The following is a 115,343-nucleotide window of genomic DNA, read 5'->3' on the forward strand; positions in this document are numbered from 1 at the left end:
CAGTGAAGACTATGCCTTAATGGAAAAAAGAGGCTTTAAGATAGTGAAAGAAAAATGGGGCTATTCTGTTCGAAAAACAAAGGCTGGCAGTAAAGTGGCGGATATTTTTATGGAAAATGATTATTCAGTGGTGAACTACTATTTCCCTGACGAGTCACAATACCCTACCATCACACGTTATTCTATTGGTTATGGGGGGGTATCCACGAAAGGTGTCAATGAAAAATATGATCCGCTCAATGATGATGGAATCAAGTACTGTGTTAAAGAATCACTGTATAAACCACACAATAGCGCTGAAGAAAACCGCACGGACCAGCGTAGTGATAATGATGCGAGCAGTGGTTTAATTGAGTCTATGGTTAAAGCATTAGCTGCGACTTTATAAAAACTGTAAGCGTCAGGGTGAAAGTCAGGGATGAGCAAACGAAAGAGTAATCACCTTACGCATAAGTTTTTTAAGATTCTTAGCGGTGTCGTGATCGCGGTCACCGAGCCTGTACCTGGCCTTATTAGCCTCAGTTATTTATAACTTTTGGTTATAGAAATATGATCAATATCAAAAAAAATCCTTTGAAATGCTCCTCTCCGGTTAATAAGAAACTTTTGTATTCCAGGTAAATCACGACTGACGTTGCCACCATATAGATGGTACGGTATCTATCTCTTTTGTTGACTCATAGAGATGCTTTAAGGCGCAGACGAGATAAGTGGGTGTTGTCGCTATGAAATTCGGTATCAACGCTAACTCTGTGATTTATTATCGTGCAAAGGAATATGCGATGTATATAGATGAAGATGGGTATATTTTTGATGATAGAATTGAACGTAAAATTTTTAAAAAAATAGAAAAAGGTAATCTGGATAAAGTTAATGGAATTGTAGTCCACCAAACTGACAGTTCCTCTGCTCAGAGTACATTTAATAGCTATGACAATACGTCTGCTAATGGTGCTCATTTTTTAATAGACAAGGATGGAAAGGTTTACCAAACGGCCTCTCTATTAAAAACCACATGGCATGTTGGATTAATGCAATCCAAATGTATTTTAAAAAAAACATGCCAACCAACCGAAACCAGCTTGCTGGCATTGCACCGTGGAGGCGCGTGGGGAGCTACGACTGCTAAACAGATCTCAGATTTAGAGAAGGAAAAAAGCTTTCCTAATCGCTTTCCTGGTAACACTGACAGCATCGGCATCGAAATCGTAGGACGTGCTGTCGGCCCTAAAAATAAAGAGGTTTATGAGGCAGTTACAGAAAAACAAAATGAGTCTCTAAAATGGCTCATTTCTGAAATTGCTTCTAAATTTAATGTTCCTATGACTGAGGTCTACAGGCACCCTGATATAGGAAGGAAAAACAAAACGGAAGCGAGTACAGCAAAATGGGAATAGCAAAATACTTACTTTATGCATTAACACTACTTTCCTTATCTGCTGAGGCAGCAAGAGAAGTGGCACATATAGAAATCATTAAGAGTGGTTATTTTGATGAAATCGATAAGGAAGATCCTTATCACTACGCCGAGGGATGTAAATTATTTAAACCCACCAAAGAGAAACTCATCAACTACTTCGCTAAAGCTGAAGAGAACGGCTATGGATGGATGCACGAGTATTACACGCCTTGCATCGCCTCTGGTACGGTGACTTTTAAGGACGGCTCATATGGTGATTGGGTGATGCATGACAGTGGTTATGGATGGGTAACGTTTAAAGACAAGGACAATAACGGAAAGGAAGTCTCTTTTCTTCATTTAAATAATGGGTGGGGTTTGGAATAAAATTAACCCCACACTTTGCTACCCGGCATATTAGTTATTGCCGTAAACGCGCCACATCGCCGCCGCTGATTGCCGCCAGATTCTGCGTGATCTTCTCTGGCGGCCAGTCCCACCAGGCGATATTCTCCAGTTCGGCAATCACTTCATCGCTGAAACGCTGACGGATCACCTTGGCCGGGTTTCCTCCCACTATGCTGTAAGCAGGCACATCAGACACCACCACCGAACGTGACGAGATAATCGCGCCGTTACCGATGGTGACGCCGGGCATAATCAGGCAGTCATAACCTATCCACACGTCATTACCCACGCAGGTGTCGCCTTTATAAGGCAGGTCGCCAGGCTCCGGCGCAGCACTTTCCCAGCCGTTACCGAAGATAAAGAAGGGGAAGGTCGAGAGGCCGGAGGTCTTATGATTGGCCCCGTTCATAATAAATTTCACCCCGCGTGCCAGTGCACAAAACTTACCAATAATCAGTTTGTCGCCGATAAACGGGTAGTGATACAGCACGTTGCGATCAAAGTTCTCTGCACCTTCCGGGTCGTCGTAATAGGTGTAATCACCAATCAGGATATTGGGGTTGCTCACGCTATTTTTGATAAAGCAGACCTGCGGAAAGCCGGGCAGTGGGTGAAGCGTGGCGGGATCGGGTCCGTGCATAGATACTCCTGATAAGAAATCCTGTGGGGCAGTATAGACCGCAGGCCGGGATCTTGTTCAAACCGGGCACAGCAGATGTAAACTTCTCGTAAATTAAGAACAACCCTAATCAGAGACGGGTGTTTTTAGCCTGACGCGGGAGTATTATAGCCGTCTGAAATTATGTTGAGGATAGACCGCTTAATGTTTTATCGTTCCACGCTCGCCGCGCTCACGGCCACCTTACTGCTGGCAGGTTGCAGCCACAAAACAACTCAGGCTCCGGCAACGGTAGACGTGTCTGCCGCCGAAGCGACACCGGCCGTCTCTGAGTTTGCCGCCGGCCCAACGCAGATTAACGTCACCCATGTGATCTCCCGTGCTGACGATGGCTCCTCAGTGATTGTGACCATCGACGGCGTCGAAGCCGGTACGCTGACACGCGGAGAAAACAAAGAACTGTTTGTCCCCGAAGGCAAGCATAAGGTCGGTGGCTATGTTCAGACACTGTTCGGTCTGGGCCGCGTGACCATTCCATCGGTGGAGGTCACCACCAAAACGGAACAGGCAACGCATGTGTCCTATTCCGTCACCAAAAACAAACCCGCCTTTACCCTGACAGAGAAAGCCGCAGGCTGATGCTGTTTTTACCCTGTTCCTCGCAGGAACAGGGTAATCGCCCCCATTCCCAAACGATCCTTTCAGTGGATGTGCTGATTCATATAGCGAAGTGACGACGCTTATCTGTCCAGTGGCACCAGATATAACGGCTTTTGCTGAGATCAAAGGCGAGCAGGGGAAATACGCGGAAGTACGGAAGGTAAAAACCCTCCCCGGCGCGATGCCGGGGAGGGTTGTTGGCGGCTGTTACAGCGCCATATCGTGCTGTGCGCTTTCGGCACGTTTCTCTGGCTGAGAAGGTGCGTCAGACGGCGCGTTATTCATATTAATCACCGGTGGTTTCACCAGCTGCAGAGTCGCTGCGGTATCATCCCACACCTGCTGAGTCAGCGCGGCGTTGCCATTTAACTGCTGGCCATAGCTTGGAACGATAGTGCGGATCTTGCTCTGCCACTCGGGTGAATTGAACTGCTCAGGGAACAGTTTTTTCATCACGTTCAGGGTGATAGGGGCTGCGGTTGATGCACCCGGAGAAGCACCCAGCAGAGCCGCCAGGGTTTTCTGCTGATCGGTCACAATTTCAGTACCGAGTTTCAGCACGCCGCCTTTCTCTTCATCTTTCTTGATGATCTGCACACGCTGACCAGCCTGAATCAGTTTCCAGTCTTCTTTACGCGCATTCGGGTAGTACTCTTTCAGCGCTTCGAAGCGGTCGTTGTCATCCAGCATCACCTGACCGACGAGGTATTTCACCAGGTCGAAGTTATCCATGCCGACGTGCGTCATTGGCATAAAGTTGCTGGTGGTGGTGGTGCTTAACAGATCAAACAGCGAACCATTTTTCAGGAACTTGGTAGAGAAGGTCGCGAACGGCCCAAACAGTACCACGCGCTTACCGTCAAGGAAGCGGGCATCCAGATGCGGTACAGACATCGGTGGTGCGCCCACTGAGGCCTGGCCGTAGACTTTTTCAGTATGCTGTTTGGTGATCTCAGGGTTTTCGCTCACGAGGAACGAACCGCCCACCGGGAAGCCTGCATAGTTATCCGCTTCCGGGATACCGGTTTTCTGCAGCAGTTTCAAAGCACCGCCGCCCGCACCGATAAACACGTATTTCGCATCAACGCTGTGCTCTTCACCGCTTTTTACATCGGTGATGGTCACGTGCCAGGAGTTATCAGCATTACGTTTGAAATCGGTCGCTTCTGCTGAGGTTTCCAGGGTGAAGTTTTTATCTTTCTTCAGGCTGCCGATCAGCTGGCGGGTGATTTCACCGTAGTTAACGTCAGTCCCGACCGGGGTCCAGGTGGCAGCGATTTTCTGATTAGGATCGCGGCCTTCAATTGTCAGTGGTGCCCACTGCTTAATCTGATTTGGATCGGTAGAGAATTTCATTCCCTGGAACAGCGTGGTCTGCTGTAACGCTTCATAACGCTTGGTCAGGTAATTGACGTTGGTGTCACCCCAGACAAAACTCATATGCGGCGTGGAATTAATAAAGGAGTGCGGGTTATTCAAAATGCCGCGTTTCACCTGCGCGGTCCAGAACTGACGGGAAATCATAAACTGTTCGTTAATTTCCAGCGCCTTGGACACATCAATAGAACCGTCTGGACGCTCTGGCGTATAGTTCAGTTCCATATTTGCCGAGTGACCCGTACCGGCATTGTTCCAGCCGTTAGAGGATTCAAGGGCCACGCCGTCCAGCTTTTCTACCATCAGCTGTTTCCAGCCTGGCTGAAGTTCCTGTAACCAAGTGCCTAAGGAGGCGCTCATGATACCGCCACCGATCAGCAGTACATCGGTTTTCTGCGTGGCAGGAGTTTCAGCCCAGGTACTGGTACAGACCAGTAAAGCTGACAGAGAAAGCAGGGGGATCGTTTTTTTGGAGTTAGACATTTTAAATAACGCATCAATATAGGTTAACAAATTGAGGTGATATTTTAGCGCAATTTAACGAAAAGTTAATAACTATTTATTATGTTTAAATCAAATCACTAAATTACTTTAATTACTTAACGTTTATTTTAATTACCCCCTAAGTTTATTTACTTATTAAATACAGTTTGCAGGGTTATTAATTGGCTGAAATAGCATGAGAAAAAGAACAATCGGGGCGGGTGTAAACCACCAGTACAACGATTGCAAAAATTGAGTGGCAGATGACGACATCGACTGTCAATCTGCCAGGGCTTTCCTATCATTTTTCCCGATTGTAGCGTTAAGCCAGTCGGTGCAGCAGGACATTATCCCGGAAACTCTGCCAGTGCTGCACTTCTGCCTGTACCTGTGGCGTAAAATGGCCTTCTTCCAGTTTCTGCAGATGTCCAATCCAGCTCAAAAAGTCCTGAGCACGTTGTTCAAAATCAGAGGGAGAACTGAGATAAACGCGGTGGTCAATAAGCTTGCAGTAGAATGCCTCCATTGCCGGGTTCTGCTTTCCAGTTTTTAAATCTGCAACCGCTGAGCGGATAAACGCCTCATTGGCAACCGGAAAGCTGTCCAGATCTTTCTGAGTAATATTATTTTTACTGATATCAGAAACCATTAGATCGGCCGATAGGGGCACCGCATAGCGCCCGATAATATTACCGAACATATAAGCAACATCTACATTTCTGGCGTAATTTCCCAAAAATTTTGCCTTAACCACTTCAAAGGTCGGCACTATGGAATGGATAAATTTTTCGATACAGTTTTTGGAAGCGGCATGCCACGGATTATCGAAGATACAGGCGAGAATGACTGGGACGTGGAACATGACTTCCTCTGCGTGACAGCTTACGTTTTTATCCATCCGTATAAGATGATTGAACTGCTGTTTTAAGGCAGACAACGCTGAGCGAGAGGAATCATCAATGATAGTTTTGCCATCAGTGACATCCCTTGGGAGGACATGATAAAACTGGGCGTGTTCGAAAAAATCGATCCGCTGGAGAAGTCGCTGATAGTCTGCATACGCATTCTCTGCGCCATCCTCAATAACATAGCTGGTATTCACGGCAATCAGAAAAAGCACTTCATTGTGGATAAGAGAGCGAACGAGGGCGTAATCTTTTTTCTGCTCCTCAGGCGTAGCATCAACATCATCGTCGATATGCTTAAGGAGCTGATGCAGTATGCGCATATAGGGGCTGAAAACACTGTGTGTTTGCACCAGATTGAAGGCTGCATGGTGATCCACAGATTCGGTAAGCGTTTTCAACCATCCGGCACCCTCATTCCCGTCGAGGAACGTCTTGACGATATCCAACCGGGTGTTGTGCTGATTAAAGAGCCGTGTAAATTCCTCACGGCGACTGCTTTTGCGCGCATGGTCCAGCGCTTCCTGTGCAATCCTGGCACTGTCTTTGGCCGCTTTAGCCGCTTCTTTTGCAGCCCGAGCACTCACTCTGCCTGCATTCGCCGATCTGGCACTGTAAAAAAGCGCGAAGAGACTCAGAACAACGCCGGTCAGAGTGAAAATACCTACAGCCAGATCGACATGACCTGAAAAACTTTTCCAGATTTCAGATACCACCTTCAACATCGTCCCTTATCCTTTCTGCACGTATTCTGATGCCACGATGAGAGGCAGTCAGTTCTGCTAGCGAATGAGTAAAGATGTTGTTGTATTACATTTTGCCGTTTTTTTCCCGATCTAAAGGGGCTTGCCCGATATCTATTTCACGATATCGGGCAAGTTTTGCAGGAAATAGTAAAGTCGCTGTTTAACTAACCGATGCGATTTAATGAATCCAGCACTTCTGGCGGCAGTTCGAGCTGTGCGCTCGCCTGATTTTGCTTCAGGTGAGCAAGTGTTGAGGTGCCGGGGATCAGCAGGATATTGGGTGAACGTTGCAGCAGCCACGCCAGCGCTACCTGAAGCGTGGTGGACTCACAGGCAACGGCCGCCTCGCTCAGTGCGGCGGTTTGCAACGGCGAGAAGCCGCCGAGCGGGAAGAAGGGCACGAAAGCGATGCCGTCTTGTGCCAGCTGGTCAATCAGCGCGTCATCCTGACGATGGGCGAGGTTATACATATTCTGCACGCACACGATCGGCGTGATACTGCGCCCCTGGGCGATTTGGGCTGCTGTGACATTACTCAGCCCGATATGGCGAATCAGTCCCTGTTCTTTCAATTCAACCAGCGCGGTCAGCGAGGCCTCAATATCCCCTTCGGCGGGCTGGAACATATCAAACATCAGCCGCAGGTTAACCACATCCAGCACCTTCCGCTTCAGATTGCGCAGGTTATCATGCACCGCACTTTTCAGTTCCGCAGGGGACATCGCCGGGTTCCAGGAACCGTCGCTGCCGCGCACGGCACCCACTTTGGTGACAATCGTCAGGTCATCCGCATAGGGATGCAGCGCTTCGGCGATCAGCTGGTTGGTGATGTGCGGGCCGTAAAAATCACTGGTATCGATATGATTAATCCCGCTTTCCACCACCGCCCGCAGCACGGCGATGGCGGCCTGGCGATCCCGCGGCGGCCCGAAAACATGGGGACCCGCCAGCTGCATCGCACCATAACCCATGCGGGTGACTACGCGGTCGCCAAGTACGTATGTTCCGGCATTTTTTATCGTCATTGTCAGGCTCCTGATCGAGGTTGTAGAAAAAACCGTAAGGTGTTCCAATAAAATACGAATAATTATTCAGGTTGTGAATTCGCATATGCTTAACGACAACGCACGCGGGCTTAAGGCCCGGAAACAGCCGCGGCAGGCGCGTTCGCAGGCCACCGTTGAGGTGATCCTCGAGGCGACTATTCAGGTTTTGCTGGCAGAAGGTTTGCCTAGACTGACCACGATCCGCGTGGCCGAGCGGGCTGGCGTGTCGGTGGGGACGCTGTATCAGTATTTCCCACAAAAGCAGGCGCTGCTGTTTGCGCTGTTACAGCGGCATCTGGAAAAGCTGGTACATACGATGGAAGCTGCCGCGTTATCCGTGCAGGGCCAGCCTCTGGCAGTGATGGTGAAACATATTGTCAGCGTGTTTATGCAGGTGAAAACCGAGAACCTGCACGAATCGGCGGCGCTGTATGCCGTCGCCAGCGAACTGGATACGCGCAGCTACGTCCGCGAGGTGGAAGCGCGCAATCGCCGGGCGCTGGAAACGATGCTCGACAGTGCCAGCGACAGGCGGTTTGCCGATACGGCAGCGGTGACGTTTGTCTTTATTGGCGCGCTGGTCGGGCCGATACGCCTGCTGCTGGAAAGCGATCCTCAGCAGCAGGATGTGGATCGCCTGGCGGGGCAACTGGAGCTGTTATGCCTGAGTTATCTGGAGCGCGTTGCGCTGCTGCGCTGAACGTGGCTGGATGCTGCCTCAACGTCAACACCCAACCCGAAAACAACTCAGACCCCTTAGGGGCAGACCTTTTTCACGGTCTGCCCGTGATGTTGAGCAGGGTGCAGCCCCTGTTTTACAGGTCGATCGAAAAAGATGATCGACCCGTACGCCAGATCCTAATGGCTTCAGACCTGTAGCCAGACTTTCAGCCACCAAAAGCCATAGCACCATTACTGTGCATGCAGCCCAATATTGAGACGATAGAAAAGGTCGAAATGTCGGACTACTTATTATTTTGAATTTATTATTTCCATCTCCCTGCACCATTATTGTGATAATCATCATATTAATTCTTCGCTAAGCACTATTTTTGTGCACCACTTCAAAAGTCAGCATAAGAAAGTCATATATTCGCGTTGCTACGCATTTTTTTTAAAAAAAAACCTTTCTTCACAACATGGCATGCCGTGAACTTTCTTGATAAATGAATACAAAACAATTGGTTGCAGGTTTGTTTCTTGCCGTAACTTCTGATTAGTCTGTTTTTGCCATAATTTCAAATATGAATATTCTGTTAAAAAAATGATTGTCATTGGAATTTTTAAAGTGATAAAAGATTCTCACTTGATACGGATTTTTCATTTTAAAGGTTAACGATTATGTCGCTTGAAACTGCCGATGTGCGTATTTCTTCGTCCTGGGAGCGCCCGGACAGAAAATGGCTTTCTGCCTTTTCCGCATTCCCTGTCGCCAATATTGGCGATGCGATGGAAAGGCTGAGTATGTGTGATGCGGGCATCGTGCCTGTCAGCAGCAATACCGACTTCGTCGGCTTTGCTTTTCCTGTGCTGGTCACTGCCGGGGATAACGCCGCCGTCATCCTCTCGCTTGATCACATCCAACCGGGTGACGTGATGATGATCAACGGGCTGGGGCACCTTGACCGTGCGCTGGTCGGGGAACAGCTCACTCAGCGCTTCCAGCATGCCGGGGCAGTCGCTCAGGTGATTGATGGCGCCGTGCGTGACCGCAAAGTGATTGAGTCAACGGGATTACCCACGTTCTGCCGTGGCACAACGCCTGCCGGACCGTATAAAAATGGCCCTGGCGTGATTGGCGAGCCGGTGGCCATCGGCGGTGTCGTGTGCAGCGCCGGAGACATTGTGGTCGGCGATGCTGACGGCATCATCGTTATCCCTTTCTGGCGTGCAGAAGCGGTGCTGGTTGCCGTGCAGGAAGTGGCGCGCCGTGAAGCGGCCATGACGGCGGAAGTCACCCAGAATTATCAGTAAAAAGCGTCCCCGTTCAGGGGTAACAACCGGGTAAATACACAGACTGCCAGGGCAAAACAATGACGAAATCACATGCAATGACAATGGATTACGCTTTGCCAAAGGATGGGGAAACAAAGAACAATGTCGTGCGCCGCGCATCACTTGCTGGTGGCGTTGGCTCCTTTGTTGAATGGTATGACTATGGCATTTATGGCCTGCTGGTGAGTTCGCTGGTGCTGGTTTTCTCGGCCAGTGATATGAACACCACGGATGCCGGACTGATGCTGACCTATGTTGGCTTTACGGTAAGTTTTATTGTTCGTCCCTTCGGTGGCGTGATCTGCGGTTATCTGGGCGACAGAATAGGGCGTCAGAAACTGCTGGCGATCCTGTTACTGATGATTTCCCTTGCGACGGCCGCCATTGGTTTACTGCCTGACTTCAACAGCATCGGTTGGGCCGCTCCAGCGTTACTGATCCTCCTGCGTATTGTGCAGGGGTTCTCCGCCGGGGGTGAAGTCTCGGGTGCCGGTTCCTTTGTGGCGGAATATGCGGAAGACCATCGTCGCGCCGTGGTGATGTCACCGCTGGTGATGGGATCATTTATTGCCTTGCTGTTTGGCAGCCTGCTGATCAGCGGACTGATCAATGTTTTTGGCATTGATGCGGTGAACAACGGACTGTGGCGCGTGCCGTTCCTGCTGGCTATCCCGATGGCCTTGATCGGCGTCTATATTCGTACCCGCATTGAAGACACGCCTCACTTTCAGATGGTGAAAGCCAGCAAACGGGTGGTACGTAACCCGATCCGCGAGGTGCTTTCTTCTAAGCGCCATCTGAAAGCGATTGGGCTGGCGATCACGCTTCCGGCGGTGAACGGTCCCGGTTACTACATCCTGTTCGTCTATATGCCGACCTATCTCAACAAGGTGATGCATTTCACGCAGATCCAAAGCCTGATGGTCACCGCCTGCGGCCTGCTTACCATTGTGGGTGCCATTCCATTAATGGCGTGGCTCTCTGACCGCCTCGGCCGCCGACCACTGTTGATTGCTTCCGCCATTGCGATGGCTGTGCTGGCCTGGCCCTGTTTCTGGCTGCTGACACTCGGGATGCTGCCGCTGGCCTGTATGGCGTCCATGCTGCTGGCGTTCGCCTTTGCCGGGCATGCTGGGGTGATTCAGGCCACGCTGGCTGAAATGTTTCCGACCAATGTGCGCTACAGCGCGTACAGCATCGGCTTCAACCTCTCCACCGTAATTTTTGGCGGGTCGGCACCGTTACTGATGACCTGGTTAATCGGCATGACCGGCATCGCCAGCATTCCGAGTTATATGGTGATCTTCACCGCCGCACTGACCCTGATCAGCGCACTCTATCTGAAAGAAACAGCAGGTCAGCCACTCAGAGCTGAGTAAGCAGCACTAAGCCAACTCTCTGGATTTCGAGGTGAATAATGAAAAACGCATCCCCCTGGCGGATAGGGTTTGATATTGGTGGCACCTTCACCGATCTGGTGCTTCTGAATGATGTGACAGGTGATGCCCTGCGCCACAAAACTCTGACGACGCCGGAAGATCCTTCCGAAGGTGCTTACACCGGGCTAACTCAACTGGTGGAAATGGCGGGGTTACACGCTGGTGATATACACGCCATCACCCACGGCACCACCCTGGCAATTAATGCGTTGCTGGAGCGTCGTGGCGCGAAAACCGCACTGGTGGTGACGCGCGGCTTCCGCGATGTGCTGGTGCTGGGGCGCGAATACCGTTACGACATTTATGATCTCAATGGTGCCCCGGCTCAGCCTCTGCTGCCGCGCTCTCAGGCTTATGAAATCACCGAGCGCGTTACGGCGCGGGGCGACGTCATCCTGCCGCTGGACGAGGCTGAAGTGGTGACACTCGCAGGCGAACTGCGTGCGCAGCAGTACGAAGCGGTCGCGGTGCTCTGCATGCACGCTTACGCCTGGCCCGACCATGAAAACCGCATCGAGGCGATCCTCAGCTGTGAGCTGCCGGGCATCTCCATTTCGGTGTCACACAAAGTGTCGCGAGAAATCCGCGAATATGACCGTGGCGTTCTGACAGCGATGAATGCCTTTGTCCAGCCCAAAGCCCGCCGCTATATGGCACGGCTGGAAAACAAGCTGCGCGAAGGGGGCTTTACCTCTGACTGGCTGGTGATGGGATCAAATGGCGGTCTGATGGCTCCGCAGGTGGCAGCCGATTATCCGACGCGCATCATTGAGTCCGGCCCGGCCGGAGGCATTGTCGCAACGGCGGCGTTTGCCCGCAAGAATCAGGAAAACAGAGTGCTGGCCTTCGATATGGGCGGCACTACCGCCAAGGCCTGCGTGGTACGCCAGGGCGAACCCTCGATTACCACCGACTATGAAGTAGGCCGTGCCGACCGTTTGCTGAAAGGCAGCGGCCTGCCCGTCAAACTGCCTGTGGTCGACATGATTGAGATCGGTGCCGGGGGCGGCAGCATTGCGCGTGTGGATTCACTCGGTTTGCTGGAGATCGGCCCGGAAAGCGCCAGCGCCTGGCCTGGCCCGGCCTGTTATGCACGCGGCGGCGAGCAACCAACGGTGACCGATGCCAACCTGGTGCTGGGGCTGCTCGATCCTGATGCGTTTCTCGGAGGGCGGATGCCGCTGGATGTTGACGCGGCACGCAAGGCGATTCATCGCATCGCCGATCCGCTGGGTCTGACCATTGAAGATGCCGCCTGGGGTATCCATGAAGTGGCGAACAGCAAAATGTCCGAAGCGCTGCGCACCCACTGCGTGGAGAAGAACGTCAGTCCGTCACAGATGACGATGCTGGCCTTTGGCGGCGCAGGGCCAAGCCATGCCTGGTCGCTGGCAAAACAGCTGGATGTGAAACGGGTGTTTTTCCCCAACGGTGCAGGGGTTTACTCCGCCTTTGGCCTGCTGACCGCGCCACCGAGCGCCGACTTCGTGCGCAGTGACCGCTGTCGTCTGTTACCGGGTATGGATGTTACCCGTATTCAGGCAGTGTTTGCTGAAGGTTTCGATGAAGCCATGACCACGCTGGCCGCCGCCATTGCCGATCCGGCCAGCGCGCCCATCCAGAAAAAAATGGCCGGGGTGCGTTACGTCGGCCAGGGGTCAGAACTGACGGTAACGCTGCCTGACAGTTTCCTGCAGCAGGGCGATGTGCAGGCGCTGGTTGATGCCTTTGAAGCTGCGCATCTGGCGCGTTTTGGCCGCACGCTGCCGGGACAGGGTGTCGAAGTGGTCAACTGGCGCGGCCATGTACAGACGACGCCGCCAAAACTGAACACCAGCGATCGCGTCAGTCACCCTGAGCCGGATGCACGGGAAAAAAGCCTGCGGGTTTACCTGGGACGCAAGCAGGGTTTCAGCACCTGTCGCGTCATTCCGCGCAGCCTGTTAATCACCGGTGTGACCATCGACGGACCTGCGCTGTTGCAGGAAAAAGAGTGTGCAATTTATGTCGGCCCAGGGGCGTCTGCGCAGCTGGATGAACAAGGTAATATTTTGATGGAGCTGAACTGATGACGATAGCCACCCCCGATAACCTGCGTTTTCTCGACGATCCGATCAGCCTCAGGATCACCTGGGATCGTCTGGTCAGTATCTCTGAAGAAGCGGCGGCAACACTGGTGAACATGGCGTTCTCCAGCATTATTCGTGAAGTCGGCGACTACTCCTGTCTGCTAATGGATGCCAGCGGCAGCTCTCTGGCACAACCGAAAACCAGCGTCCCGGTGTTTATCGGCACGCTGCCCGCCACGGTGCGCCATCTGCTGGCGAAATTCCCGGCGGAAACGTTAAAACCCGGTGACAGTCTGATCACCAACGATCCCTGGCTGGGTACCGGGCACCTGAATGATGTCACCGTGGTGACTCCGGTGTTTCGGGCAGGCAGGCTGGTGGCCTTTACCGGCGCGGCGGCACATATGTCCGATATTGGCGGTTCACTGAATATGGGGTCGTCGCGCGATATGTTCGAAGAAGGCTTCCTGATCCCGCCGAGCAAACTGATGATGGAAGGCCAGGTCAACCAGCAATTGCTGGATCTGTTCCTCGCCAATGTTCGCTCACCCGACCAGGTGGAAGGTGACCTGCACGCCATGCTGGCAGCGAACCAGATTGGTGCCAACGGGCTGCTTGGCCTGATGGACGACCTCCAGCTGGAGTCCGTAACGCCGCTGGCAGAGAAAATTCATGCCCTGACCGACAATGCGATGCGCAAAGCCATTGAAGCGGTGCCCGACGGGCGCTATGAAGCTGCCGTGGACATCGGTGATTTCGAAGGCGACATTCACCTGAATGTGGCGGTGATCGTGGCGGGCAGCACTATCACCATTGATTACGCGGGTTCGTCGGCAGAATCGCTGTTCGGCAGTAACTGTCCGATGTCCTTTACTTACGCCTACAGCGTCTATCCGCTGAAATGCCTGCTTGAACCGCATCTGCCGAACAACGAGGGCTGCTTTAAGTCCATCACCGTTAACGCGCCGGAAGGCTCGATTGCCAATGCGCGGCCACCCTGTGCCGTTGAGATGCGCAACCGCGTCGGCCATATGGCACACGCGGCCATCTTTACTGCGCTCTCCGGGATTATGCCTGAGCGGGTGATGGGGCACTCCGGCAGTGCGCCGGTGACCTGTGACGTGTTCGCCGGGCAGTTTGACGATGGTCGCCGCTTTGTCGAGAGCCTGTGCGTCAACGGCGGCACCGGGGCGCGCCCCTCTGCCGACGGCATTGTCACCGGGTTCCCGGGCAACATGTCTTCCACGCCCGTTGAGCTGATGGAGTCCACCACGCCGCTGCTGTTTATGCAAAAAGCCATTGTGCCGGATTCCGGCGGTGCCGGGCGCTATCGCGGCGGTGTGGCGCAGCGCATGGTGATCCGCAATACCAGCCAGCATACGCTGACGCACAGCATGTTCTATTCGCGCCAGAAACACGCCGCAGAAGGGGTGCTGGGAGCAGCGGCAGGCGCATGCAACTTCGTGGCGATTAATGGCGAATCACTGGCAAAACCGGTGGGGCGGCATGACGTGTTACCGGGGGATGAAATCACCATTCAGATGCCCGGTGGTGGCGGCAAAATGCCGGTTCACCAGCGCGATAAACAGGCCATCCTGTGGGATTTGCAGGAAGGCTACATTACCCGGGCGGGCGCGATACGTGATTACGGCGTCAATCCTGACGAACTGAAGAGGGACTGAGCATGGATAATTTAGCAGGAAAAGTGGTGATCGTGACCGGTGCGGGCAGCGGTATCGGTGCAGCAGCAGCAGCGGGATTTGCCCGGCGCGGTGCCCGCGTGGTGCTGGTCGGGCGCAGGCAGGCGGTGCTGGAGGATGTGGCCGCCACGCTGCGCCAGCACGGCGGAGAAGCCTGGGTGCGGGCGACAGATATTACCCAGAAGAGCGAGGTCGAGGCGCTGGTTACCTGGGCGCAGGCTGAAGTGGGTGAAGTTGAAATCCTGGTGAATAACGCCGGGAGCGCCAGCAAAACGCTGAATGCGCGCTGGATAGACGAAGCCGAGTGGAATGAAGTGCAGGACGTCAATATGAAAGCCGTTTTCCTGCTGACGCAGGCGCTGCTGCCCGGAATGCTGGCGCGCAACAACGGCACCATTATCACCGTCTCTTCGCTGGCTGCGCTGCGGCCTAATCTGTTGGGGGGCGCGGCTTACGGCGCGGCAAAAGCGGCGGTGCGTAACTTTATGACGTATCTGCACAATACCTTCCGTAATGGCGGCATTCGCGCGACCTGCATTCTCCCCGGTGAAGTGAACACGCCGATTATGGATAACCGCGCTAATCCACCGTCACAGAGCGTGCGTGACCATATGGTGCAGCCGGAAGACGTGGCAGAAGCCATCCTGCTTTGTGCTGCTCTGCCTGCGCGCACGGTAATTGAAGAACTGATTGTGGCACCGACGTTGCTGCGTGATGTGTCCGGCGATATTGAGCTGAGCCGCTGGAAAAATGCACCCGCAGACTGCCTGGCAGAACGTGAACAGTCCTGTTAACTTTGACGAATAGGTGAATGATGTCTTCTAAATTATTTACAGCGGCTGAAGCCGTGCTGCGTATCGAACGGACCTCTCTGCGCGTGCAGCAACCTGCATCCAACAGCGATATGATTTCGCTGGCGATGGGGGAACCGGATTTTGACACGCCGCCACGCATTATCCAGGCCGCCGTTGAGGCGCTGCAAACGGGTTATACCCATTATGCGCCGCTGCTCGGCGATAAAGCGCTGTGCCAGGCGCTGGCTGACGAAGTGTCCGCGCAAAGCGGCAACACGGTGAAAGCGGGCGAAATCCTGGTCACACACGGCGGCACAGCCGGGCTGGCCGCGGCGATCCTCTCAATTGTGAATCCTGGGGATCGTGTGGTGATCCCGGACCCGACCTATTCACTGTATGCCGACCTGGTGAATATGGCGGGAGGGACCTGTGTGCCGATGCCGTGCCGTGCCGATTTGCACTGGGATCTGGACGGTCTGGATAAGGCGCTGGAAGGGGCGAAGTTGTTTGTCTTCTGTAACCCTGGCAACCCGACCGGGATTGTTCACAGCGCGGAAGAGATTGCAGCGCTGGGTCGCCTGGTAAATCGCCATAATACGTTAGTGATTGCGGATGAAGCCTACAGCGATCTGGTCTTCACCGACCGTCCTTTCACCTCGGTATTACAGGTGCCTGCCTTTGCCGGGCGCACGTTATTCTGTCAGACTTTCTCTAAAAGCTATGCCATGACGGGATGGCGCGTCGGCTATCTTTCCGGCCCCGTAGCGATGATTGCAGCCGCTGCACGCGTACACAATACGGTGAATGGTTCCGTAAACAGCGCTGTACAGCGGGCTGCGCTGGTAGCGCTGACCGAGTGTAAGGATGACGTAAAACGAATGTATAATGTCTACCGTGAACGCCGCGTGCTGATGATGGCAGGCCTGGCGACCATCCCGGAACTGACCCTGAATGAACCGGAAGGCGCTTTCTACTGTTTCCCTTCCTATTCGTTGCCGATCCCGGCGATTGATATGGTGGCGCTGCTGCGTGAACAGGGGATTGCCGTGCGGCCTGGCAGCGAGTTTGGTGCGGCGGGAGAGGGGCATTTGCGCCTCTCTTATGCGGCAGGCAGCGACGCCATCAGCGAAGGGATTCGACGCCTTCGACACGGCCTTGCAGGACTGAATTAACCCATGTACCGGGATGTAAAAGCTACAATGACAGGAAAACCGATGCGCAGTGATACCGAAAGAAACCGCAAAAACCTGATCCAGGCTGCGGCAAGGCTGTTCGAGCGATCTGAAACGCCGATCAGTATGACGGAGATTGCGACGGAAGCGGGCGTTTCTGTCGCCACGGCTTATCGCCAGTTCACATCGGTTGAAGAAGTGCTCAACACCTATCGCCAGGAAGTGGGGCAACTGCTGCTGGATTACAGTCAGAATCAGCAGTGCGCTGGTTTGCTGAAGCTGGAGAAGGTGAGCCGCTACTGGATCAAGCTGGTGCGCGAGCGCGGCGCGGCGATGGTGCCGATGCGTAACCGCCGTGGCTATCTGGAACGTTTATGGGAAGGGGCGGAATACCTGCTGGTGCAGGCAGATGCCCTGCGTCCGCCGCTGCGTGAAGCGATGGCGGAGATGGATCTGCCTGATATCGGCGATAAAGCGGTATTCCTGTGGAATATCCTGTTTGACCCGCGTGAAATCTTCGACCTGTTAAACACCGTGGGTCTGACTGAAAAGCAGGTCGGGACGCAGCTGATGTCCGTGCTGGTCGGCGGGCTGCGGGGTTTTGCCTGCGCCAATGAGTTCACGGTTGAAGCGTCTAAAACGAAATCCTGAGAAGGAGACGGGAAGCCTGTTTTTTAAACAGGCTTCGTTATCGTAAAAGGTGCTATTTTAAATCTGGAAAAAGGTCGTTTAATAACGCGCTTTTTCCACGATTGAATGCATCAAGATCTTCTTTATTCTGTCTCCACTTGATATAAGCCTCTTTTTCTTTCTCAAAATTTTCATCTTCAGTGAGGAATAGAGCCATCAGATAGTCTATATCATGTGCATTCTCAGATCGTTTTAAAGTGATGACATTTTTATAGCACAACAGATCATAGTCACCCATTCTGTCTTTTAACATGCATTCATTTAACATCAATGACGGATTTATATGTTGTTGATTAAATTTGTGAAGAAGGGTAATGGCCTGGCTGTAGTCTCCTGCTGATGATAATACATTTGAATATATTCTGATGACATTGACGTTATTGGGGTTCTGTGTTGATAGAGAACGCAAGCCCTCCAGCGCTTCTTTTTTATCAGCCTCATCATTAGTAAGCGTATATTTCTTTACCAGTTCTGATGCTTTTTGTGTCGGCGTATCGATATAGGAGCCAACAGCGTGGCTGTAATAACTTATTGATAATAAGAGTGCTGCGCTGAGTGTTTTTATTGTAAGCATATTACCACCCTCCAAATGGAGTTAATATTATGGTTTTTTCCATGCTTCCTGGGAAGGGCGGGACGGCACCTGTATATCCAGAATCATAAAAATAGCCAGCCTCCATTTCTATTCCAGGCGAAGACAGACTTTTATTCTGAATTTTAAGTTCAGTTGAACCTATGAATATGTCATCAATACCCAAGGCGTAGTGCTCACCTCTTTTTCTTTCAAGATTATGCACTGTATTATTGAGAAGATTTTTGATTTTTCACCAAAACAATATGCTGCCACTTCCTGCTGCCTTTGCAGCATTACTTTTTCCTGTGGCAGAGATATATATGTTTTTCCCACTTGGTGTGTTTTCATCTTTTACAGTTAAGTTGATAGAGAAGCTGGCAAGTATACCTACACCCTCTATCATTAGATTAGATAACTGAGAATAATAAAATGTTTTAACAGCCATGTAATTTCACTCCCTGTGAGTTTTATTTTTTAACAGTAACAATAACATGAACAACTGAAGCGATAACTGCACATAGTGCTTTACTCTTGCATGATCGCCGCATGCCAGTTGTGTGGGCGCTCGTTATTTTTCTGCATTACTGACACCAGAAATCGCACCAAAATAAAAATCATTTTTTTCCGAATAGAAACCCACCCTCAGACGTTAACCGATCATCTTCCACTGTGACAGGAAACCGATCGCGATGTCTCACACCTCTCTTCCGCTGCGTCAGCGCTATGACGCCTTTGCCCTGACGCTGCACTGGATCACCGCTGCCAGCGTGATTTTTCTTTTTGCTTCTGCTCATATCTGGGAACTGCTGGCGCGTGGCACACCGCTGCGCAAAGGGTTGCAGTCCGTGCATATCTCCTGCGGCATTCTGCTGGCGCTGGTGATGATTGTACGGCCGCTATGGCGCCTCTACAGCCAGCGACAGGCGCGTTTTGCCATGCCGCCATCTGCAGGATCGCGCCCGACGCGCATCCTGGCGCACGCCATGCACGGGGCACTTTATCTGCTGCTGTTTGCGCAAATCTCGCTGGGTTTTTTGTTCCGCTGGGCGCAGCAGGAGCCGTTCAGCTTCTTTGGTTTATTTGATATTCCTACCTGGATCGCAGTTGATCCTGCGCTGCGCCATCAGATCGGCGGCTGGCACGATAACGTGGCCTGGGCGCTGATTATCCTCGCCTGCGCACACGCGCTGGCTGCGCTATTCCACCACTATATTCTGCGCGGCAACGTGCTGCGTCGTATGCTGCCCGCCCGTCGCTCTTCGTCATCCCAATAAAGGTCAGCCATTACGGATCGACCCGTGTTGATGTCGCACACAACGGCTCAGCCAATCTGCCCCCGGAGGGTAAAACAATCACCAGTAGTGAAGTTCGACACCATCTGGCTGCCCATCTTGAACGCTTATGGCGTTACGGGATGGTGCTGTCACGCAATCGTGATGTGGCCGAAGAGTTGGTACAAACCACCTGTGTACGGGCGCTGGAACGCAGCGCCCAGTTTACGCCGGGAACCCGCATTGACCGCTGGCTGTTCACCTTGCTGCACTCGGTGTGGATCAACGATCTGCGCGCTCAGCGTGTGCGGCTCGGGCAGGGATTTGTCGACTGCGACGAGCTGATTGCTGCGGATAACCGCTCGCACGAAGAGGACCGTATGCAGTATCAGCAGGTGATGCAGCGCGTAGGAAGATTGCCGGAGGCACAGCGTAACGCGGTGTTTCTGGTGTATGTGGAAGGGTTTACCTATCAGGAAGCCGCTGACACGCTGTCCGTGCCGATTGGCACCATTATGAGCCGTCTGGCCGCGGCAAGAGCCACGTTGTCCCGTGCGGTGCGTATGGTCCGATGGCGCTGTGCGTTTCCCGTGAGAATCATAATGCGGCCACCCCGGTGCAGGGCGAACAGCGCCACGGGATGAATCTGGCCTGGTGGCATGCAGGAGGTTATCAGTACGTGTTGATTGGGCGAAGCCCGGCACCGTGGCTACAGCAAAGCGCCGGATTACTGCGTCAGGGATTGATGTCGGTGTGATGGCAACGCGCCTTGCGGGCAGGGTGCGAATGTCCTTGTTTTCGCCCTGATTTTTATGTCAGGGTGAATGCCGGACATTTCACCCTTTCAGGAGCCACCGCCATGAGTTCACACCCTCTTCGCCAGATCATTGAAGCCTGCGACCGCGCAATCACCGCGCGTGATTTTGACACCCTGATGACCTGGTATGCACCCGATGCTGCGCTGGTGATTAAGCCGGGTATGATTGCCCGCGGCCACGATGCGATCCGTCGCGCCTTTATCGCTATTTCTGACCATTTTCAGGGGCAGCTGCGGGTTGAGCAGGGCGCGATGGAGGTGATTGAAGGGGCGGGCAATGCGCTGGTGCTGATGGAGACGGTGCTGCACTACCCGGATGGTGCAGGCGGAACGATAACCGTCACCCGACGCGCGACCTATGTGTTCCGCCAGGAGCCTGATGACCGCTGGGTCTGCACCGTCGATAACTCCTACGGCACCGACCTGCTGGACGTCTGATTTAATCACTTACGCGCCGCACGGCGATACAGCGTGCTGCGCGCCACGCCTAACGCTTCTGCTGTTTTACTCACGTTGCCGTTAAAGCGTTGCAGGGTGGCGGCAATCAGCTGCTCATCGTGCTGTTGCAGCGCTGGCAAGGGTTCGCTCACCGCCTGCTGATATTCCACAGGCAGGCTGTCGCTATCCAGCACGTCGTTATCATCGGCTAACGCCAGCAGCACTTTCAGCACGCTGCGTAACTGGCGCACATTACCCGGCCACGGATGCTGTGCCAGGGTATCCAGCAGCAGCGGTGTCATCTCAATACTGCGCTGCCCACCGCCCATTTCCTGCCAGAGCTGGCGGATAAACGCGGGCAGCTCTGGCCAGTCGCGCAGCGGCGGCAGCGTCAGCGAGAACTCCTGCAAGCGGTAAAGCAGATCCTCACGGAACGTGCCATCAGCCACTAACTGCGGCAGATGGCGGTGGGTGGCGCAGATCACCGCAAAACTCACCGGCCAGGTGTGGCTGGAGCCAAGCGGGGCGACTTCTTTCTCCTGCAACACGCGCAGCAGGCGGGTTTGCAGTGCCAGCGGCATATCGCCAATTTCATCAAGGAACAGCACGCCGCCGTCGGCTTCACGAATTTTGCCGATATAGCCATTTTTACTGGCCCCGGTAAAGGCACCAGGCTGATAACCAAACAGCTCTGATTCGATCAGGGATTCCGGGATGGCCGCGCAGTTGATCGCCACAAACTTCCCCTGATGCCAGCGGCTTTGCTGGTGCAGCGCCCGGCTGACATACTCCTTGCCGCTGCCGGTTTCACCCTGTAGACACAGCGACACACCCGCATTCATCAGCCGTACCATCTTCTCACCACCATCACGCAGCGAGAACGGCAGCGTGGAGGGCGCTAGCGCTGTCGAGGCAAAGTGAGAGCGGGCCGGGGCGCGCAACCGGAAAAAGTAGTGCTGCTGGCTGCGGGTGGTGAGGGGCTGTGGCACCTGGTTTGCCCGCTGTTCCCGCTGGGGGAACAGCTGCTGGAAGGTGAGGCAGCCAAACTGTTCCGCGCCCAGTTCCAGCTCGCGCATGGCCACGCGGTTGGCCGCCATCAAAATATTGTCTGAGAATACCAGCAGCAACTCTTCCACACGATCAATGCCCTGAATCTGCCGATGCAGGCTCATCATCCACTGATCCGGGTGCAGGCTCTGTTTGACCCACAGATACTCAATCTGCTTAGCGGCGTCTTTGATCCACGCCAGGGTGTGCGGATGTGCAAAGTGCGCCGGGCCGGAGATATCCAGCACCCCGGCAATCTGTCCGCCAGGGCTTTGCAGCGGGATCGCCGCGCAGTACAGCCCCTGGTTGCGGGTGAGAAAATGCTGCTGACCGTCAATTTCACAACAGTCATCAATCGCCAGCGCAGTACCGATGGCATTGGTGCCGCGCCCGCACTCACTCCAGAGATTGCCCGGTGCCAGCGCAAAGCGCTCGGCTTTTTGCAGCGCCTGCATATCACCAAAGGTATTCAGCACCATCCCGCTGGCATCCGACAGGATCACCACGGCCTGTTTCTCGGCAATTTTCTCGGCTAACGCCCTGATGGCAGGCTGCGCAAACTGTTGCAGCGTGGCGTGGTGGGCAAGAACATCTGCCAGTTCAGCCTGGCGAATGCGGGGGAAATCGTCGGACAGGCGATCCAGACCGTAAAGCTGGCTGCGAAACCAGGAATCACTCAGCAGTGGGTTAGGTGCGAACGGTGGCGTACTGACGGCTGACGAATTTCCCTGCATTGATAACCTCATGCCCTGGCAACAGTGTTGCAATATTGTAGCTATGTGGTTTTTTTCGTGTTGCGATTTGCAACACAGATGCGAAAACTTTCCATTAACCCTTACCGCGATCGCGGGGGAATTCTCGTATTTTACTGATAAATATCATGATTTTTACAGTTTCAGCAAAGTGGAAAATTGGCACGCGGTGTGCAGTGGAGTAGAGGCAATCGTAACAACGTCCGGGACAGGATCGCGCTGCGGTTGTTTATCTCTCAAAGACCTACCCTACAAGAGGATTTTGCGATGCGTTATTCCCATCCTGGTACACCGGGTGCTTTAGTTTCTTTCAAAGCGACCTATGGCAACTTTATTGACGGCAAATTCGTCGAACCGCAAAGCGGTCAGTACTTTATGAACACGTCCCCGGTGAACGGCAGCGATATTGCGCAGTTCCCGCGTTCCGATGCCCGTGATATCGAGGCGGCGTTAGATGCAGCACACCGTGCGGCCGACGCCTGGGGAAAAACCAGCGTGCAGTATCGTTCTACTCTGCTGTTACAGCTGGCCGACCGTATTGAAGCCAATCTGGAATACCTTGCCGTGGCAGAAAGCTGGGACAACGGTAAACCGATCCGCGAAACCCTGAATGCTGACCTGCCGCTGGCGGTTGACCACTTCCGCTACTTTGCCGGGTGCCTGCGTGCGCAGGAAGGCAGCGCCAACGAAATCGATGAAAAAACCGTGGCCTACCATTTCCATGAACCGCTGGGCGTGGTCGGGCAGATTATCCCGTGGAACTTCCCGTTGCTGATGGCCGCGTGGAAACTGGCCCCGGCGCTGGCAGCCGGAAACTGTGTGGTGTTGAAACCCGCAGAGCAGACCCCGCTGGGCATCACGCTGCTGCTGGAACTGGTCGGCGATCTCTTCCCGGCGGGCGTGCTCAACGTGGTGCAGGGCTTTGGTCGTGAAGCCGGTGAAGCGCTGGCGACCAGCAAGCGTATTGCCAAAATTGCCTTTACCGGCTCCACCCCGGTTGGCCGCCATATCATGGCCTGCGCGGCAGAAAACATTATTCCCTGCACCGTCGAACTGGGCGGAAAATCACCGAACATCTACTTTGCTGATATAATGAACGGTGAGCCGGAGTTTATCGACAAAGCGGTAGAAGGGCTGGTGCTGGGCTTCTTCAACCAGGGTGAGGTCTGTACCTGCCCGTCACGGGCGCTGATCCACGAATCTATCTATGCGCCGTTTATGGAAAAAGTGCTGGCGAAAGTGGCGACGATCCGTCGTGGCGATCCGCTGGATACCGATACCATGATTGGCGCGCAGGCATCACGCCAGCAGTTCGACAAAATCCTTTCCTATATTGATATTGCACGCCTGGAAGGCGGGAAAATCCTCACCGGCGGTGAACGTGCCAGCATCAGCAAAGAGCTGGACAGCGGCTACTACATTCAGCCAACGCTAATCCAGGGCGACAACCAGATGCGCTGCTTCCAGGAAGAGATCTTTGGCCCGGTGATCGGGGTCACGACCTTTAAAGATGAAGCGGAAGCGCTGTCCATCGCCAATGAAACCCAGTTCGGCTTGGGGGCAGGCATCTGGACGCGTGACACCAATCTGGCTTATCGCATGGGCCGCAGCATCAAAGCCGGACGCGTCTGGACGAACTGTTACCACATCTATCCGGCACACGCGGCGTTTGGGGGGTACAAACAGTCCGGCGTCGGCCGCGAAACGCACAAGATGGCATTGAATGCTTACCAGCAAACCAAGAATCTGCTGGTCAGCTATGACACAGCACCTTTAGGGCTGTTTTAAGCCTGTTTTCTTTCGAGGATTGAATAATGAAAACGATGAAAGCCGCAGTAGTGAAAGCCTTTGGCGAACCGCTGGTGATTGAGCAGGTGCCGATCCCTGAAGTCGGGCCGGGGCAGCTGCTGGTAAAGGTGGTAGCAACAGGGGTCTGTCATACCGACCTGCATGCTGCCGAAGGTGACTGGCCGGTAAAACCTCAGCCGCCGTTTATTCCGGGCCACGAAGGCGCAGGTTATGTGGTCGCGGTAGGTGAAGGCGTAAAGCATATAAAGGAGGGGGATCGCGTGGGTGTGCCCTGGCTGTATTCCGCCTGTGGCCACTGCGAACACTGCCTGGACAGCTGGGAAACCCTGTGCCACTCGCAGCAAAACGCCGGTTACTCGGTTAACGGCAGCTTTGCCGAATACTGCCTGGCCGATGCTAACTACGTCGGTATCCTGCCGGATAACGTCGGTTATAATGAAATCGCACCCATCCTCTGCGCGGGCGTTACCGTTTACAAGGGCCTGAAAATGACCGAAGCCAAAGCGGGTGACTGGGTGGTCATTTCCGGTATTGGCGGGCTGGGGCATATGGCCGTGCAGTACGCCGTGGCGATGGGCTTTAATGTGGCCGCCGTCGATATCGACGACGAAAAACTGGCTTTCGCTAAACGTCTTGGTGCTTCTGTCACGGCAAACGCTCGTCACGTTGACCCGGCAAAAGTGTTTAAAGAAGAGTTTGGTGGCGCACATGGTGTGCTGGTGACGGCGGTGTCACCGAAAGCCTTTGAACAGGCGATTGGCACCCTGCGTCGCGGCGGCACGATGGTGCTGAACGGTCTGCCGCCGGGCAAATTTGACCTGTCGATCTTCGATATGGTGCTGGACGGCATCACCGTGCGCGGTTCCATTGTGGGTACACGTAAAGACCTGCAGGAAGCGCTCGACTTTGCGGGCCGCCACAAGGTTGCGGCGAATATTTCGGTGGAGCCGCTGGCCAATATCAACGATATCTTTGCGCGCATGCATGCCGGGAAGATTGAAGGGCGAATCGTGGTTGACCTGTCCCTGTAATGTTTGTTTGTCTGACGGCAGCGACAGCGGATTAATCCGGGTTTCACGTTAATCCGTGTTTAAAAACGGGCATAGCACCAGCGCTATGCCCGTTCGCAAAATGTAAAGTATCAGTGATATCATCAGCCAGGTGTTCACTTAGCAAAAGCTCCCGCATATGATCCTGACCCCGCAGAACATTGACCATCTCAATACCATTTCGCCCTGGCTTGCTGTTAATGATGTGCACGGCGAGCAGGCACTGCATGCCGATGTGGCTATTCTTGCCGGCCATGCCGTGCTGCCCGGATTACTCGGTGCATTTAGCCGACTGGCGGCGACGGATATACCTCTGTTACTCAGCGGCGGCATCGGTCACTCCACCGAACTGTTGAAAAGCGCGCTGCACACGGTGCAGGTGAACAGCGATGCGTCCAGCGAAGCACAGCTGCTGGCCGATGCTGCCGTGCAACTTTGCGGCATCAGAGCCGATCAGCTGATCATTGAAGATCAGTCACGTAACTGTGGTGAAAATGCGGCGTTCAGTCGCCGGGCGCTACTGACGCGTGAGCTGGCTGCGCAGCGCATCATCGTGATTCAGGACCCGCTGATGCAGCGCAGAACCACAGAAACCTTCCGCCATGAGTGGCAGCGCCAGGGGCAACAGGCCGACTTTATCAGCTGGCCGGTGTTTGTACCGCAGCTGGTGTTGCAGGACGGCCAGCCGCTGATCGCCGGGGCGGCATCGCAACAGGGATTGTGGGCAATGGATCGCTATGTTTCGATGGTGCTGGGGGAAGTCAGGCGACTGCGTGATGACAAAGAAGGCTATGGTCCTCTCGGCCTCGGCTTTATCGGCCATGTGGATGTGCCTCACGCGGTGGAGCACGCCTGGCAGCGGCTGATGGCGGAGCCTGAGCTGGCGGCGCTGGTGCGCTGATGACCGAACCCGATCTCAACTTACTGATTGCGCTGGATGTGCTGCTGGCTGAGGCCAGCGTGGCGGCCGCCGCCCGTCGCCTGGGCTTAAGCGCCTCGGCGATGAGCCGCACCCTCAGCCGCCTGCGAAGCGTGACGGGTGATCCGTTGCTGGTGCGTGCCGGGCGCAATATGGTACTGACGCCCTGGGCCGAAGCGATCCGCGAACGCAGTCAGAACGCGGTCTTTGAAGCCCGTGCGGTGCTGCGCCCAGCGGTGGCCGAACAGCATCCCGCCAGCCTGGACTGCACGTTTACGCTGCGCGCCAATGACGGTTTTGTTGAAGCGTTCGGCCCGGCGCTGATCGCAGCGGCGGCGGCATCTGCGCCGTTGGTACGTCTGGTGTTTGCGCCCAAACCGGAGAAAAGCGTCAAGCCGCTGCGCGAAGGGCGCGTCGATCTGGAGATCGGTGTGATGGGGGAAATGGGCCCGGAAATTCGTGTGCAGGCGCTGTTCCACGACCGTTTCGTCGGGGTGGTGCGCCAGGGGCATCCGCTGTCGCAGTTACCTGAAGTCAGCGTCAGCGACTATATGGCCTGGGGGCATGTGGTGGCATCCCGCAGCGGGCGGGCAGAAGGCCCGGTGGATCGGGCGCTGGCAGAGCAGGGTGTACAACGCCAGGTCAGCGCCGTGGTGCCCGCTTTTCCGGCGGCGCTGGCCGTGGCGCGTGCGTCCGATCTGGTGGCGCTGGTGCCCGCATCCTTCCTGCTGAATCAGCCTGCCGGGCTGTTGCACTGCTTTGAACTGCCGGTCAAAACCGGCACGATTACTGTGTCGCAGATGTGGCACCCGCGCTCGGAAGTCGACCCGGCCCACCGCTGGCTGCGGCAGCTGCTGCTGACCGTATGTCGTCAGCGGGTGCCGGACTGAGGTTCCTCTCCCAGGTAGATCGTTACATGATGGTGCTGACCATCATCCTGTAACGGAATACGCGCCTCCGTCAGGTCCACGCCATCCAGCGTAATGTGATAAACCCCCTCACTGCGCATGACCTGAATATGATATTCACTGCTGCCATGCTGGTACGTCAGGCTGACGGAAGGCCAGTGTGCAGGCAGTAATGGCCGGACCGCCAGCGTATCCGCATGGCGCGTAATCCCCAGCAAAGACTCAACCAGCAGGCGGTAAGCCCAGCCCGCCGATCCGGTGTACCAGCTCCATCCACCGCGTCCGGTGTGCGGTGCCACACTGTAGATATCTGCCGTCATCACGTAAGGTTCAACTTTATAGCGCGCTACGGCATCAGCATCCAGACTGTGATTCACCGGATTGATCAGCGACCACAGCTGCCAGGCTCTTTCACTGTTGCCCATCTGTGCAAAGGCCATTACCGCCCAGATAGCGCCATGCGTATACTGCCCGCCGTTTTCACGCACGCCGGGAACGTAGCCCTGGATATAACCGGGATTGGGTCCATCGCCATTAAACGGCGGCGTGAGCAGTTTGATCATCCCGGCATCGTCATCAACCAGTCGTGCATCCAGTGCCTGCATTGCTTGTGCGCACTGTTCCGGCGTTCCGGCACCGGAGAGCACAGCCCAGCTCTGGGCGATAGCATCAATCTGGCAGGCCTGTGACAGGTGGGATCCCAGCGGTTCGCCGTTATCAAAATAGCCACGTCGATACCATTCGCCGTCCCAGCCAGCGCTGTTCAGGTTATCGCGCAGCTGGTCGGCCTCTTTACGGCATCGCAGGGCGATATCCTTTTGCTGCCGCTGTTCCGCCAGCGCACCAAACCGCCGCAAAATATCGTAGAGGAAGAAGCCAAGCCAGACGCTTTCGCCTTTACCTTCACTGCCCACCAAATTCATCCCGTCATTCCAGTCTCCTGTGCCCATCAGCGGCAGGCCGTGCTGACCAAAACGCAGGCCGTGGAGCAGGGCTTTCAGGCCATGCAGCCAGACGCTATCTTCGTGAGCACTGATCGTCGGTTGCTCGTAAACGGATTCTTCACCGGGTTGCGGGTGTTTGCCTTCCAGCCAGGGAACGGACTGTTCCAGCAGCGTCATATCGCCGGTGGTGGTGACGTAATGACACATCGCCAGCGGCAGCCAGAGGTAGTCATCCGAACAGTGGGTACGCACGCCATTCCCGAGGGGAGGATGCCACCAGTGCTGGACATCGCCCTCAATAAACTGCCGGGAGGCACAAAGAATAATCTGTTCGCGCAGGCGCTCAGGCGCGGTATGGCTCAGGGCAAGCGTATCCTGCAACTGATCGCGGAAACCGAATGCGCCGCCCGACTGGTAGTAGCCGCTGCGCGCCATAATGCGGCAGGCCAGCGTCTGGTAAAGCAGCCAGCCGTTAACCAGCAGGTTGACTGATGGTTCGGGCGTGGTGACCACCACTTTATCCAGAATGTGGTGCCAGTGCTGATGCACCTGCGCCAGCTCATGGCGGGCGGCATCCTCATTCAGATATCGGGCGATAAGCGCTTCCGCGTCCTGCTGATTCTGCCCGAGGCCCAGCACGAAGATGAAGGTACGCTGATCGCCATCAATCAGTGTGGTGGCTGACTGCACCGCCGCACAGGGATCAAGCCCTGCACCCGTGGTATCCGGCAGCCGCTGCTGTTGCATCGCCGCAGGTGAACGGCGCGAGCCGTGGCGGCCGAGGAAGGCCCGCCTGTCGCCCGTCAGTGAACAGTGCGCACCGGTCACGGCAAAGAATGCCGTTCTTTCAGAACCGTTGCTGTTGTAGTAGTTGCTGGCAAGCACGCCGCAGCCGCTGCTGACGGCGGCAGGGTGCGTGATGATATGCATGGCAGACTTGCTGCGTGATTCGCCCAGCGTCCATTCAACGTAACCCGTGACAGAGACTCTTCGAATGCGGCCTGAGTTGTTGGTGAGGGTTAACATCGCCAGCTTCACCGGTGCATCTTCTGCCACCAGCACGGTCAGTTCGCTATCCAGCCCGGTTTCCCGATGGCTGAAAACGCTGTAGCCAAATCCGTGTCGACTCAGATAGGCACCCCGTCCCTGTACGGGCAGTGTGGTGGGTGACCAGACGGCCCCGGTTTCTTCATCACGCAGATAGAAGGCTTCCCCTGAGCGGTCGCTGACGGGATCGTTCTCCCAGGGCGTAAGACGGTATTCGTGCGCATTCTCATACCAGGTGTAAGCTTGTCCGGCCTCCGAAATCACCGTGCCAAACTGGGCATTGGCCATCACGTTCGACCAGGGTGCAGGGGTGGACCCGCTCTCATCCAGCAGGATCTGATATTCGCGCCCATCGGGAGAGAATCCTCCCCGGCCATTGAAACAGAGCAGAGCAGCGGTATCCGGCTGCCAGTCGAGGTGCTGATTGACCGGGAGCACGGCAGGCGTCACCAGGGCCAGCGAAGAAGAGACCGCCCCCTGAACACGCAAATTGAGTTGCTCTTCCAGCCCGCCCGCGCGGTCGTCAATGACCACCCGTGCCACACTCATCAGCAGCGTGCGATCCTCAGCGGAGAGATGCTGACCATTGCGTAAGAATATTCCCCCCGCCTTATCCGTCATCCCCGGATCAGACCTGGCAGCGATCAGATCCGTAATCTGGTTGTGCAGCGTCTGCTGATAACCTCCCGGCCCGTCATTGAGGATCACCAGATCGACAGCCAGACCTTTCAGACGCCAGTAATGGTGGGCCTGCATCAGCGTATTGATCAATGGGATGCTGTCCGAATGGGTGACATTCAGGATCACAATCGGCAGATCGCCGGAGATCGTCCATCCCCACAGGCCGCTTTGCCCACGGCGATTACGGGCAATAATCTGCGCCTCTGCACGCAGTTCAGGGCCAGGGAACAGCACCGCGCTGGCAAGGCGATTGAACAGTGAGGCGTCGTCTTCATTGGCATTAATCTGGCGCAGTACAATCTGGCTGTGTGACCATGCCAGCTCAAAGACACGATCGGCAATCGGCGAGTCCCGGTATTTTTCCAGCAATGCCTGGCTCTGTGCGCGGCTCTCCGTCACGCCGTAAATGATATCGATGGTGACCGGTTCACCGGGGAGTAACAATAGCGGCTGGCGCAGGGCCATCACCGGGTCGAGTACCGCACCAACGTTATTGCTCAGCGGCCCGCTCCTGGTGGGAGCGAGGGCGTTCGCGGTGTCATTTCCGCGCCCGAGGAAAGCGGCACGATCGGTTTCAAACGAGGCTGTTTTCTCCGTTCTGCCATGGACCACCATCATATGGAACAGCCACGGACTCTGTTCCTCCGGCGTGCGCGCCCGGCGGTGACAGAGGATTGCTTCCTGGGCCGATACCCACTCGGTTTGAACAAACAGGTTGCTGAACGCGGGATGGGCCAGGTCGCTGTCGGCGGAAGCCAGCACCACTTCGGCGTAGCTGGTAAGGTCCACCCTCCGTGGCTGACGTCCTCTGTTGACCAGCGTCACACGGCGCAGTTCGATGTCATCTTCGGGGGAAACGACAATCTGCGTTTTGATATGCAGCGTTCCCTGCCTGCGCGTGAACTCGGCCCCGGCATCGGTGAAGGAGGCTTTGTAATCATCGGGCGTCGAGCCGGAAGGCTGCCAGGTGTTGCTCCACACTTCTCCGCTTTTCACATCGCTGATGTAGCAGCACGAACCCCAGTTATCACAGGTGGTATCGCTGCGCCAGCGGGTGAGGGCCAGACCGTTCCAGCGGCTGTAACCCCCACCTGCCTGTGTCACCATCAGATGATAACGCGCGTTCGACAACAGCTGGACTTCAGGCGCGTCGCTGTCCACATCCGTAAATTCCCGGGGATCATAGTGAACCGGTAACAGCGTTCCTTCCGGTGCGTCGAAGTGCCTGCGCGGGCTGTAGAGTTCGATATTATTCGGCACCCGCTCCTGCAACAGCAAACGCGCCGACTGAAATGCCGGGACGGCCATAAACCGGTCAGTCATCGGAGCATGGTGTAACAGGTGAGATAACGCCTGAAACGACATGCCCTGGTGATGCGCCATCCAGGAACGGACCACGGCAAACCGCTGGCCACTGGCCTGACGGGAAGGGGTGTAATCCAGCGCTTCATAGAAACCATATTCGCCACGCGCGCCGTTTTTTTCCAGGACGGCAAGATTGTCACAGGCTTTGTGCGGCGCGACCAGCAGTGCGAGGAATGTAGCATAAGGCGCCACCACCATATCGCCCGCCAGGCCGCGTTTTAAGCCAAGACCGGGAACACCAAAGGCGTGGTACTGATAATTCTGTGAGGGGTCAAAGGCGTAATACCCTGACTCTGAAATGCCCCAGGGCACGCCGCGCTGTTTGCCCCACTCAATCTGTCGGTTTACCGCGGAAAGGCTCATCTGTTTCAGCAGGCTGCCCGGATAGGTGGGCATCACCAGATTAGGCATTAAGTACTCAAACATTGAGCCACTCCAGGACATCAGCGCCGTATCGCGATCGATGCGGGTGAACAGGCGTCCCAGGGCAAACCAGCTTTTGAGCGGTAGCTGATTGGTGGCGATGGTCAGGTAGGTTGTCAGGCGGATCTCCGACGGGAAGAGATCGTAATGACTGGTGTCCAGCCTGTTGTTGTCACAGTCATAGCCCACGCTGAGCTGGCTGGTGACGTCGTTGTAGAGGAAGGTGAAATCCATGCGGGCATGTGCCGCCAGCCGCTGTTCCAGTTCGGCAATAATGTCGATCTGCATGCGTGCCGCTGCCAGCGTTGCGGCAGTGGGTGAACCTTCGCCCGCAGGTGTGGCGGTGGACAACCACGCCAGTGAAGGCAGCGCGGTTTGCGGCCAGTCTGCGGGGATCCAACCCAGCAGTGAAGACCAGGCATGGCAGAATAATGTCAGCTGGTGCTGAAGATGACCAATCCAGTGACTGATGGGACCGTTGTCATCGGAGATCGTGGGATGCAGACGCAGGCTTAATGCCTGCATAGTTCTGAGTTCACCCAGTAACTGTGATGGAGGCAGTTCCAGCGCGTTATGGCAGTGTATATGCAACTGGCGCAGGGTCGTTGGCGCATGTTGCCCCCAGCGGCTTTCCAGCAGCGTGAGGGTGTCATCCAGGCCTGCCAGCATCTGATCAATGTCGATGACAGGCTGGTGACGTAACTGCAATAGACCGGCGCTCAGTGTTAACAGGTGCCCGGCCATATTTCCGCTATCAACGCTGGACACATAGCGCGGATTAAGCGGCTTCAGCGTGCGGGTGTCGTACCAGTTGTACAGATGCCCACGGTGATGCTCCATCTTATCCAGCGTGTCCAGGGTGAGCGATACCCGCCTCAGCACTTCACCGCTGGGGATGTAACCAAAATCGTAAGCGGTCAGGTTGGCCATCAGCGACAAACCAATATTGGTCGGCGATGTCCGATGGGCAACGGTGGGCTGCGGGAACTCCTGATAATTATCCGGCGGCAGCCAGTTCTCTTCTGCATTAGTGAACTGGTCGAAGAATGCCCATATTTCACGACTGTTCTGGCGTAAATAGCGTTTTTGCCCGGCATTCAGCGCCACCGCGACGGGCGCTGGGGAGCGGCTCAGCCAGCTCAGGAGTAAGGGAGCCAGGCACCACAGAACGCCAATGGGAAGGGCAAAACCAGGCAGTGACGGTGCATAACGGGCGCTCAGGACGGGCAGCAGCACACCGCAAACCACGTTGAATGTCATGGCGCGGTAAAACCGCAGCGGGGAGGTTTTGTTCCCTTCGTGACTGGGGTCAACGCTGGCCCACTGATTGAGGTGGCGGCGGGAAAACCCCAGGCGCCATAACGTTTTCACTATCGCCAGCAGCGAGTAGCCTGCTTCATGCGGCAACGTGGCGAGGGTGATAATAAGGTGTGTGAGGCGGCGCAGCGTTCCTGAAGCGACCGCAGCCAGGCGTTGCCAGAGAGGACGGTTGCTGAACAGCAGATCCTGAACCATTGACAAGGCAGCAGGTAACAGCAGTATCAGCGCCAGCATGGCGAGCCAGTAGTGCGGGTTGGGCACCAGCAGCAGGGCGGAAAAAATCAGCAGTAACAGCGATGGCGCAACCAGACTGCGGCGAAGATTATCGAATAATTTCCAGCGCGATAAAGTATTTAACGGATTCTTCTCACGCGAACCATCGGCTTTTCTCACCCGCAATTTAAGCCAGTTGAGCAGTTGCCAGTCGCCGCGTATCCAGCGGGTACGGCGTGCAACATCAGACAGATAATTGGCCGGATACTGTTCGTAAAGCAGCACTTCGCTCAGTAGCCCGGAGCGGGCATAACAGCCTTCCAGCAGATCGTGGCTCAGTACCAGATTGTCGGGGCAGGTGTTCTGCATGGACTGCGTAAAAATATCGACATCATAGATCCCTTTACCCACGAAGGCGCCTTCGCCAAACAGGTCCTGATAGATATCAGACGACATCATCGAGTAGGGATTATTACCCGGTACGCTGCTACAGATCGCGGCATAGCGACCCTGTCCTGAACGTGGGATCTCTTCGGCCAGCCCAGGCTGCAAAATCCCGTAACCTTTGATCACCCGGCCTGCCGCCGCGTCATAAACCGGATGATTCAGCGGATGCGCCATCGTCGCCACCAGTTTGTGCGCCGTGTCACGGGGCAATACGGTGTCGCTGTCCAGGGTAATGACGTACCTGATGCGGGCAGGGAACGGTTTTTCATCCCCGACACGATGGGAGAACTGCGAACCGGGCTGGCGCAACCAGCTGTTCAGGGCCGCCAGTTTACCCCTTTTACGTTCATAGCCCATCCACACACCCTGCTGCGGGTTCCATTCTGGTGAGCGGTGCAGCAAAAAGAACAGCGGACGATCCGGCGCATAGCGACGATTAAGGGCTTCGACCTGTGAAATCGCCCAGGCCAGCAGCGCAGCATTTTCAGGTGAATGTTCTGTCGGGGCATCACTGAAGTCGGTCAGCAGTGCAAAGTAAAGACTTGCACTGTTATTCCCCAGATAACAGACTTCCATGTTATTCAGTAGCGCGTCGGTTGCCTGACGGCTGGTCAGCAGGCAGGGAGTGACAATCAGTGTACTGAATTCCGCCGGGATGCCGCTGGAGAAATCCATTCGAGGCAATGGTTCAGGGGTGCGAAAGCGCGTTGTGGCGTCACTGAGCAGGTGCAGGACGACCTGACTGATCGCTACCGACAGCGGCACCGCCAGCAGCAGCAGTGGCCAGCGCAATCCCTGTTCGGCTGTCGCATGCAACACCTCTGCAGTACAGGCAACGGTCAGCAGGCTAAGGCTGCCAAGCCAGGTGAGCAGGGGTTGCTGATTGAACCGGTGGCGGAGATGCGTTAACCAGTTTGTGTTTGCGGACAGGCGCTCTTCGAGGACATGGCGGTCTTCGCCAATCAAATACTGGCCGATATGATGCTGCGGCTGGGCACCACTGGCCGCCTGTGACAATGCCAGCACGTGGCGGGTCACATCCAGTTCACTGAAGCGGCTGGTGCGGGCCAGCTTCTCAATCACATGGCGATAATGGTCGCGGGTATCAAAATGCATCAGCGGGTAGATCCCGGCAGGATCCTCACGAAGCATCTGCTCCACCAGGCTTTGCGCTTCACAAAAATCGGCCCAGTTGGTTTCACTTAACAGCCGTAATCCGGCAATGCTGTTACTGACAGAGAGCTGGCTGGCCGCGAGCTGCTGATTAAAACGGTGGATCAGCAGGTCGGTGGTGATGCCTGTTTCCGCCAGCCGCTGCTCCATCCAGGTCAGGGGCAGGGCAAGCAGGTTGCCACGCCCCTGTAATCGGCGGACCAGTTCGGCAACAAACGCGCTGCTGAGTGGCGGGCGCGAGCGGGCCATATCAGCAATGACCATCACCAGGTCGGCCGGGGTTGTTTCAGCACAGGTGATAATCTGGCTGACCCACTCATCGGCAAGATTACGCTCCTTTTGCGCCTGAGCCACTTCGCTGCTGACCCGCCGCAGATTTTCGATCAACGCCAGGCGTAACATACCGGGCAAGGCCCAGAGTTCACCCAACGTGAGAGGCGTTACCCGCTGATAGGCGTTGATATAGCCCGACAGACTGCTGACATCCCAGCGCCCGTCACCGTGGGAAATGGCCTCGAAAGCAATATCATAAATACGTGGGCAGAAATGAGGGGAAGCCAGAACCGGAAGGCCTTTGCCAAAGTTTTTCGGCAAATGATGACGCACCATGCGGATCTGTTCTTCAATCAGATAATAGTTATCCAGTAACCATTCACCCGCCGGGGCAATACTGATTTTATCGACTTTATTGAGCAGATAGCAGTTTTGGGCAATGACTGTTTCATTGTCATCCAGGCGCTTCAACAGATACCAGGGGAGCTTATCGGGTGATAATCGATGCGAACGCGCCAGCTTCTGACCGAAATGTTCCATCTGAGCCGCTGAAAATAACTCTGCTTTGATCACACTATCCGTCGTGCGGGCGGGTGACCCTGTCCAGGATGATTTTATCGTGGCAATTTTTGTGCGCAACGTCGTCATCAGTGAGGATTGAGTACTTAATTTCATATTATTGCTCGTCAGGCGAGGTGAACGCACAGGAGCAGTTGTGAAATCATTTCATAAACGATCTCTCTGAATGGCGTGAACGAGCAAAATTCAGCAGCTGCAAGAAGGGTGGTCGGTGATTAGAATTTGTAAGCGATTATTTGTTATTGACAATAAACAGTGATTTACAGGCAGGGCAAAGTAACGTTTGGTTTTGACGGATTTTACTGGCCGCATGGGATGAACGGTGCCCACACAAGGGGCAGGTTACGGTCGATGTCGTTGCCGTATTAATGCGCTTCATAACATCAGTAAGAAATGACATAGAACAGACCTCAAAGAGCGATAAATTAACGTAAAGGATGCCAGTTGTTATTTTTTATATTCCTTTATCCATGCTGTGTATATTTCAGCGATCACGGCAGTGTCCGTTCCTGTTGGCACGTCACGAATAAACAATTTTGCTTTATTTTCATCACAATCATAGGCATACAGCGACGTTCTGACATTAAAACTTCCATAATCTCCATCCAGAATGACTTTAGCATGATCAAAGTTGATTAAAGGCCATTTTTCAAGCTGAGAGAAAAGACGCTTTTTATCCATACACCTCAGAATTAAAGAATATCTAACAATAGGAAGATCTGCGACTGAGGAACAAAAAAATTACCATTAACGCATTGTCGATAAAATTTAACTTTCATCATCTGAAACGATTTTCTAAATTAAACTTCCATTAATACTTTATACCTCACCTCTTCTGCTGTCCTGTCAAATCCTGCAAATCATCAATAACACTTCAATATGTGTTTTACAGCAACAGGGCGGCTGTTGAGCGTCTTTCTTTAAGGTAAAAAAGCATATAAAACTACATGGTCAGGTGTATCACCATTTTAGCGAGCATGTTACTGAAAAATCACCTTTGCGTGGTGTTTTGTCTTGCCGTTGTCGCTTTGCCGCAAGATGTCATCGGGTCTCATGTTAGGTATATCGGTAAGAGGATCCTCCAGAGGTGGTGAAAAAGACATTTCTATTTTCCAGGAAAAACAAAATAACATCGTTCAACAAAAATACTTTCTGAATTTAAACAGTCAATGGCTGGAAGATTTGCATCTCGGGCTGACCGAAAAAGAGGGTCAGCCACTACGGTGTAGGGTTCGACCTTTTGTTCCGGTCGAACCGTGCTGATGGTGTGCGCTAAGGGTCAGCTCCAGGTCACTGGCTGACCGAAAAAGAGGGTCAGCCACTACGGGTGTAGGGTTCGACCTTTTGTTCCGGTCGAACCGTGCTGATGGTGTGCGCTGAGGGTCAGCTCCAGGTCACTGGCTGACCGAAAAAGAGGGTCAGCCACTACGGGTGTAGGGTTCGACCTTTTGTTCCGGTCGAACCGTGTTGATGGTGTGCGCTAAGGGTCAGGTTCACATCGCTGGCTGTCTGAAACATAAGGTCGGCAAAGAGGGTTCGCATTGTCACGGTGATTTTAGATAAATCTTTTTACAGTAACAACAGGACCATCCCGTGATAGTTAATTAACTAAATAAACTGCTTTTTTTAACAAAACGTGCCGATAACTTAGCGATTTTACTAAACAATTGTTATTCAACAATGGAAGGTTATCGAATGAAAAAGTTGTTTGTTTACTTTGAAAATATGGCCGTTGGGAAAAAATTAATGTCAGGTTTCGGCATTGTGCTGATCCTCAGCGTCGCCGTTGCCCTCTGTGGCATTAAAAACCTTAATGATATCGCCGACCGGGCAGATAAAGTTCGCATGTTGAAACTGGTGACCGATCAGTTTGCGCTGGCGAAGGATACTCGCATGCAATTTATCAAAACCCATGACGAGCAGTTTATCAGCGCTAACGATCAGCACTTACAGCAAATCGAAGCCAAGATTGGCCTGCTGAAAAAACTCACCTGGCACCATGAACAGCAGACATTGCTCAACAGCCTGACCGGACTGATCACAGAATACCGTAATAAGCGTACCGAAACGGTTCTCGAAACCAAAAAACGCACTCAGATCGCCAACGCACTGTCTGTCACTGAAGAGAAAAACACCATCGCGCAGATCGCCTCAGGCTATGCAGGCCGCACCGATACCGCAGTGCTGGAGTCGGCACTGGAAGAGGTGAACAAACGTCTTGATGGCGTCTCCGCCAGGTTAATGCTGCTCGAATTGCAAAATACGGAAGCCGCGCAGAACGCATTAACCAGCTTTCTGGCAGAGTCAGTGCAGTTAATGCAAAATCTGGTTCCGCAGTTGACGCCAGAAAACAGCGAACGTTTACAGCACGTCATCAGTTTACTGAATCAGAAAAAAGAGACGGTGGCAGGCTATCGCGCATCGTTCCTGGCAGAGCAGGAGGCAACCGTTGCATTGGCGAAGGCAGGATCGACTCTCACCACCATCAGTGGTCGACTGTTTGAAGATGAAATTGCTGCCACGCAAACCGATATCGGCGAAGCCATTTTCTGGATGACGATCATTCTGCTGACGGCGGTGATCGTGGGTATCGCAACTACCCTGATTATCACCCGTCAAATTACCACGCCGTTATCCGCCATTCTGGTCTTTACCCAGCGTATTTCTGCCGGGGATCTCAGCACTAACCTTGCCACTTCACGCCGTGATGAAATGGGTGAACTCACCAATGCCATTGGCGGTATGAATGAAGATTTGCGCCGTATTATCAGTGATATTCGCGCTGGCGTTTCGCAGGTGAACCTGGCGTCTGCCGAGATTGCTGATGGGAATAATGATTTGTCTTCACGCACGGAAGAGCAGGCCGCTGCGCTGGAGCAGACCGCTGCCAGCATGGAACAGCTCACCGCCACCGTGAAGCATAACGTTGATAATATCCATCACTCCACCAGCCTTGCCGAGACCACAGCGGAAATGGCCAATAAAGGCGGGAAAATTGTGACCCAGGTGACGGAAACCATGCAGGCGATTACGGCCAGCTCGACAAAAATCAGTGAAATCACCTCGGTGATTAACAGCATCGCGTTCCAGACCAATATTCTGGCGCTGAATGCCGCCGTTGAAGCCGCGCGCGCCGGGGAGCAGGGGCGTGGTTTTGCCGTGGTGGCCAGTGAAGTGAGAAATCTGGCACAACGCAGCGCTGAGGCAGCGAAAGAAATTGGCGGGTTGATTGAGGCATCGGTCAGGCAGATTGATCTGGGCGCCGGGCTGGTGGAGCAGGCGGGTGACACTATGCGTGACATTGTCACCTCTGCGGAGAGCGTGACCGGGATCTTACAGGAGATTGCTCAGGCTTCAGACGAACAGAATCGGGGTATCTCGCAGGTGGGCGTAGCCATTAACGAGATGGATAACGTCACACAGCAAAATGCGGCGCTGGTTGAACAGTCGTCATCGGCGGCAAACTCCCTGCGCGATCAGGCGGAAGGGCTGCTGCATTCCGTTTCACGTTTTACCACCGCCACATAACAGGATAAAGGCTCTGACCCGATACCCGGCGCGCTAGCAATGGCGTGGGGTATCGATCGCTTTACACTTTATACGGCCAGGCCACGGCGGGAATGCCATTGAGCAGCGGCCTGGCAAACAGATATCCCTGGAAATGGCGGATACCTGCGGCTTCCAGCCAGCGCCACTCGGCGGCGGTTTCCACCCCTTCGGCGACCACGGTGATCTCCAGCGAGGCGCAGCAGTTAACGATGGCCTGAACAATCGCCTGTTTGGGACCATTGATATGAATGGCTTCAATCAGACAGCGATCAATCTTCAGTTTTTCTGGCTGGAGCCGCGCCAGCAAAGATAACCCGGCAAATCCCGCGCCAAAATCATCGATAGCCAGGCTGATCCCGGCATTACGCAGCTGATGGATGGCTATTTCAAACTCATCAAAGCGGGAAATAAACTCATCTTCGGTCACTTCCACCACCACCTGTTCCGGCACCAGGCCATTGCGGGCGATCTGTTCCAGTAAGATATTCACGGCGCCGGGCACCATCACCAGCGACATTGGCCGAAGATTCACCGCGATCTGCACGCTGCCAATATCCATCTGTCTGGCCAGCGCAAAGGCGGCATCTTTGGCATGGAGATCGGTTTCGTACAGTTTATCAACCGGAATGGTGGCGAAATAATCGGCGGGGGAACCGCCAGAAGGGCCTCGGATCAGGGCTTCCAGATAGCTTATTTTTCCTGTACACGGTTCAACAACCGGTTGAAGCGCAAACTGGCAGGCGGCCAGTTCAGACACCACTGGCATGACCTGAACGGACGCTTCCCGGCACTGAAAATTCCACCGGGCGCTGTCATCAGGCAGGGAAAGTTCGTTTTTGCGCGGCCCGTTCACAAAGGTTCTGATGAATTTAAATACCCGGTCACCATAGGTAAGTGGGTATCTGGCGGTGCCCTGGCTCAGGACCTGCTCAATGATCGCCTCTGCGCTGGCATCACGCATATCAATCATCGCCATGCCCAGCCTGCCGAAGCGGCGGTCTGGGGCATAATCACGCATCAGTTGCACAATCTGGGTGTGGCGGGGGTCGACGCTGACGCGGCAGAATACCTGATCAATGGACTCAGAAGGGCCTTCCAGTATCTGGAAAAAATAGTCACCATCGAAAAGTAAAATCCCGGTGACATTGACCGTTTCATTAAAGCGCTGGGCTTTACCCGCAAGACGTTTCAGAAAATACGGACTGACGCTTTTGCACAGGCGACTACGATAAATAAGCGTCGTTAACATACATTCCTGACCTGATAGAGATGAACGTGACTTCTTCTGAGGGAGTAAATTTAGCGCAGAGTGATTATCGGCCGCAAGCAGACGTTATTCAGCATAAAAAAGTAAAAAAAACCGGCTCGAAAGCCGGTTGAGATAACGATCCAGTCGTTCAAGCGATGACAGCCTGCCCGGTGAGGGGGACTACACCGGATCAGGGGAGGTGCAAACTCACCTCCAGTTTAGCCCTGGTGGGCATCGAATTTTTTCCATGTCTCGGTTAAATCAATCACCTGGCGTGTTTTGCGGGCTTCATCAATCTTAATGGCGGTCAGACCGGCTTCCAGTGCATCCACCACCGAGACTTTTAGCGGCGTTCCCTGTGTGATGTGTTTGACGATCTCTTCTGCCATCAGCGCATCGGCACCGTAATGACCGTCGTACGCATTGCCACCGTAAGCGGTATCCACTTCTTTTTCGCCCGTGCGTGCGTTGTGAACGCGGAAGTAGTTACGCACAAAGTCCCCTTCGGCCATGCCGTCGGTGCCAATCACGCAGAAACGGCGGAACTCGTCAGGCACATTCAGATTGGCGTGAAAGGACAGGGTGGCACCGCTGGCGTATTCAATGATCGCCGTCTGGTAGTCAACAATATCGGCATCACTGTCAAATACCGCATCAGTGCTGGACCAGCCGCTCGGCTTCTCGTGGTAAATCTCGGACGCGGCGGTGATCGCCCCCTGCGGTGCATGTTGAGGCGTGAACGACTTGCGGCCGCCAAAGCTGGCTACCCGCACCGGACGCTCAGCCATCAGCCCCTGATAGAGGTCGATATCATGGCAGCATTTTTCCAGAATATAAGGGCCGGCATACTTCTCCAGGCGGCGCCAGTCGCGCTGGAAAAAAGCACCGTGATACGGTTTGATGTGCTCGGTGGCTTCAATCGAGGTGATTTCCCCCAGACGGTTCTGGTCGCGGGCAGCCAGCAGATCGTGGTAGAGCGGGGAATAGCGCAGTACCAGGCCGACCAGAATGCGGTCCTTGCCGTACTGGCGTACCAGCTTCGCCATCTCCATCGTCTGCTCTTCGTTGATCACCACCGGCTTTTCAGTGAACACGCGGTAGCCCGCCGCCAGCGCCTGGCGAATGTGTTCCAGATGCATAAAGTTGGGAGAACCCACCAGAATCAGATCGAGTTCACCTGCCTGCAGCAGTGCATCGATGGAGTCAAAGGCCGTACCGGGCGCAATACCAAAACTGGCCAGATTAGGCAGACCCGCCGGGGCGGGGTCGAAATAGCCTGCGATTGCAAAAGATGGGTCGGCTTTGCTGAACTCGTGAACCACATGGGACAGGCGAAAACCCAGACCGATAATGCCTACTTTCATGTTAAAACCCCTGACGGAAATGCATGAGCGTGAGGTGAAGGCCAGTTAACCGTATGCAGACGGGTTCGCTGGGGATTATCTGACCACCAACTTATTACGACAGGAAAACTAATGTCAACAACCTGGCTGAGGCATTTCCCAGAGTTATCTGTTAACGCACTGTTATAAAACAACTTTAATAAAGGTGACTTTCGTCATATTTATTTGTTATTGCGATTTAAGTTTTTTTCACCTATCGTTCGGTCAATAATGAAACAACGATTCACAGCGATTAACGTGGGAGCAGCCCGTGCATTCTGACTATCTCCTTGGTATTGACGGCGGTGGCACTCATTGCCGCGCGCGGCTGACGGATAAACATGGCATTCTACTGGCCGAAGTGACGGGGGGGGCGGCCAATGTCTGGTCAAACTATACACAGGCCATCGACAGCGTTGAACAGCTGATAGCCCAGGCGATTGCCTCGGCGGGCCTTCCGCCTGACGCGCTGACGAGAACCGCGCTGGTGGCGGGGCTGGCGGGGGCCAATGTTGCCTCCGTAGCAGCAAAGCTGGAAGCGTGGCAACCAGCAAGTGCTTCTTTGCAGGTGTTGAGTGATGTGGAAATCGCCTGTGCTGGCGCTCACGCAGGCAGTGCGGGTGCCGTGTTGATCGTCGGCACTGGCAGCCAGGGTGCCGCCTGGGATGGTGAATGCTTTACGCTGTTGGGCGGTTGGGGGTTTGCGCTCTCCGATCAGGGTTCGGGTGCCGAACTGGGCCGCCGGGCGCTGCGTCAGGCGCTGCTGGCTCATGAAGATCTGATCGTCAAAACCGATTTTACCCAGACCGTGATGGCACGTTTTCAGCACAGTGCGGAAACCATGCTGTTGTGGACGCGTACCGCGACGCCAGGCGACTGGGCGCGCGTGGTGCCCGAGGTGTTCAGCGCCGCCGCCGCGCAGGACCCTCATGCAGTAACGTTAATACGTCAAACCGCCGATGATATCGCGATGATAGTCCGCCGCCTGCGCCTGCTGAGCAGCGGTCACATTGCCCTGATGGGCGGGCTGGCTGCGCCAATCGAACGCTGGCTGGATGATGACATCCGCACACTGCTGGTGGCGCCGCAGCAGGATGCGCTGGCAGGCGCGTTGCTGCTGGCCCACCATAACGCTTCATTTGCTGAATAAAGGGAACGATGACAGCGCCAAACGTAACCGCGCGCATTCTGCGCCTGATTGTTGAAAATGCCCCGATCAGCCAGTCCGACCTGAAAGTAAGGACCGGGCTGAGTATGTCGACGGTCTCACAGGCCACCAACCGGCTGCTGGCCCAGGAAATTATTCAGGAGCTGGGGCTGCGGCGGGTTTCAATGGGACGGCCGAAAACGCTGCTGGGGCTGAATCCTGAGCGCGCCAGCGTGGTGGGCATCCAGCTGAATGCCGAACGCAACCTGATTGTGATGACGGATCTCAACGGGAATTTACTCGGTGAACAGCAGATCCCGTCAGGTGCCATGACACCACGCCAGCTCAGTGATGCGCTGGCGAAATTTTTACGTGGCGTGGAGGGAAAGCGCGTCAGTGCTATCGGGCTGGCGCTGTCTGGCCTGGTCGACGCGGAGCAGGGCATCTGTATCCGCTCTAACGTGCTGGACTGGGATAATGTGCCGATAGCGCAGCTGCTGTCCGAGCGTTTCTCGTTGCCGGTGTTTATCGAGAATGATGCCAATGCGATGGCGATGGCGGCGATGGTCTTTGGCCAGATGGGCAATGTGCAGTCAGCGGTGATCGCCACCTACGGCAAAGGGATCGGTGCCGGTATTTTGCTGGATCGTCAGCTTTACCGTGGCCGACATGGAAAAGCGGGGGAGATTGGTCATGCGCTGCTGGGTGATGGCTCAATGCGCCTGTTGGAGGATGTCGCCTCTTCGCGGGCGATTCTCCAGCGCGTGGCTTCCGGCCCGGAGAGTCAATCCGTGACGCTGAAGTCGCTGGATGCAGCACCGACGCCGGAGGCACTGGAAGCGCTGGAGGAGGCGGGGCGTCACTTAGGGGTTTCGCTGGCGAACCTGTCGATTGCCTATGATCCCGACGTGGTGTATCTGGCGATGGAGCCGCAGATGGCTTCGCGCATCCTGCTCGACCATATCACGCTCAGTTTCCAGGCTTACCGTCTGAAGCTGACGCCGCAAACCACGCCGCTGCAATTCCTCACGGAGTCCAGCCGGATGTGGGCGCTGGGAGCCGCCGGATTTGCCATTAATAAGCTGTTGGATTTGCTGGCTGCGCAGGCGAATGACGAGGCTGAGAATGCTGTTCAATCTTAGGGGGGCGGCCAGTCGCCGCCGCCCCTTGACCTCGGGCTTGCGGCAGGCGCATCGCCCGCTTTCAGCGGGTTCCCTCAGTCAACCGGCTTTCCGGCCGGACCGGTTGTGCCGGGACATCCCTGTCCCGGCACGCCCTCTCGCCAACGTCCTTTTGGCTCGTCCTGGAAATCCGCTCTCCTTCGGCGAGGCTTAATTGCCGCTCAAAGGTCAACATCCAGGTCAAAATCCAAACCAAACACAAATAGCTTTTTGGCCATTTTGGCTTTTGGTGTTTTTTGATTTCTTAGCTTTTGGATTTTGAATTGGGTTTTGACGTTGAGGCGGCAATTAAGCCGCCCTTAGGTCGCTTCGCCCACAACGTGGGAAAGCGAAACGCCCTTGACCTGGCACGGGTCGACCGGAAAAAATGGTCGACCCCTACAGCAGAATGCCCGTGCAGCGTTCCATCATAAGGGTCGAGCCGTTGCCCTTAAACCCCATGCAACAGCATGAAAATTACCTGACCCGCAGGCCGTCCTCATCAAACACCAGGCAATGCGCAGGGGGGATCACCCATTCCACCTGCGTACCAATCTCCCGCTGATGCACTTCGCGCTCCTCCACCACCAGCATCTGCTCATCCCCGGTATTCAGATACAGATAGTTGGTATGCCCCAGCAGTTCACAGTAGGTCAGTTCCGCACGAAACTGCGAGGGGCTGACGCTGCTGTTCACTGGCTGGAAGTGCTCAGGGCGAATACCCAGGCGCACTTTCTGCCCTTCGTGACAGGGAGTACTCAGCGCCAGCGTCAGATTATCAATGCCCAGCGATGGCAGACGCAGCTGCACCTGGCCTTCGCGGGTGGCAACCACCTGCGCATCAATAAAGTTCATCTTTGGCGAACCGATAAACCCGGCGACAAACAGATTGTCCGGGTTGTGATAGAGATCCAGCGGCGTGCCTACCTGCTCAATACGCCCCTGACGCAGCACCACAATGCGATCTGCCAGCGTCATGGCTTCCAGCTGGTCGTGGGTCACGTAAATCATCGTATTGCCCAGGGAGGCATGCAGGCGGGCAATCTCAATACGCATTTGCAGGCGCAGCTCCGCATCCAGATTCGACAGCGGTTCATCAAACAGGAAAATACGCGGATGGCGAATAATGGCACGGCCGATAGCCACACGCTGACGCTGACCGCCAGAAAGGGCACGCGGATGCCGATCCAGCAGCTCGGTCAGGTGCAGTTTGGCCGCCGTTTCGGCAATGGCGCTGGCGATTTCGGCTTTAGGCCGTTTGGCAACCTCAAGCGGATAGGCCAGATTGCCGCGCACCGTCATATTCGGATACAGCGCATAGGACTGAAACACCATCGCCACGCCCCGTTCAGTCGCATGTCGCTGGGTCATATCCTCTTCATCAATCAGCAACTGACCGCCGCTGATCTCCTCCAGCCCGGCAATCATTCTCAACAGCGTTGACTTCCCGCAGCCGGAAGGGCCGACAAACACCACAAACTCGCCGCTGTTAATCGTCAGGTCGATGCCTTTGATCACACTGATATGGTCGTAAGACTTTTCAACGTTCTGCAATCGCAAACTGGTCATGAACTGCCTCACTCAAAGTAACTGGCCCATATAAATGGCATTGCTGCGCAGCAGATGCTGGAAGCCCAGACGCTGATAGAAGGCGCACACCTGCTCATTTTGCAGGCTGACGCCGAGATGCACACCGCTGACGCCCGCCGCACGCAGGGCATTCAGCTGATGTTCAATCAGTTTGCGTCCCCAGCCACCTTTCTGCTGTGCGGGTAACAGATTGATATGGAGATGAGCAGGATAGAGGGCCACCAGTGCATCGGCGGCAGCATCAGGATGACGAATGCTGTTGAGCACGTTGGCATCCAGCGCGGCCTCAGGCTGGCGCTGGCGATATTTTTCCTGCAATTCAGGCCACCACACCTTGTTCAGCGTAGCTTCAAAGGCCCGCGTATCGGGGGCGGCAACCACATACCCCATCACCTCACCGTCCACATCCAGCACGAACGCGAAGTCGGGCGCAAAGCGCGCATAAGGGACAACAAAGCGTTGCCCAGGGTACTCAGGGTCGGAATAGAGTGCGCTGGCATCCACACCCGCATTGGCCGTTTGCAGGCAAATTTGGTAGAGCGCCGGATAGTCGTCCGGGGTGGCGATACGGATCACAGGGTCATTATTCATCATCAATTCTCGTTGGTCAGCAGATGAGCAATTTCAACGTTAATGAATGACGACTTAGTTTTCAAGATGAAATAATTGCGTTGCATCACAAAGCAGACGTAATAGTGCATCATTCTGCTAACCAATCACCACGAACATCTACCGGGTACGCCTTTAGCGCTGCGGCCTGCGCCATTTATTCCGCCAGAACACCCACAAAGTGACCGGGAAATATATGATTTTCGTATGGTAATACAGGGAGTTAGTTTTTACAGATTTTTGTCAGCTTAAGATGCTGGCAGCAGGGGGATAAGCGCGGGGAATGACGCGTTATCGTCAATATTTGCGCGATGACATGCTGAACAGATGCACAATATGTTGCTTTTATGCACGCGCTCACAGCGCTGCAATTCGCATCGGGCAGTGTTTGACTTTATTTTTTTATTAAAGTAAGTATGGAGGGGTGAGTTAATAATCGTAGCTTCAGTCTGCGGGATTGGCAGATGTCGACATGAAAGGATGCCCATTCAGTGATGGAGAAACCGAGCACTATGTCTAGTTCATCCGTTCGTTCGTCCCAGTTTCGCACTTCGGTGCGCCTGCTCTCCCGTTTGATCGCGGCCGGTACGCTGGTCGGGTGCATGGCGCAAATCGCCCATGCCGTCACGCTTAATGAATGGGATATCTATAACTACCCTCAGCAGACCGCCGCGGTCGATGAAGGGATCAAAGAGTTTTCACAGAAAAACCCATCGATTGTCATCAACCGATCCGTTCACTCATTTGAAGATACCCGCATTCCGCTCAAGCTGGCGCTGACCGCAGGCGATGGCCCGCAGATTGCCCAGGTGAATCAGGGCGGCGGCGATATGGGTTCGCTGGTGAAAGACAAGCTGCTGCTGCCGCTGGACAGTTATGCCAGCAGCTACGGCTGGACGCAGCGCTTCCCGGATTCCATCCTGAAGCGTAACCGCTGGTCAGACACGCAGGACTTCGGCAGCGGTAAGCTGTATGGCGTGGCAAGCCTGGGGGAGATGGTCGGGCTGTATTACAACAAAGCGCTGCTGGATAAAGCCGGTATTGCCGTACCGAAAACGCTTCCCGAACTGGAAAGCGCGATGGCTAAGTTGAAAGAGCAAGGCGTGGCACCGATGATGCTGGGTCTGCTTGACGGCAATATGGGCCAGCAGATGCTGAGTACGCTGTGGCAGGCGCAGATTGACAGTAAGGATCGTAAAAAGCTGGATGATCTTATCTACGACGTTGGCGGCACGTTTAAAGATGACAAGCTGACCAAAGCCGCAACCCTGATGAAAAACTGGAACGAAAAAGGCTACTTCTTCCCCGGTTTCCAGGGCATTGGTAATGATGATGCCGCCACGCTGTTCCAGAACGGGCAGTCGGCCTTCCTGATCAGCGGAACCTGGTATCTCGGCCAGTTTAAAGACAATAAAGATCTCCACTTTGCCGCGATGCCTGCAGGCGAGGGCGTGCAGCATGCGCTGATGGTCGGGGGCACCGATTTAGCGTTTTCCGTCACCAGCACGGCGAAGGATAAAGAGCAGCAGGATGCCTCGGCGAAGTTTATCGACTATATGGTGTCTGATGCGATGGCCGACCGCTGGTTAAAAGCCGGTTTTCTGCCTGCCAGCTCCAGTAAAAATGCCCAGGTTCCTGCGGATAATGTGCTGCTGAAAGAAGCATGGCAGGTCTGGTTAACCCTGAATGAGAATGACGGGCTGGGCCACTATGTTGACTGGGCGACACCGACCATGAACGCCGAACTGAATCAGAACGTTCAGCTGCTGCTGGGGGGACGTCAGACGGTGGATAAGATGGTGACCAACTTCGATGACAACTATCAGCGCTACCTCAAAAGCATGAAACATTAAGCCGCATTGCCCGGCAACCCTGCCGGGCAGTCAGACGTTCTGACCAGTGAGTCCGTTTATGTTGAATCTAAGCCCCTGGCGTAATTTTCTTTATCTTCTTCCAGCGGTGCTGGTGTATGGCGTCTTTTTACTGCTGCCACTGCTGGCTTCGCTGGGGATCAGCTTTACCGAATGGGACGGCACCTCGTCCCCGGTATTTGCCGGTATCAGCAACTATATGCGCATGTTCAGCGATCCGGTGTTTTGGATTGCCCTGGGAAATAACGCCCTGCTGATGCTGTTCTATACGCTGCTGCCTATCGGCATCGGGCTGCTGCTGTGCAGCTTCCTGAACGATATGCGCAGCAATACGGAACGCAGTCTGCTGCGCATCCTGTTTTTCCTGCCGTACATTATGCCGATGGCGGTGCTGGGCGTAGTGTGGCGCTGGCTGTATAACCCGGCTTTTGGTCCCATCGATCAGCTGCTGCGCGCCATCGGGCTGCCTCATCTGGCACTTTCCTGGCTGGGGGACTTTACCTGGGCGCTGCCCGCCGTCGGAATGGTCGCGACCTGGTATTTCTTCGGCTTCTGTCTGGTGCTGTTTATGGCGGGGCTGCAACGTATGGACCCGTCACTGCTGGAAGCGGCCGATCTGGATGGTTCGTCAAGACGACAGAAGTTTATGCGCATCACGCTGCCGGGGTTAAGACCGGAAGTGCGTATCGCGCTGCTGCTGACGGTGATCGCCAGCCTGAAAACCTTCGACCTGGTGTATGTGATGACCCAGGGGGGGCCGGGCACCTCGACGATGGTCACCAATATCTTTATGTATAAGCAGGGCTTCGACCTGCACTATTTCGGCTATGCCTCTTCGGTGGCAGTTTTCAGTATGCTGATCGTCTTGCTGATTAACTGGCTGATTCATCTGGCGTTAAAGGAGCGTTAATTATGCACAAAACGCCGGTAAGTTCCCGTGCGCTGATCTGGCTGGTGGCGCTGCTCACCGTGCTGCCATTTATGCTGGCGCTGCTGACATCATTTAAAACGCAGATGGAGCTGTTCCAGGGCGTGTTTACGCTGCCCGGCTCTTTCAATGTGAAAAACTACATCACGGCCTGGCAACAGGGGCATTTTAATGTCTATTTCCTGAACTCAGTGCTGGTGGTGATCCCGGTGGTGGTGTGCAGTATTTTTCTCGGCATACTGGCGGGGTTTGGTTTCGCCTGGTTGAAGATCCCCGGCAAGAAAGTGATTGCCGCGATGTTTGCCCTTGGGATGGTGCTGCCGAGCGAGGCATTTATCATTCCGCTTTACCATGAACTGCGCTGGATGGGGCTGACCAATACCTATCTGGCCCTGATCATTCCGCAGATCGCGCTGTCGCTGCCGTTTACCACGCTGATGATTGCCAGTGCGTTCCAGCAGGTGCCGAAAGAGCTGGTGGAAGCGGCGGTGATGGATGGCGCATCGCGGGTGAAAATTCTCTGGGGATTACTGGTACCCGCCATCGGTCAGACGTTATCTACGCTGGCGCTGCTGCTGTTTATCTGGACGTGGAATGAGTTTTTGATGCCGCTGATTCTGGTCAACAAAGACGAGCTGCGGACGCTGCCCATCGGCATGATGCTGTTCCAGAACCGCAACACCATTGATATTCCGGTGCTGATGGCAGGTGCGATGATCGTGATCCTGCCGCTGATGGCGGTGTTTTTAATCTTCCAGCGCAAATTTATCAGCGGCGTAACAGAGGGCGCAGTGAAGTAGAGGCCGACCTTCTGTTTCGGTCCGCCCGTGATGTTGAGCAGGGTGCGGCCTATGTTTTACGGGGCGATCGGAAAAGATGATCGTCCCTACGATATACGGCCTTTTTCTTTTCTGACCAACGCCGGGTAACTGTACTCGGCGGAGTTTCCGGTGCGGATATCTAACACTTTGTAGCGGGCATCCGGGAAACGGCCCTCTTTACCCGTAATCAGCAGGGCGCGGCCGCGCTGATCGTTAAACATTTTTCCGGCAGGGAATTTGGGGGAGTCCGGGTTTTTGCAGGGACAGTCGGAGCGGCATGTCATGGTAGTGCCTCGCGGTGGCAGGGGGAGAGCAGGGAGAGTCCGGGTGATATTGTGCCACAGCGGCGGGCAGAACAGGGGGAGTTAAGCGAGATTTTTTTGGCGCGTATCGGTCAATTTTGCCTGTGGCTAAGGCACGTTAGCCGGATATACTGCGGTCAATCTTATTCAATGGCTTTGCGGTTCATGCAAAACAAATACACTTCCCCTCTGATTGCGCTGCACTGGCTGACGGTGTTTCTGCTGCTTCTGGCATATGGCTCCATTCTGATTAGCGACTATGCGCAGCCGGGTACCTGGCACGGTTATGCTATCGCGGTCACGCATGTAACCGCCGGGGCCACGGTGCTGATCACCATGATCATGCGGTTGCTCCTGCGTATGCGCAGCCGCGCACCGGCGATTATTCCCGCGCCAAAACGCTGGCATACGGCGCTCGGCCATCTGACCCATACCTGCATCTACGCCCTGTTTATTTCCCTGCCTGCGCTGGCACTGACCTCCCACTATTTCTGGGGCGGTGAGTGGAGCCTGTACGGGCTACCAATGCCGGTTGCCCGCGTGCCTGATACCGAACTGTCAGAAACGCTGATCCACTGGCATACGGTGCTCGCGCCAATGGGTTACTGGCTGATTGGCCTGCATGCGCTGGCGGCGCTGGTGCATCACTATATTTTCCGCGACAACACCCTGGTGCGCATGATGCCCTCGCGCCAGAAAGGGAGCTGACAGCTTCACGATATTGTCATCCACCGGGTGGATAATCTGCCGCCCGGCTTTATGCTGACAGGGCTGACTTTATTCTCACTGGAAATTCTCACAGGAAACCGTTATGACCGATACGATGTCTGCTCAGTGCCACTGCGGCACGGTGACCTTTAACGTGACGCTGATTGATGGCCTGAATAGCGCGCGGCGCTGTAATTGTACTTTTTGCCGGATGCGCGGTGCCGTGGTGGTGTTTGCCTCGGCAATCGATGTGATAAAGGGCAAAGAGGCGCTGACGGAGTATCGCTTTAACAGCCGGGAAGTGGCGCACTATTTCTGCTCTGTCTGCGGCATCTACACCTTCCATCAGAGCCGTTCCAATCCTCAGCAACACGCCGTCAATGCGGCCTGCCTCGACGGCGTTTCGCCGTTTGATTTTACCTCGTTGAATGTCACTGACGGAGTAAATCATCCGAAGGATGGCGGCGCAGGCGGTGTGGCGGGGGTGTTATCGTATGTTCCGACTGACGGAAAATGAGAAGAGGGTAAGCGGCATGGCGCCGCTTACCCTTGAGCGTTACTGAACGTCGAAACGATCCAGACTCATCACTTTCGTCCAGGCCGCGACGAAATCGAGCACAAACTGATGCTGGTAACTGTCGCTGGCATACACTTCCGCCAGTGAACGCAGTATGGCGTTAGAACCAAACACCAGGTCTGCGCGGGTTGCGGTGTATTTCAGTGCTCCAGTAGTACGATCGTGCCCTGCATACTGCTCTTGGGTGTCATCACTGGCGTGCCAGACGGTGCCCATGTCTAACAGATTGACAAAGAAGTCATTGCTGAGTACACCTGCACGGTCGGTAAACACACCGTGCTGGCTGTTATCAAAATTAGCCCCGATAACTCGCAAGCCACCGATCAGCACCGTCAGTTCCGGCGCGGTCAGCGTGAGCTGCTGTGCTTTGTCGATCAGCATATTCTCTGTCGATGCACTGCTTCTGTTGCTTTTGTAGTTACGGAAACCGTCAGCAACCGGTTCAAGCACCGCGAATGACGCAACGTCGGTTTGCTCAATGCGCGCATCCACCCGGCCGGGCAGGAAAGGCACATCAATTAGCACGCCCGCTGCTGCGGCGGCTTTTTCAACGCCCACGCTGCCTGCCAGCACAATAGTATCGGCCAGGGAGAGTTTCCCGGACTGCCGTTGAATCGCCTCAAGCTGAGATAACACGCCACTGGCGATGCGGTTCACTTCCCAGTTGCGCTGTGGCTCCAGAGCTAAACGTGCCCCGTTGGCACCTCCGCGTTTATCACCCCCCCGGAAGGTAGAAGCGGATGCCCAGGCTACCGACACCAGTTCACCAACGGAAAGCGATGAATCAGCAATCAGCTTCTTCACTGCAGCGATATCCGCAGGCAGCGGATGATGCACGGCTGCCGGTAGTGGATCCTGCCAGATAAAATCTTCTGCCGGGATTTCAGGCCCCAGATAAATACTTTTTGGCCCCAGATCGCGGTGAGTCAGTTTGAACCAGGCGCGGGCAAAGGCGTCATTGAACGCAGGGTGATCGTTCAGGAAGCGGCGTGAGATTTTTTCGAATTCCGGGTCAAAACGTAACGTCAGATCGGTTACCAGCATCGTCGGTTTACGTTTTTTCGTTGCATCGAACGGATCGGGGATCAGGTCATCCGCGTCTTTGGCCTCAAACTGAATGGCGCCCGCCGGGCTGCGGGTCTGCACCCACTCATATTTGAACAGGTTCTCGAAGAAGTAATGGCTCCAGTGCATGGGCGTCTGGCTCCAGATCACTTCCAGACCCGAGGTGATGCTGTCTGCACCAATACCCGATCCGTGCGTGCTGACCCAGCCCAACCCTTGCTGTTCAAGCGGTGCTGCTTCAGGCTCCGCGCCAACGTGGGTCGCTTCGCCCGCGCCGTGGGTTTTACCCAGCGTATGACCACCGGCAATCAGCGCGACGATCTCTTCGTCGTCCATCGCCATATTGCCAAAGGTTGCCCGGATAGCGGCCGCCGCAGAGGCCGGGTCGCCACTGGCGTTCGGGCCTTCAGGGTTAACGTAAATCAGCCCCATTTCCGTCGCAGACAGTGGGTTGCTGGCCAGACTTTCCGGGTCACGATGCGTCAGCCATGCTTTCTCATCGCCCCAGTTTACGTCCAGGTCGGGTTCCCAGACATCCTGGCGGCCCGCCGCAAAGCCAATCGTCTGGAAACCGGAATTTTCCAGCGCCACATTGCCCGCCAGAATAATCAGGTCAGCCCAGGAGATCTGTTGACCGTACTTTTGCTTCACCGGCCACAGCAGACGTCGTGCTTTATCCAGGCTGACGTTATCCGGCCAGGAGTTGAGCGGGGCGAAACGCTGCTGACCGCGCCCGGCACCGCCACGACCATCGACCATGCGGTAGGTGCCCGCGCTGTGCCAGGCCATACGAATAAACAGCCCGGCATAGTTACCCCAGTCAGCGGGCCACCAGGGTTGGGAGTCAGTCAGTAATGCTTTGAGATCGGCTTTAAGGGCAGGGTAATCAAGCTTTTTGAATTCTTCGCGATAGTTAAAATCAACGCCGAGGGGATTGGAACGGTTGGAATGCTGGCTCAGCAGGTCGACTCTTAGCTGTTTTGGCCACCAGTCATTGCTGCTGGTGCCGCTGCCTGCGGTGGGTTTGGCGGCTCCAGCGTGGAAAGGACATTGCGCGACTGAAGCATTTTGGTTATCCGACGATTGGCTCATTTTCACATCCACCTTTTTATTGTGTGGATTTAAGATAGTCCATTCATGGCAGTCGGTATATCTGGATAACCCTATTAATGTGATAGAGGATGAGGAAGCGCTAGACGTTGTCAGAGTGGCCGCGTTGCCGACGGCCACCACCTTGATGACGTTAGTGCTTTTCGCCAATGGGCAGTACACAGCGACCGAACTGCTCGTTCAGCACTTCAGCCATGGCCAGATAAAACGCGCTGCCTCCGCAAACCACGCCAATCCAGCCAGCAACGTGAATGATCGCCGGGTTATCCACCAGATGGCCAATCGCCAGCAGGGCGAACAGCACGGTCAGGCTAAAGAATACAAATTGGAGTGCGCGGTTCCCGGCCAGGGTGCCGAAGAACATGAACAGGGTAAACACGCCCCACAGTCCCAGATAAGCCCCGAGGAAATGTCCGTTTGCCGCCTCTGTCAGACCCATTTTCGGCATCAGTAAAATGGCGACCAGCGTCAGCCAGAAGCTACCGTAAGAGGTAAATGCGGTTAAACCGAAGGTATTGCCTTTTTTATATTCCAGCAGGCCCGCGAATATTTGCGCGATGCCGCCGTAAAAGATGCCCATTGCCAGGATAATGCCATCCATCGGGAAAAACCCAATATTATGCAGGTTCAGCAGAATAGTCGTCATGCCAAAACCCATCAGGCCCAGCGGAGCCGGATTCGCTAACGTAGTCGTACTCATAAGTCCCCAGAAATATTGATGAAAATGTTAAATGAGTTAAACCCTCTCCAGCACTCCCTGGCAGGGCGCGAGATCATAATCAGAGCCAATGAAAGCTTCTTTGATCTCATCAGGGTGAAACTCAATATTTATATTTTTAGATCTCTGTTGGATTTCATGCCACGCACAATTGGTGCGCATAAAATACAACACGTAAAGGAAATGTTATAAAATTCTCGCGCATTCGTTATTTATCTACAACATCTAAAGCCAGGGATTACAATCGCATTGCTCGTGGAGGAGATAAAACATGGTAGGTCCTGACGCCATTGAAAAGCGTATCTATGAGATTATAAAGCCCTATCACGGACGTTCCTGGAAAACGTTTAAGATTGAACCACTGAGCCATAATACCGTGCTAAATCAAAGCAAGGGGGTGAATATGGACCCACTGGATGCCGAAACACTACTAACCAGTATTTTTGATGAGTTTCACATAAATCTCGAAGAGTTAAAATTTTCAATTTATTATCCAGAAAATCGCAAAGACGAGAAACCGCTAACTATCAGTATGCTTATCCAATCTGCGAAGGCTGGGCGCTGGTTGTATGACTGATATATATGAGCCATGAGACATGCAGGAACCGCTTCCCCAACGGGGAAAGCGGTTCCTGATTGACGACCTTAGGCCGCCATCCTTTTCATCGCCAGGCGGTGCCCGTGCCGGAAGAACAGCAGCCCGGCAGCCGAGAAACCGATCAGGGCAATAAACATGAACTGTGGCGGCGTATAGCTGAGTAAGAATCCACACAGCACCGGGTTAACGGCGCCGCCGATATTACTCAGGTTCTGCATACCGTAGTAACTGCCTTTCATATTATCGGGCGCGATAAAGTCGATGAACATATATTCCACTGGGATGACAATCAGCTCGCCGAAACTGAAAATCACCATCGCGATCATCCACAGCAGCACCGAAGGCCCGGCGAGCATAAAACCGGCCAGTCCGAGGATAAAGAACAACGTGCCGAAGAATAACCATTTCAGCAGGTTGTCCTGCTTCATGCGGCTGCTCATCACGTACTGAAAGGCGATAACAATCACCGCGTTGGTGATCATGATGGCGCCAATCACTTTATAGGCGTAAGCAGCATCCGCGATAATAATCAGGTACTGCGACAGATAGCCGGTGAACTGCCCGAACACAATCGCCCCGAAGGTGCTGCCCAGCGTGAAATAGATCAAACAGCGGTCACGCATCATGATGGCAAAGGTCTGCCGCAGACTGGTTTTTTCCAGCGGTTTCAGCTCAATATCGTTGCGCTCAGGGCTGTTGGGGATATCGCGTAATCCCACCATCAGCGCAATCACCGTTACCAGCGCCAGGGTGCCGGAAATCATAAACGGCAGCGTTGGGTCAAACCCCGCCAGCCAGACACCCAGCGAAGAACCAACGGCCCAGCCCACATTGATCAGCGTATAGTTCATTGAGAATGCTTTGACGCGCTTCTCTACCGGAAGCCACGCGGCAATGCAGGCTTTGATGGTGATACTTAGCAGGGCATAAGACGCATTGAGCAGGGCAATCACCACCACCACGCCGCTGACAGTCGGCAGTAAAGGCAGCAGGAAAAAACTGAGGGCGAACAGACTGATAGAGACGCCAATCAACAGGCGGTGGCTAAATCTGTCGACCAGGTAGCCGCCGTAGAGGCTGCTGAAAATACCCATAGCCAGGCTTGCGCCCATAATGATGCCAACACTTTTTGGCAGCAGATCATAGTGCTCAGTCAGGTAAATGGTCAGAAAGGGCAGCGTCACCCCGCGGCCAATTGTCAGCACCAGTGAGCCAGCAAGTAAGGCAAGAATAATGGGCGGCATTCCTTTCATAGTTCACATACTTCCATCAATTTATTAACAACCAGGCTCGCTACTCTACACTGTTATCGGAGATTTTTTGTATCGTAAAACCATAATGTTACAAGGTGTAAAGTAGAGAAAACGCTATATAAATATCTTATTTCAGTGGGGAATACTGCGCCGATACCCGGCGTTCCCGCTCACACATTTTGAGTGCGTAAGCGGGTTTGCCGATATTACTTTTTACGCGTCAATGTGATGCGCGTCAGCTCCGAAGGACGTCCGACTCTCACCGCCATTCCCGGCCACAGCCCGGTGCCGTTATTCACATACAACTGCATGCCATCAACATCATAAATGCCTGAAACAAAACCGTTGTTGGGTTTGGCAAACAGCCGATCGAGTCCCCAGATTAAACCACCGTGCGTATGGCCGGAGAGCTGAATATCGACGCCCTGCGTGGCATTTCTGCGCGCATTTTTGGGTTGATGATCGAGTAACACAACAGGGGCGTTTTCAGGTGCGCCTGCTAAGGCTTTTGCCAGGTCCGGGCCATCAGCGCCTCTTGCGGTGGCTGATGCATCAGTCAGACCGGCTATCACCAGTTTGGCGTCTCCACGGGTGATGACCGTATGGCGGTTGAGCAGGGGATCTAACCCTAAGGACGCCAGATGTTCCGTCCATGCCTGTTGCTCGAAGAAGTATTCGTGGTTGCCGGTGATCGCCATTACGCCATCCGGGGCCTGCAAACCACGCAAGGGTTCAACATCCTGGCGGCGGTTTTCCAGGGTGCCATCAATCACATCGCCGGTAATGACGATCAGGTCCACCTTCAGCGACATGGCCTCTTTCACCATCGATGCCGTCCAGTTGGCATTGAACAACCGGGTGATGTGCAAATCCGTGAGCTGGAGTAGCTGATAACCTTCGAACTCCGGCGGCAAATTGGCGACCTGAAGGGTGACATCTTTCAACGCGGGAACACGGATGGCCTGTTGAACGCCATACGTTGCCAGCCCCATTGCGAACAGTGCGGCGATGTAACGAACGCCTGGCGCAATCTCCAGCGGATGCCTGACAATCAGTGAAACCAGTGCCACAACATCAATCACCAGCTGCGTCAGTGCGAGAAACAGCACCGCGCTGAACGCCCAGTTAAAGAGAATAATCACCATGCGCGGCATTTCAGGCGCAAAAATGCTACCCGAGGTGAAGCGGCTGACCAGCAGGTACTGAGAAGCCAGCAGCACCAGCAGCGACAAGATGATTTTTAAGGCGAGGGGCATGGAGAGCGGGACGAGAAAACGGGCAATCACATACCAACTCGGTATGCTGAAGATAAGGTGAAACATATAAATTTTTTCCCTTAGAAAATAGTGCACGTTGACGCAATGGCTAAGAGCATAAAGAACCAGAGACGTTGTAGCAGCAGTGGCCCAGTTTGTCACCCGCTTCAGGGAGTGTTCCGGCTCGGCTGTCATACAAATGCTTCTATAATTCAATATGATTGAATAAAATCGATAGAACACTTCATTGATGAGAAAGAATCATGACGGAACTGAAGATGGCTGTCCCGGCGATCGGTATTGATTTAGGCACCACCAACAGTTTGATCAGCGTCTGGCAGGAAGGCCAGGCCCGGCTGATCCCCAATGCATTGAATGAATATTTAACGCCATCCGTGGTGAGCCTGGATGATGATGGACGTATGCTGATTGGCCGCCCGGCATTTTCGCGTCTGACCACCCATCCACAGCGATCGGCGGCGCTGTTTAAGCGTTTTATGGGCAGCAAGAAACAGTTTCAGCTTGATACACAAACCTTCGATGCGCCTGAGTTATCCGCGCTGGTGCTGAAATCCCTGAAAGCCGATGCTCAGGCTTACCTGGGCCATGACATCACTGACGTAGTGATCTCTGTTCCCGCCTATTTCAGCGATGAGCAACGCAAACAGACCCGATTTGCCGCCGAACTGGCAGGGCTGAATGCCGTCAGGCTGATTAACGAACCGACCGCCGCCTCAATGGCTTACGGGTTGCACACCCAGAATACCGGCCGCACGCTGGTCTTTGACCTCGGTGGTGGCACCTTTGACGTCACGGTGCTGGAATATGATCTGCCGCTGATTGAAGTGCACGGTTCGGCGGGCGACAACTATCTGGGCGGTGAAGATTTTACCCAGGCGATTATTAAGGCCTGCCTCAGCGAGTGGAAACTCAATGCTGAAACCATCCCCGCGACTGAACTGGCGCGTCTCTACGACTGCGCTGAACAGCTGAAATGCCAGCTCGGCCAGCATAATTCCCTGCAACAGTTGCGCTGGCAGTGGCAGGATCAGACGTGGGCGCTCTCATTTGATGAAGAGAAGCTTGAACAGATCTGGCTGCCGCTGATGACCCGACTACGCGCGCCCATCGAACAGGCGCTGCACGATGCACGTTTGCGCCCGGATCAGCTTGACCATCTGGTGCTGGTTGGCGGTGCATCGCGTATGCCGGTGATTCAGAAACTGGTGGTGAAATTGTTCGGGAAATTACCTCACCAGCATCTGGACCCCTCCACCATTGTGGCGCTGGGTGCTGCTGCACAGGCCGCTTGTCGCCTGCGTAATGAAGATATCGAAGAGGTGATCCTCACCGATGTCTGCCCTTATACGCTCGGCATCGCTACCGCCAGCGATCACAGGAGCGGGATATTCTCGCCAATCCTTGAGCGCAATACCGTCGTCCCGGCTTCACGGGTGGAAACGTTCTCGACCCGTCACATCGAACAGACGTTTATCCGCATTGCTATTTATCAGGGTGAGAATCCTCTGGTCGCCAACAACATTTTTATCGACGAGTTACAGGTGCCGGTCAAACCCAACGGCGCGTTACAGAATATCGACGTGCGCTTCAGTTATGACATTAACGGCTTGCTGGAAGTCGACGTGAACCTGCCCGGTAGCGGTGAGTCTTTAAGTAAAGTGATCGACCACAGCCCGATTGGTCTTAGCCCCGAGCAGCAACAGCGCAGCCGCGAACGGTTAATGGCGGTGAAAATTCATCCCCGCGACCAGCTGATGAACCGCAACTTACTGGCGCGTTTAGAGAAATTCTGGGCGCAGTCGCTGGGCGATACCCGTGGACAGATTGGTCTGTGGTTAGAAGAGTTTGAAACGGAGTTAGCCAGCCAGCAGGAAAGCCGTATTGCGCCGTTACGTCAGCGTCTTGAAGGCCTGCTTCAGGATATGTCGTTATAACAATGCCACCCGGTAACAGGGCGGCATACATCGGTTTTCGACTATTTTTTTCGCCGCCAGCCGGGCGGTGGGCCAAAGCGGTTCGCCTCCGGCATCCCACGTTTGAACAGGTACATCCCCAGCAGTTTGAGTACCGGGATTTTAATCTCTTTCAGTTTATCCGCAGATGCCAGGCCTAAATCCCGCCCACGGCGAACGATAGCGCTGTAAAGGTTCATCACCACCAACAGTGCCGACAGCGCGGTATTCGGCAGTTGCCCCTCAGGCACAATCGCGTTAACCAGCAAGATAGCCAGCTCGCTCCCCAGCACAATCTGCAATACCAGCCCCAGCCGCCCAAGGCGTGAATTCACTCGCCAGAACTGCCAGAAATAACTGCGGCGCTGCGGGTACTGCGCGAACACCTCCTGACGGCGGCTATTTACTTGCAGCATCGTCGCTGCTGCTAATCTCAACGCGATATCCATGGCGGGATCGTCAGCACAGTGCCGGGCAGCGGTACTCAGTTTGTCATCCAGCAAATATTCCGGATTGTTGCCAAGCAGGTGGATCCCCTGGGCGACCGCCAATGCGTAAGTGGCCCCGCCAGCCAGGTTTTCGGCTGTCGGGAATGCCGGCAACTGACGCAACAGCAATTGCTGTTTAAAGGCGGCGTCTTCTGGCGTGAGGGTAGCGAGCGCCTCCAGAGCGTCCAGGTTCTCCTGCGCACATTGCGCGTTGTCATGCGACAGAAAAACCGCGTGGTACAGGGCCTGATAAGAGGAGGGCGATTGATCCAGACGATCCTGCCACTCGGGATGGTAACGATAGAAATAGTGGGCCGAGTAGGACGAAATCTCATCACTCCGGGCAATATACTCTTCGATACTGACGGGCAGCCGGGTCCAGCAGTTGAAATGCAACGAGTTGCTCAGTTGCAGATGGCTTTTAAGCTGGCCGACTTCATCCCCCTGAGCCGGGTCAATCTGGGTAAATACCTGATACATCGACCAGAACGGATGCTGTTCATCCAGCGGGAAATCGTTCAGATGAGCAAGCAGGGCGATGTTGTCGACTTTCAGTTCGAGCATTGTATCCAGCAGCATCACCTGACGCAGCGCATCACGCGGCAGCGTTTGATCGTCTTCCGGCAATGCCATATCGACATTTTCAATGAGGTAACAGAGCCAGCTGGTATGCGCAGGCAATACGCTCTCGCCATAGACCGGATGCTGCGCCAGACGGGTCAGGCTGTGGGGTGGAAGCGGCCGCCAGTGCCACAACCAGGCGATGCTCTGCTTCCAGGCTGCACCTTCGCTGTCGGCAAACCTCTCAGGCAACGGCACTTGTTCTGGCGCATATAACCACGTGCTGAACTCCGCCAGCACCGGTGAATGCTGAAGCCACGCCAGACGCTGTGCGGCCTGTCGCTGTAAGCCGCGTAAGATAAGGGCTTTCAGCGGCATTTCGGGAACAGGCTGGTCAAGGATCGCCTGTAATAAGGCTTCATTTCCCATCGTTAACATGCTGGCCTGCCAGTAGAAGTGCAGCAGTTCATCCGAGCCATCCTCCTGCAAAAGATGCGGGAACATGATCTTCGGACGATAGCGGCCCGATTTCCAACTGATAAAGTCAGCGGCCAGGGGGGAAAGGGTAAACTGCGTCGCTTCGGCCCAGCGCACCAGCGTTTGGGGCGACTGTGCCTGCGGCTGGTAGGCGCCTTCATCATCACTATTGGCGGATTCTGCCGACGGCAAATCCGGGCGGTCAAAGGCCTGAATCAGCAGGGGCAGATAATCCGGAGAATGACGGGTACACCACGCCAGCAACCACTGTTCGGCTTCGGCATGTTGGTACTGTTCATACAGGATGAGCCACAGCGGGAAGGCGCTTTCATTATCGCCCATCATGCCGCAGTGGCTGGCGCTAAGATAAAGCCACTCCGGGTCATCCGGATTAAGTTCATGCTGCCGGAGACAGTAGTCGCGCAGCATTGCGTTAGATTCGCCCGCTAAATTAAACCAGCGCGCGGCCTGCATCATCAGGCGCGGGCACGATGGCCAGAACATCACACGCGGTTCTTCCAGCAGGTATCGCAACCAGCCTGCCGGTTGCTCCCAGTAGACATGGCGAATCTGATGAAAATAATCCAGCGTTTCCTCTTGTGCTGTCAGGCTAAGAGAGGCCAGCGTGGACAGATCGAAAATGTCGCCTCCCTCGGCATAGTTCAGCAAGCCTTCCACCTGCTGCGCCATTTCATGATCAAGTTCCGCCAGACGCATCCGCCATTGCAGGCGGTTAGCCAGCAGTAAAAGGCAGTCGGCAGAGAGATAATTCACCTGCAACACCGCTTCCAGTAACGGCCAGCGAAGCTGGTCGACAGCGGTGAAGGGGAGATCGTCGAGTTGGCTGATAAACCGCAGCCAGTTTATCGGCAGATAACGCTCAGCAGGAGAGGTGATCAATGTGCGAAAGGCCGCGAGCAGACCAGTGGGTTCGGCTGCTGGCGCATCTGGCGCGGTAGTCGGCTGCTCAAACGGCAACCGGGTGGCAGGTTCATCCACACCTTTTCTCGCCTGTTCGTAGGCCTCACGCAGACGTTTAAAACCTTCCGGATCACTTTCCGGATGATGCAGGGGGAGCAGGTCACGGTAGGCCTGGCGAATCACCTGCTGATCCTGCGTCGGCTCAATGCCCAGGACTTGCCAACATGGCTGGCTGCTCATAGGTCCATCTCCGGTAATGATGCGGGTTTATCCATCTCAATCGTCGTGATATGCCACGGAAGTTGAGATGTCGGGCTATCCGGATCCGTGTAAAGCTGGCGCATTAATTCAATGTTGGTGGTGCCACCGGCGTCTGCGCTCAAGGCATAACGTCGGGCATCAGCATCAGAGGCATTCAGGGACTGCCAGTAGAGCCTGCCGATGATAAAACCGGCGTTATAGCGCTGCCAGCTGCTGTAGTAATGACGAGCCCGCACGCCCAAACGGGTGTGCAACCAGAGGTTTTCTTGCGGCGTTATCCAGCCGTTAAGCAGCCCGATACGGCAAAGAAAGCCCATTCGGGCTAAATCCCAGGCGCGGATCCCGCCATCACCGCACATCACGCCGCTGTCAGCCACCAGTGCCAGCAGGGCCTGCACCTCCGGCGTTTGCCGCGCTGCATAATCCTGCCACGCAGTGAGGCTGAGACGGTGCCATAGCCTGAAGTAATGTTCCAGATCCTCTGCGTGACCGTTGTCGATCATTCTTAGAATCATCTCAAACAGCTCTTCGCGGGAATCAATGCCCCAGCTATCACTCAGATCAACGCTGGTATCAAACGGATAAAACTCATCGCAGTCATAGGCCGCACCCGGTCCGGCATTTATCGCCACCATCGGGGCTGAAAGCGCGAGCAACCAGCGCCGTGCAGAATCATCAATCACTGAGCATTTCTCCTGTGGGTATAGGCGGTCACAAAGCGCAGTCATATTACATCAAATGTGTGGCAGGGAAGCGCTCAGTATTCTGATTTGTTAGAGTAAATGGTTGATTTTGAATCATTACAGCGGAACGCTGCTGATGAGTGACAACGGTGACCTGAAGGTGGCGCAGTGGCACAAAACGAGCCAAAATAGGTATTGGTTGATTGATGGTATGAATTTTTGGAAATGACAAATGTAATGCCCCGGGCATCTGGCCAGGAATGTAAGAGCAGGGACAGTAAGATGCCGCTTAGTTCATCAGCAGGTAACCTGAAGCGGCCATGTCAGCTTAGCTCGGGTCGTGCGGTCACACATCCAGCCGATGGATGACGCTGACAAACTGGTTCACGCCCCGATTAATTTCCTTAAGGCTCCGTGAGAGGTCGCTGATTTTATCCTGTTCGGTGACCACAAATTGTTTTACTGCATCCAGCTGTTGATACATCTGCTGAATGAGATCGGCGTTAAGGTCCACGACAGACGTTATTTTTTGCGTAGCGCTGGCGGTCGATGCAGCCAGTCGGCGGACTTCCGCAGCAACGACACTAAATCCGCGTCCGGCTTCGCCAGCCCGCGCTGACTCAATGGCGGCATTCAGTGCCAGAATATTGGTTTGTGCGGCAATAACGTTAATTGTATCAACGACTTCAGTAATGCTTTTGGCCGAAGCATTGAGTTTTGCACCAATCTCAGTCGCAGCATTTACCTGAACAGCAACCAGCCCGGAGTTACGAACCGTTTCTTCTAACACCTCATTAGCATTATGCGTGATTTGCGAGGTTTCTTCTGAGGTGGTAACGGCGATATCGGCTACCCGTTTTGCCGCTTCGACACGGGCAGTGATGTCCGATGCGATCTTAATCACCTTACAAACATGGCCATCAGCGTCATAGATGGGATTGTAACTGGCTTCTAACCAAATGCGCTCACCGCTGGCCGTTTTACGTTCAAAGCGCCCAACAAAGTGCTGACCTCTGCCAATTTTTTTCCAGAAATCAGGGTTTTCACTGTAAAAACTTTCATAGCAAAAGATGCGATGATGCTGACCGACAATATCAGACAAGTTAAAGCCCATATGGGTAAGAAAGTTGCTATTCGCCGTAAGAATCTGGCCGTCAGGCGTGAATTCGATCACCGCCATTGACAGGTCCAGCGCAGTAATCACCGCTTCTTTTTGTTCTAGCTCTTGATGGCGGGCGGTGATATCGGAGGCGACCTTAATCACTTTATAAACAATGCCGTTATCATCGGTAACAGGGAAATAGGTGGCGCTGAGATAAAAACGCTGATGCTGTTTGCTGAAACGTTCAAAGATACCCGTTACCGATTCGCCTGTTGCGAGTGTCTGCCAAAAGGCACGGTAGCTTGCTGAACGGCAGTAATCCGGTTTGCAAAAAATCCGGTGATGTTTTCCCTGAATCTCACTCAGTGAGTAACCTGTGACATCGAGAAATTGTTGATTGGCGTTGAGGATCTCTCCATCGGGCAAAAACTCAATCCATGCCACATGCTGTTTTATTGCATCGATGTCCCGGGTGATGCCTTTACTTTTGGACGAGGGCAGCAAAAAGCTCGATTTTTTCATACCAAACATAGAACACCTCAGGAAGTTATCAACATCTCGATGATCCAAATACGCACGGGCCGGTTCGCGGACACCGCCATCGCAACTGAATTTTTCTCGGCAAGCCCATAATGGACTGCATGTTTTTTCCAGGCGGGACACTTGGTCATCAGTCAGTCACGAAAGATGGTATCTCTTTACACCCAGAGGGTGCTTGCCGGGATGATTGTCTGTTGAAATTCCTGATGTTTTAACAAATAGGGTGACAGGTACGTAACTGGCTACCCTTAAGGGGTATCGGCAAATATGTGGAAAGGTTCAGGGAAAAATGGAAAAATTCAGCGCTGAACACGGGTGAATCCATGTTGGCGTCGCTACGCGAATTCTACGAAAAGAGAAGGGGAGTTATCCCCAACTGTTCACGTAGCGACACCAGATTATTATTGTCTGAACGCTGATTCGTCTGTTGCCCAGGCCCAGTGGGCCATTAGAACAATAGGAATCGAAACTCTTTCACAAGCCGATCCTGAAGTGTCAAATGTGCGCGTTCAACCCGGCCTTTAGCTGAGCTGCTATTGGCGCAGATTCTGGATATTCATATCATGCATCGCACGGCCTAATTGAGAGTATAGCCATCGCCACCGTTTATTGTTAATCCTGAACACGCTGGTTTTGTCGCTATACAGAGCAAGCGGCTTCCCATGCTTTCAAGGTAGCCCCGGGTGGCCTCAAAATAGGTAAATGTCGATTCCGATTTTACAAAGATAAGTTGCATCAGTCGGTTCGTCGCATCGTCAACGTAGATCAGTGCAGTACAGGCGGGCGCACGGCTTTCAAACCGGTGATGATCACACTATCATTGATGGTGCGCATAATGTATATTATGTTAAATTGCATATCAGGTTATGGACTCGCTTGATGCTGTGCCTTCCCCTTCACTTCAATGGTACTTTTTTCCGTATGGTAAACGAAATCCTTCTCTGCCAGATACTGTAATGCGCTGATACTCCGCGCACTGTTATCATTTCTGAGTTCAGCAACCAGCGTAAAACGCCGCCGGAAATCCGTTTTATCTTGTAGTCTGTCATCCATATTATTTTCGCCCGCCATTGCCAGCTTAAAACTCATAAAAATCTGGCGTCGCTACATGAAAAGTCAGCGGTAATCACCCTGCTTTTTTCTCAGAATTCACGTAGCGTTGCCATTTTAAGCGGGCCTTTTCATCGTTTGAAAGCCGGCAAGCATCCAATCTCTTTACCTCAGTCTTCCTGGTATGAAAGACGATATCCACCTTCAGCAATGAATACGTAAGCAAACCCTGCATTACCTAAGTGCATCCCTGCAATGATCATTTTTTCCCTGGCGGCCTGTTCCAGCACGGCTTTCCGTGTTACTTCCGCCTGAGCAGGATCGCAATCGAATGCGATGGAAACGGCCGGATTGGCTGACTGGATATGTGGGAAATGGACAATATCTCCCCATATCAATAAGCACTTATTGCCTGAGCTAATGCGGAATCCGCTATGGCCAGGCGTATGTCCTGGCAACCAAACCGGGAGTATGCCTGCCATTATCTCGTTTCCGTCAAAGAAATGCAGGTTCTGCTGGTAAGCATCTAAAACCCGACGGGTCAGCGCAAAATTCCGCTTTCCGCGTTCGCTGGCTTCTTTGAGTTTGTCATCATCTCGCCAGTATTCCGCTTCGAGAGGATGAATAAATACCTCAGCGTGTTTATAAACTGGTTCTCCTTCAGCATCCAACAAGCCACCGATATGGTCAGGATGGGCATGCGTCAATAAAAGTGTGTCAACGTCAGCAGGACTTACCCCAAGTTCATTGAGGTTTTCTTTGAGCAGTCCCCCTGCGTTGTTCAATCCTCCGGTGCCACCGTCAACTAAGATGGTGCGCCCCAGGCCACGGATAAGATAACTATTGATATGAATATTGCCCGGCTCAGCGATCCCGGCACTACGCTGAATGCTCCCCGCATCAACGATATCAATACCGGACAGCAGATCCAGGCTGGCTGCCATGTTGCCGTCACTGAGGGCTGTAACAATAAAATCGCCAATCTGAAACGATGGCAAGGACAGATGATTCATTAATACCTCATGATGGAGTCGATGACTTTTCATCATGCTACATGCTGTAAGAACGTCAATAAATTGATATTATTTCATGGTTTAATGATATTCAGTCACTGACTTAATGCTCTGCTTACCGTTCAAAAGGCCCTTTTCATGCGCAGAAAAATTCCCAGCAGTGCTTCCCTTCAGGCATTTGAGGCTGCGGCAAGACACGGTAATTTTGCCCGTGCAGCGGAAGAACTGTCGCTGACGGAAGGTGCGATCAGCCGACAGATCGCCCGGCTTGAATCTCTGTTGGGCTGCAGGCTGTTTGACCGCACCGGGAGCCGCGTCAAACTTAATCCCGTCGGCGCACGTTATGCCCATCATGTGCGTGAAACACTTGAACGGCTCGACAGAGATACCCAGTACATAATGGGAATGCCTGAAGGCAGTAAAAGTTTGGAACTTGCTGTTCCTCCGACCTTTTGCTGCCGCTGGCTTATCCCTCGCCTGAGTCGTTTCAGAACAATGTACCCGGACATCGCCATCAATATTGCGGCCAGGACTGAACCCTTCCTTCTTACCGGTAGCGGTTTCGACGCCGCTGTTCATTTCGAACATCCCGCCTGGGCAGGTATGCGTGTGCACCCTCTCTTTCAGGAAAAACTGGTGCCGATATGCCATCCTGCGCTGTTAAAGGACAATAATGTGTCTGTTCAGTTGAATGCACTACCGCGTATTCATCGGCGGCAAAATCCCGAAGCATGGAGTAACTATGCGAAGGAAATCGGGATAATCCTTGATAATCCGGCACTGGGTGTCAGGTATGATCTTCATGAAATGGCCATCGCGGCGGCACTGACGGGGCAAGGTGTGGCGTTAGTGCCGCGGATGTACGTTGAAAAAGAACTGGCTAGCGGAGAATTGATCGCTCCATGGCCAGAATCAGACCATCTCAGCAAAAAATTCTGTTTGGTCAAACCTATAGAAACAGGAATAAATGAATCTTCCTTGCAGGATTTTGAAAGCTGGTTGCTGAGTGAAGTTCTTGAGGGGGGATAAAGATCCCCCTGTGATCCTTTCCGATTAACTACACTTCTTTAGCTTAATCACGCCATCTTTTGCCTGTTCTTCAGCAAAGTCCGGGCCATCAATCCAAACATATTTATTCTTACTCTTATCAAAGAAACCGTGCCATCTGAACAATCCTGAACTGCCCTTAATGGTTATTTCAGCCACCGCTTTCGTTGTACTAAAATTCTCCCAATCAAGGGTCATCCCACCCGTACCCAGATCAAGCGGCTTATCAAAATAAACAGCGACCTGATTGGCGGAAACCTCTTTTGCATGGATTGAAACGACGATTTGATTTTCATTCACAATAAATGGTGTGGTGTTTTTACTTAACTGAATTGAAAAGCTATCATCATCACAGGTCGTTCCCCATGTACCGAGATGAGACTGTGCATTAACCGTAAATGACAGCAGAAATAAACACGCTGTGATAATTTTCATTCCTATCCTTAAATGGCCTTAGATCAACTTGTGTCGCTACGGGAGAATTCAGGGGTTTCCACCCTGCTCTTTTCTCAGAATCCACGTAGCGACACCATCCTACGATCAGCGCTCAACAAACAGTGACTGGTTCTTTGCCAGATAGAACGGCCTCAGATAAGCCACGGTGTTGGATAATGGCAGTATTTCTTCACTCAGGTTGATGCCAATTTCATCACGCAGATAAAGCCGTCTCGTCTCAATCCGGTCCCATAATGCCGGATAGTGTTTGCTGACCGCTGCCTGAAGCGCCGCATCCGCAAGCACAACGCACTCTTCGGCACTGACGCCCGTGTAACCCGCGACCGAAGGGATAATATCAATCTGCATGATCATTCCACTCTTCAGAGCTTCCTCCGAATTATGATAAACCGGAGAAGACATCCACTCTTCATCTGAAACCAGGTGACCCGGATTCAGGTGCCAGCCATAGCGTTCTTTCGGTAATACACCTTCCACCAGTTGGTAAAGTTCGCCGCCAGTCATCCCACAGCGAATATTTTCCAGCCAGGCAACAACTGCACCGAAATAGGGTTTAGCCATACGCTGCAGCCACGATTCCTGCCCGGCAGGTAACTCACTTTCATCGGCAATAACAAATCCGGTTCTGCTGGATAATCCGCCTTTAAAGGCGGTGGTCAATGATAACGGATCGCCCTTCTGCACTTTCTTATAGCTTGGGTATATATTGGCTTTATCGAAACGGCTGCCAGTAGCGGCAATCGATACCACCGTGTGGTACTGGCCTTCAGCAGCCAACAGCGCGCCTAACTCAACTTCACGCACGCCAACCTCAATCGCATTGATGGCATCGAGAATACAGTTTGATGCGAGGTTAGCGCCGTATTCATAGTGAGCAATTTCGTTCGCATTACAGGTTGCACGCGCGCCAGACTTGCCGCTAATAAAGAGGTGAACGGCATTCTCCAGTTCAGCACTGGTTTTCAGCGTGCGTCTGACCGCCTCAACAATAAAATACGGCAGGTCAAAGAACGTTTTGCCATTGCCGGCCGCCGGAGTGAACATCTTCCAGCCGACCAGGCCTACCTTACTTTTCTCGTTAAGCCCGGCTGCGGTGAAGAGGTTTTCCAGCGGCGCTTCGTTATCCATTGGCTGATTTGGCAGAGAGAAATACGGGCTGTGTGCCAGCGTGACCGGCACGCGTGAAAAGCGCGCCAGCTTAAGGTTTTCATTGCCCAGCACTAGCGTGCATTTACCACTGGTTTCCAGAATCAGCAGGCCTTCTTCAAAACGCGGAATAAATCCCGTCAGATAGGCGAAGTTAGCACCGTGTTCTTTGTCTGCGTAGATCACAAGAGCATCGAAGCCTTCATTCTTCATCCCATTCAGGATTTTTTCTTTTCGCGCCAGAATCGTTTCATCTGTCAAAAGAACAGGCTCAACCTGGGTAAATTTCACCGGGGCGACGGTTGGTCCTAACTTTATTGTTGTGGAAACCATGATGCACTCCCTGAGGTTAAGTATTAATGGTTAAGCAGCAGATGGATCACTGTGCGTAGCAGGATACCCAGTAAAACACCTGGAATGACATAACGAAACAGCCTGACAAAGCGACTGGCGATACCCAGGAAAATACCGATACCCGGCAGATCAAACGTCTGGATCATTAAACCGGCAGAGGCGTTAATCTGCTGAGGTGTTATCAGCCCTTTCTGTATCAGCTCCGTCATCACGCCGTAATACGCGGTGCCCCCTGCCAGCATCTTGGTCAGTGCCGGCATCACAAAGATATCCGGGATATTGAGGAAACCGAGCAGCGGGGCAAGCAGTGCGGTCAGTCCCTCAATCGCCCCGGCCGCTTTCAGTATGCCCACCACTGTCAGCGACAGGAGCAACATGGGAACGGAACCCAACGCCAGGCGGATTGCGTCTGAACCGGCACCGTTAATAATGGCGATCAGCCCCTGAGGCGCGTTGCCCTCCAGTGTCTCTTTTTCCGCCAGTGGTAAGGATGCCGCCGACAGCCTGCGCCCACTAAGGTGATAGGTGAACGCCGCCGCAGCCAGCCCTCCGACGATTGAAATGGTCACGGCTTCGCCCCAGTGCAGGCCAAAAGGGATTAGAGGATAAAACACGTTACCCTGGCCCATGGCAAAAAGCATCGCCAGGGCTGCCGCCAGGTGACGGTCGGAAGTGCCGCGTTTCTCCATAATCGCCAGCGCTGCCAGCGGTGCGGCGAAACTAACAAAGTTCAGCTGGATCAGCGCAAAAATAGCCAGCCCGGTAATACCAAATGGCCTGAATATCGGCGTCATCACGCGCACAATCGCGTCAAGCACGCCCTTCTGTTCCAGATACCTCATGATAATCAGCATGACTACCATCACCGGGATCAGGGTGTAGAGTGCAACATCAACAGAGGTTCGCCCTGCCGACATAATAATTCCAATGATATCCATTAACGGGTTCCACAAGGGGAAAAAGAGAGGAATTCATGTAACAACGCCAAACTTTACAGGGTTTTATCATGCTTTCAAACTGTGCTAATCTGTATATACAGCGTAAACACACCGTAATAACGAGGTGACACATGACACAGGCAACCCTGAATTTACGGCTCGATGCCGAACTAAAAGCCGATTTTCTTGAGGCAGCAAAGGCAATGGATCGTAATGGTTCACAGCTTATCAGAGATTTCATGCGTGAAACGGTTCAGCGCCAGCATGATGCCTGGTTCCGTGAACAGGTTCAGGCCGGGATGGCACAGGCAGATCGTGGCGACGTGATTTCGGGAGAATCCGTTGAAGCATCAGCGGCAGCATGGCGAGCGCAAGCGACGAAGAAACTGGCTGGCAGGTAATGAAAATCTTATGGATGCAGTTAGCCAACCAGGACAGGCAAAATTTTCACCTCATCTGTCGACAGGCAGATGAGGCTCTGTACACTTCCCCGCGCCCTAATCCATTGACTTTACCGCGCAGAATAAGAGAATGTTCTTTTCGCACAAAAACCAGAAAGAACCGGAGCTTACCATCACCCGTTGTCGTCGCATTCCCGCAGTTACTTCTCTGAAACGAGCTGCCGTACTGGCTGTTGCCACGCTGCTGCTGTTCAGTTGTTCTTCCAAGCCGCCGAAATCGCTGGTTACCCCGCTTCCACCGGTGGCAAAGCAGCCGCTGCCGACCCGGCCTGAGCAGGCGAAGGAGCCGATGCGTGGTGTCTGGCTGGCAACCGTGTCGCGCCTGGACTGGCCGCCAGTGGCTTCGGTTAATGTCAGCAGTGCCGCGCTGCGCATCAACATGCAGCAAAAAGCGCTGACCGATAAGCTGGATAAACTGAAAAACCTCGGGATCAATACCGTATTTTTCCAGGTGAAACCGGATGCTACCGCGCTTTGGGCGTCAAAGATTTTGCCGTGGTCAGATATGCTGACCGGGAAGATTGGCGAGTATCCAGGCTACGACCCGTTGCAGTTTATGCTTGATGAAGCGCATAAGCGCGGCATAAAGGTGCATGCGTGGTTTAACCCTTATCGCGTCTCCGTGAATACTAAATCCTCCACCGTTGCCGAGCTGAACCGCACGCTGTCGCAGCAACCCGCCAGCGTTTATGTGCTGCATCGCGACTGGATACGGACTTCGGGTGACCGCTTTGTACTCGACCCCGGCATCCCGGATGCGCGTGACTGGATCACCAGCATCGTCGCCGAGGTGGTGGCGCACTATCCTGTTGATGGCGTCCAGTTCGATGACTACTTCTATACGGAGTCCCCGGGTTCTGCCCTTAATGACAGCCAGACGTTCCGGCAATACGGCCAGGGATTTAGCAGCAAGGCAGACTGGCGGCGACACAATACCCAGCAACTGATCGAACAGGTATCGCGCACCATCAAACAGTTAAAACCCGATGTGGAATTCGGGGTCAGCCCGGCGGGCGTATGGCGCAATCTGTCACACGATCCGGCGGGTTCCGATACGCGCGGTGCAGCGGCCTATGACGAATCCTTCGCCGATACCCGCCGCTGGGTGCAACAAGGCCTGCTGGATTATATTGCTCCGCAGGTGTACTGGCCTTTCGCCCGCCAGGCAGCACGCTACGATGTGCTGGCAAAATGGTGGGCAGAGGTGGTGAAACCCACCAGCACGCGCCTGTATATTGGCATCGCGCTGTATAAAGTCGGGGAAACCTCGAAGAATGAGCCAGACTGGACGGTGCAAGGGGGCGTGCCGGAGCTGAAAAAACAGCTGGATTTGAATGAGTCGCTGCCGCATATCGATGGCACGATCCTGTTCAGAGAAAACTACCTCAACCAGCCGCAGACCCAGGAGGCGGTGAATTACCTGAAAAGCCGCTGGGGTAACACCGCAGCCAAATAAGCGAACAGGATCAGCAGGGTAGCGCCCTGCCGATCCTGCCTTATCCCCACCGCGTTCTGCGCAAAAGTTTCTACCAATCTCCGCCCGGTTTACACGCAAATCTGTTATTTGACGGTCGATAAATTCCGTAATCTGTTCAGCAAACCCCTTAATCTGAATAACGAACCGGAATAAACCTTTTAACTATTGATGGTCGACGTTACACCGTCACCTGAGGGATCGTTGTCATGAAAGTGCAGAAAATAGAACAGCCCGCCGCCATCGAATCACTGGAGTCCTGGGGAACCGTTGAAGGCCTGCCGGGCACGTCGGCCATCAAGCTCTCCGGCCTGCAAAAAGTGATACCGGGGAAGGAAGATATTGATACCGGGATTTTTGAATGCGGCGCGGGTAGCTATCGTCGCTCGGTAAAACAGGCTGAGATTATGCATTTCCTCGGCGGCAGCGGGTCATTTACACCCGATGGTGAACCAACTTTAACCTTCAAGGCGGGTGACGCCTTCTTCTTTGAAGCTAACACCGAAGGTACCTGGGTGGTTGAAACCGAGATGCGTAAGCTCTATGTGATTTTTGATGCGGAAGCCTGATTAGCATCGCTGTTTCTACAACCCCATCGCCCGCAACGGGAATGGGGTTTGCTTATGATGACGCCTGACCGCGAAGACGAACAGAGAGCACCATCAGTGCCAGGCCAATCAGAGAAAAAGCCACCCCGACCCAACCGGTCGAGATCCAGTTACCGCCTGACGAAATAGCCAGTCCTCCAAAAGCCGCACCCAGCGCATTGGAAATATTAAAGGCACTGTGTGTGAGCGAGGATGCCAGCGTTTGCGCCTCTCCGGCAATATCCATCATATGTGCCTGCAAGGCGGGAACCAGCGCAAAGCCTCCTCCCAAAAAGAATAGCGTGATCAGCATGGGAATTTGCCTGTCTCCAACAAGGGAATACATTGCGAGGAAGATCACATTCCACAGCAACATAGCGTAAATGGAGGGTAGCAACGCCCGGTCGGCTAGTCTTCCCCCAATAATATTGCCAGCGACCATCCCAGCCCCCCAAAGCACCAATATCCATGGCACGGTCGCCAGGGTAAATCCGCTAATCTCCGTTAGTGCGGGCGTAATAAAGGTGTAAACAGCAAACATACCGGCAAAACTCACCGAGGCAACCGCAAAGATCATCAGTATCTGCGGGCTTTTAAGGGCACCCAGTTCTTTTAAGGGTGATGCAGTGCTGTCTGCCTTCATGGCGGGAATAAATCCGGCCACCATCACGCCAGTGGTCACCAGACCAACCGTAACCACCACGAACGACATGCGCCATCCCAGCGTTTGCCCAACCCAGGTCACCAGCGGCACCCCCGCAACATTAGCGACGGCAAGACCCAGCATGACATAACCGATGTAACGTGCTTTTTGCCCGGGAGGCACCATCGATGCGGCAACCAACGCGGACACGCCATACCAGGCGCCGTGGGGTAATCCTGAGATAAAACGAGCCACCAGCATCGAAGGATAACTCCAGGTTGCTGCGCTAAAGGCATACCCGATCATCGCAATAACCAACAGCATAAGCAGCAGCGTTTTACGAGGCATTCGCGCGCCCAGAGCAGCAATGGCTGGCGCGCCAACCACTACGCCCGTTGCATAGGCGCTGATATAAGCACCGGCAGTCGGAACGGAAACATCGGTCCCCTTCGCCAGGTCCGGCAGCAAACTCATGGGGGAGAATTCGCCAGTACCGATGCATAAACCCCCTGCGCCGAGTGCCAGCATCGCAAACAGAAGGCCGGATGGCGGTGTGAGCGGTGTCTGTGTTGGTGGGGAATGATGTTCTGACATAGTCAGTCGTTGCATCCTGTATATGAAAAAAACTAAACTATCATTCTATTCAGTGACCATTATTCGATTGTTCTCCATGTGACATTGAATCTTACTCAACAATGGGATGTTGCATTATGTCAGCCAAACCCACCGCACCGATTTCCCGTAGCGATCTTGCCGATCTCAACGCGTTTCGCGTCGTTGAGCGCTTACGTAGTTTCACAAAAGCCGCCGTGGAGCTGGGAATTACCACATCCGCGCTTAGCCATGCAGTACGCAATCTTGAAACCCGCCTGGGCGTGCGATTGCTGAACCGCACCAGTCGCAACGTGGCCCCAACGGAAGCAGGTGCCAGCCTGGCCCTTAGGCTGGAGGCAGGATTCAGGGAGATTGGTGATGCGCTGGAGGAAATTAACCAGATGCGCGACCGCCCCGTTGGGCGGCTGCGTTTGAATATCCTCAGTGATGGTGCCCGCCTGATTATTGCCCGTTACCTGCCGCGTTTTCTTAGTCAGTATCCTGAGGTAGAGGTCGAAGTTTCTGTGGATGACCGAATGGTCGATATTGTTTCAGAAGGCTTTGATGCCGGTATCCGTTTTGGCGGCACCGTGCCAGAAGATCTGGTCGCTGTCCGGTTGGGCGAAGATCTCCGCTGGATCGCCGTGGCATCTCCCCGCTACCTTTACCGTCGCCCGGTTCCACGTACCCCCGAACATTTACGCGAGCATAGCTGCATCCGGTTGCGCACAGGCCAGGGGACTATTTACAAATGGGAATTTCGCCAGGGCGATGACTATCGTGTGATTGATGTTCCGGGGAATATTTGCGTTAACGAGACAACACTAGCTGTCGAATTGGCGCTAGCGGGCACAGGTATCACCTACTGCCTTGAAGACCGGGTTGCGCAATATCTGCGTGATGGCAGCCTGCATATCGTTCTGCCAGACTGGTCACCTCGCGAACCAGCCATGCATTTGTATTACCCCGGACATCGTCGTATTCCTCAAGGATTGCGAGAGTTTATTGATGTGATAAAGGAGGGAATTACTGCGGACAAACAGCGGATATCTTCCCCATGAAAAGGTTACGTTTCACATCACCACTTTACGCAGCCGGTAGTTAATAAAACACTGGTCACGCACCGACACCTGCTGAGCTTCAATCAGCTGAAAGCCGTGGCGGATAAAGAAGGCTTTCGCGGTAATGCTCGCCTCGGTAAACATCACCGGAATCCCCATCTTCACCACCGACAGCTCCAGCCACTTCAGCAGCGCCGTTGCCACACCGCAGCGCTGATGCGCAGGATGGGTAAATAACATATCCAGATGCCCGTCATACTCAACATTGCCAAATCCGGCCAGCTGGTGATGATGGATGGCAACCCAGGTCTGGCTCTCCAGCAATCTCTTCTCCCAGGCCGCTCTGTCCACCTGAACCCAGGCGTCAATCTGTTCCGGGCTGTAATCCTGTGATGCTATCTCACGCACCGCGCCCTGAAAAAGCGCAATAGCGGCATCAAGATCGCTGACCTGGAATGCTCTGATAGTGATGCTCATCGGTTCTCCATCTTGCCTGGGGTGGTCACTTGTCCCTACATCTTAGTCTATGATTGTATTGGCTTGACAGCTATCCCGATCCCGATGACACCTTTTCCGACTAACGCTCAGATTAGCGGAGCGCCGTTGTGTTGCCAGCGATCCCCGAGCGCTGGATAAAACGAGGACAGTGAATGGAAACCCGATCATATGTAAAACATTGGGGGGCCGAGTATGTGGCCGCCGATACCGTTCGTTTTCGACTCTGGGCCACGGGCCAGAACACGGTCCGGCTCAGGCTCTCCGGTAAAGAAACGGATATGCAACCCACCGGCGACGGCTGGTTCGAGCAGCAGGTCAGCAGCGTGTTACCCGGCGCGGAATATCAGTTTGTGCTCGCCGATGGCATGGCGGTGCCGGACCCCGCTTCCCGTGCCCAGCGGGATGATGTCGATGGCCCTTCGCTGGTGATCGATCCCACTGCTTACATCTGGCAGAACACCCAGTGGGCAGGCCGCCGCTGGGAAGAAACGGTGGTTTATGAGCTGCATATCGGCACCTTTACGCCGCAGGGCACGTTCCGGGCGGCGACTGAAAAACTCCCTTACCTGGCGGAACTGGGCATCACGATGATCGAGGTGCTGCCGGTGGCGCAGTTTGGCGGCCGTCGTGGCTGGGGTTATGACGGCGTTCTGCTGTATGCGCCACACGCCGCCTACGGAACACCGGATGAATTCAAAGCCTTTATCGATGCTGCACACGGCTACGGCATCTCGGTGGTGCTGGATATCGTGCTGAACCACTTTGGTCCGCAGGGGAACTATCTGCCGCTGCTCTCTCCCGACTTCTTCCACCCGGAGCGAACGACGCCCTGGGGCGCGGGTATCGCCCATGACGTTGAGGCCGTGCGCCACTATATTGCCGAGGCACCGCTCTACTGGTTGCAGGAGTATAACCTCGACGGCCTGCGCTTCGATGCCATCGACCAGATTGAAGACACTACCGATCCCCATATCCTGATTGAGATTGCCCGACGCATCCGCGCTGAGCTGCCTGAGCGCCCGATCCATCTGACGACCGAAGACTGCCGTAACGTCATTTTCCTGCATCCGCGTAACGCTGACGGCAACGCCCCGCTGTTCAACGGTGAATGGAATGATGATTTCCACAATGCCATCCATGTGTTTGCCACCGGGGAAACCCACGCTTATTACCAGGACTTTGCCGATCGGCCGGAAAAAGGCGTGGCGCGGGCGCTGACGGAAGGCTTTGTCTATCAGGGCCAGGTAGCCGTTCAGTCTGGCGAAGCACGCGGCGTTGACAGTCGCGGCCAGCCCCCGGCGGCGTTTGTCGATTTTATCCAGAATCACGATCAGGTGGGCAACCGCGCACAGGGCGACAGGCTGCTTACCCTGACCGGGGCCGACCGCTACAAAGTGCTGCTGGCAACGCTGCTGCTCTCGCCGCATATCCCGCTGCTGTTGATGGGCGAAGAGTATGGCGAGACCCATCCTTTCCTGTTCTTTACCGATTTTCACGGCGACCTGGCGCGTGCCGTTCGCGAAGGACGCGCCAGAGAGTTCGCAGGCCATGCGGGCCATGAAGGAGACGTCGTCCCGGATCCGAACGATGAAGCCACCTTTAGCCGCTCTAAGCTCGACTGGCATAAGCCCGGCAGCACAGAGGGCAAAGCCTGGCTGGCACTGACCCGACAGCTGCTGGCACTGCGTCAGCAACATATTGTGCCGCTGCTGGCAAGCGCAGGCGGCCATGCGGGCAAGGTGCTGAACACCGCGCCGGGATTTGTCGCCGTCAGCTGGACCTTCCCGCAGGGCCAGTTATCCCTCGCCCTGAATGTCGGTAAGAAGGCCCAGCCGCTGCCTGCTCTGCCCGGCAACACAATTTTCGCCTGGCCCGCTGAAACACAGCAACTGCCCCAGCACGCTATCGTGGTGCGTCTTCTGCCTGGAGAGGAAAAATGACCATCCCAACCGCCACCTGGCGTATTCAGTTTCGTAACGGCATGACGTTTGATCGTGCCGCCAGCCTGGTGCCCTACCTGAAGCAGCTGGGCATCAGCCATCTCTATGCCTCACCGATTTTTACCGCAACCAACGAGTCGACCCACGGTTACGATGTGACCGATGCCAATGAGATCGAACCCGCCATTGGCGGCCGGGCGGGCTTTGACCGTCTGGCGATCGCGCTGAAAAGTGCCGGGCTGGGGCTGATCCTCGATATCGTGCCGAACCATATGGCGGCCTCGCTGGAAAATGCCTGGTGGCGCGATGTGATTGAGCACGGAGAGCAAAGCCGTTATGCGCGGCATTTTGATATCGACTGGTCCCGCCGTCTGACGCTGCCGTTCCTCGGCGATCCGTTCGAGACTGCGCTGGAAAACGGTGACATTACGGTAAAGGCCGATCCCGAAAGCGGCAAGCCCGCGCTGGCGTATTACGAGGCGTTCTACCCGCTGAAGCCGGACACCTGGCAGGAGAGTGAGGACGACGTGCTGGCACTCACCGACCGGGCGAGTATTGCCGAACTCCACCAGCGTCAGCCGTGGCGGCTGATGTGCTGGCGCGATGCGGCCAATGAACTTTCGTACCGCCGTTTTTTTGAAATCACCGGACTGGTGGGGATGCGGGTCGAGGAGGCCCGCGTGTTTGATGACACCCATCGCCTGATCCTCGAACTGGTTCATTCCGGTGCGGTCGACGGGCTGCGCGTGGACCATGTTGACGGGCTGGCCAACCCGCAGGCTTATCTGACGCGTCTGCGCCAGCAGGCGGGGCCGGAGTGCTATATCACGGTGGAAAAAATCCTCGGCAAAGATGAACAGCTGCCGACCACCTGGCCGGTTTCCGGCACCACCGGCTATGAGTTTATGGCCGCGCTCTCCGATGCGCTGGTCGACGGCAACAACATCAGCGCCCTGCGCAAAATCTACAATGATGTGCTGGATAAGCCGGTAAATATGGCTGCGGAACTGCGCGAAGCCAAGCGGCTGATGGTGGATAAGAATTTTGCCGGGGAGTTTACCACCCTGCTGACCCTTGCCAGCGCGATTGCCGCAGAAGAAAGTGCGCTATTGCCGGAGAACAACCTGCGCCAGGCGCTGCGTGAACTGCTGATTGCCTTCCCGGTGTATCGCACCTATGGCACTGAAAACGGATTGCCTCAGGAAGATGGGGAGCTATTGCAACAGGTGGCAAACAGCGTCAAAAACCGTACCGATCCCCCCGATCCGGCAGCACTTAACCTGATTCTGCGCATTCTTACGGGCGAGATCCCGGCGCATACGCGTCAGCAGGCCACCACGTTCCGCATTCGTTTCCAGCAGTTAACCGGCCCACTGATGGCAAAATCCGTGGAAGATACGCTGTTCTTCCGCCAGCATATGTCGCTGGCGCTAAATGAAGTCGGGGCAGAACCCTTGCCGCGTACCTTCTCGCTTGACCGTTTTCACGCCGAGATGAAAGTGCGCCTTGAGCGCCAGCCGGATGCCCTTTCCGGCACCACCACTCATGACACTAAACGCGGTGAAGATGCCAGGGCACGTCTGTATACCCTCTCCGAAGCCCCGGCGCACTGGGCGACCTGCGTGGCGCGCTGGTGCGAGATGAACCGCGCCTGCGTGGTGACGCTGGAAGATGGCCGGGCGCCGAAGCCGTCGGTCGAATGGATGCTTTACCAGGCGCTGGCCGGGGTCTGGCCCGCCACGCTTCAGCCGCGCGATCACGCCGGGCTGGCGGCGCTGGAGGAACGTTTTCTCGCCTACGTGCAGAAGGCACTGCGCGAAGCGAAGCAGCGCACCAACTGGACTGCCGTGAATGATGATTACGAGAATGCGGTGCTCGACTATGCGCGCAACCTGCTCTCGCCCGCTAACCAGGACTTCCTGCGCGACTTCACCGCCTCGCTGCAACCCTTTATCCAGGCCGGGCTGGTGAACAGCCTGACCCAGACGGTGGTGAAACTGACCGCGCCAGGCGTACCGGATATTTATCAGGGCAGTGAAACGCTCGATTTCAGTCTGATCGACCCGGATAACCGCCGGGAGCCGGACTTCGCCGCACTGCAACAGATGCTGACGGCACGCAAAACGCCGCTGGATACCGATCCTGCGCACTGGCTGAGCGGCCAGCTTAATCAGCATGTGATCGCCAGCCTGTTACAGCTGCGTCAGGCCCGCCCGGCACTGTTTCGCCACGGCGGTTATCTGCCGCTGAGCGCAGAGGGTGCGCGTGAAGATAACCTGATCCTGTTTGCCCGGCTGGACAACACCGAAGCGCTGATTGTCATTGCCCCGCGTCTGGCGCTAAACCTGCCGGATAACCCCGACACAGCATCGTCTGCCAGTACCACTGTCGCGCTGGCGGCACCACTTTCCCGCCGTCGCTACCGTAATATCCTCAGCGGAGAGGTGTTGTTTGTCACCAATCAGATCACCCTGGACGCCGAAAATTCGGGGTTACCGCTGATACTCAGCAGTGAATAACAGCAAAAATAGAGAACCACAGATGCTACTGCTCACCCTTTGCCACGGGATAAAAAGAACGCTATGACCGCTATTACCAACGGAACGCCTTATGTCATCGAAGCCGGATTAAGCCACCAGCTGGGGGCTAATTTTGATGGTGAAGGGGTGAATTTCGCCCTCTTCTCTGCACACGCCGAACGCGTTGAGCTTTGCCTCTACGACCCCAGCGGCCAGCATGAGATCGCGAGGCTGGATCTGCCGGAATACACTCACGAAGTGTGGCATGGCTATGTGCGTGGGCTGCAACCGGGCGCGCTTTACGGCTACCGCGTTTATGGTCCTTATGAACCGGAAAACGGACATCGTTTCAACCCGCACAAACTGCTGATTGACCCGTATGCCCGCGAGCTGTCGGGAGACATTGAGTGGAATGAGGCGCACTTTGCTTACGATTTGTATGATGATGAGAAAGACCTGACCTTTGATACTCAGGACAGCGGCCCGTTTACCCCAAAATGCCGGGTGATCGATCCGGACGAATTCCTCTGGCATGATGAAAATCGCCCCGTGGTGCCCTGGTCAAAAACGGTTATATACGAAACCCATGTCAAAGGCTTTACCCAGCTGAACAGCGCGGTGCCCGAAGCGCTGCGCGGTACCTATGAAGGCATGGGGCATCCGGCTGTCGTCGACTACATCAAAAGCCTTGGCGTCACCTCGGTTGAGCTGCTGCCGGTACACTGGTTCCCGGACGATCAGCATCTGCTGGATAAAGGGCTAAAAAACTTCTGGGGTTACAATACGCTGGCGTTCTTCTCCCCGGCCTCACGCTACTTTGGTCCCAACGGTATTCAGGGCTTCCGCGATATGGTGCGCGCTTTCCACGATGCCGGGATCGAGGTGATCCTCGACGTGGTGTATAACCACACGGCAGAGGGTAACGAGCTGGGGCCGACGCTGTCATTTAAAGGCATCGATAACTATTCCTACTACCGCACGCTGTCGGATCAGCACCGCTATTACATTAATGATACCGGCACGGGCAATACGGTCAATACCTCGCATCCCCGGGTGTTACAGATGGTGATGGATTCCCTGCGTTACTGGGCTGAATCGATGCATATCGACGGTTTTCGTTTCGATCTTGGCACCATTCTGGGGCGTGAGCCAGGCGGCTTTGATCCGCGTGGCGGCTTTTTTGATGCCATCATGCAGGACCCGGTGTTGTCGCGCCTGAAGCTGATTGGCGAACCCTGGGATATTGGTCCGGGAGGGTATCAGGTCGGCGCTTTTCCCCCTGGCTGGGCAGAATGGAACGATAAATATCGTGACACGGTGCGGGAATACTGGAAGGGAGAGAATGTCTCAACGGAGTTCGCCGCCCGTCTGCTCGGGTCTGGCGACCTTTACGATCAGCGCGGGCGTCGCCCCTGGGAGAGCGTTAACTTTATCACCGCTCACGACGGCTTCACGCTGAATGACCTGGTGTCGTACAGCGACAAACATAACGACGCCAACGGCGAAGACAATAACGACGGTCATAATGACAACCGCTCCTGGCATTATGGCGAGGAAGGGCCAACCGACGATGACGCGATCAACGCGATACGCGACCGTCAGAAGCGGAACTTTCTTGCCACCCTGCTGTTCTCACACGGCACGCCGATGCTGCTGGCGGGCGATGAATTTGGTCGCAGCCAGCGCGGCAACAATAACGGCTACTGCCAGGACAATGACATCTCATGGATTGACTGGGACCATGTGCCGGAAAGCGGTGAGATGCTGCGTGAGTTTACCCGCCAGCTGATTGCCCTGCGCAACGCACAGCCGCTGCTGCGGCGTGAAAGCTGGCGCGATAATATGGATATCAAATGGTTTAACGCGGGGGGCGGTTTTCAGCAGCCGGAACAGTGGGATGAAGGCTCAACGCTCGGGGTGTATATTGGCCGGGCAGACCTGACGGAAGAGGATGGCATCTGGCATGACGTGCTGATGCTGTTTAACCCGTATGAGGGCAATGTGCCTTTCCTGATCCCGCAGTTTGGTGAAGGAGGCTGGGTGCTGGAACTCTGTACATCGGACAGAGCCAAACCCGGCCAGGTGATCACCAAAGAGAAAAATGTCGAGCTGGAAGGTCGCAGCATTGCCCTGTATCGCAGGCCTTAAGTTCCAGACTGAGCGCAGGTCAGCTTAACGGCTGACCTGATGCCCAATCACACCACCGATGGCCGCGCCACCCAGGGTTCCCCAGGTGCTGCCTCCGGTCAGTACCGCACCACCGACCGCACCCACACCCGCACCAATAGCGGTGTTTCTGCCGCGATGAGACATGCCACATGCCGTGACTGAAAGGGTCACCAACAAAACAATTGCAATCGTACCGCTGCGTTTTAACAGCATAAAAACCTCATTACCATTACGCATAATGGAAGGTAAAAGTTAACGTTTTCTTGTTTCCCCTCTCCCTGGAAGAATCGCTGCTCCTTCGCAGCGAATATAGGCCTTGTTGTTGACGTCGGGCAGGTAAAAATTCTTATAAAATGGCACTATTTTTGCTGTCCCTGACACCTCGCCAGACCCTGTCACAGACGACCTGTACGCGATTTAACCCCTGAATTCGTGGCGATGTATAAGCCCCCTTTCTGCATTTCCTTCGTGACTTCCCCCTCACATCCACAGCCATACAGGCTGAAATGAAACCCTGTGAAACAGCTCACGCTCTGATATGAAACCGGTTGCAGAAATCGGTTTCACTGATAGCATAAAATCAGTTTTACACTCTGTTACATACCCAGCCCCCCATAATAAAAAGGTCTGAAAATATGGCAGTTATCAGGGATTACAATAAGTTAGCAACTGATATACTTCACGAAGTTGGCGGCGAGAATAATATCAATACCTTCTCACGCTGCGCGACACGTCTGCGCCTGGTACTGAATGAAACCCCGGCCGGTGCTAAGGCGAAAGTCCAGAGTCTGCCGGGTGTAATCGCCGTGGTTGAGAGCGGCGGACAGTTCCAGGTGGTGATCGGCACGCACGTGGCCGATGTGTTCAATGCCCTCTCGTCAGTGATGGGTGAACAGCACACTGGCGGCGGCAATGCCAAACAAAAAACACGCGTGCTGGATGCGGTGATCGGGACCATGTCGGCGGTGTTCGCCCCTATCGTTTATATTCTTGCTGCGGCCGGGATTCTTCAGGGGATCTTAATTGTCGTCGGCCTGATCGATGCCGATATTAAAACCTCCGGCACCTTCGCCATCTTCAACTTTATGTCATGGACGCCGTTTGCTTTCCTGCCCGTCTTTATCGCGATTACCGCGGCCCGGCACTTCAAATGTAATCCGTTTATTGCCGTACTCTGCTGCTGCGCCCTGATTAACCCGGAATGGACGTCTATGGCGGGCCGGATTGCCGGGGGCGAAACCATCAGCTTCCTGTTTATCCCGCTGGCAAAAACCGTATATACCTCATCGGTATTACCGCCGCTGTTCCTGGTCTGGGCACTCTCCTGGCTGGAGAAACGCGTCGAAAGGATCCTGCCGGAGGTGATAAGCGCCCTGTTTACTCCGCTGATCTGTTTCGTGGTGATTGTCCCTCTGACGCTGATTGTCATTGGCCCGATCACCACCTGGGCTGCGATGGGGATTGCCAGCGGCTATAACGCGCTGTTTGCCTTTGCCCCGGCGGTTGCGGCGGCCGTTATTGGCGGTGTCTGGCAGATTATTGTGATCTTCGGCGTTCACTGGGGGATTACGCCAGTGATTATGGCCAACTTCGATACCCAGGGTTACGACTCCTTCCAGGCTTACCAGACCATTGCGGTTATCGGCCAGATGGCTGCGGTGTTCGGCGTGTTCCTGAAAACGCGTAACCGGGCGCTGAAAGCGACGTCATTATCGGCAGGCGTGACCGCGATTTTCGGTATCACAGAACCGGCAATTTACGGCGTGACGCTGCGCTTCAAAAAACCGTTTATCTGCGGCTGTATCGGTGGTGCCATCGGCGCGGTGGTCGCCAGCCTGTTTGGTTCGCTCTACTACGCGTATGCCGCGTTACCTGGCCTGTTTACGCTGGTCAATGCCATCAGCCCTGATGCCCCAATGTCGTTTATTGGTGAGCTGGCGGGCAGCGCCACGGCGATTATCCTGACCATTGTGATGGTGCAGTTTGTTGGCTTTGAAGATCCGATTGATGAAGAACTGCTGAGTGAGAAAAGTCAGCAGGCGCCTGTTGCAGTCGCAACAGTCACAGCAGCAACGGCGGCTCCGGTACAGGCGCAGAGCCTCGCGCTGTTCAGCCCGCTGTCAGGCACGGCAATGGCGCTGGAAAATGTTAACGACGAGACGTTTGCCGGAAAAATGCTGGGTGACGGCATCGCCATCAGCCCGAGTGAAGGCCAGGTGGTGGCCCCCTGTGATGCGGTAGTCGCCACGCTGATTGATTCTCACCATGCCATTGGGCTGATCTGCGATAACGGTGCCGAGTTACTGATTCATGTGGGGCTGAACACCGTTAACTTGCAGGGCAAGCACTTCCACCCGCTGGTGAAGGAAGGTGACAGGGTCACGGCCGGAACGCCTCTGCTGGCCTTTGATAAAGCCGCAATCGAAGCCGCAGGTTATGACCTCACCACTCCGGTGCTGGTAGTCAACAGCGACGAGTATCAGCTGGATAAACATCAGTTCCAGGGCGTGATTCAGCCACTGACACCGCTGATGACCCTCTCCTGATGGCATAAAAAACCCGGAGTTGCCGCAATGGCACTCCGGGTTTTCAACGATTTACGTCTAAGGCAAACAGGAAACATCATGTCGCAGGTTAAATTGCATTTTCTTATCGGCTGGCTGGCCACCGTCGCCTGCTGTTTTATGTATATCTCCTATATCCCTCTGATTATCGACAACCTTAATGGCCTGAAAACCAATCCCATGCAACCGCTGGCGGCAGCCGTTAACTGCGTGTTATGGGTGTCATACGGGTTGCTCAGTGAGAGGCGAAACTGGCCGATTGTGATTGCCAACAGCCCGGGTATTCTGCTGGGGCTGATTACGTTTAGTACGGGTTTGTGATGTTTTTATTCTGGTTTTTTGGTTGCTGACCGATCGGCGTCTGGTCCCTCCCCGTAAGTTAGTGTCCGCTGTGGGCTATAAAACAGCGGGGATTAAAACAGGATAGAAGTTCAGGCGCGATCGCATTGAGGATTGTGGTCGGGTTTTCCCGGCGGGAAAGGCGGTCATGCTGACCCCGGAAAATAGCAGATCCAGGGCGCCAATCAATGGGCGGAATAACAGGGCGAATTGCCGCCCTTTTATCGTTCTCTCCTATTTCGTCAGGCGAAATGTTTTACGCCATTCACTGGGACTCACACCAAATCTTTCACGAAACAATTGCCTGAATGTCACCACTGACTGAAATCCTACCTGCCCGGCCACTTGCTCTACAGGGATCGCCAGAGATTCAAGGAGTTCCTGACTTTGATAAAGTCGTGCCACCGTTAACCATTCGACCACGGACATACCTGTTGCCTGACTAAAATGCCGGGTTAACGTTCTGCGGCTCATTGACGCCATGTGAGCTAAAGAATCAATGTCGTGAGGTAATTGAAGATTTCTTTGCATATAGTCGAGCAGCATATTCATTCTGTTGTCTGTCGTATTGCGTGGAATAGACTGTTCGATGAACTGCGCCTGGCCACCGTCACGGTGCGGAGGGGTGACCATTCTCCTCGCGATCTGATTCGCGACCTGGCTGCCCAAACGTTGCCGAATAATATGCAGACAGCAGTCCAGCGCGGCAGCCGTTCCTGCTGAGGTAATCAGGCCATCATCTTCAACATAGAGCGCATTTAAATTTAAATGGATCTGTGGGAATGAGGTGCGAAAAACGTCTTCATACTCCCAGTGTGTTGCTGCCTGGCGTCCATCCAGCAGCCCGGCATAAGCCAGCACGAAACTCCCCAGACACAACCCCACAATCTGGCTGCCTGCCGCTCTGGCCCTCACCAGGGCATCAAGCAACGACTGCGGGGGACGTTGATGAACATTGTCCCAAAATGGCACAATCACCGTGTCCACCTGATCAAGAACATCAAAGCCGTGGTCAGCCTGTATTGCTGTTGCTTCCCTCGACCAGATAAGCCCGGGGGTTTCCGCACAAATAAGACGCGTAAACAGCGATTTATCCGTCATGGCATCCCCAAACAGAATCAGGGGAACCGACACGTGAAAGGTGCTGAACCCTTCAGTAACAACAATAGCCACTGACGTCGCAGACATAGGACACTCCCGGACTTATTTTAGGCTGTTAAAAAGTGACAGATGCTCCATCTGCGGGTGCACTGACAAAATCCTGCAAATGATTATCCCGGGCATACTCCAGCAGCGCGTGACGAGTGACCAGGCAATGATTGACGGCTTCCATATGGGTCGCAACAATTTGGGCTTCTGGCAGTACACGATGTGCCTTCAGCAGATCGTCTTTACCGAAGATGATGGGACCATAACCCAAAATATGAGCCCAGCCAGTGTTCATTATCACTACGCCGGGGCGATATTTACGCATGTTTTCCTCTACGGCATCGATCCAGATAGAGTCTCCCACCAGGTAAAGTGATTTTTCCGCCGGGTGCTGAAATACAATCCCACTGGAATCACCCAACCTCTCGGCTAATTGAGGATGGGCATAAGCGGCATCAGAGCCGTGCTGGCAGCGCGTTTTGATCAGCGAAATGTCGCCAAACTCACTGGTTTCAGACAGTACAACCAGATTACTGAACCCCTGCGATCGCAGAAGCTGCTCATCACTGTTATTTTGCACAAAGATCAGCTTTTCTTTTTGAATAAGCGCCACTGCCGCTTCGTCCCAGTGATCCTGATGCGTATGCGTGACGATAATGGCATCAACGTCCAGCAGTAATGCCATCTCGAATGGCAGTTCAACCATCGGATTACGGATTTCTGAACGTGCAGTGCCCTCAAACCCCGGCCATGCGTCTTTTTTGGATAACATCGGATCGATAAGAAACGTCTTTCCTGCATAAACAATGAGTTGAGTCGCGTTGCGCACCTGAGTAATCTTCATCAATATTCCCCTTAATGTTATTTCTATTTACCGTGCCAGTGATTAATTTGGCCCGAAACACATTATCGATGATATCAGGACAGGCAACGATCCCCCTTCAGGCCATATTGCGATGGGATCGGGTCAACCCATGCGCTGAAGGTAACGGGAAAGCGTGAAACCCTATTTACGCTCCATTTTCCTGCCTCACACCTGAAAGCGCCAATAACACCCCTAAAAATGGATGGTAAGACCACTTCCAAATCACTGATTTACATACGAACACAGACCTTGTTTCAGGTGGTGTCAAAAAAATAACAATGATTCCATAAAAGAAAATGATTATCATAATCATTAGTATTGAACTTTAGCTGCGCCGCTCTGTCTCTGGCCTGTCTGGCTCTGTGACGAACCAATAAAAAAATGGCCATGCTTTCTGCCCTTCCACATTTCGCACGAGGAAAAACCATGTCTTCCCGCACCTTCTCTTCCCCCACCAGGGAATTGGGCACGCTTCTGCGCGCACCGTGTCAAAAAACGACGTTGTCCGTTTCATTGCTGGCGCTGATGATCCACGCGCTGGTCAACCCGGCTATGGCGCAGGAAGCCGCCTCCCCGCAGGAAATGGTGGTAGATGCCACGGCAACGGACGCAGCCGCCAGCGAGAAGCAGGATTACACGGTCAAAACCACCCGTGCAGGCACCAAAATGCTGATGACTCCGCGCGATGTGCCGCAGTCTTTAAGCGTGGTGACTGAGCAGCGGATGCTGGATCAGAATCTGCAAACCGTGGGCGAGGTGCTCGATAACACCACCGGGATCGCCACTCAGTTAGTCGACAGCGAACGCTCCTCTTACTTCTCACGCGGTTTCCAGATCACCAACTACACCTTTGATGATATCCCTACGTCAGCGGCAGATAACTGGAACTACGGCGATGCCGGAGAAGACACCGCCATTTACGACCGCATCGAAGTAGTGCGCGGCGCGACCGGGTTGATGAGCGGTGCGGGCAGCCCGTCTGCGTCAGTCAATATGGTCCGCAAACATGCTGACAGCAAAACCGTTACCGGCAATCTCAGCGCCAGCTATGGCCGCTGGAACACCCAGCGTTATGTGGCCGACCTCTCCTCTCCGCTGAATGAAGAAGGCACCGTGCGTGGCCGCGTGATTGCGGGTTATCAGGATCAGGACGGCTGGCTGGATCGTTACCATAAAAGCAAAAAGTTTCTCTATGGCGTGCTGGATGCCGATGTCACCGACAACACCACGGTGTCGCTCGGTTACGATTATCAGGAGAGCAACACCGGTAACCCGACCTGGGGCGGATTGCCGACCTGGTACAGCAACGGTTCGCGTACCGACTACAAACGCAACCTTAACCCGTCAGCAGACTGGACGCGTTACAGCCTTGATTCGCGCAAGGTATTTGCCAACGTCAAACATGACTTTGATAACGGCTGGACCTTCCGCGTTAACGCCACGCATGCTGAGCAGACGTTTGCTGACAAGCTGTTGTATGTGATGGAGTTTCCTGATGCAGTTACCGGAAACGGCGTCAGCGGTTATGGCAGTCTGGATCGCGGTAAACGTACTCAGGAATCCATTGATACCTATGCCAGCGGTCCGTTTGAACTGCTGGGGCGTAACCATGAGTTAATGGCGGGCGTCAGCTACAGCCGCCAGCATAACCAGACTTACAGCGTGGACGGTGCGCTGGATTCTACGCAGATGGGCAGCTTTGATAACAACTGGAATGGCAACGTTCAGGAGCCGGAATGGGGTGACTGGTATCTGAATGCGGATGATGTGATCCGTCAGAAATCGGCCTACACCGCCGCCCGCTTCTCGCTGGCCGATCCGCTGTCGCTGATCCTCGGCGCACGTTACACCCAGTGGAGCACCGTGGGCAGCAGCGGCAACATGAACAAAAATAACATCACGCCGTACGGTGGCCTGGTGTATGACATTGATGATACCTGGTCGGCTTACGCCAGCTATACCTCGATCTTCCAGCCACAAACCTACCGCAGTACCGATGGTGCTTATCTGTCGCCAGTGACCGGGAAAAACTATGAAACCGGACTGAAGTCTGACTGGTTTGATGGCCGTCTGACCGCCACCTTTGCGCTATTCCGCATTGAACAGGAGAACGTTGGGCAGGAACTTAGCGGCACCTTTGTGAATGGCTCCAGCGAGCAGGCGTATGTTGCGGCTAAAGGCGCGGTCAGCAAAGGCGCGGAGTTTGAGCTGAATGGCGCCGTCACCGACAACCTGCAAATGACCTTCGGGGCCACGCGCTATGTGGCACGGGATACCTCCGGCCGCTTTAACAGTAATATGCCGCAGACCTCATTTAAGCTCTTCTCCAGTTACCGTCTGCCGATGTTGCAGGATCTGACCCTTGGCGGCGGTGTGAACTGGCAGAACCGCACCTTCCAGGATGCCACCGGGCCGGATGGCGAAGTGCAGCGCGTTTACCAGGGTAGCTACCCGCTGGCCAACCTGTTTGCCCGTTACCAGGTCAGCAAACAGCTGGCGGTGCAGGCCAACGTCGATAACCTCTTCGACCGCTCTTACTACTCCTGGGGCAGCGATTATGTGGTCTACGGTGAACCGCGTAGCTACTCGGTCAACCTGTCGTACGCCTTCTGACGAAGAAAAGCCCCGGCACTATGCCGGGGCTGAGCATGCGGCAACGCGATTACTGCATAAACTTCTGGTAATTCTCCGGTGTCACCAGCCGGAACGGTATCATCACTTCATCCTCCACTTTCTCTCCTTTCGCCACACTGGCCGCCATATCCACCGCCTGATAGGCCTGGGATTTCGCATCCTGGAAAACCGTAACGGAAAGCAGCCCACTTTTTATCGACTGCAAACCGTTAGGTCCGCCATCGGTTCCCCCCACCAGAATGTCCTTACCGATTTTTATGCCATTGCTTTTCAGCGCCATCGCCGCGCCAATCGCCATTTCATCCGCATTAGAGGAAAGAATGTCGATTTTACGCCCGGAGAGTATCCAGTTGTTCATCAGGTTCATGCCATCCTCGCGCATCCATTTGGCGGTATCCTCCACCACCACATGCATGTTCGGGTGCTGAGCAATCACCTCTTTGGCCCCCTGAGTACGAAAACGGGTGGCATCATTACTCAGCAACCCTTTCATAATGGCGACATTAACCTCCTTTTTATCCTTCACCTTTTCAGCCAGATACTGCATTTGCAGGCGTCCTGCCTCAATTTCATCACTGCCGGTGTAGCTGATCCCGTTGCCTAACGTTGAATCTCCGGGTTTACGGTTCAGGTAGATCAGCGGGATTTTCGCCGTACGCGCTGCCTCGGAGATGTTTTTCGTGCCCTGGGTGTCCACCGGATTGACGATAATCACGCTAACCTTCTGGTTAATAAAACTCTGTACCTGGGTGAGCTGTTTATCCACTGCACCCTGGGCATCTTCATACTGCACAGTGAGTTCCGGATGTGTTTTCACCCGCTCACTGATATAACCCCGCAACCGCGAGAGAAAAACATCATCCATTTGCGCCATACTTACACCAACGCGGGTTTCGGAAAAAGCAGGTGGCGCCATAGCTAATAAGGCAATAAAGGCAATAAGTGTTTTTTTCATGTTATTTCCCATATTTGTAGGGTCAGGATTTTATAATAAGCCAACGGCTACTGGCTTATTTTCGGGTGATCCCTGCCATCGCTATACGGCTTATGATTATCGACATACCGGCCGGGAAATTTTATTATTCATAACGAAACAACATAACGTTACAGCGTCATCCAGCGCTGTTCGCGGGAGGATTGCACTGCTGCATCAATGATCTTCTGAATTTCCCAGGCCGCGCGGAAATCCGGGCCGCTGACGGGTTGCCCCGCGACGGCACGCAGAAACTCGGCGATCTCGATGGTCTTGAGATCGTTAAAGCCCAGCTGATGGCCCGGCGCCGGGCAGAACGCACCGTAAGGGGCATGCTGCGGGCCGGCTTCAATTTTCTGAAATCCACGATGTTTACCGTCGCTGTCTGTGCGGTAGAAATGCAGCTCATTAAAGCGCTCCTGGGTAAAGTGCAACGCGCCCCGGGTGCCGTAAATCTCGAAACCCAGCTGCATATTGCGCCCGGTAGCGACCCAGCTGGCTTCAATACTGCCTTTACAGCCACGGGCGAATTCGACGGTCAGTCGCGCAATGTCATCGACTTCTACCTGCCGCAATCCCTGCGCACCGTGCAGAATCGGACGCTGTTTGATCACCGTCTCCAGATCGGCCTGCACCGCCACCACCGGGCCGAGCAGATAACGCGCCATCGCCACAATATGGCTGCCGAGGTCGGCCACCGCACCAGCACCGCCCGCCGGATCAAGCCGCCATGACCAGGGTGTTAACGGTGACGCCATAAAATCTTCCGCATGGATCCCCCGGAAGCTGACGATATCCCCCAGCTCACCGTTGTCGATCATCGTTCGTGCCAGCTTGATTATCGGGTTTTTCAGGTAGTTAAAACCGACCTGCGTCACCACACCCTGCGCTTCGGCGGCCAGCGTCATCCTGCGTGCATCGTCGCTGTTCGGGGCGATGGGTTTTTCGCAGTGCACATGTTTCCCGGCTTTGATTGCGGCCAGTGCCTGCTCCAGATGGAAACGGTTGGGCGTGGTGATCGACACTACGTCAATATCCGGGTCGTTAATCAGCGACTGCCAGTCATCGGTCGCACGGCGAAAGCCAAATCGTCTGGCGGCATTTTCCGCCGCGTCCTTATCAATATCCGCCACCGCAATCAGTTCCGGCATCACTTCGCCCGGTAAAATCGCGGCGGCAGCGCGGTACGCCAGCGCGTGCGACAACCCCATAAACCCGGTGCCAATAATGCCAATGCCTATTTTTTTCATCGGTTTATTCTCCAGAAGGGATATTAATCAACGCTGACCGGCAGGCCAGTTTCCGCAGAGCGCTGCGCGCATTCGGCGAGCTTCAGTGCGCGCACGCCGTCATACGGCGTCACCGGGATCGCCTGCTTGCCCTGCACCACCTGAATAAAGGTGTCCATTTCATGGCGGTAAGCATCGGCGTAACGTTCAAGGAAGAAGTTCACCAGCGGCACCCGGGCTTCGGTCGCCTCGCCGCTATAACGCCGCACGCTGGTGGCGCGCATATTGTCATTCAGCAACATGCCTGACGATCCGTACACCTCCAGCCGCTGATCGTGACCGTACACCGCCTGGCGGCTAACGTTGATATGGCACTGTTTGCCGGAAGCGGTGGTCATCTGCACCATGCAGGTGTCGAAATCATTAAACGCCGCCAGTGCCGGGTTAAGCAGGCGGCTGCCTGTGGCATATACGCTCACTGGCTCTTCACCCAGCAGCCAGCGTGCCATATCAAAATCGTGGATCACCATATCGCGGAAAATTCCGCCGGAGTGGCGCAGGTAGTCGATGGGGGCAAAACCGGGATCGCGGCTGGTGATGATGACCTGATGCAATTCACCCACTTCGCCGCTGGCGATCGCCTGATGGATCTGCCGGGCGCTAGCATCGAAACGGCGGTTAAATGCCACCATAACGGGTACCTTGAGCTGTGCCAGTTCATCGCAGGCTAGCTGCGCGCGGGAGAGATCCAGATCCACCGGTTTTTCACACAATACCGCCTTGCCGTTGCGTGCCGCCGCCAGCATTAAATCAACGTGCGTATCGGTCGGTGTTGCAATAACTACGGCATCAATATCGTCATCGTTAATTAATTCCAGCGGATCTTTCACCGCACGCGAGCCGGTTAATTGCGCCAGCTGAACGGCATTATCAAAATAAGGGTCGGCAATGGCAACCAGCGTTGCCAGTGGGCTGGCGGCAATATTGGCGGCATGGATCTTCCCGATGCGGCCTGCACCTAATACGGCTATTTTCAGCATATGTTATTCCTGTAGGGTAACGTTGTTTATTCTCTTTATTAGTTGATGTTTACATCGCGTCAGCTTTATTTATTTGTCGGTGATTCACAATCAGGTTTTCGTCCAGCGTGCCATTGAAGTAATGAATAATATTATTTACCGCTGACACCGACATCCGCATGGCGGCCTCCTGCGTTAATCCCGCCGAATGCGGGCTGAGGATCAGGCGCTCACTTTCCAGCAGCAGCGGAGAGTCCGGTGGAGGGGGTTCCTGACGAAATACATCCAGCCCGGCCCCCGCCAGCGCCTCACTTTTTAACGCCTCAACCAGCGCCCGTTCATCGATAATGCCGCCGCGCGCCGTGTTGATCACGATGGCATTCGGTTTCAACAGCGCCAGCTCGGCGCGTCCCAGCAGCGGTTTGCTGTCGCTCAGCGGCAGATGAACCGTCAGGGCATCGGCCATTTTCAGGCCGTCGGCCAGCTCTTCCACACGCTGAACCTTGAGCGCGTTAAAGGTTTCAGCGGCGACAAACGGGTCCCAGGCCACCACGTGCATATGAAAGCAGCCCGCCAGCCGCGCCACTTCGCGGCCAATACGGCCAAAACCCAGCACCAGCAGCGTGCGCCCGGACAGCTCAATGGCTGAGAAGCTGTTGCGGCAGTTCCAGTTGCCGCTGCGGATGCCCCCATCGTACACGCGGACCTGTTTGGCCACCGCCAGCAGCAGGGCCAGAGTGTGTTCCGCCACCGACAGCGAGTTAACGTCGCCGACAATGGTCAGCGGAATAGCGCGCTGATTCAGCGCCGCCACATCCACCGCGTCGTAACCCACGCCATGACGTGACACCACCTGCAACTTCACGCCCTGCGCAATCTCCGTGGCGGTCAGCGGCTGGGTGCGTAACAGCAGCGCATCCGCTTTAGCGATAAATGGCGCATAGCTGGCGGTACTCACTTCCTCCACCAGCTCCCAGCTGAACCCGGGGGTGTTTTTCAGGAGGGTTAATCCTGCCTCATGGATCTTTCCGGCAATCAGGACATGAGGCATCTCAGTATCCTCCCCTGGGCTGGCCCGAGGTGGCGTTTGCCGCCCCTGTCAGCTGGCGAAACTGCCCGACGCTGGCGGTGGCCGCCGAACGCAGCAGTTGCACATCGTTTGATACCGTTACCAGGTCAAATCCCCACTGTGCCGCCCGGGCAGCATACTCCGGGCTGCCGTTATGCAACCCGGCGCGGATCCCGGCACGGTGTGCGCAGTCGAGGATCTGTTTCAGCGTGCTGACGATCTCCTCCTCTTCGCGATCAAACCCGGTGCGGTATTTGCGCCCGGTCAGCCCGAGGGTTAAATCGGCCGGGCCAATATAGATGCCATCCAGCCCCGGCGTATTGACAATGGCTTCGATGTTTTTCACCGCGTCGGCCGTTTCAATCATCGCAAAGCACAGCACTTCGTTATCTGCATGCTGGCCGTAGTCCTGCCCGGCGGAAAAGGTCACACGCGTCGGGCCAAAACTGCGCGCGCCCAGCGGCGGGTAACGCACACAGGAGACCAGCTGCCGTGCCTCTTCCGCGTTATTGATCATCGGGCAGATAATGCCGTAAGCCCCGGCATCCAGCGCTTTCATAATGTCGCCCGGCGACAGCCAGGGAACGCGGACCATCGGCGTTACGCCGCTGGCGCGCATCGCCTGCAACATGGTCGTGGCGGTTTCATAGCCCACCAGCCCGTGCTGAATATCAATCGTCACTGAGTCATAACCCTGCGCCGCCATAATTTCGGCGGTAAACGGGCTGGCAACCGACAGCCAGCCGTTGAGCACCGTGTGCCCCTCCGACCATAAGCGTTTTACGTTATTGGCAATCATTTGCGGTTTCCTTACAGGACCACCTGCGTCAGTTTGACAGTCATATATTCAAAGATACCTTCACTGCCCCCTTCACTGCCCATCCCGCTGCCTTTGATGCCACCAAATGGCACGTCGGCGGACGCCAGTGCGAAGCTGTTAATGCCGACCATCCCCGCCTGCAACTGCTCAGACACGCGGCGAATGCGTGCCGCATCGCGTGTGAAGGCATACGCTGAGAGTGCATAGTCGCTGCGATTGACCCGCTCCAGCACCTCGGCTTCATCACTGAACGTCGTGATGGCGGCAATCGGCCCAAAATTTTCTTCGGCCAGCGCCAGCGCATCGTCCGGCACCTCGGCCAGCACCGTCGGGGCAAAATAGAATCCCGGCGCATCCGTTAAACGATGGCCGCCGGTGACCACGCGCGCGCCCTTCTGCCGTGCATCCTCAACGATCTTTTCAATGGCATTCAGGCGGCGCTGGTTAATCAATGGTCCCATTTCACTGCCCTGATCCTGACCGTAACCCACCTTGATCGCCGCCGCACGCCGGGCAAAGCCATCAATAAAGGTCTCTGCCACCGAGTGATGGACATAGAAACGATCCGGCGTGACGCACACCTGACCACAGTTGGCAAACTTGGTTGGCACGGCCGCATCCAGCGCTTTTTCGATATCGGCATCGTCAAAGACGATCATCGGCGCGTTGCCGCCCAGCTCCATACTCAGGCGTTTAATGGTGGCCGCAGAATCGCGGATCATCTGCTGACCAATGGCGGTCGACCCGGTTAGTGTGACTTTGCGAACAGTCGGGGAATCAATCAGTGGCTGGTAGGTATTGGCGGTGACGCCCACCACCATATTCACCACGCCCGCCGGGATCGCCGCCTTTTGCAGGCAGGTCATAATCAGACTGGCACAGCCCGGCACTTCGCTGGACGGACGCAGCACCACGCTGCATCCCGCTGCCAGCGCAGGCGCGACCTTACGGGCAATCAGCACCACCGGGAAGTTCCACGCGGTGAAGGCCGCCACCACGCCAACGCCCTGATGGGACACTTCACAGCGCCCGCCCGGTACACGGCTTTCCACAATGCGGCCATACACGCGGCGCGCTTCTTCGGCGTACCAGGTGAACTGGTCAATCGCCAGCGTCCATTCGCGACTGGCCTGCGCCAGCGGCTTACCGCTCTCAAGAGAGATAATCAGCGCGGCCTGTTCACGCACCTGCTCCATCTCCTGGGCCACCCGGTGCAGTGCGCTGGCACGGTCCCAGGCAGAACGTTGTTGCCACAGGGGCAGTGCCGCCTGGGCACTGGCGATGGCATCCAGTGTGTCCTGTTGTGAGGCGCCGCGGATCTCCCCGAGCGTTTCATTGCGGCCGGGATCGGTCACCACGATGGTTTCAGCCCCCTGGCCCTGACGCCAGACGCCATTAATAAACTGCCCATAGTTTTCGTACATCATGCGCTTCCTGTTTCCTGACGGTGTTGCAATTACTACAACCTCGCAATAAAAATTGCAAAGATTTTATTCTGCACAATTCCTGTTGCCGCGCATCGGTGTATTTATTTTTATGATAATGATAAATAACAACTTAATTTGGTTAAACAGCATTTTTATCACCCTAAGAAAGCCGATGAAATGAAAAACCCAAATGCTGATTATCTGAAACAGATCACGCTTTTCGCCATTAGCATTGCAACTCAAATTGAAATGCAATTTTAGTTGCGTTAGCCTGATGGCAGGATAAGCAGATATGAATGTAAGGGCATGACGTTATGGCGAGTCGCAAAGAACCCCCCCGCAAGGATCCTCCCCCTCCTCATCGTAATTACGAGCAGGTGGTGAATGACATTACCGAGCGCTACCCACAGCTGTCTGACCGTTTTCAGCAGGTTGCCCGCTTTATTACCCAGAACCCTAACGCCGTGGCGCTGGAGTCCATCAACGCCATCGCAGCAAAGTGCGAACTGCACCCTTCCACGCTGGTGCGTTTCGCTCAGCAGTTTGGCTACAGCGGGTTTAAACAGATGCAGTCTGTGTTCCAGACGCGGCTGGCGACGACGGCGCCAGGCTACAACGAACGCATCATCGCGCTGGAAAATGACCTGCAAAAAAACGATCGGCAAGGCAGCCTTGGCTTTTTGCAGAACCTGGTGGTGCGCGATATCGCCACATTACAGGGGATGCTGGAAGGGATTGCCGCCAGCGATCTGGACCGCAGCGCACAGCTGCTCAGCCGGGCAGAAACCATCTTTATTGCCGGGCAGTTGCGCTCCGAACCGGTGGCGATCCTGCTGCGTTATCTGCTGACTATGCTGAACCGTAAGGTGATCCTGCTGGATACGCCGGGTGGCCTTGCGCCGCATATGGCGATGAACATGACGCATCGCGATGTGCTGGTGGCCGTCTCCTTCCGTCATTACGCCCAGGAAGTGGTGAAAATCACGGAGATCGCCGAGCAGAAAGACGTGCCTACCATTGCCATCACCGACAGCGTGCTGTCACCGCTGGCCCGAAGCGCCAACGTGCTGTTTACCATTCCTGAAGAGGAGTACAGTTTCTCGCGCTCGCTGGCCGCCCCGGTGTGCCTGGTGCAGTGCATGGCGCTGGCGCTGGCCGCCGCGCTGCATCCGGAAGAAGAGCAGCCCCGTATTGAAACGCTAACCGAACGCACTCAGCGGTCTGCGGTGAAATAAATGGACACCTCTGCGGAAGGCGGCCTTTGTGCCCCTTCCGCTCGGGATCAGCACGTTCTTTTTTTGCAAATAAAGTTGCTTAAATATAATTTCAGCAACGTTAATTCCAAGATCAGCCTGTTTTCCAGGCCCTACAGCAGGGAGAAATTATGTCGATGACGCGTTGTACCACCGCGCAGGCTGTGGTTCGTTACCTCAGCAACCAGTTTATTGAAGTCGATGGCGCGGAAGTCCCGCTGTTTCCGGGGGTGTTCGGCATCTTTGGTCACGGCAACGTCACCTGTCTGGGTGAAGCGCTGGAAAGCGTGCAGGATGTGCTGCCCACCTGGCGCGGCCAGAACGAACAGTCCATGGCCTTTGCCGCAGCGGGGTTTGCCAAAGCCCGTCTGCGCCAGCAGATCATGGTGGTGACGGCCTCAATTGGCCCTGGCACCACCAACCTGCTGACCGCCGCCGGGGTGGCGCACGTCAGCCGCCTGCCGTTTTTGATGATCTGCGGTGATGCTTTCGCCCGCCGTCACCCGGACCCGGTGATGCAGCAGATCGAACATTTCAATGACCCGACGCAGACCGTCAACGATGCGTTTAAAGCAGTGACCCGCTACTGGGATCGCATCACCTGGCCTGAGCAGATCCTCTCTTCTCTGCCGCAGGCGGTCGCCACCATGCTCGATCCCGGCGACTGCGGCCCGGCATTTATCGGCCTGTGCCAGGACGTGCAGGAGATGGCGTATGACTATCCCGATGCGTTCTTTGCCCGTCGCGTGCATGTGATCCCGCGTGCGCGCCCGGACCAGCAGTTGTTACAACGCGCCGTTGAGCTGCTTTCACAGGCAAAACGCCCGCTGATCATCTCCGGCGGCGGCGTGCGCTATTCCCGTGCGGAAGCCGAACTGGAAGCCTTCGCGCTGGCGCGGGGCATCCCGGTGGTGGAAACCATCGCCGGAAAAGGCACCTTCAGCCACGATCATCCGCTGAATATCGGCCCGGTGGGGATCCTCGGCTCCACCTCCGCCAACGCGCTGGCGGCGAAAGCCGATGTGGTGATTGCCATTGGTACGCGCCTGATGGACTTCGTGACCGGATCCTGGACGGTTTTTGCCGATGATGCCCGCTTTATCGCGCTGAATGCCGCCCGTTTCGATGCCAATAAGCACCTTTCCCTGCCGCTGGTGGCGGATGCACGTGAAGGTCTGCGCGAACTGCATGCGGCACTGGGTGATTACCGCGCTGAAGCGGGCTGGTTGCAAAGCGGTCAGACCGCCTTCGCTGCCTGGAATCAGCTGATTGCCGCGCGCCAGCAGCGCACGGTAACGGAAGGCGTTCCCAGCTATGCGCAGGTGGTGGGCGTGGTAAATGAGCGTGCCGCCGCAGAAGATTACGTGATTAGCGCGGCGGGCGGCCTGCCCGGCGAACTGGTGAAAGGCTGGAAGGTGAAAAATCCCGGCACCTTCGACTGTGAGTTTGGTTTCTCCTGTATGGGTTACGAAATCTCTGCGGGCTGGGGCGTTGCCATGATGGAGCAGCCGCGCGATGTGTTTGTGCTGATCGGTGACGGTACTTACATGATGATGAATTCCGACATCTATTCCAGCGTGCTCTCCGGCCACAAAATGATCCTGCTGGTCTGCGATAACGGCGGCTACGCGGTGATCAACCGTCTGCAAAATGCCAAAGGCGGCGCCTCCTTTAATAACCTGCTGAAAGACTGCCGGGTGACCGATCCCTTCCACGTTGATTTCGTTGCCCATGCCCAGGCAATGGGGGCACTGGCGCGCAAAGTCAGCAGCCTGGACGAACTCTCCGATGCCGTGGACTGGGCCAAATCCAATGACCGCACCACGGTGATCTGCATTGATACACATCCGCATCAGTGGACGCCGGGTGATGCCTGGTGGGATGTCGGCGTACCCGAAGTCAGCGCACGTGAAAGCGTTAACGAGGCCCGCCGCGAACACGAAGCCGGACGTAAAAAACAGCGTATTGGTATTTAACTGATTCAGGACGCGACAACATGAAGCTGCACGCTCAACTTGGTATTGCCCCGATTGCCTGGTCCAATGACGATCTGCCGCAGTTAGGCGGAGACACCCCGCTCTCCATCTGCCTGGCGGAGAGCCATCAGGCGGGATTCTCCGGTGTGGAAACCGGCGGGAAATTCCCGCGCACCAGCGCGGAACTGCTGCCACAGCTGGCGGAACATCAGCTGCAACTGGTCTCCGGCTGGTATTCCGGCACCCTGCTGGATAACGACCTCGCCAGCGAGATCCAGAAGGTGACCCCGCAGCTGGCGCTGTTTAAAGCCTGCGGTGCTGCCTGCCTGGTGTACGGCGAAACCGCGGGCACCATTCAGAACCAGCAGCATATCCCGCTGAGTCGCCGACGCAGGCTGAGCGATGACGAGATCAGGGAATATGGTGCGCGACTGACCCTGTTTGCCCGCTACTGCGAAGATTTCGGCGTTCCGCTGGCCTTTCATCACCATATGGGCACTGTGATTGAAGATGAGCGCGATATCGATTTACTGATGGCCGCCACCGGGCCGGAGGTCGGGCTGCTGTTTGACTCCGGGCATCTGGTGTTTGCCGGGGTGGACCCGCTCAGCATCCTGAAAAAACACGGCCAGCGCATTAACCATGTGCATACCAAAGATATCCGCGCCGACGTCCGTGCCTCACTGGACTGGAACCGTGACTCCTTCCTCGATGCGGTGCTGAAAGGGGTTTATACCGTTCCGGGTGATGGCTGCATCAACTTTGATGTGCTGATCGCCGAGCTGGCACGCATCGGTTACCAGGGATGGTTCGTGGTCGAAGCCGAGCAGGACCCCGCCCTTGCCCCGCCGCTGGAGTACGCCATCATCGGCTACAACAGCCTGAAAACATCACTTAATGCTGCCGGTTACCACCTGCATGTGGGAGAAAACGTATGACTCATTCGCTTAATGGACATATTGCCGTGATCACCGGCGGCACTCAGGGGCTGGGCGCTGCGGTGGCGCAGGCGTTTGTTGAGGCGGGTGCGGCGGGCCTGATTATCTGCGGCCGCAACAGCAGCAAAGGCCGCGCGGTGGCAGAACGCCTCTCCACGCCTGCGTGTCGCGTTCACTTTGTGAAAACCGATCTCAGCAGCGTGGAAGATTGCCGTAATGCGATTCAGGTCGCTGACCGTGAATTTGGCCGACTGGATATTCTGGTAAATGCAGGCGGGATGACCGATCGCGGTACCATTCTGGATACAGAACCGGAGCTGTTCGACCAGATGTTTGCCACCAACGTGCGCGGCCCGTTCTATCTGATGCAGGAGAGCATCAAGCTGATGAAGCGGGACAATATTAAGGGCAGTATTGTGAACATCTGCTCGATGTCCGGCCTGGCAGGACAACCCTTTATCGCCGCTTACTGCGCATCAAAAGGGGCGCTGGCGACGCTAACGCGCAATACGGCATTCGCCACGCTGCGTAATAACATCCGCGTCAACGGACTGAATATCGGCTGGATGGCCTCGGAAGGTGAAGACCGCACCATGAAGGAGTTTCACGGCGCGGCGGATAACTGGCTGGAGGAAGCCTCAGCCCAGCTGCCGTTCGGGCGCCTGATTGACCCGGAAGAAGTCGCACGGGCGGTCACCTTCCTCGCCAGTTCACAGTCGGGTCTGATGAGCGGATCGATGATCAACTACGACCAGTCGGTCTGGGGCGGCTACGACAACACGCCCGCCCCCGCTAATCCGCTGTAACCTTCAATTGCAGCCAGCTCCATGCTGGCTGCCGTTAATGGAGCCTGACGTTTCGCTATGATGAATGTTGATAAAATGAAAGATATCACCGAGTTTTATCAGGAACTGCTGATGGTGATTCATGCCGCCATCGGCAGCTCGCTCTCCCGCCAGGAGGAGGAGGAGAAAGCGATGATCAACCGCTGGCTGGCAAAAGCGGGCCGCGCACGCCACTGCCGGGCGCACCGTAAAAACGAAATCATCATCATGTTCGACGAGGTCGAAACGCATTCACTCAAGACCCTTGAACGCCGGGTCAGAACATTGCATGAAAATTGCGTGGTTATACTGGAAGAGATTGGTTGATGCGGTTGATCAGTTTTTTTTAGAGAAAAAGATCCTGAAAGCACCTACTGCAACGATGGTTAAAACACTACTTAAAAACCAATAATCCGGCACAACAAAATAGTAAAAAACAAACAAGATAATAACAGCTACGTTCACGATAAGATCAGATACCGTATCCTTTAAGAAATATAAAAATGCTTTCATTTTGACCCGCTTCTTTTTTTGTGAGCCGTTAAAATAGAAAAAACAATAAGGGAAACAAAAAATGAAAAAACAACCAGAAGAATAACTAACGAATCAAAAGATGTTTTAAACCCTAAAAAACCCATCCAGTCCAATAGGTTAATAAAAAAATCGGCGGTCGAAAATCTAAATGATAATTCAAATGCAACCATAGAAATAATAGCAAAAAAAACGAAAAAAAATATAATTTTCAAAATCCATTTTTTCAAAACAAATCCCTCGTGATACAGTGAGTGTCAAAGCATATTTATCATGGTAAAGGAAAACCAGCAATGAGTATATCATCAACATTACAATCCCGGAGCACATCAGAAAGAGATGCTGCATTAGCGCTTGAGAAAGCAGCCAAGGGAGTAAATCGCAGCAGTCAGGGAACCTTAGAGGATGTTGAAACGTGGAGTAGAAAGGGCTTCATGGTATAGCTCATGCCTTTTCGATAAATATGCCAATGTATGCTCTGAACTAAAAAAAGAAGATACCAGGCTTATCAAGTCAGCTTTTGAAATTTACAAAAGGAAAGATATCATTGCGGATATGATGGAGATGTATATCGGCGAAGAACTTAAAACCATAGGGAGTGATAAGATAAAGTCACTTGACATCAAACTAACAAAAGCACTCACATGGTATTCCAGCGGAAAGCTAACTAAGACCGCAATGGCCAGTAGCCTGTCAATGCTAATTATTAACTCCGCTGGGTTTAAATATGACATCAGCATCAAAATAAATAAATACTCACTTGCTATAGTTACCGCGGCTTCTTTTTATGGGAAAGTTCAGATGGCCGCGCAGAGGGCGAGAAGATTAAGAGAATTATCACCTTCCCTGTATAATGCCTTATATATAAACAACATGAAAATGCTTTACTTCCTTGTGAGTGATAAAATAGATAGAGCATTAATAAACTCAATGGGTCTACGCGGAGAAGAAAGATTTATCTCTATAATTAAATATTTGATAAGCTCATAACTGCAATCCCTATTCCCGCTTCCCAAACCGCGCCTTATCAGCGCGGTAACAATCGATGCGATGAATCCTTATAACCGACGCATTCACAGTGTGACAGGATGGTTTATCCGCGCTCACGCGCCCTGTCACCGTCATTAAGGAGTGTCTGTGTCTGCTATCGAATCCCTGGCTGAAGCCACTGAATTTTATGTTAACTCCCCGGAACACTTCGAGCCGCTGCCGCGACCATTACAGCCTGCGCATATCATTACCAGCGATGCTGAAGCGATTGCGGTAGCGGAACGTCTGGCAAAGCAGTTTGCGCCGGGGGCTGCCCGCCGCGATCGCGATGGCATCTTGCCCGTGGCCGAGCTGGATGCGTTCTCCCAAAGTGGCCTGTGGGGCATCAATATCCCGCGGGAATACGGCGGCGCGGGCGTCTCCTATGCCACGGTGGCGAAAGTGATTGCCATTATCTCCGCTGCGGACTCGGCACTGGGGCAGATCCCGCAGAATCACCTGGCGGGCGTTGCTCATCTGCTGGAGGACGGTACGGAAAGCCAGAAGCAGACGCTGCTGGCAGGCGTGTTATCGGGATTGCGTTGGGGCAACGCGTTCTCCGAAAAAGGCACCGCGACGGTGGGCGATTTTAAAACCACGGTGCGCCAGCTTAACGGTGAACTGGTAGTGAATGGCGAGAAGTTCTACGCCACGGGCGCGCTACTGGCACATCTGGTGCATACCGTGGCGGTAGATGAAGAAGGCCGCGCCAATCTGGTGGTGCTGGATCGCGATGCAGCGGGCCTGACGGTGATCAACAACTGGTCGAGCTTCGGCCAGCGCACAACTGCGTCCGGCACCGTGCTGCTGGACAATGTTCATGCACCGCAGGAACGACTGATTCCCGTCTGGCAGGCATTTGAACGCCCTACTGCCGCAGGCCCGATTTCACAAATTATTCAGGCTGCGGTGGATACCGGCATCGCACGCGGCACGCTGGCCGATACGCTGGCCTTTGTGCGCGAGAAATCACGCCCGTGGATCGACAGCGGCCAGGAACGTGCCAGCGATGATCCCTTTACCATTGCCGCCATCGGCGATTTGCAAATCCGTCTGCATGCAGCCGAAGCGCTGCTGTGGCGCGCCGGAGAGCTGATCGACATCGCCATTGCTACACCGGACGAAGCCACGGTGGCTGCTGCCACCGTCGCCACGGCGGAGGCCAAGGTGCTGTCGACCGAGATCGCCATTCTTGCAGGTAACAAGCTGTTTGAACTGGCTGGCACCCGCGCCACGCTGGCGGAATATCAGCTTGATCGCCACTGGCGTAATGCCCGCACGCACACGCTGCACGATCCGGTGCGCTGGAAGTATTTCCATGTCGGGAACTACTACCTGAACGGGGTTAACCCACCGCGCCATGCGTGGAGTTAACGCAAAAAAAAGCCCGCATCAGCGGGCTTGACGATCAGACGGCGCGACTCTGGCGCAGGGCGATAAGATGTTGCTGTATCCCCTCCTCAAGACAAAACACGCAATTCAGATGTGAGCAGTCTTCCAGTATCTGGAAGCGCAGATGAGGGTTGCCATGCTGTTTAGCAAATCCCGCCATCGCCTGCGCACTGAACAGCTCATCGTCCCCGGCGGCAAACCACGAGGTGGGTAACGGTAGTGCCGCCAGCTGTTTTGCCGGATGACGTGGGGTCAGGGCATTCGCCATATTGACACTATAGTACTGCACAAAATCCAGCTCGGATGCCTTCACCTTGTCCGGGAAATTCAGCCGCACCGCCGGGTAGTTGCCCAGCAGCCTGCCGCCACTTAACGCGTTGATGATAAAAGGCCACTGACTCACCTCAGCAAAGGGAGCGACGGTCTGAGGGCAACGCACCTCAGGCGCAAATGGACCCAGCTCAGGGGCCAGCAAAATCAGGCTATCTGACCGTTGTTGCGGGCGATAATGCGTGAAATAGTTAATCAGCATCCCGCCGCCGCTGGAGTGCCCGAGCAAATGCATCGCGGTATGCGGAAAAAGGGTTCGCATCCAGTTCACCAGCGTATCGACATCACGCCAGACCATGGCAACCTTTTCCAACTGGCCTTTTGACCCTGTCGATCCGCCGTGGCCGCGAATATCCAGCAGACAAACCGCGATGCTTTCATCCTGTGTTATCTGCCGGGCAAGAATATCATAGCCAGCATCCAGATGGACGCCGCCACCATGATAAACAATGATCAGATCATCGGGCGTCTGTTCTGACCGATAAAGGCGATAACGCAACCCTTCTCTTTCTACGGTATTGACCTGCGAAGGTAGCGGCAATGTCGCAGCAAGGTGCTCTGCCTGCATGATGAAGCCATCGAAATTAATCATGTGAATCACTCCCTGTGAGATGTCTCAGCTGGGAGGATGTTAACCCAGGATCGGATGCAGGTGAAAGCAATGGCAAAACAGGTTACCACTTGCCGTAAGGATATTTCTTTCCTTTGATAAAATCTTTTATATCCTGTTCATATTCATAAGAAAAATCGCTTTGAGCAACCCCTTTACAAAGAATTAATTCATCCCCGGAAATCGTGTTTAATACTGTTGGCGTTACACGGTAATTAGGTTGATCTCCTGTGCCGACTAACCAGACCGCCACTTTGCCTTCAGGGGCCAGACCAAACTGGATATTGTCGTAATACGCGGTCTGGCCAAGATAGTTTTTATGCCCACTGGGCCTGCGCATTTTTTCCACATCAGCGTCAGATATCGTCAGGCGGGTTTCATACACTTTCTTATCAATGATCGAATCCCAGCAGAAAAACAGTTGTTTTGGCGGGTGCTTCACATGGTTCCAGTACCCGCTGGGTGCCCGCGTGTAATCGTTCCATTCACCGACCACGTCACTGAGATCGGGCGTGCTGTTCAGCGTCACAAACCGGGAAACCCGTTGGTTGGCATCAATAATAACGGCAAACGTCACCATGGCAGGCAACGATCTGGGGCTGAAAAAGTTAAACTTCCACGCTGTCGGCTCCGTGTTTTGTGCTGTCCTGGTTATACAGCGTATACAACCAGTGCACAGTGGTGAAATAGCCGAGATGGCTTCCGGCGGCGAAACCGCTGTGACCATATATTAGGTGTACGCACTGAACCTGAGCAGAAGCGGAATCCCCATCACTCATCCCAAAGTGTTCTCCCGTGCAGGCATCCTGACGGTCAGCGCTGTTATCCGCATTATTGCCCGTCCCATCGAAAAACACCCCAATCGTCAGCGTCATCTCACGCTGTGCTTTCTTCACCGACTGGGCGTGCTCTGCGTGTTGCCCGAACGCCAGTGGGCCAGCAGCAGGTGCCCGCTGAGAGCATGCGGCAGCGAAGGGGGCTTTTTCATAACAGTCAGGAATGGAGGGAATCAACGAGGCCCGGCACGGGCATGAACTGATGCTATCCAGTGTTCCGGCTAGCGCCCGCCCGTCTGTCCGCATATCGGGCGTTCCGCCGATAATTTTGTACATCACACCCGGATTTTTACCACAGGATGAGAATGCCCACCGAGAGATGGGCATCGAAACGCTGCGGCTAACTTACTCCAAAGTCAGCGTATGAGAAATACGTGAACCCGCAAAACGACCCTCGCATTTTTACGATTTTGTCGCCTTGGTTAGCTCAATCTCAGGGCGTCACCTTTAATACTGTTTTCCGGCTATAAACCGCCAGCACCACGCCGGTCAGCAGCAATGCGGCTATCGACGTGCCAATCACAGCCACAAATCCACGGCTAAAGGCGGCTTCTGCCAGATTCAGCAACACGCGCCCCTCAGCGGGCATCAGCGATCCGGCGGCAATTAATGCACCATCAATGCTGTCCTGTGCCAGCACGGGCAGATGCGGGATGGCAGACATATCATACGAATACAGCGCGGCCAGGATCCCGCCGAGAATGGTAATACCCATTGCGCCACCGAGCTCAAACGCCACCCCCTCAATCGATGCGGCGGTGCCTGAGCTGTTTTCCGGTGAGTTCAACATGATGGCGGTCGATGCCGCTGTCATCGCGCCACCTAATCCGGCCCCGGTCAGCGCCAGGGCAACGACCGTCATCCACAAGGCGCCGTCATACACCATCAGGTAAACCGCCAGGCCCGCCGCAGAGAGCAACAGAGAGTACTGAATCGCCCTGAGCGATCCGATATGCGGCACCAGCCATCCCACCGCAGGCCCGGCAATAAAGGAGGCGAGCGGCAGCGGCAGAATAAACAGCCCAGCCAGTAAAGGCGACATCATTAGCACCAGTTGCAGCCGCTGCGTAACAGCCAGTTCAACGCCGATCACGCAGGCAACCGACACCATCGCGGCGATCACGCCAGCCGTAAAGAAGCGATTGCCAAACAGGGCCAGATCGAGCATTGGGCTGGCTGAGCGCTGCTGTTTTCTGACAAACAGCAGCGTCATCATCACCCCGGTTACCCCGGCGATCAACGCGATACTGAGCTGCGGTGACGGCTTGCTGAACTCTTTCATGGCATAAATCAGCCCGGTAAGGCCCGCCATAATCTGAACGGCAGCGGTCAGGCTGAATACCCGGGTGTGATCGCCCGGTATTGGTGGGATCAGCTTCAGCGAAAACAGCAGCACCAGAACCACAATCGGCACGTTGATCAGAAACACCGATCCCCACCAGAAATACTCCAGCAGCAACCCGCCAATCACCGGACCGAGCGCCGCCCCGCCGGAAGCCACGGCGGCCCAGATGCCAATCGCCAGTGAACGCTCGGCGGGATCGTCGAAGGCTCTGCGCACAATCGTCATGGTCGCGGGCATCATCATCGCCGCCCCGACAGCCAGCAGCGCGCGAGAGGCAATCAGCATCTCAGCGGAAGCGGAAAATGCCGCCGCCAGCGAGGCAATGCCAAAAATGACCAGTCCGAGATGAAAGAAGCTGCGTGCGCCAATGCGATCGTTCAGCACGCCCATGCTGATCAGCAAACCCGCCATCGTCAGCGGATAGGCATTGACGATCCACAGCTTCTGCGTCGCCGTCGCCTGAAGATCATGCGTCAGGCGCGGCAGTGCGGTATAGAGCACGGTCATATCAATGACCACCAGTAATAATGCACTGGAGATCACCGCCAGGATGATCCAGCGAAATGAAGAAGACATATCAACTTTCCTTGTGGGTTATACGATGGCGGCTCAACCTGCCAACGACACTCATCACGCTGAAATAGAACAGCGGAACAAAGAATATCGCCAGCAACGTGCCGCTGATCATGCCGCCAAACACGCCGGTACCGATGGCATGCTGGGTTTCAGCGCTCGCGCCGCTGGCGATCATCAGCGGCACCACGCCCAGAGTAAATGCCAGTGACGTCATCAGGATCGGACGCAAACGCATCCTGGCCGCTTCCAGCGTCGCTTCCGCCAGACCTTTGCCATTGTCATGAAGCTGTTTGGCAAACTCGACGATAAGAATAGCGTTCTTCGCCGACAGACCAATGAGGGTGATCATCCCTACCTTGAAGAACACATCGTTAGGCATATCACGCACTATCACGGCCAGCACCGCGCCCAACAGGCCTAACGGCACCACCAGCATCACGGAGATCGGAATGGACCAGCTCTCGTACAGTGCGGCCAGCACCAGGAACACCACCAGCATCGACAGCGCCATCAGCATCGGCGCTTCAGAGGCGGACTGCTGTTCCTGCAGTGACAGCTCCGTCCATTCCACCGCGAAGCCCTCCGGCAGTTTGGCCGCCAGGCGCTCCATCTCTTGCATCGCATCCCCGCTGGAGTAACCCGCTGCGGCGCTGCCGGTGACTTTCACCGCCTGATAGCCTTGATAACGCACCCTTTGCAGCGGTGAGGTTTCCCATTTCGCCTGAACAAATTCCGACAGCGGCACCATGCCGTTGTTAGCGTTACGCACATTCAGCTTCAGAATATCGTTCAGTTCCATACGGAACGGGGCATCGGCCTGAATGATCACCTGCTGCATCCGGTCGCCGTTCGGGAAGTCATTCACATACAGCGAACCTGTCGCCCCTGAAATCGTCTGGCTGATATCGTCAAACGACACGCCCAGTGCGAAGGCTTTCTGGCGGTCAATATGCAGGTTGATCACCTGGCCTTCGGGCAGACCATCAACGTACACCCCCTGAACCACCTTGCTGCCCGCAGCCAGTGCCAGCAGCTGGTTCTGCGCATCCTTCAGTGCCGCATAGCCTTTACCGGCGCGATCTTCCAGGCGCATGGCGAAGCCCGATGAGTTACCCAGCTCGTCGATGGCCGGTGGCATCAGACTGAAGACCTCACCTTCCGGGATATCGTGAAGGGTTTCCACAACATGGCGGGCTTCGGCAGCGGCGGTGGCGCCCTGCCGATTGTCCCAATCCTTCAGCGTGGTAAACGCCAGCGCGGAGTTCAGGCCGGAACCAGCAAAGCTGAAACCCATCACCGCCAGGTTTGAGTCAATACCCGGACGCGCCAGCACGGTTTTTTCAAAGGATTTCACCACCTCTAACGTCCGCTCACTTGTCGCATCTGACGGCAGCTGTACAGACGTCAGAAAGTAGCCCTGATCCTCTTCCGGCAGAAACGACGACGGCACGCTACGCATCGCGAAGAACAGCACCACGCAGAGCACGGCATACAGCAACAAGCTTCTGCCCGTCCGCTTGAGTAAACGACTGACGCCTTTCTCATAACGGTCGGTCATGCGGTTAAACTGACGGTTAAACCCGCCAAAGAACCCTTTTTTCTCGTGATGACCTTTTTCCACCGGCTTCAGTAAGGTGGCACAGAGTGCAGGCGTCAGGCTCAGCGCCAGAAACGCTGAGAACAGGATCGAAACGGCCATCGTCAGGGTGAACTGCCGGTAAATTGCCCCCACCGAACCGCTGGCCATCGCCATCGGGATAAACACGGCGCTCAGAACCAGCGTAATACCAATAACCGCGCCGGTGATCTCCTTCATCGCTTTCTGGGTGGCTTCTTTCGGCGGTAAGCCCTCCTCTGCCATGATGCGTTCCACGTTCTCTACCACCACGATGGCGTCATCGACGATAATCCCGATCGCCAGCACCATGCCAAACATCGTCAGCACGTTGATCGAGAACCCCGACATCAGCATCACGGTAAACGTCCCGAGTAACGCGATGGGTGCCACAATGGCAGGGATAAAGGTGTAGCGCACATTTTGCAGGAACAGATACATCACCAGGAACACCAGCACCATCGCTTCAATAAAGGTATAAATCACCTTCTCGATGGAGACTTTGACAAACGGCGTGGTATCAAACGGGATGCTGTACTTCATCCCGGCTGGCATGGCTTTGCTCAACGCTTCCAGCCGTGCTTTCACCTCTCCGGCAGTGCGCAAGGCATTCGCGCCGGGCGCCAGCTGAATGGCCGCTCCGGTCGAGACGCGCCCATTTTCCCTTGTGGAGAAACCCGAGGTTTGTGGGCCAAGTTCAATCCGTGCGACATCAGACAGCGCCACGCGCGAACCATCCAGATTTGCCCGTAACGTGATCCGTCCAAACTCCTCCGGCGTGCCGAGCTGGCCCTGCACCATCATCGGATACGTCACACGCTGGCCTGTCACGGCGGGAGCATCCCCGATGCGGCCCGGCGATATCTGTACGTTTTCAGCACTGATAGCCTGACTGACATCCCTGACGGTCAGGTGGTACTGCGTCAGTTTGACCGGGTCCAGCCAGATGCGCATGGCCTTTTCAGCCCCGAACAGCTGGACGCGCCCCACGCCACCAATGCGGCGTAGCTCCTCCGACATATTGCGCGAGAAGTAATCGCTGAGATCGCCCTCGGTGATGTTCTCCTGTTCTGATGTCAGACCGACGATCATCAGAAAGCTGGAGGATGCCGCCTCAACGTTAAGCCCGTTCTGTCGCACGACCTGCGGCAGGCGCGGCTCAACGATTTTAATACGGTTCTGCACATCCACCTGCGCCAGCTCCGGATCGGTGCCCGGCTGGAAGGTCACGGTGATCGTGGCCTGCCCGCTGGTATCGGCGGATGACTCAAAATAGAGCAGGTTTTTCACCGAGGAGAGTTCACGCTCAATCAACGCAACCACGTTATTGTTCATCGTCTCCGGGGTTGATCCTGGATAGCTGGCATAAATACTGACGCTCGGCGGCGCCACCGACGGATAGCGTGCTATCGGAAGCTTGGGGATCGCCAGCAGCCCGAACAGGATGATAAACACGGCGATAACCCAGGCAAAAACCGGGCGATTGATAAAAAACTGTGGCATAAAATATCCTGGATAAAATGAGGCGCAGCCTTAAGGATGTGTTTTCTTATCACCGGCGTTCACCGGCATCCCGTCCTGCAATTTACCGCCGCCCTGGGTTATCAGGCGGTCCCCTGCTTTCAGTCCGGCGCGCACAAAATAGTGGCCGCTCAGCGTTTCACCCAGCCGGATAGTGACAACTTTCGCCTTGCCGCCCTCATCCAGCCAGACCTGCGTGGCATCGCCATTGCGCACCAGAGCTTCCTGCGGGATCACCACCCCTTCAGCCGTCAGCTGCCGGGAAATTTTGGCCTGAACATACATGCCCGGCAGCAGCGTGCGCTGCGGGTTATCCACCTCAAGGCGCATCACCACATCGCCGGTTCCGGTATCCACGCTGACCCCCGTAAACAGAATGCGCGCACTGTTGCTGAACGGCTCACCTGATGCGGAAAGAATGTCCGCCCGAACGGGTGCGGTGGCAGGCAATGTCTGTATGGTCGAGGCGGGCTGGCGCACGTCGACATACACGCGATCGATTTGCTGCACCGTGGCCATCGGCTGGCTGTCGCTGCTACTGACCAGTGCCCCTTCCGTAACAAAGTTCTGATCAATGCGCCCGCCTATCGGAGCCTTAACGGTGGCATAGGCGAGATCGAGCTGTTTACGCGCCAGTATCGCGCGGGTTTCAGACACCGTGGCCTTAGCCTGAGCGGCGTTTGAGGCCGCATCTTCATGATCCTGTTGGCTGATGGCCCCGCTACCGCGCAGCTTTTGCAGCCGGGCAGCACGCGCCACCATCTGGCGATAACTGGCTTCGGCTTTTTCCACTGCCGCTGCGGCGCTGTTAACGTCAGCCTTGAAAGGCGCCGGATCGATCTGGAACAGTGCCTGGCCGGGACGAATTTCACTGCCCTGGCTGAAGTGCATTGCGGTAATAATGCCGCTGACCTGCGGGCGGATTTGCGCGGTGCGAAATGCCGTTACGCGGCCAGGAAAGGCCTGTTCCAGCGTGACGGGCTGCAGTGCCAGCGTTTCAACCGTCACAGACACGGGGGGGATTTCGCTGGCCACTTTTTCTGTCGGCGCATCACAGGCCGACAGAAGATAAAGCATCGGTATCAATGATAATCTTGCTATGCTTTTGGTAAACATACCGGCCGTTTTCCTGATATTTTTAACGTTAACTTATGTGTTAACGTAATAATAAGGGTCGCAGGTTGAGGCTGAATGGAGGTTATGTGGAGATTGTGTGGAGAGGGAATGAGATGACACAAAAGCGGATCAAAAAATGAAGAATATTAAAATTTTGCTCGCTGAAGACGAGGAAGATATTGCCGATATACTGGTTGCTTATCTGCAAAAGGAAAGTTTTTCTATTATCCATGCCGCGGACGGTCGTGAAGCACTGGCACGTTATTATGAGGATCGCCCTGACTTTGTGATTCTGGATATTAAAATGCCGTTTATTGATGGCTGGCAGGTACTTAACGATATCCGTAAAGACTCCGACGTGCCCGTTATGATGCTGACCGCGCTGGATGCCGATGTGGATAAAATTCATGCGCTGAGAGTGGGCGCCGATGATTATATCGTTAAGCCTTTTAATCCCGCGGAAGTGGTAGCAAGAATTCATGTGATATTACGTCGCCTGCCCTTTTACAGTAATAATAAAAACCAAAATATTTATAGCAGCAAAAATATTGATGTTGATACGGTTAATCATCTGGTGAAAATAAAGAATAGCGGCACGGAGATTGGCAATGTGCTGACCTCAACGGAATTTAAAATCCTGATGCATTTGATCCGTTATCCGAAGCGTGTGTTTACCCGCCGGGAACTGCTGGAACATTGCCTGCCAGAAGGTGAAGCCAGTGAGCGCACCGTTGACAGCCACATCAGCAAACTGCGTAAAAAGATTGAACAGGCCGGGCTGCCTTCCGTGCCTGAGAGCATTCGCGGCTTCGGCTACCGGCTGGGAGATTAAGATGGCAAAGCCTGGCATCCATTACCAGCTGTTTATCCTGACCTCGAAAGTGGCCGTCAGCACGCTGGTTCTGCTGTCGGTGGTTTACAGCGTCTATATCGGCATCTTCTATGATGGCAAAGATGAGTACAGCTGGATCCCTTCGTCGCACGACTGGATCCTGACGCTGATCTCCGGCGTGTTATCGGCGGCGGTGGCGCTCTATTTTGTCTGGGGCTTTGCCAAACGCGTGATTATCCCGCTTAACGCCGTTGCGCACAGTGCGCGCCAGGTGGCAGAAGGCAATCTGAGCATCCGGGCGGAACACAGCACCTCCGAAATACGCGAAACCGCGCTGCTGATTGATGATTTCAATTCGATGGCAGAGAAGCTGGAAGTGATGTCGAATGAGATGAAAAAGTGGAATGCGGCCATCGCTCATGAACTGCGCACACCGGTCACCGTATTGCAGGGGCGTATACAGGGAATGGTGGAAGGCATTTTTGATCGGGACGACCGGCAGTTCGCGATCTTACTCCGCCAGACGGAAGGATTATCGCGGCTGATCGACGATCTTCGGGTGCTTAGCCTGTCCGATAGCGGCCAGCTCTATCTCTACCGGGAAACGCTGCATCTGAAAGAAATACTGATTTCATCCGTCGACTCCTTTCGCGACACGCTCAAACAACGCGGGCTGGAACCGGTGATTGAAGCCGAAGATATTGTCTGTTTTGTGGATGAAGTGCGCCTGCGTCAGGTGCTCTCCGCGCTGCTCAGCAATGTCAGTAAATATGCGGTTGCGGGCGTGGTGATGATCACCTGCCGCCCCTCCAGTGATGCCATTGTGCTGACGGTGGAAGATGAAGGCCCCGGCATCGGTGATGCCGATCAGGGCGTGGTATTTGACGCCTTTTTCCGCGCAGAGAACGACCGGGTGCAAAAACCCGATGGCTCCGGCCTGGGGCTGGCGGTGGTGTATGCCATTGCCCGCGCACACGGCGGCACCGCACGCTGCCTGCGCAGTCGGCTGGGCGGAACCTGTATGCAGATTACGCTGCCGGGCAGTGGGGAATAGGGATGCAGACTAAAGAACTCAATGCCCTTGTCTGAAGCAGGCGTTACCACTTGCCGTAAGGGTATTTTTTCCCTTTGATAAAATCTTTTATGTCCTGATCATATCCATAAGAAAAATCGCTCTTAGTTATTCCTTTGCATAGCGCTAATTTATCACCAGAAACCGTTTTCAGCACTGCCGGTGTTACGCGATGGTTCGGTTCAAATCCTATGCCATCTATCCAGACGGCGACTTTTCCTTCAGGGGCGAGGCCAATCTGGATACTGTCGTAATACGCAGTCTTGCCAGGATAGTTCTTGTACACACTGGGCCTGCGCATTTTTTCTAAAGCGGTATCAGATAGCGTCAGGTGAGTTTCGTAGACCTTTTTATCAATCACCGAATCCCAGCAGAATAAAATATGCCGGGGCGGAGCCTTTGTCCGGTTCCAGTATCCGCCCATCGCTCGGGCACTGTCGTTCCACTCCCCTGTAACGTCATACAGTGACTTCGTACTGTCGAGAGTATTAAACCGATAATCAATACCGCCAACATCAAGGATGGCAACGAACGTAACCTGTGCGGGCAACGCCAGGGGGGTGAAAAAATTGAACCGCCACTCTGTCGGCTCTGCGTCGAGAGCCGCATTGTTGGCCCGACCTGTTCCCTGGCAGGCCGTCAACGTCAGAAGTGAAAGCAGCACAGCGATACGCTTTATTTCCATATTCAGCTCCCATCCATATTATAAATCGTTCGTTGCCAGTGATAATCCGGCCTGTTGGTAAAGGTCACCAGTTTAGCGGGCTTTACTGCTCCGGTGATCCTCCCCTGACTGTCCCGTATCACGCTGTTCCAGTTGGCCGAGCAGTGAAGGTATTTTCCGGCCAGTGCATTAATTTCCGGGGTGGTAAATCCGCTGGCCCACTGGCCCACTGGCCGTTGCGAGTGGCACGTCCCATTATGATAGCCTTTTCACACAGGCTAATTAGCTCTGCGGGTAATGACAGGTTATCGTCTTTGAGTAAAATCGGTTCGAACACTACCCCCGCATCCTGCGCGGCATCAATCATCACCCGTAGCGCCACCTTTGACCAGTCA

General features: G+C 54.7%; 95 protein-coding genes and 1 pseudogene (2 of these 96 cut by a window edge). 49 read left to right on the top strand and 47 right to left on the bottom strand.

The window, feature by feature from the left end; genetic code table 11:
• The 3 genes from ACFL9S_RS06050 to ACFL9S_RS06060 form a co-directional block, all read left to right on the top strand.
• Positions 1 to 388, top strand: partial view of a hypothetical protein gene (locus ACFL9S_RS06050; RefSeq protein WP_405260927.1) — the 3' portion only. 371 nt of this gene lie to the left of the window's left edge; only the last 388 of its 759 coding nucleotides appear in the window; its start codon lies off the left edge, out of view; it ends in the stop codon at positions 386 to 388.
• 337 nt (positions 389 to 725) lie between these two features.
• Positions 726 to 1,397, top strand: a complete 672-nt coding sequence (locus tag ACFL9S_RS06055; protein ID WP_405260928.1) for an N-acetylmuramoyl-L-alanine amidase — start codon at positions 726 to 728, stop codon at positions 1,395 to 1,397.
• Positions 1,388 to 1,786 (top strand): hypothetical protein, encoded by a 399-nt coding sequence (locus ACFL9S_RS06060; RefSeq protein WP_405260929.1) that lies wholly within the window; start codon positions 1,388 to 1,390, stop codon positions 1,784 to 1,786. Before ACFL9S_RS06055 ends, ACFL9S_RS06060 begins: the two co-directional genes overlap by 10 nt.
• Before the next feature lie 34 nt (positions 1,787 to 1,820).
• On the opposite strand, the gene ACFL9S_RS06065 is transcribed toward ACFL9S_RS06060, so the two are convergent.
• Entirely contained in the window at positions 1,821 to 2,447 is a 627-nt protein-coding gene (locus tag ACFL9S_RS06065) for a Vat family streptogramin A O-acetyltransferase (protein ID WP_405260930.1), read from the bottom strand.
• 183 nt (positions 2,448 to 2,630) lie between these two features.
• Between ACFL9S_RS06065 and ACFL9S_RS06070 the strand changes: the two genes are divergently transcribed.
• Positions 2,631 to 3,065, top strand: coding sequence for a hypothetical protein (locus ACFL9S_RS06070; RefSeq protein ID WP_405260931.1), 435 nt, complete (start codon positions 2,631 to 2,633; stop codon positions 3,063 to 3,065).
• 228 nt (positions 3,066 to 3,293) lie between these two features.
• Here ACFL9S_RS06070 and mqo read toward each other — a convergent pair whose 3' ends face one another.
• From mqo to ACFL9S_RS06085, 3 genes are all read right to left on the bottom strand, one after another.
• Entirely contained in the window at positions 3,294 to 4,946 is a 1,653-nt protein-coding gene (gene mqo, locus ACFL9S_RS06075; protein ID WP_405260932.1) for a malate dehydrogenase (quinone), read from the bottom strand.
• 322 nt (positions 4,947 to 5,268) lie between these two features.
• Positions 5,269 to 6,576 (bottom strand): hypothetical protein, encoded by a 1,308-nt coding sequence (locus tag ACFL9S_RS06080; RefSeq protein ID WP_405260933.1) that lies wholly within the window; start codon positions 6,574 to 6,576, stop codon positions 5,269 to 5,271.
• A 185-nt stretch (positions 6,577 to 6,761) separates the two neighbouring features.
• On the bottom strand, positions 6,762 to 7,622 hold the full coding sequence (locus ACFL9S_RS06085) for an aldo/keto reductase family oxidoreductase (protein ID WP_405260934.1): 861 nt from the start codon (positions 7,620 to 7,622) through the stop codon (positions 6,762 to 6,764).
• A gap of 85 nt (positions 7,623 to 7,707) precedes the next feature.
• On the opposite strand from ACFL9S_RS06085, the gene ACFL9S_RS06090 reads away from it, so the two are divergent.
• From ACFL9S_RS06090 to ACFL9S_RS06125, 8 genes are all read left to right on the top strand, one after another.
• On the top strand, positions 7,708 to 8,343 hold the full coding sequence (locus ACFL9S_RS06090) for a TetR/AcrR family transcriptional regulator (RefSeq protein ID WP_405260935.1): 636 nt from the start codon (positions 7,708 to 7,710) through the stop codon (positions 8,341 to 8,343).
• Between the two features lie 641 nt (positions 8,344 to 8,984).
• Positions 8,985 to 9,617, top strand: a complete 633-nt coding sequence (locus ACFL9S_RS06095; protein WP_405260936.1) for an RraA family protein — start codon at positions 8,985 to 8,987, stop codon at positions 9,615 to 9,617.
• Positions 9,618 to 9,676: 59 nt separating this feature from the next.
• Complete coding sequence (locus tag ACFL9S_RS06100; protein WP_405260937.1) at positions 9,677 to 11,017, top strand: MFS transporter; 1,341 nt, start codon at positions 9,677 to 9,679, stop codon at positions 11,015 to 11,017.
• A gap of 38 nt (positions 11,018 to 11,055) precedes the next feature.
• Positions 11,056 to 13,146 carry a hydantoinase/oxoprolinase family protein gene (locus ACFL9S_RS06105; RefSeq protein WP_405260938.1) on the top strand — a complete coding sequence of 697 codons (2,091 nt, stop codon included), beginning with the start codon at positions 11,056 to 11,058 and terminating at the stop codon, positions 13,144 to 13,146.
• Positions 13,146 to 14,828 carry a hydantoinase B/oxoprolinase family protein gene (locus tag ACFL9S_RS06110; protein ID WP_405260939.1) on the top strand — a complete coding sequence of 561 codons (1,683 nt, stop codon included), beginning with the start codon at positions 13,146 to 13,148 and terminating at the stop codon, positions 14,826 to 14,828. The genes ACFL9S_RS06105 and ACFL9S_RS06110 overlap by 1 nt, the downstream gene beginning before the upstream one ends.
• 2 nt (positions 14,829 to 14,830) lie before the next feature.
• Complete coding sequence (locus tag ACFL9S_RS06115; protein WP_405260940.1) at positions 14,831 to 15,640, top strand: SDR family oxidoreductase; 810 nt, start codon at positions 14,831 to 14,833, stop codon at positions 15,638 to 15,640.
• Positions 15,641 to 15,657: 17 nt separating this feature from the next.
• A complete protein-coding gene (locus tag ACFL9S_RS06120; protein ID WP_405260941.1) occupies positions 15,658 to 16,812 on the top strand; it encodes a pyridoxal phosphate-dependent aminotransferase in 1,155 nt (384 codons plus the stop codon).
• A 42-nt stretch (positions 16,813 to 16,854) separates the two neighbouring features.
• Entirely contained in the window at positions 16,855 to 17,463 is a 609-nt protein-coding gene (locus ACFL9S_RS06125; protein ID WP_405260942.1) for a TetR/AcrR family transcriptional regulator, read from the top strand.
• A 52-nt stretch (positions 17,464 to 17,515) separates the two neighbouring features.
• Here ACFL9S_RS06125 and ACFL9S_RS06130 read toward each other — a convergent pair whose 3' ends face one another.
• Together ACFL9S_RS06130 and ACFL9S_RS06135 are read right to left on the bottom strand one after the other, a co-directional pair.
• The gene (locus tag ACFL9S_RS06130; RefSeq protein ID WP_405260943.1) at positions 17,516 to 18,076 is read right to left on the bottom strand and encodes a hypothetical protein; all 561 of its coding nucleotides are present in this window, start codon (positions 18,074 to 18,076) and stop codon (positions 17,516 to 17,518) included.
• A 250-nt stretch (positions 18,077 to 18,326) separates the two neighbouring features.
• A complete protein-coding gene (locus tag ACFL9S_RS06135) occupies positions 18,327 to 18,521 on the bottom strand; it encodes a hypothetical protein (protein ID WP_405260944.1) in 195 nt (64 codons plus the stop codon).
• Positions 18,522 to 18,765: 244 nt separating this feature from the next.
• Between ACFL9S_RS06135 and ACFL9S_RS06140 the strand changes: the two genes are divergently transcribed.
• The 3 genes from ACFL9S_RS06140 (at position 18,766) to ACFL9S_RS06150 (ending at position 20,602) form a co-directional block, all read left to right on the top strand.
• A complete protein-coding gene (locus tag ACFL9S_RS06140) occupies positions 18,766 to 19,350 on the top strand; it encodes a cytochrome b (RefSeq protein ID WP_405260945.1) in 585 nt (194 codons plus the stop codon).
• Positions 19,351 to 19,406: 56 nt separating this feature from the next.
• Positions 19,407 to 19,991 carry a sigma-70 family RNA polymerase sigma factor gene (locus ACFL9S_RS06145; protein WP_405261071.1) on the top strand — a complete coding sequence of 195 codons (585 nt, stop codon included), beginning with the start codon at positions 19,407 to 19,409 and terminating at the stop codon, positions 19,989 to 19,991.
• Between the two features lie 215 nt (positions 19,992 to 20,206).
• On the top strand, positions 20,207 to 20,602 hold the full coding sequence (locus tag ACFL9S_RS06150) for a YybH family protein (RefSeq protein WP_405260946.1): 396 nt from the start codon (positions 20,207 to 20,209) through the stop codon (positions 20,600 to 20,602).
• 5 nt (positions 20,603 to 20,607) lie between these two features.
• Here ACFL9S_RS06150 and ACFL9S_RS06155 read toward each other — a convergent pair whose 3' ends face one another.
• A complete protein-coding gene (locus tag ACFL9S_RS06155) occupies positions 20,608 to 22,383 on the bottom strand; it encodes a sigma-54-dependent Fis family transcriptional regulator (protein WP_405260947.1) in 1,776 nt (591 codons plus the stop codon).
• Between the two features lie 285 nt (positions 22,384 to 22,668).
• Between ACFL9S_RS06155 and ACFL9S_RS06160 the strand changes: the two genes are divergently transcribed.
• From ACFL9S_RS06160 to ACFL9S_RS06175, 4 genes are all read left to right on the top strand, one after another.
• Positions 22,669 to 24,189 carry an aldehyde dehydrogenase family protein gene (locus ACFL9S_RS06160; protein ID WP_405260948.1) on the top strand — a complete coding sequence of 507 codons (1,521 nt, stop codon included), beginning with the start codon at positions 22,669 to 22,671 and terminating at the stop codon, positions 24,187 to 24,189.
• Positions 24,190 to 24,215: 26 nt separating this feature from the next.
• Positions 24,216 to 25,241, top strand: coding sequence for an alcohol dehydrogenase AdhP (adhP, locus tag ACFL9S_RS06165; RefSeq protein WP_405260949.1), 1,026 nt, complete (start codon positions 24,216 to 24,218; stop codon positions 25,239 to 25,241).
• A gap of 157 nt (positions 25,242 to 25,398) precedes the next feature.
• Positions 25,399 to 26,160, top strand: a complete 762-nt coding sequence (locus tag ACFL9S_RS06170; RefSeq protein ID WP_405260950.1) for a YdcF family protein — start codon at positions 25,399 to 25,401, stop codon at positions 26,158 to 26,160.
• Positions 26,160 to 27,068, top strand: a complete 909-nt coding sequence (locus ACFL9S_RS06175) for a LysR family transcriptional regulator (protein WP_405260951.1) — start codon at positions 26,160 to 26,162, stop codon at positions 27,066 to 27,068. The genes ACFL9S_RS06170 and ACFL9S_RS06175 overlap by 1 nt, the downstream gene beginning before the upstream one ends.
• Here the strand turns inward: ACFL9S_RS06175 and ACFL9S_RS06180 are convergent.
• The 3 genes from ACFL9S_RS06180 to ACFL9S_RS06190 form a co-directional block, all read right to left on the bottom strand.
• Positions 27,050 to 35,647, bottom strand: a complete 8,598-nt coding sequence (locus tag ACFL9S_RS06180; protein ID WP_405260952.1) for a GH36-type glycosyl hydrolase domain-containing protein — start codon at positions 35,645 to 35,647, stop codon at positions 27,050 to 27,052. The genes ACFL9S_RS06175 and ACFL9S_RS06180 overlap by 19 nt on opposite strands.
• Before the next feature lie 136 nt (positions 35,648 to 35,783).
• Entirely contained in the window at positions 35,784 to 35,951 is a 168-nt protein-coding gene (locus ACFL9S_RS06185) for a YnfU family zinc-binding protein (RefSeq protein ID WP_405260953.1), read from the bottom strand.
• Between the two features lie 47 nt (positions 35,952 to 35,998).
• Entirely contained in the window at positions 35,999 to 36,232 is a 234-nt protein-coding gene (locus ACFL9S_RS06190) for a hypothetical protein (RefSeq protein ID WP_405260954.1), read from the bottom strand.
• 1,014 nt (positions 36,233 to 37,246) lie between these two features.
• On the opposite strand from ACFL9S_RS06190, the gene ACFL9S_RS06195 reads away from it, so the two are divergent.
• Positions 37,247 to 39,079 (top strand): methyl-accepting chemotaxis protein, encoded by a 1,833-nt coding sequence (locus ACFL9S_RS06195; protein WP_405260955.1) that lies wholly within the window; start codon positions 37,247 to 37,249, stop codon positions 39,077 to 39,079.
• Positions 39,080 to 39,140: 61 nt separating this feature from the next.
• Here the strand turns inward: ACFL9S_RS06195 and ACFL9S_RS06200 are convergent, their stop codons facing one another.
• Both ACFL9S_RS06200 and ACFL9S_RS06205 read right to left on the bottom strand, forming a co-directional pair.
• Positions 39,141 to 40,349, bottom strand: coding sequence for a diguanylate phosphodiesterase (locus tag ACFL9S_RS06200; RefSeq protein ID WP_405260956.1), 1,209 nt, complete (start codon positions 40,347 to 40,349; stop codon positions 39,141 to 39,143).
• A gap of 218 nt (positions 40,350 to 40,567) precedes the next feature.
• A complete protein-coding gene (locus ACFL9S_RS06205) occupies positions 40,568 to 41,713 on the bottom strand; it encodes a Gfo/Idh/MocA family protein (protein WP_405260957.1) in 1,146 nt (381 codons plus the stop codon).
• Positions 41,714 to 42,002: 289 nt separating this feature from the next.
• On the opposite strand from ACFL9S_RS06205, the gene ACFL9S_RS06210 reads away from it, so the two are divergent.
• Positions 42,003 to 42,881 carry a BadF/BadG/BcrA/BcrD ATPase family protein gene (locus ACFL9S_RS06210; protein ID WP_405260958.1) on the top strand — a complete coding sequence of 293 codons (879 nt, stop codon included), beginning with the start codon at positions 42,003 to 42,005 and terminating at the stop codon, positions 42,879 to 42,881.
• 8 nt (positions 42,882 to 42,889) lie between these two features.
• A complete protein-coding gene (locus tag ACFL9S_RS06215) occupies positions 42,890 to 44,020 on the top strand; it encodes an ROK family protein (protein ID WP_405260959.1) in 1,131 nt (376 codons plus the stop codon).
• 495 nt (positions 44,021 to 44,515) lie between these two features.
• On the opposite strand, the gene ACFL9S_RS06220 is transcribed toward ACFL9S_RS06215, so the two are convergent.
• Both ACFL9S_RS06220 and ACFL9S_RS06225 read right to left on the bottom strand, forming a co-directional pair.
• Complete coding sequence (locus ACFL9S_RS06220; protein ID WP_405260960.1) at positions 44,516 to 45,607, bottom strand: ABC transporter ATP-binding protein; 1,092 nt, start codon at positions 45,605 to 45,607, stop codon at positions 44,516 to 44,518.
• A gap of 12 nt (positions 45,608 to 45,619) precedes the next feature.
• Positions 45,620 to 46,219 (bottom strand): GNAT family N-acetyltransferase, encoded by a 600-nt coding sequence (locus ACFL9S_RS06225; protein WP_405261072.1) that lies wholly within the window; start codon positions 46,217 to 46,219, stop codon positions 45,620 to 45,622.
• 530 nt (positions 46,220 to 46,749) lie between these two features.
• Here ACFL9S_RS06225 and ACFL9S_RS06230 point away from each other — a divergent pair.
• Genes ACFL9S_RS06230 through ACFL9S_RS06240 form a run of 3 tightly spaced genes read left to right on the top strand, consistent with a single transcriptional unit; the run spans position 46,750 to position 49,836 of the window.
• Positions 46,750 to 48,090, top strand: coding sequence for an ABC transporter substrate-binding protein (locus ACFL9S_RS06230; protein ID WP_405260961.1), 1,341 nt, complete (start codon positions 46,750 to 46,752; stop codon positions 48,088 to 48,090).
• 58 nt (positions 48,091 to 48,148) lie between these two features.
• Positions 48,149 to 49,018 carry a carbohydrate ABC transporter permease gene (locus ACFL9S_RS06235; protein ID WP_405260962.1) on the top strand — a complete coding sequence of 290 codons (870 nt, stop codon included), beginning with the start codon at positions 48,149 to 48,151 and terminating at the stop codon, positions 49,016 to 49,018.
• A 2-nt stretch (positions 49,019 to 49,020) separates the two neighbouring features.
• Positions 49,021 to 49,836, top strand: coding sequence for a carbohydrate ABC transporter permease (locus tag ACFL9S_RS06240; protein WP_405260963.1), 816 nt, complete (start codon positions 49,021 to 49,023; stop codon positions 49,834 to 49,836).
• An 86-nt stretch (positions 49,837 to 49,922) separates the two neighbouring features.
• On the opposite strand, the gene ACFL9S_RS06245 is transcribed toward ACFL9S_RS06240, so the two are convergent.
• On the bottom strand, positions 49,923 to 50,141 hold the full coding sequence (locus tag ACFL9S_RS06245) for a hypothetical protein (RefSeq protein ID WP_405260964.1): 219 nt from the start codon (positions 50,139 to 50,141) through the stop codon (positions 49,923 to 49,925).
• Between the two features lie 183 nt (positions 50,142 to 50,324).
• Here ACFL9S_RS06245 and ACFL9S_RS06250 point away from each other — a divergent pair, with 183 nt between their 5' ends.
• Positions 50,325 to 50,867, top strand: a complete 543-nt coding sequence (locus ACFL9S_RS06250; protein ID WP_405260965.1) for a cytochrome b/b6 domain-containing protein — start codon at positions 50,325 to 50,327, stop codon at positions 50,865 to 50,867.
• 103 nt (positions 50,868 to 50,970) lie between these two features.
• Positions 50,971 to 51,384 (top strand): GFA family protein, encoded by a 414-nt coding sequence (locus tag ACFL9S_RS06255; protein ID WP_405260966.1) that lies wholly within the window; start codon positions 50,971 to 50,973, stop codon positions 51,382 to 51,384.
• A gap of 39 nt (positions 51,385 to 51,423) precedes the next feature.
• On the opposite strand, the gene katG is transcribed toward ACFL9S_RS06255, so the two are convergent.
• Positions 51,424 to 53,601, bottom strand: a complete 2,178-nt coding sequence (katG, locus tag ACFL9S_RS06260; RefSeq protein ID WP_405260967.1) for a catalase/peroxidase HPI — start codon at positions 53,599 to 53,601, stop codon at positions 51,424 to 51,426.
• Positions 53,602 to 53,752: 151 nt separating this feature from the next.
• Positions 53,753 to 54,319 carry an acetate uptake transporter gene (gene satP, locus ACFL9S_RS06265; RefSeq protein WP_405260968.1) on the bottom strand — a complete coding sequence of 189 codons (567 nt, stop codon included), beginning with the start codon at positions 54,317 to 54,319 and terminating at the stop codon, positions 53,753 to 53,755.
• A 289-nt stretch (positions 54,320 to 54,608) separates the two neighbouring features.
• Between satP and ACFL9S_RS06270 the strand changes: the two genes are divergently transcribed.
• Positions 54,609 to 54,914 (top strand): DUF1493 family protein, encoded by a 306-nt coding sequence (locus tag ACFL9S_RS06270; RefSeq protein WP_405260969.1) that lies wholly within the window; start codon positions 54,609 to 54,611, stop codon positions 54,912 to 54,914.
• 68 nt (positions 54,915 to 54,982) lie between these two features.
• Here the strand turns inward: ACFL9S_RS06270 and ACFL9S_RS06275 are convergent, their stop codons facing one another.
• Entirely contained in the window at positions 54,983 to 56,188 is a 1,206-nt protein-coding gene (locus ACFL9S_RS06275) for an MFS transporter (protein WP_405260970.1), read from the bottom strand.
• 206 nt (positions 56,189 to 56,394) lie between these two features.
• Positions 56,395 to 57,510 carry a metallophosphoesterase gene (locus tag ACFL9S_RS06280; RefSeq protein ID WP_405260971.1) on the bottom strand — a complete coding sequence of 372 codons (1,116 nt, stop codon included), beginning with the start codon at positions 57,508 to 57,510 and terminating at the stop codon, positions 56,395 to 56,397.
• A 206-nt stretch (positions 57,511 to 57,716) separates the two neighbouring features.
• Between ACFL9S_RS06280 and ACFL9S_RS06285 the strand changes: the two genes are divergently transcribed.
• A complete protein-coding gene (locus ACFL9S_RS06285; protein ID WP_405261073.1) occupies positions 57,717 to 59,399 on the top strand; it encodes an Hsp70 family protein in 1,683 nt (560 codons plus the stop codon).
• 41 nt (positions 59,400 to 59,440) lie between these two features.
• Here the strand turns inward: ACFL9S_RS06285 and ACFL9S_RS06290 are convergent, their stop codons facing one another.
• The 6 genes and pseudogenes from ACFL9S_RS06290 to ACFL9S_RS06315 all read right to left on the bottom strand — a co-directional run bounded on the left by ACFL9S_RS06290 (position 59,441) and on the right by ACFL9S_RS06315 (position 66,513).
• Positions 59,441 to 62,104, bottom strand: a complete 2,664-nt coding sequence (locus tag ACFL9S_RS06290) for a hypothetical protein (protein WP_405260972.1) — start codon at positions 62,102 to 62,104, stop codon at positions 59,441 to 59,443.
• Positions 62,101 to 62,808: a DUF1266 domain-containing protein gene (locus ACFL9S_RS06295; RefSeq protein WP_405260973.1), complete on the bottom strand. Its 708-nt coding sequence runs from the start codon at positions 62,806 to 62,808 to the stop codon at positions 62,101 to 62,103. Before ACFL9S_RS06295 ends, ACFL9S_RS06290 begins: the two co-directional genes overlap by 4 nt.
• A 346-nt stretch (positions 62,809 to 63,154) precedes the next feature.
• Entirely contained in the window at positions 63,155 to 64,441 is a 1,287-nt protein-coding gene (locus ACFL9S_RS06300) for a methyl-accepting chemotaxis protein (protein WP_405260974.1), read from the bottom strand.
• A gap of 472 nt (positions 64,442 to 64,913) precedes the next feature.
• Positions 64,914 to 65,264 (bottom strand): annotated as a pseudogene (locus ACFL9S_RS06305) (ISNCY family transposase); the annotation flags it as partial.
• Between the two features lie 50 nt (positions 65,265 to 65,314).
• The gene (locus ACFL9S_RS06310; protein ID WP_405260975.1) at positions 65,315 to 65,539 is read right to left on the bottom strand and encodes a hypothetical protein; all 225 of its coding nucleotides are present in this window, start codon (positions 65,537 to 65,539) and stop codon (positions 65,315 to 65,317) included.
• A 131-nt stretch (positions 65,540 to 65,670) separates the two neighbouring features.
• Positions 65,671 to 66,513 carry an MBL fold metallo-hydrolase gene (locus ACFL9S_RS06315; protein WP_405260976.1) on the bottom strand — a complete coding sequence of 281 codons (843 nt, stop codon included), beginning with the start codon at positions 66,511 to 66,513 and terminating at the stop codon, positions 65,671 to 65,673.
• Positions 66,514 to 66,651: 138 nt separating this feature from the next.
• Between ACFL9S_RS06315 and ACFL9S_RS06320 the strand changes: the two genes are divergently transcribed.
• Entirely contained in the window at positions 66,652 to 67,542 is an 891-nt protein-coding gene (locus ACFL9S_RS06320) for a LysR substrate-binding domain-containing protein (RefSeq protein WP_405260977.1), read from the top strand.
• A gap of 24 nt (positions 67,543 to 67,566) precedes the next feature.
• On the opposite strand, the gene ACFL9S_RS06325 is transcribed toward ACFL9S_RS06320, so the two are convergent.
• The 3 genes from ACFL9S_RS06325 to ACFL9S_RS06335 form a co-directional block, all read right to left on the bottom strand.
• Positions 67,567 to 67,995, bottom strand: a complete 429-nt coding sequence (locus ACFL9S_RS06325) for a hypothetical protein (protein ID WP_405260978.1) — start codon at positions 67,993 to 67,995, stop codon at positions 67,567 to 67,569.
• 105 nt (positions 67,996 to 68,100) lie between these two features.
• Positions 68,101 to 69,495, bottom strand: a complete 1,395-nt coding sequence (locus tag ACFL9S_RS06330; RefSeq protein WP_405260979.1) for a M24 family metallopeptidase — start codon at positions 69,493 to 69,495, stop codon at positions 68,101 to 68,103.
• 23 nt (positions 69,496 to 69,518) lie between these two features.
• Complete coding sequence (locus ACFL9S_RS06335) at positions 69,519 to 70,454, bottom strand: nucleoside recognition domain-containing protein (protein WP_405260980.1); 936 nt, start codon at positions 70,452 to 70,454, stop codon at positions 69,519 to 69,521.
• Positions 70,455 to 70,585: 131 nt separating this feature from the next.
• On the opposite strand from ACFL9S_RS06335, the gene ACFL9S_RS06340 reads away from it, so the two are divergent.
• The 3 genes from ACFL9S_RS06340 (at position 70,586) to ACFL9S_RS06350 (ending at position 72,958) form a co-directional block, all read left to right on the top strand.
• Positions 70,586 to 70,855, top strand: coding sequence for a CopG family ribbon-helix-helix protein (locus tag ACFL9S_RS06340; protein WP_405260981.1), 270 nt, complete (start codon positions 70,586 to 70,588; stop codon positions 70,853 to 70,855).
• A 130-nt stretch (positions 70,856 to 70,985) separates the two neighbouring features.
• The gene (locus tag ACFL9S_RS06345) at positions 70,986 to 72,371 is read left to right on the top strand and encodes a glycoside hydrolase family 10 protein (protein ID WP_405260982.1); all 1,386 of its coding nucleotides are present in this window, start codon (positions 70,986 to 70,988) and stop codon (positions 72,369 to 72,371) included.
• A gap of 227 nt (positions 72,372 to 72,598) precedes the next feature.
• The gene (locus tag ACFL9S_RS06350) at positions 72,599 to 72,958 is read left to right on the top strand and encodes a cupin domain-containing protein (RefSeq protein ID WP_405260983.1); all 360 of its coding nucleotides are present in this window, start codon (positions 72,599 to 72,601) and stop codon (positions 72,956 to 72,958) included.
• A 52-nt stretch (positions 72,959 to 73,010) separates the two neighbouring features.
• On the opposite strand, the gene ACFL9S_RS06355 is transcribed toward ACFL9S_RS06350, so the two are convergent.
• Positions 73,011 to 74,213, bottom strand: a complete 1,203-nt coding sequence (locus ACFL9S_RS06355) for an MFS transporter (RefSeq protein WP_405260984.1) — start codon at positions 74,211 to 74,213, stop codon at positions 73,011 to 73,013.
• A 116-nt stretch (positions 74,214 to 74,329) separates the two neighbouring features.
• On the opposite strand from ACFL9S_RS06355, the gene ACFL9S_RS06360 reads away from it, so the two are divergent.
• Positions 74,330 to 75,274 carry a LysR family transcriptional regulator gene (locus tag ACFL9S_RS06360; RefSeq protein ID WP_405260985.1) on the top strand — a complete coding sequence of 315 codons (945 nt, stop codon included), beginning with the start codon at positions 74,330 to 74,332 and terminating at the stop codon, positions 75,272 to 75,274.
• Positions 75,275 to 75,286: 12 nt separating this feature from the next.
• Here ACFL9S_RS06360 and ACFL9S_RS06365 read toward each other — a convergent pair whose 3' ends face one another.
• The gene (locus ACFL9S_RS06365) at positions 75,287 to 75,751 is read right to left on the bottom strand and encodes a GNAT family N-acetyltransferase (protein ID WP_405260986.1); all 465 of its coding nucleotides are present in this window, start codon (positions 75,749 to 75,751) and stop codon (positions 75,287 to 75,289) included.
• A gap of 173 nt (positions 75,752 to 75,924) precedes the next feature.
• Between ACFL9S_RS06365 and treZ the strand changes: the two genes are divergently transcribed.
• The 3 genes from treZ (at position 75,925) to glgX (ending at position 82,379) form a co-directional block, all read left to right on the top strand.
• The gene (gene treZ, locus ACFL9S_RS06370; RefSeq protein WP_405260987.1) at positions 75,925 to 77,712 is read left to right on the top strand and encodes a malto-oligosyltrehalose trehalohydrolase; all 1,788 of its coding nucleotides are present in this window, start codon (positions 75,925 to 75,927) and stop codon (positions 77,710 to 77,712) included.
• On the top strand, positions 77,709 to 80,231 hold the full coding sequence (treY, locus tag ACFL9S_RS06375; RefSeq protein ID WP_405260988.1) for a malto-oligosyltrehalose synthase: 2,523 nt from the start codon (positions 77,709 to 77,711) through the stop codon (positions 80,229 to 80,231). The genes treZ and treY overlap by 4 nt, the downstream gene beginning before the upstream one ends.
• 63 nt (positions 80,232 to 80,294) lie before the next feature.
• The gene (gene glgX, locus ACFL9S_RS06380; protein WP_405260989.1) at positions 80,295 to 82,379 is read left to right on the top strand and encodes a glycogen debranching protein GlgX; all 2,085 of its coding nucleotides are present in this window, start codon (positions 80,295 to 80,297) and stop codon (positions 82,377 to 82,379) included.
• Positions 82,380 to 82,403: 24 nt separating this feature from the next.
• Here the strand turns inward: glgX and ACFL9S_RS06385 are convergent, their stop codons facing one another.
• Complete coding sequence (locus tag ACFL9S_RS06385; protein ID WP_133846571.1) at positions 82,404 to 82,613, bottom strand: glycine zipper 2TM domain-containing protein; 210 nt, start codon at positions 82,611 to 82,613, stop codon at positions 82,404 to 82,406.
• Positions 82,614 to 83,035: 422 nt separating this feature from the next.
• Between ACFL9S_RS06385 and ACFL9S_RS06390 the strand changes: the two genes are divergently transcribed.
• Together ACFL9S_RS06390 and ACFL9S_RS06395 are read left to right on the top strand one after the other, a co-directional pair.
• Positions 83,036 to 84,946 (top strand): beta-glucoside-specific PTS transporter subunit IIABC, encoded by a 1,911-nt coding sequence (locus ACFL9S_RS06390; protein ID WP_405260990.1) that lies wholly within the window; start codon positions 83,036 to 83,038, stop codon positions 84,944 to 84,946.
• Positions 84,947 to 85,024: 78 nt separating this feature from the next.
• Entirely contained in the window at positions 85,025 to 85,285 is a 261-nt protein-coding gene (locus tag ACFL9S_RS06395; protein ID WP_212812663.1) for a hypothetical protein, read from the top strand.
• Between the two features lie 252 nt (positions 85,286 to 85,537).
• Here the strand turns inward: ACFL9S_RS06395 and ACFL9S_RS06400 are convergent, their stop codons facing one another.
• Positions 85,538 to 86,491 (bottom strand): GlxA family transcriptional regulator, encoded by a 954-nt coding sequence (locus tag ACFL9S_RS06400; RefSeq protein ID WP_405260991.1) that lies wholly within the window; start codon positions 86,489 to 86,491, stop codon positions 85,538 to 85,540.
• A 28-nt stretch (positions 86,492 to 86,519) separates the two neighbouring features.
• On the bottom strand, positions 86,520 to 87,296 hold the full coding sequence (locus ACFL9S_RS06405) for an MBL fold metallo-hydrolase (RefSeq protein WP_405260992.1): 777 nt from the start codon (positions 87,294 to 87,296) through the stop codon (positions 86,520 to 86,522).
• Positions 87,297 to 87,743: 447 nt separating this feature from the next.
• Between ACFL9S_RS06405 and fhuE the strand changes: the two genes are divergently transcribed.
• On the top strand, positions 87,744 to 89,930 hold the full coding sequence (fhuE, locus tag ACFL9S_RS06410) for a ferric-rhodotorulic acid/ferric-coprogen receptor FhuE (RefSeq protein ID WP_405260993.1): 2,187 nt from the start codon (positions 87,744 to 87,746) through the stop codon (positions 89,928 to 89,930).
• Between the two features lie 49 nt (positions 89,931 to 89,979).
• Here the strand turns inward: fhuE and ACFL9S_RS06415 are convergent, their stop codons facing one another.
• The 6 genes from ACFL9S_RS06415 to ACFL9S_RS06440 form a co-directional block, all read right to left on the bottom strand.
• Positions 89,980 to 90,906: a sugar ABC transporter substrate-binding protein gene (locus ACFL9S_RS06415; protein WP_405260994.1), complete on the bottom strand. Its 927-nt coding sequence runs from the start codon at positions 90,904 to 90,906 to the stop codon at positions 89,980 to 89,982.
• Between the two features lie 149 nt (positions 90,907 to 91,055).
• Positions 91,056 to 92,174 (bottom strand): Gfo/Idh/MocA family protein, encoded by a 1,119-nt coding sequence (locus ACFL9S_RS06420; RefSeq protein ID WP_405260995.1) that lies wholly within the window; start codon positions 92,172 to 92,174, stop codon positions 91,056 to 91,058.
• A 23-nt stretch (positions 92,175 to 92,197) separates the two neighbouring features.
• Positions 92,198 to 93,193, bottom strand: a complete 996-nt coding sequence (gene iolG, locus ACFL9S_RS06425; RefSeq protein ID WP_405260996.1) for an inositol 2-dehydrogenase — start codon at positions 93,191 to 93,193, stop codon at positions 92,198 to 92,200.
• 49 nt (positions 93,194 to 93,242) lie between these two features.
• On the bottom strand, positions 93,243 to 94,223 hold the full coding sequence (locus ACFL9S_RS06430) for a hydroxyacid dehydrogenase (protein WP_405260997.1): 981 nt from the start codon (positions 94,221 to 94,223) through the stop codon (positions 93,243 to 93,245).
• Between the two features lies 1 nt (position 94,224).
• The gene (locus ACFL9S_RS06435; RefSeq protein WP_405260998.1) at positions 94,225 to 95,040 is read right to left on the bottom strand and encodes an HpcH/HpaI aldolase/citrate lyase family protein; all 816 of its coding nucleotides are present in this window, start codon (positions 95,038 to 95,040) and stop codon (positions 94,225 to 94,227) included.
• An 11-nt stretch (positions 95,041 to 95,051) separates the two neighbouring features.
• Complete coding sequence (locus ACFL9S_RS06440; protein ID WP_405260999.1) at positions 95,052 to 96,488, bottom strand: NAD-dependent succinate-semialdehyde dehydrogenase; 1,437 nt, start codon at positions 96,486 to 96,488, stop codon at positions 95,052 to 95,054.
• 314 nt (positions 96,489 to 96,802) lie between these two features.
• Between ACFL9S_RS06440 and ACFL9S_RS06445 the strand changes: the two genes are divergently transcribed.
• The 7 genes from ACFL9S_RS06445 to ACFL9S_RS06475 all read left to right on the top strand — a co-directional run bounded on the left by ACFL9S_RS06445 (position 96,803) and on the right by ACFL9S_RS06475 (position 104,413).
• On the top strand, positions 96,803 to 97,723 hold the full coding sequence (locus tag ACFL9S_RS06445) for a MurR/RpiR family transcriptional regulator (RefSeq protein WP_405261000.1): 921 nt from the start codon (positions 96,803 to 96,805) through the stop codon (positions 97,721 to 97,723).
• Positions 97,724 to 97,872: 149 nt separating this feature from the next.
• On the top strand, positions 97,873 to 99,717 hold the full coding sequence (iolD, locus tag ACFL9S_RS06450; protein WP_405261001.1) for a 3D-(3,5/4)-trihydroxycyclohexane-1,2-dione acylhydrolase (decyclizing): 1,845 nt from the start codon (positions 97,873 to 97,875) through the stop codon (positions 99,715 to 99,717).
• A gap of 20 nt (positions 99,718 to 99,737) precedes the next feature.
• Positions 99,738 to 100,655 carry a myo-inosose-2 dehydratase gene (gene iolE / locus ACFL9S_RS06455; protein WP_405261002.1) on the top strand — a complete coding sequence of 306 codons (918 nt, stop codon included), beginning with the start codon at positions 99,738 to 99,740 and terminating at the stop codon, positions 100,653 to 100,655.
• Entirely contained in the window at positions 100,652 to 101,461 is an 810-nt protein-coding gene (locus ACFL9S_RS06460; RefSeq protein WP_405261003.1) for an SDR family oxidoreductase, read from the top strand. Before iolE ends, ACFL9S_RS06460 begins: the two co-directional genes overlap by 4 nt.
• Positions 101,462 to 101,518: 57 nt before the next feature.
• Positions 101,519 to 101,806 (top strand): hypothetical protein, encoded by a 288-nt coding sequence (locus tag ACFL9S_RS06465; protein WP_405261004.1) that lies wholly within the window; start codon positions 101,519 to 101,521, stop codon positions 101,804 to 101,806.
• A gap of 609 nt (positions 101,807 to 102,415) precedes the next feature.
• Complete coding sequence (locus tag ACFL9S_RS06470; protein ID WP_405261005.1) at positions 102,416 to 103,000, top strand: hypothetical protein; 585 nt, start codon at positions 102,416 to 102,418, stop codon at positions 102,998 to 103,000.
• Positions 103,001 to 103,156: 156 nt separating this feature from the next.
• Positions 103,157 to 104,413, top strand: coding sequence for an SfnB family sulfur acquisition oxidoreductase (locus ACFL9S_RS06475; RefSeq protein ID WP_405261074.1), 1,257 nt, complete (start codon positions 103,157 to 103,159; stop codon positions 104,411 to 104,413).
• 34 nt (positions 104,414 to 104,447) lie between these two features.
• On the opposite strand, the gene ACFL9S_RS06480 is transcribed toward ACFL9S_RS06475, so the two are convergent.
• The 6 genes from ACFL9S_RS06480 to ACFL9S_RS06505 all read right to left on the bottom strand — a co-directional run bounded on the left by ACFL9S_RS06480 (position 104,448) and on the right by ACFL9S_RS06505 (position 112,380).
• Entirely contained in the window at positions 104,448 to 105,353 is a 906-nt protein-coding gene (locus tag ACFL9S_RS06480) for an alpha/beta hydrolase (protein WP_405261006.1), read from the bottom strand.
• Positions 105,354 to 105,435: 82 nt separating this feature from the next.
• Complete coding sequence (locus tag ACFL9S_RS06485; RefSeq protein ID WP_405261007.1) at positions 105,436 to 106,098, bottom strand: DUF2931 family protein; 663 nt, start codon at positions 106,096 to 106,098, stop codon at positions 105,436 to 105,438.
• The gene (locus ACFL9S_RS06490) at positions 105,980 to 106,483 is read right to left on the bottom strand and encodes a hypothetical protein (protein ID WP_405261008.1); all 504 of its coding nucleotides are present in this window, start codon (positions 106,481 to 106,483) and stop codon (positions 105,980 to 105,982) included. The genes ACFL9S_RS06485 and ACFL9S_RS06490 overlap by 119 nt, the downstream gene beginning before the upstream one ends.
• 157 nt (positions 106,484 to 106,640) lie before the next feature.
• Positions 106,641 to 108,128: an MFS transporter gene (locus ACFL9S_RS06495; protein ID WP_405261009.1), complete on the bottom strand. Its 1,488-nt coding sequence runs from the start codon at positions 108,126 to 108,128 to the stop codon at positions 106,641 to 106,643.
• Between the two features lies 1 nt (position 108,129).
• Positions 108,130 to 111,246 (bottom strand): multidrug efflux RND transporter permease subunit, encoded by a 3,117-nt coding sequence (locus ACFL9S_RS06500; RefSeq protein WP_405261010.1) that lies wholly within the window; start codon positions 111,244 to 111,246, stop codon positions 108,130 to 108,132.
• 30 nt (positions 111,247 to 111,276) lie between these two features.
• Positions 111,277 to 112,380, bottom strand: coding sequence for an efflux RND transporter periplasmic adaptor subunit (locus tag ACFL9S_RS06505; RefSeq protein WP_405261011.1), 1,104 nt, complete (start codon positions 112,378 to 112,380; stop codon positions 111,277 to 111,279).
• Between the two features lie 136 nt (positions 112,381 to 112,516).
• Between ACFL9S_RS06505 and ACFL9S_RS06510 the strand changes: the two genes are divergently transcribed.
• Together ACFL9S_RS06510 and ACFL9S_RS06515 are read left to right on the top strand one after the other, a co-directional pair.
• Complete coding sequence (locus ACFL9S_RS06510) at positions 112,517 to 113,212, top strand: response regulator (protein ID WP_405261012.1); 696 nt, start codon at positions 112,517 to 112,519, stop codon at positions 113,210 to 113,212.
• A 1-nt stretch (position 113,213) separates the two neighbouring features.
• Positions 113,214 to 114,266: an ATP-binding protein gene (locus ACFL9S_RS06515; protein ID WP_405261013.1), complete on the top strand. Its 1,053-nt coding sequence runs from the start codon at positions 113,214 to 113,216 to the stop codon at positions 114,264 to 114,266.
• 43 nt (positions 114,267 to 114,309) lie between these two features.
• Here the strand turns inward: ACFL9S_RS06515 and ACFL9S_RS06520 are convergent, their stop codons facing one another.
• Complete coding sequence (locus tag ACFL9S_RS06520; RefSeq protein ID WP_405261014.1) at positions 114,310 to 114,969, bottom strand: DUF2931 family protein; 660 nt, start codon at positions 114,967 to 114,969, stop codon at positions 114,310 to 114,312.
• Between the two features lie 118 nt (positions 114,970 to 115,087).
• On the bottom strand, positions 115,088 to 115,343 hold the 3' end of the coding sequence (locus ACFL9S_RS06525) for a phospholipase effector Tle1 domain-containing protein (protein WP_405261015.1). Its footprint extends 1,493 nt past the window's final position; only the last 256 of its 1,749 coding nucleotides appear in the window; its start codon lies beyond the right edge, outside the window; it ends in the stop codon at positions 115,088 to 115,090.

The sequence above is a fragment of the Erwinia sp. AnSW2-5 genome, from assembly GCF_045107195.1.
Lineage (GTDB): Bacteria > Pseudomonadota > Gammaproteobacteria > Enterobacterales > Enterobacteriaceae > Erwinia.

Bases quoted from the DNA above. Each gene is read 5' to 3' on its own strand.
- ACFL9S_RS06310 (WP_405260975.1), bottom strand. From the start codon at position 65,539: ATGAGTTTTAAGCTGGCAATGGCGGGCGAAAATAATATGGATGACAGA.
- ACFL9S_RS06100 (WP_405260937.1), top strand. From the start codon at position 9,677: ATGACGAAATCACATGCAATGACAATGGATTACGCTTTGCCAAAGGAT.
- ACFL9S_RS06135 (WP_405260944.1), bottom strand. From the start codon at position 18,521: ATGGCTGTTAAAACATTTTATTATTCTCAGTTATCTAATCTAATGATA.
- ACFL9S_RS06200 (WP_405260956.1), bottom strand. From the start codon at position 40,349: ATGTTAACGACGCTTATTTATCGTAGTCGCCTGTGCAAAAGCGTCAGT.
- ACFL9S_RS06325 (WP_405260978.1), bottom strand. From the start codon at position 67,995: ATGAAAATTATCACAGCGTGTTTATTTCTGCTGTCATTTACGGTTAAT.
- adhP (WP_405260949.1), top strand. From the start codon at position 24,216: ATGAAAACGATGAAAGCCGCAGTAGTGAAAGCCTTTGGCGAACCGCTG.
- ACFL9S_RS06460 (WP_405261003.1), top strand. From the start codon at position 100,652: ATGACTCATTCGCTTAATGGACATATTGCCGTGATCACCGGCGGCACT.
- ACFL9S_RS06275 (WP_405260970.1), bottom strand. From the start codon at position 56,188: ATGAAAGGAATGCCGCCCATTATTCTTGCCTTACTTGCTGGCTCACTG.
- ACFL9S_RS06430 (WP_405260997.1), bottom strand. From the start codon at position 94,223: ATGCCTCATGTCCTGATTGCCGGAAAGATCCATGAGGCAGGATTAACC.
- ACFL9S_RS06190 (WP_405260954.1), bottom strand. From the start codon at position 36,232: ATGGATAAAAAGCGTCTTTTCTCTCAGCTTGAAAAATGGCCTTTAATC.
- ACFL9S_RS06230 (WP_405260961.1), top strand. From the start codon at position 46,750: ATGTCTAGTTCATCCGTTCGTTCGTCCCAGTTTCGCACTTCGGTGCGC.
- ACFL9S_RS06470 (WP_405261005.1), top strand. From the start codon at position 102,416: ATGTTGAAACGTGGAGTAGAAAGGGCTTCATGGTATAGCTCATGCCTT.
- ACFL9S_RS06360 (WP_405260985.1), top strand. From the start codon at position 74,330: ATGTCAGCCAAACCCACCGCACCGATTTCCCGTAGCGATCTTGCCGAT.
- ACFL9S_RS06385 (WP_133846571.1), bottom strand. From the start codon at position 82,613: ATGCTGTTAAAACGCAGCGGTACGATTGCAATTGTTTTGTTGGTGACC.
- ACFL9S_RS06300 (WP_405260974.1), bottom strand. From the start codon at position 64,441: ATGTTTGGTATGAAAAAATCGAGCTTTTTGCTGCCCTCGTCCAAAAGT.
- ACFL9S_RS06240 (WP_405260963.1), top strand. From the start codon at position 49,021: ATGCACAAAACGCCGGTAAGTTCCCGTGCGCTGATCTGGCTGGTGGCG.
- ACFL9S_RS06235 (WP_405260962.1), top strand. From the start codon at position 48,149: ATGTTGAATCTAAGCCCCTGGCGTAATTTTCTTTATCTTCTTCCAGCG.
- ACFL9S_RS06065 (WP_405260930.1), bottom strand. From the start codon at position 2,447: ATGCACGGACCCGATCCCGCCACGCTTCACCCACTGCCCGGCTTTCCG.
- ACFL9S_RS06205 (WP_405260957.1), bottom strand. From the start codon at position 41,713: ATGAAAGTAGGCATTATCGGTCTGGGTTTTCGCCTGTCCCATGTGGTT.
- ACFL9S_RS06290 (WP_405260972.1), bottom strand. From the start codon at position 62,104: ATGAGCAGCCAGCCATGTTGGCAAGTCCTGGGCATTGAGCCGACGCAG.
- ACFL9S_RS06395 (WP_212812663.1), top strand. From the start codon at position 85,025: ATGTCGCAGGTTAAATTGCATTTTCTTATCGGCTGGCTGGCCACCGTC.
- ACFL9S_RS06185 (WP_405260953.1), bottom strand. From the start codon at position 35,951: ATGTCATTTCTTACTGATGTTATGAAGCGCATTAATACGGCAACGACA.
- ACFL9S_RS06175 (WP_405260951.1), top strand. From the start codon at position 26,160: ATGACCGAACCCGATCTCAACTTACTGATTGCGCTGGATGTGCTGCTG.
- ACFL9S_RS06340 (WP_405260981.1), top strand. From the start codon at position 70,586: ATGACACAGGCAACCCTGAATTTACGGCTCGATGCCGAACTAAAAGCC.
- treY (WP_405260988.1), top strand. From the start codon at position 77,709: ATGACCATCCCAACCGCCACCTGGCGTATTCAGTTTCGTAACGGCATG.
- ACFL9S_RS06355 (WP_405260984.1), bottom strand. From the start codon at position 74,213: ATGTCAGAACATCATTCCCCACCAACACAGACACCGCTCACACCGCCA.
- ACFL9S_RS06465 (WP_405261004.1), top strand. From the start codon at position 101,519: ATGATGAATGTTGATAAAATGAAAGATATCACCGAGTTTTATCAGGAA.
- ACFL9S_RS06390 (WP_405260990.1), top strand. From the start codon at position 83,036: ATGGCAGTTATCAGGGATTACAATAAGTTAGCAACTGATATACTTCAC.
- ACFL9S_RS06085 (WP_405260934.1), bottom strand. From the start codon at position 7,622: ATGACGATAAAAAATGCCGGAACATACGTACTTGGCGACCGCGTAGTC.
- ACFL9S_RS06485 (WP_405261007.1), bottom strand. From the start codon at position 106,098: ATGGTCACAGCGGTTTCGCCGCCGGAAGCCATCTCGGCTATTTCACCA.
- ACFL9S_RS06180 (WP_405260952.1), bottom strand. From the start codon at position 35,647: ATGAAATTAAGTACTCAATCCTCACTGATGACGACGTTGCGCACAAAA.
- ACFL9S_RS06345 (WP_405260982.1), top strand. From the start codon at position 70,986: ATGTTCTTTTCGCACAAAAACCAGAAAGAACCGGAGCTTACCATCACC.
- glgX (WP_405260989.1), top strand. From the start codon at position 80,295: ATGACCGCTATTACCAACGGAACGCCTTATGTCATCGAAGCCGGATTA.
- ACFL9S_RS06215 (WP_405260959.1), top strand. From the start codon at position 42,890: ATGACAGCGCCAAACGTAACCGCGCGCATTCTGCGCCTGATTGTTGAA.
- ACFL9S_RS06280 (WP_405260971.1), bottom strand. From the start codon at position 57,510: ATGTTTCACCTTATCTTCAGCATACCGAGTTGGTATGTGATTGCCCGT.
- ACFL9S_RS06195 (WP_405260955.1), top strand. From the start codon at position 37,247: ATGAAAAAGTTGTTTGTTTACTTTGAAAATATGGCCGTTGGGAAAAAA.
- ACFL9S_RS06515 (WP_405261013.1), top strand. From the start codon at position 113,214: ATGGCAAAGCCTGGCATCCATTACCAGCTGTTTATCCTGACCTCGAAA.
- ACFL9S_RS06140 (WP_405260945.1), top strand. From the start codon at position 18,766: ATGTCTCACACCTCTCTTCCGCTGCGTCAGCGCTATGACGCCTTTGCC.
- ACFL9S_RS06115 (WP_405260940.1), top strand. From the start codon at position 14,831: ATGGATAATTTAGCAGGAAAAGTGGTGATCGTGACCGGTGCGGGCAGC.
- ACFL9S_RS06415 (WP_405260994.1), bottom strand. From the start codon at position 90,906: ATGAAAAAAACACTTATTGCCTTTATTGCCTTATTAGCTATGGCGCCA.
- treZ (WP_405260987.1), top strand. From the start codon at position 75,925: ATGGAAACCCGATCATATGTAAAACATTGGGGGGCCGAGTATGTGGCC.
- ACFL9S_RS06150 (WP_405260946.1), top strand. From the start codon at position 20,207: ATGAGTTCACACCCTCTTCGCCAGATCATTGAAGCCTGCGACCGCGCA.
- ACFL9S_RS06160 (WP_405260948.1), top strand. From the start codon at position 22,669: ATGCGTTATTCCCATCCTGGTACACCGGGTGCTTTAGTTTCTTTCAAA.
- ACFL9S_RS06220 (WP_405260960.1), bottom strand. From the start codon at position 45,607: ATGACCAGTTTGCGATTGCAGAACGTTGAAAAGTCTTACGACCATATC.
- ACFL9S_RS06405 (WP_405260992.1), bottom strand. From the start codon at position 87,296: ATGAAGATTACTCAGGTGCGCAACGCGACTCAACTCATTGTTTATGCA.
- mqo (WP_405260932.1), bottom strand. From the start codon at position 4,946: ATGTCTAACTCCAAAAAAACGATCCCCCTGCTTTCTCTGTCAGCTTTA.
- ACFL9S_RS06170 (WP_405260950.1), top strand. From the start codon at position 25,399: ATGATCCTGACCCCGCAGAACATTGACCATCTCAATACCATTTCGCCC.
- fhuE (WP_405260993.1), top strand. From the start codon at position 87,744: ATGTCTTCCCGCACCTTCTCTTCCCCCACCAGGGAATTGGGCACGCTT.
- iolE (WP_405261002.1), top strand. From the start codon at position 99,738: ATGAAGCTGCACGCTCAACTTGGTATTGCCCCGATTGCCTGGTCCAAT.
- ACFL9S_RS06520 (WP_405261014.1), bottom strand. From the start codon at position 114,969: ATGGAAATAAAGCGTATCGCTGTGCTGCTTTCACTTCTGACGTTGACG.
- ACFL9S_RS06130 (WP_405260943.1), bottom strand. From the start codon at position 18,076: ATGCTTACAATAAAAACACTCAGCGCAGCACTCTTATTATCAATAAGT.
- ACFL9S_RS06245 (WP_405260964.1), bottom strand. From the start codon at position 50,141: ATGACATGCCGCTCCGACTGTCCCTGCAAAAACCCGGACTCCCCCAAA.
- ACFL9S_RS06120 (WP_405260941.1), top strand. From the start codon at position 15,658: ATGATGTCTTCTAAATTATTTACAGCGGCTGAAGCCGTGCTGCGTATC.
- ACFL9S_RS06060 (WP_405260929.1), top strand. From the start codon at position 1,388: ATGGGAATAGCAAAATACTTACTTTATGCATTAACACTACTTTCCTTA.
- iolG (WP_405260996.1), bottom strand. From the start codon at position 93,193: ATGCTGAAAATAGCCGTATTAGGTGCAGGCCGCATCGGGAAGATCCAT.
- iolD (WP_405261001.1), top strand. From the start codon at position 97,873: ATGTCGATGACGCGTTGTACCACCGCGCAGGCTGTGGTTCGTTACCTC.
- ACFL9S_RS06440 (WP_405260999.1), bottom strand. From the start codon at position 96,488: ATGATGTACGAAAACTATGGGCAGTTTATTAATGGCGTCTGGCGTCAG.
- ACFL9S_RS06365 (WP_405260986.1), bottom strand. From the start codon at position 75,751: ATGAGCATCACTATCAGAGCATTCCAGGTCAGCGATCTTGATGCCGCT.
- ACFL9S_RS06510 (WP_405261012.1), top strand. From the start codon at position 112,517: ATGAAGAATATTAAAATTTTGCTCGCTGAAGACGAGGAAGATATTGCC.
- ACFL9S_RS06505 (WP_405261011.1), bottom strand. From the start codon at position 112,380: ATGTTTACCAAAAGCATAGCAAGATTATCATTGATACCGATGCTTTAT.
- ACFL9S_RS06270 (WP_405260969.1), top strand. From the start codon at position 54,609: ATGGTAGGTCCTGACGCCATTGAAAAGCGTATCTATGAGATTATAAAG.
- ACFL9S_RS06255 (WP_405260966.1), top strand. From the start codon at position 50,971: ATGACCGATACGATGTCTGCTCAGTGCCACTGCGGCACGGTGACCTTT.
- ACFL9S_RS06110 (WP_405260939.1), top strand. From the start codon at position 13,146: ATGACGATAGCCACCCCCGATAACCTGCGTTTTCTCGACGATCCGATC.
- ACFL9S_RS06435 (WP_405260998.1), bottom strand. From the start codon at position 95,040: ATGATTGCCAATAACGTAAAACGCTTATGGTCGGAGGGGCACACGGTG.
- ACFL9S_RS06500 (WP_405261010.1), bottom strand. From the start codon at position 111,246: ATGCCACAGTTTTTTATCAATCGCCCGGTTTTTGCCTGGGTTATCGCC.
- katG (WP_405260967.1), bottom strand. From the start codon at position 53,601: ATGAGCCAATCGTCGGATAACCAAAATGCTTCAGTCGCGCAATGTCCT.
- ACFL9S_RS06090 (WP_405260935.1), top strand. From the start codon at position 7,708: ATGCTTAACGACAACGCACGCGGGCTTAAGGCCCGGAAACAGCCGCGG.
- ACFL9S_RS06070 (WP_405260931.1), top strand. From the start codon at position 2,631: ATGTTTTATCGTTCCACGCTCGCCGCGCTCACGGCCACCTTACTGCTG.
- ACFL9S_RS06420 (WP_405260995.1), bottom strand. From the start codon at position 92,174: ATGAAAAAAATAGGCATTGGCATTATTGGCACCGGGTTTATGGGGTTG.
- ACFL9S_RS06125 (WP_405260942.1), top strand. From the start codon at position 16,855: ATGCGCAGTGATACCGAAAGAAACCGCAAAAACCTGATCCAGGCTGCG.
- ACFL9S_RS06095 (WP_405260936.1), top strand. From the start codon at position 8,985: ATGTCGCTTGAAACTGCCGATGTGCGTATTTCTTCGTCCTGGGAGCGC.
- ACFL9S_RS06330 (WP_405260979.1), bottom strand. From the start codon at position 69,495: ATGGTTTCCACAACAATAAAGTTAGGACCAACCGTCGCCCCGGTGAAA.
- ACFL9S_RS06055 (WP_405260928.1), top strand. From the start codon at position 726: ATGAAATTCGGTATCAACGCTAACTCTGTGATTTATTATCGTGCAAAG.
- ACFL9S_RS06445 (WP_405261000.1), top strand. From the start codon at position 96,803: ATGGCGAGTCGCAAAGAACCCCCCCGCAAGGATCCTCCCCCTCCTCAT.
- ACFL9S_RS06480 (WP_405261006.1), bottom strand. From the start codon at position 105,353: ATGATTAATTTCGATGGCTTCATCATGCAGGCAGAGCACCTTGCTGCG.
- ACFL9S_RS06225 (WP_405261072.1), bottom strand. From the start codon at position 46,219: ATGAATAATGACCCTGTGATCCGTATCGCCACCCCGGACGACTATCCG.
- satP (WP_405260968.1), bottom strand. From the start codon at position 54,319: ATGAGTACGACTACGTTAGCGAATCCGGCTCCGCTGGGCCTGATGGGT.
- ACFL9S_RS06315 (WP_405260976.1), bottom strand. From the start codon at position 66,513: ATGAATCATCTGTCCTTGCCATCGTTTCAGATTGGCGATTTTATTGTT.
- ACFL9S_RS06155 (WP_405260947.1), bottom strand. From the start codon at position 22,383: ATGCAGGGAAATTCGTCAGCCGTCAGTACGCCACCGTTCGCACCTAAC.
- ACFL9S_RS06495 (WP_405261009.1), bottom strand. From the start codon at position 108,128: ATGTCTTCTTCATTTCGCTGGATCATCCTGGCGGTGATCTCCAGTGCA.
- ACFL9S_RS06250 (WP_405260965.1), top strand. From the start codon at position 50,325: ATGCAAAACAAATACACTTCCCCTCTGATTGCGCTGCACTGGCTGACG.
- ACFL9S_RS06350 (WP_405260983.1), top strand. From the start codon at position 72,599: ATGAAAGTGCAGAAAATAGAACAGCCCGCCGCCATCGAATCACTGGAG.
- ACFL9S_RS06490 (WP_405261008.1), bottom strand. From the start codon at position 106,483: ATGTACAAAATTATCGGCGGAACGCCCGATATGCGGACAGACGGGCGG.
- ACFL9S_RS06080 (WP_405260933.1), bottom strand. From the start codon at position 6,576: ATGTTGAAGGTGGTATCTGAAATCTGGAAAAGTTTTTCAGGTCATGTC.
- ACFL9S_RS06335 (WP_405260980.1), bottom strand. From the start codon at position 70,454: ATGGATATCATTGGAATTATTATGTCGGCAGGGCGAACCTCTGTTGAT.
- ACFL9S_RS06400 (WP_405260991.1), bottom strand. From the start codon at position 86,491: ATGTCTGCGACGTCAGTGGCTATTGTTGTTACTGAAGGGTTCAGCACC.
- ACFL9S_RS06105 (WP_405260938.1), top strand. From the start codon at position 11,056: ATGAAAAACGCATCCCCCTGGCGGATAGGGTTTGATATTGGTGGCACC.
- ACFL9S_RS06320 (WP_405260977.1), top strand. From the start codon at position 66,652: ATGCGCAGAAAAATTCCCAGCAGTGCTTCCCTTCAGGCATTTGAGGCT.